The following is a 114,296-nucleotide window of genomic DNA, read 5'->3' as shown; positions in this document are numbered from 1 at the left end:
CAACCTGCTAGTACGCGCCTTTGGGTACGTAAAAGCTGTTGCTACCGGTGAGCGTTATCAGCCCACCGGCGACGAGCACGCACAAGTGAAACTTTAATTGCCCCCATTGCCCTACTCTGTAACCCGAAGCTCTGCTTCACGACTGGCTCGTACGACTTGTAATATATAGTCGTCGGGTGCTGTGAGGCAGAGTTTCGTGTGTACAACCAATCCAACCTAAGTGTCTTTCTGAGCTATCAGCGAAGAGCCGGAAGCAATTCCGGCTCTTTTTTGTTGTTTCAGGACCTATGCTGGCTGTTTGCAGCCAAGCATGGCGGCGCGCTACGTACTGCTGCGGCATCTACTGCTTACCTCTAATCAATTGGTTTTGCTGACCACCCTCACGCTATTTACGCTCCGCCCCAACCAGAAACGCTGGGGATTAGCTCAAATGGGCACCTCACCACTGCAATTGCAAAAGGTGGAGGGCCTGCAGTTTTTCAAACTGGCGGGTAGCGGCAACGCCAACGGGTTTGGGCTGTGGCCGAACTTGCACCGCTACGGCTTCATGGCCGTTTGGGACTCGGCAGCAGCAGCAGCAGCTTTTTTCCAGGAGCACTCCTTATGGCAGGAATACCGCCAGCGCAGCGCTGAAACCTGGACGCTGGACTTAGCCCCGTTGAAGTCACACGGCCTTTGGGATGGCACAAACCCGTTCGACTACGAAACGCCAGACCTAGCCGCTACCAACGATGCCCCCGTGGCCGTGCTAACCCGCGCCTCTATTCGGTGGCAGAAGACGTGGCGTTTCTGGCAGTATGTAGCCCCTACTAGCGCCGCCGTAGCCCACGCCGACGGGGTGCGCGTTGCCATCGGCCTCGGCGAACTGCCCATCATCCGGCAAGCCACGTTCAGCGTGTGGGAATCCGCCCAAAAGATGCAACAATACGCCTACCGGGACGCCACCCACCGCGAAGTAATCAAACTCACCCGCCAAGAAAAGTGGTACGGCGAAGAACTCTTCGCCCGCTTCCAGGTCCTGCGCAGCGAAGGCACATTAGACGGCAAGAACCCGCTGGAAATGCTGGAAGCAACGATTTAAACTACCACGTTCTAAAGCTAAAAGGCTAGCTTCCCTCCTTAGGTAAGGAGGGGTCAGAGGTGGTTGACACATATCAGAACAACCTACAAGACCGTCATGCAGAGCGCAGCAAAGCATCTCGCCTGCTGACATTGCAATGCTAACTCAACGATTCGAGCGAGATGCTTCGGCTCCGCCTCTGCATGACGTTCGGGATAAACAGCGGCAGGTCAACCACCCCTAGCCCCTCCTCATCTGAGGAGGGGAACTAGTATTTAGCCCTAAAAAGCATCTGTCTACCCCTCCGTTCTGAAAAACTACCCTTCCAAAACGGAAGGGTTTTACAACCCTTCGAATCTAGCATTCGAAGGGTTTTTTATTTTATTTTCTTGATTATCAAATACTTAAATAAATAAAAGCAGAGAAAAACGGGACGCGGCATTGGTCTTGGATTCTGGTATCCATCACCAATTCACCAACACTCCCATGAATACTCTACTTCCTACCGACCAATCCACCGACTTGCCGAAGTGGCAGCAGCCCGAAAAAGTGGCGGGGTGGGTCTTTCTGGCTGGCCTTGTGGGGGCCGGCGTGTACAGTTGGGGCATCATCGTGCCCTACCTCGTCGATATCGTGTTCGACACCGTGAAGCTCGGTATTGGGCTTGGGGCGCTGTTTGCCTTGTTCCTGCTGGTCACCAACAAGCGGATCAAAACGGGGCTCTGGTACGCCGGGCAGCGCATCTTCCGCACGGCGGCGGGCATTTTCGTTGATACCGACCCCATCGGCATCATGGAAAGCTACATCCGGAACACCGAGAAGGAAGCCCGCAACATGGAGGGCGAGGTGGGCCACATCGAAGGGGCGCACGAACTGGTGAAGCGCAAGCTGACCGACAATCAGAACCAGATGCAGGAGTACCTGGCCTTGGCCGCCTCGGCCACCCGGCAGGGCGAAAAAGACGCCGCCGACAGCTACGCCTCCCGCGCCGCCCAACTCCAGGACTACAACCAGCGCCTCACGCCCATGCTCACTACCACGGCCAACGTGAGCCTCGTGATGCGCCAGATCCTGAAAGCCGCCCTGCGCCAAATCGACAACAGCAAGTTCAAAGTAGGCCTGCTGAAAGACGAATACGCCCTGGTGAAGCGCACCAGCTCTGGCATGCGGGCCGCCATGAACATCCTGCGCGGCGACCCCGACAAGAAGTACTTCTTCGACCTCGCCACCGACCGGGTGGCCCAGGACATGGCCGCGCAGCTCGGCCAGATCAAGCAGGCCATGCGCTATTCGCAGGAGTTCGTGAAGGAAATGGACATCCAAAACGGCGTGATGAGTGAGAAAGGCCAGCGCCTGCTCGGCATGTACCAGAAAGGCGAATTCAGCGCCATCATGGACGAAAAGCCCCAAGCACCACAGTCACCCACTCAAATTCGCAAAGCCTCCAATGATGCCTATTCTAGCCTGCTTGACTAGCTTTTTGCTGATGACGCTGGTGCTGGCGGGCCTGAATGCTCTCTTGCCCGCGGCACCCCTCAGCCAGCTGCGCCCCGCGCCTACCTCGGCGTCTCACACCCGGCCTGCCTTTGCTACGGCACCTAAAGTAGCCCCCGTAGCAGCGTGGCGCCCCACCCTTCCTCAGTTCTAACTCTCTAGTTTCTCAATAATACAATGACTACTCGCGGTAAAATCGTAATCGGCCTACTCCTGGTGGTGGGCCTGTACTTCGGCATCAACAAGCTGGTTTCCAGCGGTGCCGTGTTCAAGAAAGCCGACACGCAGTCGGTACTGCTCAACTCCATTGAGCTGCCCACCGCCGCTAGCAACGGCAACCGGGCCAACGTGGCGGTGCCTCTAGCCGCCCTGCCCAGCACTACGCCCGCCGAGAAAGGCACGCCCATCACGTGGGAAGTAATGGCCTGGAACTCCCAAATGGCCGGTATGCTGGCCAACGGCGGCCCTCGCACCACCCAAGGCTCGGCCATGGCCGCCAACGGACTCGACCTCCAGATTGTGCGCCAGGACGACGTAGCCAAAATGCAGGCTGACCTGGTGAAGAACGCCGCCGACCTCGACGCCAACCCCAGCACGCCGGGCCTGCTAGTGAGCATCATGGGCGACGGATTGCCCGGCTTCTCGGCCGTGCAGGAACAGCTCAAGAAAGCCGGTACGCAACTCCAGATTATCCCCTACTCGGTGGGTAAATCGTTCGGCGAAGACAAGCTGATGGGTCCGAAAGAGTGGCTCGACAACCCCAAGCTGGCCGTGGGCAAAACCATTGCCTGCTACCTACGCGACGGTGACCAGAACATTGCTCTGAAATGGTGCGCCGACAACGGCCTCAAAGTCAACCCCGACGAAACCACCTACGACCCCGAAGCCGTGAACTTCATGTCGGCCTCTGACTTCCTGGTGGCCGCCGAAAAGTACATCGTGGGCAAACCCGAGCAGCGTACCAAAGTGGTAAACGGCAAAAATACCGGCGTGAAAATCGATGTGGTAGCCGATGCCGTAGCCACCTGGACGCCCGGCGACGTGAACATTGCCAAGCAAAAAGGTGGGCTGGTGAGCATCGTGTCCACCAAAGACTACTCCAACCAGATGCCCAACATCATGGTGACTACCAAGCGCTGGTACGACGCCCACCAGAAGGAAGTAGCTGGCCTGATGACCGCCTTTGCCGTAGCCGGCGACCAGGTGAAAAGCCACCCCGAGGCGCTGAAGCGGGCCGCCGATATTTCGGCCGAAGTGTACGCCGATAAAGACAAGAACGGCGCCTACTGGCTGAAGTACTACAAGGGCGTGAGCGAAGCCGACCGCAATGGCGAAGTGGTGGAGCTTGGCGGCAGCAAGGTGTTCAACTTCGCCGATAACCTGGCCTTGTTTGGCCTCGAAGAAGGCGGCACCAACATCTACGCCTCCGTCTACAAAACCTTCGGCGACGTGCAAAGCAAGCTCTACCCCAAGGAGTTGCCCAGCTACGTACCCCTCGACCAGATGCTGGACCTGAGCTTACTGAAGAACATGCAGGCCCAGTACAAAGGCAAAGCCGTAGCTCCCGCCGACCAGCAGAAGTTTGCCGCCGATGATGAAATCCGCCGCAACGTGAGCAAGCGGGCCTGGAACATCGAGTTCAATACCGGCCAAAGCTCCTTCACCCCCGCCGCCGAGCGTGAGCTCAACCAGCTCTTCGACGACCTGGTAGTGGCTGGCAACCTGAAAGTAGCCGTGCACGGCCACACCGACAACGTAGGCGACCCGCAAAAGAACCAGCAACTCTCCGAAGACCGCGCCATGGCCGTGCGCGAGTGGCTACAACAAAAAAGCACCAGCGCCTTCCCCGAAGGCCGCGTGCAAGTCTACGCCCACGGCGCCACCGAGCCCGTCGTGAGCAACGCCACCCCCACCGGCAAAGCCAAAAACCGCCGGGTAGAAGTGGTACTCGGCAACTAACCGCGTAGCCGAAGCATCTCACGTGCTGACGCTGTACGATACTGATGCCGTTGCCAAAGTAACCGTCATGCTGAGCGCAGTCGAAGCATCTCTACCGCTTCGTTGAATCTAGCCTTGCAACGTCAGCACGCGTGATGCTTCGGCTACGCCTCTGCATGACGGGCTGAAGAAGCGGGCAGGATACTTCGACAACGTTTAGCAAAACAGGCTTTTCTCTCTGGTTTACCACCTTATCATGTTTAAGAATCTCTTTCTCCCAAATGCCCAGCCGCGCCATTCGGTTTTCCTGACCATGGTGGCTTGCCAGGCGCTGGTGCTGTTGGTGCTGTGGCTGCTGTACCCGCTCAAGCTATTCCCAACGCTCAGTGAAGTGCTGACAGCCTTTCAGGATCTGGTGCGCACGCAGGGCTTGATTCAGGAGCTGTGGGCCAGCCTGGTCACTGCTATTCAGGCAGTAGCCATGGCAACGGTGCTGGCCCTGTTCATCTCCTACCTCACGGCGCTGCCGTTCTTTCGGCCCCTGGCCTATGCCGCCACCAAGCTGCGCTACCTCACCCTCACGGGCCTCACGTTCTTCATGGCTCTCATGCTTAGTTCGGGCCACCAAGTGAAGCTGTCGGTGCTGGTTTTCGGGGCCACGGTGTACTTCGTAACGGGCATGACCAGCGTGATTCTGACCACCACGCAGGAGGAAATGGACCACGCCCGCACCCTCGGCATGAGCGAATGGCGCAGCTTTTTCGAGGTGATTGTGCTCGGCAAGCTCGATGACATGCTGGAAGTGGTCCGCCAGAACTTCGCCATCATCTGGACCATGATTACACTGGTCGAGACGCTTTACCAGTCGGAAGGCGGCATTGGGCTTCTGCTTTACAAGCAAAACCGCTACCTGCACCTAGCCGGCGTCGTGTCCATTCAGCTGGTTATTCTGGCCGTAGGCGCGTTGCAAGACTACCTGTTCGTGCTCCTGCGCCGCGTGTTCTTCCCCTATTCCGAATTGACCACGGCGCGGTAGTCGGATTCAAAAAAACGTCTTGCTAGCATGTGAGGCATCAAGCAAGGGATGCAACGAGGCTGAAGCTCAATCCAGCGTGCTGACGTCGCCAAAGTAACCGTCATGCTGAGCGCAGTCGAAGCATCTCGCTTGAACCGTTGAATCTAGTCTTGCAACGTCAGCACGCGAGATGCTTCGGCTACGCCTCTGCATGACGACTACGAGTTGTTCAACGGCATTAGTATCCATCTCTCACCAATTCACCATCTCACCTCCGTGACTCCTCAACCCTACAATTACAAAGAACCGGTCCTCACGCTGCAAGGCGTATCAATGACGTTCAACGGGGAAGTTGTTCTGCGCGACATCAATGCGCAGGTCCTCGACGTGACCCGGCCGGGCATGAACCAGGGGCAGGTCGTGGGGTTTTATGGCCGCTCCGGCATCGGCAAATCGGTGTTGTGCCGCATTATGGCCGGGTTGCTGGCCCCGAGTAGCGGCACGGTGCAAGTGGGCGTCAATCAGTTGCCGGTGCTGCCGGGCATGGTGGGCCTCGTGCAGCAGCGCTACCCCCTCTTCGACCACCGCACCCTCCACGACAACCTGCTAGTAGCCGCCCTCCGCAAACACGCCCCCGACGAAGCACAACGCCAAGTAACCTCCTACCTAGACCGGTTTTACCTCACGCCGCACCGCAAGAAATACCCGGCGCATCTCTCGGGCGGCCAACGCCAGCGCGCCGCCATTGCCCAACAGCTGCTCTGCTCTGAGCACCTCATCCTGCTCGACGAGCCCTTTTCCGGCCTCGACGTAGCCATGATCGACGAGGTCAAGAAAATCATCCTCGAAGTCACGACCATGGACGAGCTCAACACCGTCGTCATCGTCTCCCACGACATTGCCACCACCACCGCCCTCGCCGACCGGCTGTGGCTACTCGGCTACGAACGGGATGCCACTGGCCAACTCATCCCCGGCGCCACCATCACCCAACAGCACCAATACAACCTCGCCGAAATGGGCCTGGCCTGGCACCCCAACGTGGAAGCCGAACCCGAATTCGCGCAGTTCGTGGAGGAAATCAAGAGCGAGATTCGGGAGAGTTAGAATAGATATTATGATACCTAGCTCAAATTAGTCCAATAGCTTGCTTCCAGACCAGAGCATTTTTGCTATTAGGGTTAATTCCGGTGAATTTATCCTCACAGAAAGGCAACCATTGCCAATCTTCTCCACCTGTGCATCCTAACTCAACCCACTTATGTAATAGCTCAGAAAACGAATTTGCTATTACATAACCGTGCCCTTCGCCATCATCATGACTTAGGTATATTATTTTCCCATAAGAATCTGGCAATAAGTCAATAGCAATAAAGTCTCCATTACCAACCTCTTGAAATATTAATTTATTGTACCAAACCTTATCATATTCATCGGCGGGATTAGAAAACACTTCTCTAATCCATCCTTCTCTGCTTTCATTAAATGACAAGATGAATTCTATCCCCCAGTGCAATTCGCCGGAGAAGATTTGATGTATTGGAGGAAGGAGTTCAAAATCATCAGGAAGAAACCATTTGAATTCGCAGTGAGAACTGATGGTCAGCAAGATATTTCTGAAATCCTCTGGCATTCTATAACCTAGTTTCAGCTCAAGCTCTTGAATTTCACTATCTGAAGCAGGTGGAGCAAACAGTAAGGGCTTTGCATTCCCCCCTAGGTTATCTATTAACAGTAAAAACGATTCGAGTTGCTCTACGATCATCATAAGCATCTATTAAATAGAATTATACAACCCAAAACATCAAATATACCAAATCAGCTGAGAGCAAGAGGTGCCTAAGCATATACCCTGCTACTTTTACCCCCTCCAGCATTCTATCACCCTATTCCTCAATCATGCCCTCCGGAACACTTCTACTCATTGACGATGAACCGCGCTTGCGCCAACTCTTGGCGCGGGTACTGGAGCTGGAAGGCTACACAATTCTGCAAGCGCCCGATGCCCGGCGCGGGCTGGAACTGCTGGAGCAGCACGCCGCCGAAGTGCTGGTAGTGGTGTCCGATGTGAAGCTACCCGATGCCAACGGCGTGGAGTTGCTGCCGCGCCTCAAGGCCAAAGCGCCCGACATGGAAGTAATCCTGCTCACCGCCTTCGGCACCATCCCCGACGGCGTGAAAGCCATGAAGCAAGGCGCCTTCGACTACCTCACCAAAGGCGACTTCGAGCAGCAGTTGGTGGTAGTAGTGGACCGCGCCGCCGAAAAATCCCGCCTGCGCCGCCGGGTGGCCGAGTTGGAGCGCAAAATGGGCCAGCGGCACAGCTTCAGCTCCATGATTGGCTCGTCGGGGGCACTGCGGCGGGCCCAGACCATGGGCGAGCAAGTAGCCGTGACAGATAGCACCGTGCTGCTGGAAGGGCCCACGGGTTCGGGCAAGGAGCTGTTTGCGCAAGCCATTCACGAGGCGAGTCCGCGCAAGTCGAAGTCGTTTGTGGCGGTGAATTGCAGCGCGTTTCCGCGGGAGCTACTGGAATCGGAGCTGTTTGGGTACAAGAAAGGTGCCTTTACGGGGGCGCTGGCCGATAAGAAAGGCTTGTTGGAAGAAGCCAACGGCGGCACCTTGTTTCTCGATGAAATCGGGGAGTTGGAACTGAACGTGCAAGCCAAGTTCCTCAGGGTGCTGGAGTTGCAGCAGTTCACCAAGCTCGGCGACACCAAGCCCACCAACGTGAACGTGCGCTTGGTAGCCGCCACCAACCGCAACCTCAAGCACGAAGCCGCCGAAGGCCGTTTCCGCCTCGATTTGTACTACCGGCTGTCGGTGTTCACCATCAACGTGCCGCCCCTCAAAGAACGGCCCACCGACGTGCCCGCCCTGGCCGAATACTTCCTGCAATACTTCGCCGCCAAGCTCTGCAAGCGTCTGCCCGGCCTCGACACCGAGTGTTTGCGCCTGCTCCAACAGTACCCCTGGCCCGGCAATGTGCGCGAACTGAAAAACGTGCTGGAACGCGCCGCCATCCTCGCCCCCGCCGACCAGCCCCTGGCCGCCTACCTCCCCGACGAGTTCCACGCCCCCGTCGCCCCGCTCCGCCTCACCGATGCCAATCCCGACGACAACAGCCTCCGCGCCGTGGAAGCCCGCCACATCCAACTGCTGCTCCACCGCACCCAAGGTAACAAAACCGAAGCCGCCCGCCAGCTCGGCATTGGCCTAACCACCCTCTACCGCAAAGTGCAAGAGTACGGCTTGCAGTAGGTTTTTCTATGCATCAAGGGCGTGAACAGGTAGAATTTTCAGTCCTATAGCTACCGTCATGCAGAGCGCAGCGAAGCATCTCGCGTGCTGATGTTGAAGTAGTAATCCTGACGTTAGCACGCGAGATGCTTCGGCTGCGCCTCTGCATGACGGCCGTGCTTTTGGTTGAATATTCACAGCCTAATCAAAGACAGAGACTCAATTACGCTTCTCAATACTCGGCCCCGGCTTCGCGCTACCCTTCATTCCTATGACCTTAAAAACCAAAATCCGCCTGAGCATCCTGACCATGTTGGTGTTGCTGCTGGCCTTGGGCGGGTACACGTTTCAAACGATTCAGCGGCTGGAAGGCGGCGCGCGCGGAGTGCAACGGGCCAACTTCAACTCGGTGGAATACGGCCTCCAAATGCTGCGCGCTGTGGAGCAGCTGGAGCAACAGCCCAACGCCGCCGCACCACTAGAGCAGTTCCGGCGGGCCCTCACCCGCGAAGCTGCTAACATCACCGAGCCGGGCGAATTGGAGCTGGTCGATACGCTCACGCAGCAGCTAGCCGACTACCAAACCCTAGTGGATGAGCAGGCCCCGATGGCACAACAGCAACTCAAGCTGCGCCAGCTACAGGCGGAAATTCACCGCGCCGTTGACCTCAACACCCGTTCCTTCAACGCCGATACCCAGCGGGTTACGACTGATGCAGCCCGCGCCCGGCGCCTCGTGCTACTCTTCGTCAGTTTGAGTGCGGCCGTTGGGTTGGCGCTGATTGTGCGGCTGCCGCGAGAAGTGCTACGCCCCCTGCGCCGCCTCACCGCCGATGTGGAAGACGTGGCCAGCCCCGGCCCCACTCACCTAGTGCCCATTGCCAAAAACGATGAAGTAGGTGCCGTGGCCCTGGCCCTGAACCGCGCCTTCGGCTACATGCAGGACCAACGCAGTGCCACCCGCGTGGCCCTCGCCACCGAGCGCAACCGCCTGGAAAGCCTGGTAGAACACCTCGATGAAGGGTTACTGCTACTCGATGAAAGTGGCTGTGTGCTGCTGGCAAACCCCACCGCCCGCCGCCTCCTCGACCGCCACGCCGCCGACCTAGTGGGCCACAAGGCCGAGGACCTCAGCCGCGAATCGGAGTTGCTGCACACACTGTTCCAGCCGCTACTGGAGCCGGCTACCAAGTCGGTGGATGGTAGCGCGCAGTTGCCGTTGCTCACGTTTCGGCAGCAGGGCGAGGACGTATACTACCGGCTCACGGCCAGCCACATTGTGTCGTACAACAAGGAATTGCGGCAAACCGAGTTTGCAGGGCACATTCTGTCGTTGCGCAACGTGTCGGAGTTCAAGAAGCTCGACGAGGTAAAGTCCAACTTCCTGGCCACTGTATCACACGAGCTGAAAACGCCGCTGGCCAGCATCAACCTCAGCCTCATGCTGCTGCAAGACGAGCGCACCGACCCCGAGGAGCGCCTGCGCATCGCCGACGGCATCCGGGAGGAAACCACCCGCCTGCTCGGCATGGTGGGTCAGCTTCTCGACGTTTCACGGCTAGATGCGGGAGCCGGTATCAAGCTCGATGTACGCTCTATAGCTCTGGCCGATGTGGTGGCTTACGCCGTGGATACCGTGCAGCCGCAGCTTCAGGACAAAGAGTTGATTCTGGAAGCCAGCCTGCCGCCTACCCTACCCGCCGCCCGCGCCGACCTGGAAAAAACCACCTGGGTGCTTATCAACCTACTGGCCAACGCCATCCGCTACTCGCCGCGCGGCGCACGCCTACTGGTACAAGCTACCCAACTACCTGGCCACGAGCTGCAAGTGAGCGTACAGGACTACGGTCCCGGTATTCCGGCAGAGTATCACGAGCGAATCTTCCAGCGCTTTGCTGAAGTACCTAACCCCGCCGGCCACAAAGGCGGCTCGGGCCTAGGCCTGAGCATCTCCCGCGAGTTTATCGGCACCCAAGGTGGCCGCCTGTGGGTGGAAAGCACTCCTGGCGCCGGCAGCCGGTTTCTGTTTACACTTCCGGCGGGAGAATAACTGAGCAATAGAGTAGCTGAGTAACAGATCAAAAGCTCGTCATGCTGCGCAAGTAGCACTTCAAGCCAAGGGTATAAATGCCGCCGAAGCATCTTGCTAGTGTGATAAAGCTGATGCTACGCTAAGAGGCTGTCAGAGCGAGATAAAGCAGACACTATACTTGCTCAGTTACCTCGCTGCTCCGTTACGCTCTACTCCAGGTGCCGGTGAAAGTGCATCTGCAAAATGGAATCGACTTTCTCCTTGGTGAGCGGCTTGTTCACCAGCCCAGCAATGGGCAGCTCCTGCACCCGTTTCAGGTCGCGGGCGTGCATCGAAGTAGTGAGCATAACTATTACTACCATTTCCTGCTGCTCCACGGGCAATTGCGCGTAGGCTTCCAGAAACTCGATGCCGTTCATCACGGGCATGTTCACGTCGAGCAGAATCAGCGAAGGGCAGTCGGCTACAGCCTGCGGGCATATCTCGCCCAGTGTGGCCAGCGCTTCGCGTCCGTTTTGCGCCGTCAATAGCTTGTCGGCTACGTCCAGACGCTTCAACAAGAGCTCATTAAGAAAATTAGTAGTTGAATCGTCATCTACCAATAAGATACTGGAAAGCTTCTGCATATGGTATAGAACTAACTCCGACTGGTTTGCCTGCTTAGTGGCAACTGCCTCTGCTCCCAACCCACTGCCAAGCTATACGGCCTAGCGCGGGAAAAAGACGACAAACGTGGTACCCTCTCCCAACTGGCTTTGCACTTGAATCCGCCCACCTACGTTTTCAACCATCCGCTTAACCATGTATAGTCCTATTCCGGTACCTTCCACATGATCATGGAACCGCTGGAACATGCCGAACAGGCGCGCCTGCTGCCCTTGGTCGAGCCCCAGGCCGTTATCCTCCACCTCCAGCACGGCGTAGCCCTTGGCCTGGCGGCAGCGCACGAGCACCTGCGGCGTCCGGTCGGGGTGGCAGTATTTGAAAGCGTTGCTGAGCAGGTTGTAGAGCACACTGCGCAGATTTTTCTGCGAAAACGAAATGGTGGGGCACTCCCCCACCTCCACCCGCAGCTCAGCCTGGGTGGCCGCCATCAGCGGGGCCAAGTCCAGTCGCACTTCTTCCAGCACCGTGGTCAAATCAACGGTCTGGGTGGGCTGCACCTGCTCTTTTTGCAGCTTCGTGACGTCGGTGAGGTGGTTGATAGTTTTCTGGAACCGCTCCACCGCACCCTGCATCATCCCCAGAATCGGGAGCACCTGGCCCTCACTGGCCGCGCTGGGCGGCAGTTGGTAATTAAGAGCCTGCAACAGGCCCTCAATATTGGCAATGGGCGCGCGCAAGTCGTGGGAAGCCGTGTAGATGAAGTTGTCGAGGTCGACGTTGGTGCGGCTTAACTGCTGGTTGGTATCCGACAGCTCTTCGTTGGTGGCCTGCAATTCCTCGTTGATGGCGGCCAGCTCTTCATTGAGGGCCTCCACCTGGTGGCGGCTTTCCACCTGGTCGGTAATGTCCATCACCATAGCGTAGAAGCCCACCACCTCGTCGTGTTGCACGTCGGGCACGTAGCTGGTGTGGGTGTAGCGCACAAAATCGGCGCGGTAAGGCATGCGGGCCTCAAAATCCAGCCGCTCACCGGCCAGAGCCCGTCGGATGTGCTTTTTGATGTTGGCGTAGGCCTGCTCACCCACCACCTGCCGGATGGGCAGGCCTAGCAGCTCCGTAGGTTTCTTCATAAACCAGTTTTCGTAGCTCTGGTTGGCGAAGCGGTACTTCTCTTCCCGGTCGAGGTAGCTGATAAGCACAGGCAGGGAATCGGTGATAAGCTGAAGCTGCCGCTCGTTCCGCTCGCGCTGCTGGCGGGCTAGCACCTGCCCGGTTACGTCATAGGCAAACACGGAAATGCCTACAATCTGGCCACTTTCTCGGTAGGGCTGGTAAGTGAAGTTGAAGTAGGTTTTTTTAGGCGGCTGACCGTCGGGCTGCTCAATAAGCAGCGGCAGCTCATCCCCAAAGAAGGTTTCACCAGTATCGTATACGTTGTTGAGCAGGGCTACAAAGCCTTGTGCAGCGGCGTCGGGCTGGATTTCGGCAATGGTGCGGCCCTGCATTTGGCGGCCCGGAAATAGCTGCTGGTAGGCCTTGTTGTAGTACTCGACCCGGTGGTGGGGGCCACGCAGCAGTACCATACTGGCTGGGGTTTGCTCGAACACCTGATAGAACGACTCACGCTCCTGGGCCTCGCGCTGGGCAGCTGCCAGCACCTGTGCCTGCAAGGTTTCGGCCCGCTGCCGGGTATGCACCTGCGCTGTGGTTTCAAAGGCAAACACCAGCACGCCATCAATCTGGCCGTGCTCGTTGTAGCGGGCCTGCTGGATGTAGTTGAAATAGAAGGGTTCCAATTCGCCCCCGGCATAGCGCGCCACGGACACCAGCATGTCCTTTTCCTCGTGCGTGACGCCGGTTTCGTACACTTGGCGCAGGGTTTGCCACACTGGCAGCCCGGCTAGCTCCGGCAACGCCTCCAACAGGGGTTTACCTTGCAGTTCCCGGCCCGGAAACAGCTGTTGGTAGCGCGGATTTACTAACTCGTACACCAGCTCCGGACCGTCTAGAATGCAGATGGCGGCCGGGGCCTGCATGAACAACCGCTCCAGGCGGGCCCGTTGCCGCTCGGCACCCTGCTGAGCAACTTGCACCTGCTTGGTTCGGGTAAGCACCCGGTTTTCCAGCGTATTATTGAGTTCCAGCAGGGCCTGCTCACTGATTTGCAATTCGGTGATACTAGCCCTGATTTCTTCGTTGGCCGCTTGCAGTTCCTCGTTGGCAGCGGCTAGCTCTTCGTTGAGCACCTGCACCTGCCGGCGGGCCCGTACCTGCTCGGTCACGTCGTAGGCGAAGTTGATGATGCCGCTTACGTTGTTTTCCGAGTCGTGAATGGCTTGCAGAAATACATTGTAGTAGCGCTGCTCCAGCTTGCCGGTATCCGTAGAGTCCACCCAGATTTCCGATTCGTAGCTGTAGTACGGCTCCCCCGTTCGGTACACTTCATCAAACACCTCAAAGTAGTTCTGCCCTTCCAATTCGGGCAGCACGTCGCGGATAGAGCGCCCTTCAAAGCTGCGCCCCGGAAATATCTGCTGGTAATAAGGATTAACGAGCTGATAAATGTGGTTGGGGCCGTGGTACGTGGATACGCTGGCCGGGAGCTGTTCCAGCACGGTGTAGAGGCGCTGGCGTTGGGTCTCGGCCTCCACTTGCGCGGCTTCCGCTACGTGGGCGGCCGTCATGAAGGCCTCGTTGGCCGCTTCGAGCTGCTGGTTGAGGCGCTGGAGTTGGGCCTCATTATGCTCCACATTGTGGCGGGCCTGCACCTGCGCCGTTACCTCGTAGGCGAATACCAGAATCCCATCAATTTCGCCCGCCAGACTGCGGGTAGCCTGATAGATAAAGTTGTAATAGTTTTCGCCTAAGCCGCCGGAGTTGTCGTGGTCAAGTCGCACCAGCATTTCGTGGGCCTGAAACGTTTCGCCAGTCCGATATACCTCATCCAACAGCCCGAAAACAGGTTGTCCCATTAGCTCCGGCATGGCTTCGGCAATGGGCATGCCCACTAGCGGCCGCTCGCCCACCAGCTGCTGATACGGTGGATTCACCAACCGAAAAATGTGCTCTGGGCCCTCGAAAATGCAGATCATGGCCGGGGCCTGCATGAAGATGTTGTGCAGTTTCTGGCGCTGAAGCTCGGCATCGGCGCGGGCGGCCTGCTCGCGGGCCTGGCTTTCACGCAGGGCCTGCTCCACCGCCGAACGGTCTTGGTCGGCGGTATCGGTGAAGCTGACAACCAGCAGAGAGCCGCTACGCTGGGCCGATAAATGAAAGTAGTTGTCGAGCTTATCGGCCTGATAATTTACGTTGTACTTGCCTGCTTTACCCGTTTCGAAGCTAGTCCGGTAGAAGTCGAAAATCCCGGTATCCCGCGCACTCGGGTACAAGGCCAGAAACGTGGGCTCGGGTTGCTCGGGTAGTTGCAGCATCCGCTGAGCCGCGGGGTTGAGGCGCACGTAAGCCAGGTCGATAATAGCATGATCGTCAGGCGCGTAAACCGGCTGAAACAGGATAATCCCCGTCAGCGACACTTCCATCAGGGCAACTAGCAGGTCGTTGGGAGCAGATAATTCGGAGAGCAGCGGGGTACTAGAATCGGGCATAGTAGGAACACAGAAAGCCAGCTAACAAGCTCGGCAGACGACGTACGGGCAGGAAAGATACCAGCGTAAATACAATATCAAGGTAAAGAATACAACCGGACAGCAGGCTTCGGGGTTTGGAATTAGCCCTTCCCGGCAATTCGCTGTAATTTGGCCGCTGGTTGATTGTTGCTTGGTGCGGGTTGCTTACTGCCTTGGGTTTTTAAGAGCCGTAGCACCCGGCAACACCTGACAATCAGCCCGCATCAATCAACAATCAACACCCTCATGCCCGGTTACAGTCCCCAGGAAATCGAGAAGAAGTGGCAGGCCCACTGGCAAGCGCACCATACGTTTAAGGCCGATAACAGTTCCGACAAGCCGAAATTCTACGCGCTGGACATGTTTCCGTACCCCAGCGGTGCGGGCCTGCACGTCGGGCACCCGCTCGGCTATATTGCCTCCGACATCGTGTCGCGCTACAAGCGCCTGCGCGGCTACAACGTGCTGCACCCCATGGGCTTCGACTCGTTTGGATTGCCCGCCGAGCAGTACGCCATCCAAACCGGCCAGCACCCTGCGGTTACCACCGAAAAGAACATCGACACCTACATCCGGCAGCTTAGCTCGCTCGGGTTCAGCTACGATTGGAGCCGTGAAATCCGCACCTCCGACCCTGCTTACTATAAGTGGACGCAGTGGATTTTCCTGAAGCTGTTCAATAGCTGGTACAACCTCGATACCAACCGCGCCGAGCCGCTGAAAACGTTGCTGGAAAAGTTCGAGGCCAACGGCAGCGAAGGCATCCGGGCGGCCGGCGACGACGAGGAGCGCCACAGCTTCACGGCCGGCCAGTGGCAGAGCTTCACCGAGAAGCAGCGCCTCACGGCGGTGCACCCCTACCGCCTCGCCTACCAGCAGGACACCTTTGTGAACTGGTGCGCCGGCCTCGGCACCGTGCTTTCCAACGATGAAGTGAAGGATGGCCTCTCGGAGCGCGGCGGCTTCCCCGTGGAGCGCCGCCTGATGCCCCAGTGGAACCTGCGCATCACTGCCTACGCCGACCGCCTGCTCCAGGGCCTCGACACGCTGGATTGGCCCGATGCCGTGAAGGAAATGCAGCGCAACTGGATTGGTCGCAGCATTGGCGCCGAAGTGACGTTTCCGGTGCAAAACCACGCCAGCGCCCAAATCAAGGTGTACACCACCCGCGTGGATACCATCTACGGCGCCACGTTCCTGGTGCTGGCCCCCGAGCACGAGCTGGTAAAGGAGCTGACCACACCGGAGCAGCAGCAAACCATTACCAACTACATCGACGCCACCAAGCGCCGCTCGGAGCGCGACCGGATGGCCGACGTGAAGGCCGTTTCGGGGGCTTTCACCGGTGCCTATGCCGTTAATCCGGTATCCGGTGAACCAGTGCCCATCTGGATTGCAGACTACGTGCTGGCCGGCTACGGCACCGGCGCCGTCATGGCCGTGCCGTCCGGCGACCAGCGTGACTACCTGTTTGCCAAGCACTTCGACCTGCCTATCGTGCAGGTAACCGACGCCCAGCAAGGCCTCGACGAGCAAGCCGACCCCACTAAGGAAGGCCGCTACATCAACTCCGGCATCATTGATGGCCTCGGCTACAAAGAAGCCACCACCACGCTCATTGCCTTCCTCGAAGAAAAGGGCCTCGGCAAAGGCAAAACCAACTTCCGCATCCGCGACGCCATTTTCGGCCGCCAGCGCTATTGGGGTGAGCCCATCCCGATTTACTACAAGGACGGCGTAGCCTATGGCGTAGCCGAAGCCGACTTGCCGCTGGTACTGCCCGAAATCGATGAGTACAAGCCCACCGAAACCGGCGAGCCGCCGCTCGGCCGCGCCAAGGATTGGAAGTACAAAGGCCAGTACGACTACGAGTTGAGCACCATGCCCGGCTGGGCCGGTTCCAGCTGGTACTACCTCCGCTACATGGACCCGCACAACGCCGAGCGTTTCGTGGGCGAAGAGGCAGAGAAGTACTGGAAGAACGTGGACCTCTACCTCGGCGGCGCCGAGCACGCCACCGGCCACCTGCTCTACTCCCGCTTCTGGCACCTCTTCCTCAAGGATTTGGGCCTTGTATCGGCCCCCGAGCCATTCCAGAAGCTCATCAACCAAGGCATGATCCTGGGCCGCTCGAACTTCGTGTACAAGTATGGTGACTCTAATCTATTCGTTACTAACCAGTGGCCTAGCTCTGGAGGTCATACCAAGGCTTTTGAAGAAGCAATTATTGAGCAACATGGTCAACAATACTATGACGACAATATAGCTCAAATGGCTTTCAAAGGCCTATTCTATAAACGTTACGTCGATGTAAGTCTAGTTGACAATGACATATTAGACACAGCTAAGTATGTAAGTACCAAAGAATTCAAAAAGCTATTCCCTGAACTAGATGAATGCGTGTTTCTATTGGCTGATGATGGGAAATACCACTGCGACTTTGAAATCGAGAAGATGTCGAAGTCGAAATACAACGTCGTAAACCCTGATGATTTAATCGGTAAATACGGCGCTGATGCGCTACGTGTCTACGAGATGTTCCTCGGGCCGCTGGAGCAGTTCAAGCCGTGGAATACCAACGGCATGAGCGGCGTGGGCGGCTTCCTCAAGAAGTTCTGGCGCCTCTACCACCCTACCGATGGCGCCTTTGCCGTAACCGACGAAGCGCCGAAACCCGCGGAACTGAAGGCGTTGCACAAGGCCATCCGGAAGGTAGAGGAAGACATCGAGCGGTTCAGCTTCAACACTACCGTGAGTGCCCTGATGATTACGGTGAACGAGCTAACGGCCCTCGATTGCCACAAACGCGCCATTCTGGAGCCGCTGGTGGTTATTCTGTCGCCCTACGCGCCGCACTTGGCGGAAGAACTGTGGCAGTTACTCGGCCACGAAGCCGGTAGCATCAGCTCAGCCACGTACCCGGAGTTCAAGGAAGAATTCCTGGTGGAAGACACCGTGAACTACCCGGTAGCCATCAACGGCAAGGTGCGGGAGCAAATGTCCTTTGCCGCCACCGCCACCGCCGCCGACATCGAAGCCGCTGTCCTTGGCTCCGATTTCCTGGCTAAGTTCGGCGACGGCAAGACCGCCAAGAAAATCATCGTGGTGCCCGGCCGCATGGTAAACGTGGTGCTGTAACCTGATTTCACCCGTACGAAAAGGCCCGCCTGATGATTCAGGCGGGCCTTTTTCATGAATATGTTACTATCCGAAGCGGGAGAATGGCTACAAGCTGGTTTGCTCAGCTTCAGCAAGCTCCTCACGCTGCTTTTTAGGCAGGGAAGCCCGCACCAAGTCGTACGAATGGTCGATTAGCTCGCGCAGCTGGCCACCCGGAACGCCGGTCCCAATTAGCACGGTGTTCCAGTGCTTCTTGTTCATGTGGAAGCCGGGTAGCACGTAGTCGTGCTGTTCGCGCAGCTCCACGGCCCGCTCGGGGTCACACTTCAGATTAATGCTCCCGAAAGTGTCGATATCGGTGAGGGCGAAAACTTTGCCGCTCACTTTAAACACGAGCGTACTTGGGCCGAAAGGGGTTTCTTCGGTTACGCCGGTTTTCAGCAGGCAGTAGTCGCGGAAGTCTTCGATGTTCATTTTTCAGCTACTAGCTTTTGGTTGTTCGTATCAAGAATCAGCGTCTAAACTAATCGGTTTGGTTGGTTTTTGCTATTTACATTAGCTAAAAGCTACTGCTCAGTAGCCAACTGACACTGCATAAGCACCTAATTAAGCCGTGTATCCACAGCAACTAAACTAAACAGTAATCAGTATATCAAGCCTGAATATTGAAATTTTTTCCATCTTTTCTACCATCCTACCACGAATGTTTCGTTTTCTTTCCTCATTCAATCCCCGTTCCACATTAGCGGCGCTAGGGCTGCTGTTTGTCTTGGCTTTTAGCAGTTGTGGCATATCCGAGCAGGTGCAGCAGGCCAAAGCATTCAAAGGCGCTCAGATTCGCTTGGCATCCGTAGAACAAGCTACTGTGGCCGGCATTGATGTCAGCCAAATCCGGCAGCCTAGTGATGTCAGCACCGTAGATAAGGCCCGTCTGGTGGCCGCTTATGCCTCTGGCAATGTCCCGCTGCGCATGCGCGTAAACCTGGAAATCCGCAACCCCAACGACGAAGTAGCCGCCCTCAACGAGCTGGATTACATTGCCCTCATCGACGGAAAGGAAGTGGCCAAAGGTCGCTCCACCGAGCGCATTGAAGTGGCTCCCGGCGGCACCACTATGGCTCCTCTCACGCTGGAAAGCAACCTGCGGGAAGTTGTGGGCGAAGAGTCGGGCGACGCGCTGGCCAACTTGGTACTAGGCCTGGCCGACCGTGACCGGCAGCCCCTACGCCTGACCATGCGCATCCGGCCGACATTCATCACCAGCAACGGCCGTCGGATTGCGCCAGCCGGTTACATCAACGTGGACAAAGAGTTTACGACCAGTGAAGTACTCGATGCCATCGACCGGCGCGACTCACTCAAAACTCGCCCGTAGTGGCTATGCAGCAATTGTGAACGATAGGTAGCAAGCTCCGCTCCTGCTCCTATTCGCTACACCACTTTTTTGGCTAGCATGATACTAGAAAGCCCTCCTGACCATAGTGGCCGGGAGGGCTTTATTATGTAAGTATGAGCAAAAGCGTTACTGGTACTCGCGCTATTTAAGATTTCGGCAAGCTGGAATTAGCGGATAAACCAGCGGTAAAGCAACACAATAAACCCGACCAGGAACATGGCCATGGAGAGCTTATTGATGAAGTGCATGGTCCGCAGGTTGAAGTTGGTGGTGCGGTTTGGGTCGTTCTTACGGAAGAAGTAACCAAATACCGGACTAAGGTTGAACAGGCCTTTCATACGCATGATGTGGGTCTTTCTGGTGTGCTGATATAACACCTGGGGTGGCAGAATGATTTACTTTCCTGGCTATATTCCTATCTATTTATGAGCGGTACAGCGCCTCAATCCGCTGTTGATTATTATGGCTGATGATCTTGCGCCTCACCTTCAACGTCGGCGTCAGCTCTCCTGATTCCACGCTCCAAAGTACGGGCAACAGGGCCACTTTCTTGATTTGCTCCCACTGCGCGAAGGCCGCATTGGTTTGCTGCACCAACTGCTCATAGAGGTGCTGGACCTGGGCATGGGCCGCCAAGGCAGCATCCGACAAATCGGTGGGCAGGTTGTGGCTTTTAGCCCAGGCGCGCAACTCAGCGAAGGCCGGTACCAACAGGCAGGCCGCAAACTTCTCCCCTTCGCCCACCACCATCACCTGCTCTACCAGCGGCGACTCCGACAGCCGCGACTCCAACGGCTGCGGGGCCACGTACTTGCCGTTGGAGGTCTTGAACATCTCTTTTTTGCGGTCCGTGATTTTCAGGAACCGGCCCTGCACCAGCTCGCCAATGTCGCCGGTGTGCAGCCAGCCGTCGGCGTCGATGGTTTCGGCGGTGAGGTCGGGGCGGTTGTAGTAGCCTTGCATCACGGAGGGCGAGCGGGTTAGGATTTCGCCGTCGGGGGCCAGCTTCACTTCCACCCCCGGAATGACCGGCCCTACCGCCCCAATGAGGTTGCCGCTGGCTTCGGGGCGGCTGGCGGCAATAACGGGCGAGGTTTCGGTCATGCCGTAGCCTTCCATCACCCGGATGCCGGCCGCCCAGAATACCCGCGCCAGCCGGGGCTGCAAGGCTCCGCCACCACTCACAATGTAGCACACCTGCCCACCCATTGCTTCGCGCCACTTACTGAAAACAAGCTTGTTGGCCAACGCCAGCTGCGCGTTATAGAATACGCCCTGGTTTTTCTGCGTGTCGTAGCGCAACCCGAGGTTGAGGGCCCAGAAGAACAGCTTTTTCTTGGCACCGGTTAGCTCCTGGCCTTTCGCCACAATCTTGTCGTAGATTTTTTCCAGCAGGCGCGGCACCGTGGTAAACACCTGCGGCTGCACCTCGCGCAGGTTGTCGGCAATCAGCTCCACGCTTTCGGCGTACCAGACACTGAAGCCCAGCAGCAGGTAGAGGTAGGTGGCAGTGCGCTCGAAAATATGACTCAGGGGCAGGAAGCTCAGGGCTTTTTGGCCGGGCGGCAACGGCAGGTAGCCGGTTAGGTTCTCACAGTTATAGAGCAGGTTGCGGTGGCTGAGCATCACGCCTTTGGGCCGACCGGTGGTACCCGAGGTATAGATGAGCGTCAGCAAATCATCGGGCTGCACAGCGGCTTTCAGCTGCTCCAGCGCCGCCAGGTCGGCGGTTTCGCCTAGCGCCAGCAACTCGGTGAAAGAGCGGACTCCTTCCAGTTCATCGAAGGTGAAGATGTGCTTGGGGCCGCGGGGCATGCCTTCTATGGCTTGCTGCACCCGCGCCAGCAGCTTGGCGTTTTCCACCAGCACCACCTGCACCCCGGCATCCTGAAAGATGTGGCGGTAGTCTTCCACCGTGATGGTGGGGTACATGGGCACGCTCACGGCGCCCAGCTGCGCAATGCCGAAGTCGGCTAGTACCCACTCGGGACGGTTGGCGGAAATGATGGCCACTTTGTCGCCGCGCCCGATGCCGAGCTGCCGCAGCCCCAGGCTGACGCGGTTGCTTTGCTCTTGTACCTGCGCAACGCTCAGCGGCTGCCAGATACCGGCTTTCTTTTCCACCAGGCAATCGGCTTGCGGAGTGGTAGCAGCCAGGCGGGCCAGCAAATCAAAGGTGCGGCGGATATCCATAGGTGGGAAGGGAGAAGCGGAAGATGGAGCGGTTGATGCAACAAAAATACGCCAGCCACCACGCAATGCGGACTCAGGCCATAATCTTGTCGGTGGCATCAGCTTTCCGTAGCTTCCCTGCTCCTCCCCGCAACAATACGCCGCGGCTGGTGTCCTTGCCTGAGCTTAACGCCCACCTTATGAAACACCTGTTACTTGCTGCCCTGCTGCTGGCCGCCACCGGCGCCACGGCCCAAACCACCGCCCCCGCCGAAACCGAAGCCGTCAAGAAAACCATCCAAACGTTTTTCGAGGGTATGCGCAAGGGTGACAGCACGATGGTGCGTTCCACTATTGCCCCTGGCGCGGTATTTCATACCATGGCCACCCGCAACGGCACCACCCAACTGCGGGTAGAAAACCCTGCAGAGTTCGTGAAAGCCGTGGGCACGCCACACAAAGAGGTCTGGGATGAGCGCACCACCTTCGATAAAGTACTGATTGACGCCAACTTGGCCAGCGTCTGGACACCCTACGAGTTCTATTTGGGCAGTACGTTCAGCCACTGCGGCTACAACTCGTTCCAGCTGGTAAAACTGGCCGGAGGCTGGAAAATAGCCCACGTCATCGACACGCGGCGCAAGGAGAAATGCAAGTAAGTATTAAGGGCTTGGTTAGTATTTGGTGTCGAGTGTTGTGTGCTTAAGTCGTTCTGCTATCAGGAAAACGATAGAACGACCTAAGCACACAACACTCGACACCAAATACTAACCAAGCCCTAGTACCGTAGCAGCAGTAAGCTGCCGCAGGTCCGATACTACCAGGTCGGCGCGGCTGAGGTCTTGGCCGCTGGAATGTTCGCTCTGGTAACCAATACAATGCATACCGGCGGCTTTGGCGGCGGCCACGCCGTTGGCGGCATCTTCAATCACCACGCACTCGGCGGGCGGCGTACCTACTAGTTCGGCGGCGTGCAGGAAAATGGCCGGGTTAGGCTTCGACTTCTCGAAATCCTCGCCGCTCACTAGGTGCTGGAAATATGGGTATAGGTCGAAGCGCTTGAACACCCGGCTAATCGTTTCTTTGGAAGCCGACGACGCCAACGCCAACGGAATGCCCTGCTCATGCAGCGCTACTACCAAATCCCGCACGCCTGGCAGCAGTTCCAGCGTAGTCGATTCGTCGAAGGTTTTGCCGAAAAAGTCCCGCTTGCGGCTCATCAGCTCTTCCACATCTGGCTTCAGGTTGTATTGCTGCTTGAGGTGCTGGTACACGTTGCGCGTGGACGAGCCCAGGAACGTGGCGTATTCCTCATCGGAAACCTGAATGCCTAGCTCAGCAAAGTGGCTGTAGAAAGCGGCGTGGTGCAGCGGCTCGGTGTCAACCAGCACGCCATCCATATCGAAAATTACGGTGCGAATCATGCAGCAAAGTAGGGAGGTCCGGCCAAAGGTAGCGCATACCGCTAGGATGTGCTTTTGTAAAGCCGTTCATCATGCTCCGCTCTGCATGACGAACGGCTTTCCTTGACTGTTTCCGGCTACTTCTTTGCCAGCGCCACTATGTCAGGCACTTCCAGCACCGGCTTGGGCGCCCCGTGCTGCGCTACGTGCAGCATAGCCTGCCCTAACTCAGCTAGGGTGGACGCATACTTTGGCGCCAGAGTGCGAAACACTGGGTAGAGCCACCCGAAGTACTTGTAATACGACAGTACATGCTGCTGACCCGGTGTGGCGCGCAGAAACCCCGGCCGGAACATATACGCCTGCCGGAACCCCAGTTGCAGCAAGTCGTTTTCGGTCTGGCCTTTTACCCGCGCCCACATCTGGCCGCTTTTCAGGGTACTATCGGTGCCGGCGCCCGACACAAAGCAGAACGTGAGGCCAGGGTTGCGGGGCAGCAGCACTTCAGCGAAGTGCAGGGTGAGGTCGTAGGTAAGGCGGCGGTACTCGGGCTCCTTCATCCCCACCGATGATACGCCCAAGCAGAAAAAGCAAGCGTTGTAGCCCGCCAGTTGGTCCTGGATGGGTGTGAGGTCGTGGAAATCGGCGTGGATGATTTCGTGCAGCTTTGGGTGGCTCCGGCCGCTGGGCTTGCGGCTGACGCTCAGTACCTGCTCCACATCCGGGCTGTTCAAGCATTCGAGCAGCACGCCCTCTCCTACCATGCCGGTTGCCCCGGTCAATATTACGCGTAGTTTCATGGGCTAGGCAGACGAATGTGAGGCACGGATATTTTAGATAGCCTTACTTTTAGCGTTTCTCAGCCGGACCTTTATGGAGCCCCAACGTTACCCTCGGCAGCTTTCCCGCGGCGCCAACAACGCCGTTATTGCGCTATCCGCAACGGAAGTCGGTAAAGTATTCAGCGAAGATACCCGCTCCGATATTGGCTCAGAAGCAGAAAAGATGCGCTACGCCAACGCCGTAAATGGGCTAGTGTCGCAGTTTCAGCGCCTCGAATACAACCACGACCTGCAAGCCGATATGCTGGTGATGGAGCGCATCTACCCGCTCGACTTTCGGGCCTACGAAGTGGAGATGCGGGAGCTGTGGCTGGACGTATTCACGGAGGAGCTACAGGCACTACACGCTGCCGGCTTCGTGCACCGCGACCTGCTACGCCCCTCCAACCTCCCCGGCGACCGATACGACAACATTCTGCTCACCCCGCAAGGCCTGCGCCTGATCGACGTCGGTATCTCCGTGTTGCAGCGGCAGGTCGGCGAGTCGTTCTTCAACGCCTATCTCCAGCGGGAACGTGAGGAACTGGAATTGTTTGGCCGGTTTTTCGTGGGGCGGTAATTTATATCCGCTGTTTTAATCACAGAAAGCTATTACACCACAATCTAGCTTCATTGCTCGTCGTAATATCCAAAGCAAAACAGTTGTTTCCTCAATTTTAGCTTTTTGTAGCAAAGTCAGTTTTTGCTCTACTTGTACACTCGACCAGCGAAAATCCTCATAGAAATCTAAATAGGGTTCGATGATTTGGGCATTTTTCGCCTGTTCGAATTCATCAACTCTAAGTCCACCAGCATACTCCGCCTGCGTGAGAGCATGGTCACTAGGCTGTTCATCTCTGATGAAGAAAAAGTCCAGCATAAAGAAGATGAATTATCCCGCTACTGGCTCTTCCAATAGCTCCTTTTCAAGCCAGCGGCCATCTTCGCGCATGAGTTCGATTAGCTCGTCCACGGCTTGTTCTTCGGGCACGGCTTTCTTGATGACTTCCTGGCCGCGGTAGAGAGCAATTTTGCCTTTGCCCACGCCCACGTAGCCGTAGTCCGCGTCGGCCATTTCGCCGGGACCGTTCACGATGCAGCCCATAATCCCGATTTTCACGCCCTTCAGGTGGTCAGTACGCTTGCGGATCATGGCGGTGGTTTCCTGGAGGTCGAACAGGGTACGGCCGCAGCTTGGGCAGCTGATGTACTCGGTTTTGGACATGCGGGTGCGGGCCGCTTGCAGAATGCCGAAGCTGAGTTGGTTGAGCTGGTCGATGTCGCGCACCCAGGCGTCCTGCTCCTGCTCAGGCAGCAAATCAGTGCAGAGGGCAATACCGTCGCCGAGGCCGTCGATGAGCAGGCCGCCTACATCGGTGGCCGCGTCGAGCTGGGTCTGGGGCATATCGTGCGCGGTATAGGTGCGCCGGATCAGCACGGGGCACGTCACGTTGTAGTCCAGCAAATCGAAGAAAGCCCGGCGCATTTCCGGCATGGCGTGGGGGTTGCTGGTGTTGAGGGTAAGCACCACGCGGGTTTCGGTGCGTAGTCGCTCTAGTAGCTCAACGTCCAGCGTACCCAGCTCCACCATCAGGAAGTTGAGCTGGGGGTGCAGCTTAGGGAAATCGGCCAGATACGTATCTACCGTGAGCAAAGGAAAATGGTCGAGGCGCTGCCCGCCATCCACCCAGGCGCTGTGCGTCACGATTTCCTTGAGGCCGTTGGGCAGCATAAACGGCACGGGCCGCTCACCGGTATAGATGTAGTCGGCGCCCAAGTCGCTCATGTGAAACTTGTCGAGAAACGACGAGTAGAGGTGGCCGGCGGCGCGCAAATCGGCGTATTCCAGCTTCGGCAACCGCGACAGGTCGGATACCACCCGCGGCACGTTCAGGCCGCCAAAGTTCAATACCTCGTGCGTGACGCGGCGGTGATACTGAAACGGGTCGAGCGGCTCTTCTTCCAGCAGCGGCCGAATCGGCTGCGCCTCCTGAGCACGGTTGACGTAGCGGTTGATAAGGGCCCGCGCCACCGGCGCCTCGGCTTCGGGAGCTTCGGTGAGGCTTACGCGCACGGTGTCGCCGAGGCCGTCTTCGAGCAGCGTACCAATGCCCACAGCTGACTTGATGCGGCCGTCTTCGGCCTCGCCGGCTTCGGTTACGCCTAGGTGCAGCGGGTAAGGTTGCAGGCCTTCTTCATCGAGCTTCTGCACCAGCAAGCGGTAGGCCTGCACCATCACCTGCGTGTTGGAGGCCTTCATGCTGAGCACCACATTGTGGTAGTTTTCTTCTTCGCAGAGGCGCAGAAACTCCAGCGCCGACTCCACCATACCCAATGGGGTATCACCATACCGGCTCAGGATCCGGTCGGATAGGGAGCCGTGGTTGGTACCAATGCGCATGGCCGTGCCGTACTGCTTGCAGATTTGCACCAGCGGCCGGAACCGTTCCCGGATGCGGTTCACCTCGTCTTGGTAGCTGGCGTCAGTATATTCGATGAAGTCGAACTTCTTTTTATCGGCGTAGTTGCCGGGGTTCACGCGCACTTTCTCCACGATGCGGGCCGCCAGCTCGGCGGCGTTGGGCGTGAAGTGGATGTCAGCAATCAGCGGCACGGTGCAACCCCGCTTCCGCAGCTCCTTCTTGATTTCCAGCAGGTTCTGCGCTTCCTTCATGCTGGGGGCCGTGATGCGCACGTACTCGCAGCCGGCTTCTACCATGCGCAGCGTCTGCTCCACCGACCCCATGGTGTCCATGGTATCGACGGTGGTCATGCTCTGCACCCGGATGGGGTTGAGGCCCCCCATGGGCAGGTCGCCGAGTTGAACCTCACGGCTGAGGCGGCGCTTGTACTCGGTGAGGCTGGGGCAATAGGTCTTGTTCATAACCCGGAGGGAGCTGTTTCTTTGGAATAACAAAGGTACGGAAGGTTCGTTGTTGCCGGGTAGTGGAATGTAGCACCAAGCCGGGGCCTTATGCACTTGATGAACCACGGGCTTTGCAGTGTTGTAACAACGAGGTTCAGCGAGTTGCTGTATGGAAACTTGGCGTTACTTTGTTGCGCTACAGCTTCACGCAACGGCCGCAACTTCTGCTGCTTCTGGCTGTCTTTGTGCTTACTACCTTTCTCAACTATGAATTTTCTGAAACTCACGGCGCTGGCCGCCGCTCTTTTCGTGGCGGGACCTAGCCCCGCCCACGCGCAGCAAGTGGCCCTCATCAAGCTACCCGAACTGCAAAAGCGCCTCAGCCGCAACACCGATACCACCTACGTCATCAACTTTTGGGCGACTTGGTGCGCCCCCTGCGTGAAGGAACTGCCGTATTTCGAGCAGGTGAACACCACCTTTGCCAAGCAGAAAGTGAAAGTACTGCTAGTAAGCATGGATTACGCCTCACAGCTCGACAAGAAAGTGAAGCCCTTTGTGGCCAAGCGCGGTCTGAAATCGGAAGTGGTATTGCTTAACGAAACCGACCCCAATTCCTGGATGGACAAGGTGGACGGCAAATGGTCGGGGGCACTGCCATTTACACTGATCATCAACAACAGCAAGCAGAAGCGCGCCGCCTTCGAAAAAGAATTCACCCAGCCGGAGCTAACGGCCGCGGTACAGCAATTCCTGAAGTAACTTCAGCCACTACTAGTTTTCACTTCCCTACAACTTTATTTTCCTTGCTATGAAAAAGCTCGTTCCTTTTCTGGCCGCGTGTCTCCTGCTGGTGCTCAGCAGCTACATCCGCCCCATGGCCGGCTACCAGGTTGGCGACAAAGCCGCCAACTTCAAGCTCAAAAACGTAGATGGTAAGATGGTGTCACTCAGCGACAACAAGACTGCCAAAGGCTACATCGTCGTGTTTACCTGCAACACCTGCCCCTACGCCAAAGCCTACGAAAGCCGCATCATCGACCTGCACAAGAAGTACGCCAGCCAGGGCTATCCGGTAGTAGCCATTAACCCCAACGACCCCGCCATTGCCCCCGGCGACTCATTTGCAGCCATGCAGACGCAGTCCAAAAGCAAGAGCTACCCGTTCCCCTACCTCTTCGACGAAACTCAGCAAACGGCCCAAACCTACGGCGCCACCCGCACGCCACACCTCTACGTACTCACCCGCCAAGGCAGCAGCAACGACTTCAAAGTGAGCTACATTGGCGCCATCGACGACAACTCGGAAGATGCCAAGCTGGTGAAAACCAAGTACGTGGAAAACGCTATGACCGAAATCTTGGCCGGCAAGCCCGCCACCACCAACTCTACTAAGGCAATCGGCTGCTCCATCAAGTGGCGCAAAGCGTAGTCTGAGTCCAGACTAGGAAGCAGCTAGCTTCCGTAACAAACCGGGCCGACCTGAAGCACAAAGCGCTTTGGGTCGGCCCGGTTGCTTATTTGGAGGCGCAGACAGCGGCAGCGGTAGGCACTAGGTTGCTTTGCTGGCGCGCCTGAATACGCCTTCCAAGCTATCCACCTGAATACCTGGCTTTTCATCGAGAGCGGCGTTAATCATGGCCTGTGCTACCTCGCGGCCATGAATGGGCCGGTACGGTGACAAGCCGGGCAAGTGCGCAACCAAAGCTGCCAGGGGCAGCGCAATCCGCTCAGCTAGCCGGGGCTCTTTGCGGTTGCCAGCCAGCATACCCGGCTGAATGATGCGGATGCGCTGAAACGGCAGCCGTTTCACGGAGCGCTCTAATTCCCCTTTCATACGGGTGTAAAACACAAACGCATCGGGGTCGGCGGAGGCAGCCGATACCAACACGTAGGTTTTTACGTCGTTTTGGGCCGCCGCTTCAGCCGTGCGATACTGGTAAGTATAATCGACGCGGTATTGGGCTTGCTGGCTGCCGGCTTGGCGCAAGGTGGTTCCTAGGGCCGAAAACAGCACGTCGCCGGTAAGCAAGTGCTGCCATTTTTCGGGCGTATCAAAATCGACGATGTGCTCTTCTAGCTTCGCCGGATTTTGAAAACCCGTGGACCGGCGCGCAAATACTTTGACGGTGGTGAAACGGTCGTCGGATAGCAATTGGCGCAGCAGGTAGTTACCAACCAACCCGGTTGATCCGATGAGTAAAGCAATTTTCATGGGGGAAAGCGTGCAAGAGGTTGGGCAGAGAGCGGCAGGTTTTCAAAACCAAAACTTAAGGATGAGCTTATACGCAACTCCTGTAAATTTGACGGTCTTTTCGGGCAGAGGGCCGGTAAATCAGGTGGCAGTCAGCGCGCAGCAATGGCTCCTGCCACCGCCCCTGCCGCTAGGTGCTAGCTACCAGCACAATCTTGCCGATATGCGCACTGCTTTCCAGTAACTGATGCGCAGCAGCGGCTTCGGCCAACGGGAACGTGCGAAAAACAACGGGCCGAAACTTGCCCTGTTCCAGCAGCGGCCAGACGTGCCGCTCCACCTCGGCGGCCAGCGTGGCCTTGAAATCGGCGGAGCGGGGGCGTAGGGTGCTGCCGCTGATGGTGAGACGGCGACGCATCACATCTAAGGCATTAAACTCGGCCAGGCCACCCTGCATGGCATTGATGAACACCAAGCGGCCATCGTCGCGGAGCAGGCGTAGGTTTTTGGGGGTGTAGTCACCGCCTATCATATCCAGCACCACATCGGCGCCGCCAAGGGCTTGCACTTCAGCCTCGAAATCTTGCTCTTTGTAGTTCACCACTACATCGGCGCCCAGTGCGCGCACGGCGGCGGCCTTAGCGGCGCTGCCTACCGTAGCCACTACTTTGCTGCCCAGCGCGTGGGCTAGTTGTACGGCCGTAATACCAATGCCACTGCTTCCCCCGTGTACCAACAGTGTTTCGCCGGGTAGCAGCTGGCCCCGCTGAAACACGTTGTGCCACACGGTAAACACGGTTTCGGGCAAGCTGGCGGCTTCAATGTAGCTCCAGCCGGTGGGCATGGGCAGGCAGTGGCGGGCGTCGGCTACGGCGTACTCGGCGTAACCCCCGGCCGCTAGCAGCGCGCATACCTGGTTGCCGGGTTGCCAGCGCGTGACGGCCGCCCCGCACTGCACCACCGTACCGGCCACTTCCAAGCCGGGCACCGAGCCCGATACGTCGCCGGAGCCGGCATACTTGCCTTGCCGCAGCAACACGTCGGGGCGGTTGACGCCGGCGGCGTGCACCTGAATCAGGACTTCGTGTGCCGCTGGTACGGGCGTAGGGGAGGCTTGCAGATGTAGCACCTCGGGGCCACCAGGCTGGGTGATAATAATAGAATTCATGGCAGAAGACAGCGTACCACCCAGGTGGCACGTATGGGAACGGGCTGGCAACCCTGCCAGCTCGTTCACAGTACGCGGAATAGCCGCTGGGCGCTGCCTTACTGCCGCATTTTCTGTTTCTTGCCTCCTCATGAAGAAGCTAACCCTCCTCCCCCATTTCCTGCGTACCGCCGGCCAGCTAACGGGCATGGCGGCCTGGCAAACCGGCCGCCTATTTCGTAAGGCCGCTGCCTCCGCTCTTGAGGCTATTCAGGATGTACTGCGGGCCGAGGTGAAGAAAGGCAACGCCAAGCTAGTGGCTGACTTTTTGAGTAACAAAGCCTTGCCGGCCGCTCGGGCGCTACTGCTAGAGCGGATGGCGGCCCGGCTACTGGTGCGCCTGGGGCTGCGCGGAGTGCTGGCCTCCAGCGTTATCGGCTGGATTCTACCTTTCGTGCTGGAACAAATGGTGAACGTAGGGCAGCGCACCGGTTTCTTTGATAAACTCCGCGCTAATGGTACCGTGCAGGAAAGCTTGCTACGGCTGGAAGAGCTGAAACAGCTGGTGTGGAAACGCCTGGTACCCGACCACGGAACCAGTGCCGAAGTATTGGACGACGACGCACAACTACCCCTTCAGCTACCCACTCAAACCAAACTCTAACGCCAGCGCCAAGCAGATAATTCCGTCTCGATTTTTTTCTGATTATCCTTTAAATCACGCAATCCGCAGGGTTTTTCGCTGTCGTAAATGACAGTTCATGAGCAACCTTCTTTCTTCCAACCAGCCGGTTCCTTCCCCCACTGCTGCCTACCAGGCAGCTCTGCGCGACCTATACCGTGCGGCGCGGCTCATTCCCCATCATACGCCGTATGCCGCCGCCCGGCTAGCCCGCATTGCCGATCAGGCCGAGTATTTCCTGCACCAATGGCCCACTGAGCTATGGCCCACCTACTCCCGCTCCGACTCCCCTATTCCTGATAAAGACGTATTGATGAACTGGTTAAGCTCCGCAAAGCGCGAAGCTGAGTACCACCAAGACGCAGCCAGCGCACCATTGACTTATGCTTCCTGGCGCCAAGTCACTACTCCCTTGCTGGCTGCTTTGGTACCGTTCAACTAGCGCCGGCTAATAAGTAGCGCAGAAAAATCCAAGCATCTATTCTGCGCTACTTATTAGCCTTGGTGAAGTCAGCCGTAACCAGCAGGTACATTGGCGACGCAACACTGATAGATTGGCCAGTAGGACGCAGCTTGCCCGATTTCTGATCAACGTAGTAAGTGAATACGTTGTTGGAATTCTGGTTGCCTACCAACAACAAACGGCCAGCGGGGTCGAGCGTGAAGTTGCGCGGTGTTTTACCCTGGGTGCTTTCGTGCTGGATGAGAGTTAGGTGGCTGCTGCCATCAATGCTGAATACGGCAATGCTGTTGTGGCCCCGATTGGAAGCGTACAAAAACTTACCATCGGGCGACACGTGAATGTCGGCGCAGGAATTGTTTTCCGTAAACCCGCCTGGCAGCGTGGATAGCGTTTGTAGCTCGCGGAAGCTACCCTGCACGGCATCATAGGCCAGCGCCGTTACCGTGGAGTTCAGCTCGTTGATGAGGTAGGCGTACCGGCCGTTGGGATGAAACGTGAGGTGGCGCGGCCCGGCCCCAGGCTTGGCCGTGAAAGCCGGCTCCGGCCGAGCCGTGAGCTGGCCCTGCGCTGGGTTGAGGGTGTAGGTGTATACCTTATCCGTGCCCAAATCCACGGCAAAGGCGTATTTGTTGGCTGGGTCTGGAATAATGCAGTGGGCATGGGCTGCTGTCTGGTTTTTGTGTGGCCCGCTGCCCTCGTGCTGGTCGAATGCTGTTGGGGCACCCACTCGGCCATCGGCTTCCACGGGTAGCATGCTCACGTTGCCACCCGCATAGTTGGCCACCAGCACCGCCTTGTCGCTACGGTCGAGGCTGATGTAGCACGGCGACCCTCCCCGCGAAGGTTGCTGGCTGAGCCGCGTGATGCCACCGGTCTGTTGGTTGACCGCAAAGGCGCTGACCGCCCCGCTTTTAGCTCCCTGAAACTCGTTGGTTTCGTTTACGGCGTACAGATGCTGCCGCTTGGCATCCATGGTTAGGTAGGTAGGGCTAGCGCCTCCTTGCAGACTACTCACCGGGGTTAAGGCGCCGGTAGTAGGGTTTAATCGGTACAGAAATATCGTATTCTCGGCTTCTGAGCTAACGTTGGTACCAATGTAAACGAGATAATCGGCGGCGGCTTGGGTGCCGCCGGGCATTAGCCGGGTACAACCACTTAAAGCACCTAAAGCCAGAGCTAGGCCAAAGCCTGTAGCGTGCAGAAAACGGCGGCGCGAATAGGACAAGTGAATCATAGAGCAAAATGGTAGAACGGGTGGACCGGCTGCCTGATAGCCAGCTGCGTGCGGAAAGCAGGACCCACAAAAATCAAGAATAATCTTTACAGACAGTGCTGCTTTCGCAAAAACACCACTTCAGGCCAAGAGAAGTAGCAACCTGCCAGCAAAAGAGGTGAATACCCTCTTACATAGATGCACTTGTGACAAGCTTTCGGCCTCGCTACGTAACCGTACGCCGCCGGAATGGTGTGTAGTGCGTATCGTATACATATGATTGCCCCACCCCTCTCACTCGCAGTGCCATGGATTTGTTGTCTACCGAACCGTACCTTAACCTTTACCTGCACCAAGACCCGGTTCCTACCATTGAAACCGAATGGCTAGGCTATGCTAATAGCACTGATTTTCGTCGTTCAATTGCAGTGGCCCTACAACTTGGGCAACGGCATCAGGTGCGCGGCTGGATAGCCGATGACCGACGCCTAGGCGCTGTCCGGCCCCGCGACTTAGAATGGCTTCGGGAGGAAATGCTGCCCAGCCTAGCGGCAACGGGTGTACGGCGTTTTGCGCTGCTTGAAGCAGAAGACAGCCTAAACCGACTCACCATTGGGTGGATGTACAAGCAGTTGAGCGGTGTCATTGGCTTCGAAATCAAGCTTTTTACCAATATTCTGCAAGCTAGAGCGTGGGCCACTGGCAATAAGTAGAAATAAAACATAACAGTATTGAATAAACATATATTAGATATTTTTTATTATAACATTAATCACAAAAATAAGTCGGCTAATAGACGAAATACTTCACGCAGTGCTGCAACATTTGCTGCTTTACTTCTGCCTGTAGAAGCTAAATAGTATGTTAGTACCTTGACAGCTTTACTCTGCTTCCTCATTGCGCGCACCCCAGCAATATTTAAAAATAGCATTACTTCATGAAAACCGAAATGCGTAATGCGTTTGGCGAGGTGTTCTTAACTATTGAATACCATAAAGCCAGCCAGTTAGTATACAATGAGTGGGCCGGCTACCAAGCTTTTTCGGGCATTGTCGCCGGTGCCAATACTTGCTTGAGCGTCATTGCCGAGCACAAATGCCACTTTTTACTCAATGACAATAGCAAAGTAGTTGGCCCTTGGGACCACGCACTAGAATGGCTCACTACCGATTGGGTACCGCGCGTACGCGAAGCCGGTCTTTCTCACTTCGCTCATGTCGTAAGCCCTGATTCCTTCGCTGCCTATTCGGCTCGCAACATGCATCTTGATGTTGGAGAGCAACTCCAAATGCGCATCTTCGACAGTATTATTGAGGGGCTCGAATGGTTACGGGTAGCGCAGCAAGCTGCCGCGCAGTAAAACGAAAAGGCCTTCTGCCATGCGCAGAAGGCCTTTTCGTTAGTACCCAATAGGAGGGCACAAAAAAAGCCGCCCCTATCCGAATCAGATATATCCTTAATAAATGTCCTCAATAAGTATTATTCATATTTTGGGGCTGTTTTGGGGGCTGATTCCAAGGATAATCTCTGCCACTAATTCCGATTTCGGGGCTTCTGCTCAGCCTCCGTTGGCCGCTTGTTTAGCTCCTTTTGTTGCTGCTTTTCCTGCTGGATACTCTGCCGGCGTTGCAGCTGGTACTGGCGGTGGCTCTCCTTTTGCAGGTCACGTTTGTCGTGGCGGTTAAGGTGCCGGTAGTAGCGCTTGACCCGGTTGTACTTACGCTTCACCCGGCGCGCATTACGGTAGTCGTAACGCGGTGGGCCTACTTCAGCGCGCAGCATCGAGGAAGCAGTATGCAGCGATAAGTCAACAGTGTCGAGGCTGGTGCTTAGCCCAAGCAGGTGGTTGCACTTGTCGTGAGCAGACGTCATCACTTCCACCGTGAGGTCGGGAGGGGCCTGGGCCATCACCTGGGTCTGGAGTAACAGAGCAGTCGCCAGGCAGGCGCCCACTAAATAGAGTTTTATGGGTCTGAGGATGAGGTGAACATGGAGTTGAAGAAATCAAAGCTCACCTCCCGACCAAGCCCCGAAAAGGACAGCAAAATATCCTGCTACTGCGCAGCTGCTAGCTCCACTGTATTAATCCCGTTTTAATATCCGTATTTATAGCTGAGCTTATCGCCGTATGTATAGGATGACGAAAACCATCTATGCCTCGCTATTCTTCACGTTGAGCTACGACGAGCTCTTTCAATGGCTCCAGGCAGAATGGCAGGGCACACATAATGCAGAATCTTCCTTGGAGAGCTGTGCTATCCTCATGCGCCACGCGCAGACAATGTCTTGCTCTCGTCTGCTTTGTGATAGTAGTCTGGCCTACGACGGGTGGGACGAGATTGGACAGTGGGTGAGTACGGATTACTTACCGCAACTTGCCGAAACCGGTATCACCCATATTGCGTGGGTGGTAGCCCGGGATTGGGCCGCTAGTGGTGCCTTGCTGGATATCATTCAGAATTCTACGGTCCCTTATATCTCGGTATTTACGGAAGGGCTTGATGCCTACGACTGGCTGGCCCGCCAACCGCTTAAGCCGCGAGAACCTGAGCAGCCTATGCTACCGTCAATGACTTAATTAGGTACTTGTGTACAGTGCCCACCGGCACACCCGTGGCAGCGCTAATCTTGCGCACGCTTAGCCCATCTTGCTGCAAGGCGCGAATTTCCTCCACCACGGCCGGGGCCAATGCCCGAGGACCGTGTACGTGCTCTTCTCCCTTCAGCGCGGCCTGCGCCTTCTTGCGGTGTAGTCCTTGCTTCACGTTTTCGCTGAGCCGCTCACTGTAGTAGCCAGCCGCCCAGCTGAGCACGGCCTTCATAAAATCCTTCATCGGGCCGGCTGTGTTGAGCATGGGTTCGGAGTAGCTCCAGAAACTCACGCCGCACTGCTCCAAAATAGACGTGTGCTCAAACACCTTCTCGATACCTTCGCGGCTGAAGCGACTCAGACCCGCACCATCTCGAAGCGGCGCTTGCCGGCGTCGGCTAGTAGCTGCTGGAAGGCTTTGCGGCTGGACTTGCGGCCCGAGTCCTCGTCGACGTATTCTTTGAGATGGTGTCACCGGCCCGCTCAGCCTCCCGACGTAGCACCTGAAGTTGGTTTTCCGGATCCTGATCTTTGTCGGCCGTCGACACCCGGGCATAAAGGGGTACTCGCATACTTAAAGATACGGTATAAAATAAATCATATGGCGACTTAAAGAATGTCCTATCTAGTATTTAGAATCCACCTTTATACTTTTACAGGATTCTTTTAAATTAAAAGCATACACTAGTTTCCTGCACCCATGAATAAAGTCAAAGGCATTGTATTAGCCGGCCTATTATGCTCAATGATGAGCGTAGCTGCTAAAGCGCAGTTTAGTTTCGGACCACGTCTAGGAGTTAACGGTGCTAAAGCCATATTGGATTGTGAATCAGACGACGAATTCAAAACCAAGATGAGAGTGGGCGCGCAGGCTGGCGTGCAGTTCAGTGCTGAATTTGGACATTTTGCTATTCAGCCCGCTATTCTGTACTCGCAGAAAGGGTATGACATAGATTATGTGCTGAATATTGGCCAGTATAAGACTACGTTTGTAGGTTCTGCAAAACTCAATTATATAGAAGTGCCTCTCAACTTTGTCTACACGACAGGTGATAAGCAAGGATTGCAACTATTTGCTGGGCCTTATATTGAGTATGGTCTGAACGGGAAGTATCAGGAAGAACGCTCCTTCTCTAGTACCCCTAATTACACTTATAAAAGAGGGAGCGACGTTGAGTTCGTTACCAAAGAGGGTTCCGATCCAAGAGCTGTGTATTTTCGACGGGTCAATGCAGGAGCGAACGTAGGACTTGGCTATAAAGCCGGGCCTATTCAAGCGCAATTAGGATATGGCTTTGGGTTGACGAATATCCTACCAAAGGAAGGCACATTTGATAATAAGCAATACAGCCGCGTTCTACACTTGTCACTTGCTTATTTATTCAACATAGGTAGTGAAGAGTAGACACACTGCTTACAGAGCCTAAAGAGTTATAGTCTGAGCAACCCTGGCTGTTCGAATTAGAGTTTCTAATTCGAACACTTTTGGCACCCCCGAAAATGCCCCTGAAAACGCGGTTTTTCGGGGGTATTTTTCAGTAGGTAATTCGAACACCCTTCTCAACCTGAAATGCCGCTCTGGTTGTTCACCTTCTTATAGGTACCATAGTCCTGGTCGAAGTCATGCAGCTGGTTCACCACCCAGAACTCGCGTGCCCAGGTATCTATCCGTTCGTTTTGCTGCTGTTGCACGGCAATGGGTTGCTCCAACGGCGTGGCCACGTTGCCCTGGAACACAGCCACGTCCTTGACTGGCGAAGCCTGGCTGCCACCCTCACTGGTGGCACCGCCCTGGGCGTAACCCCGCAGGCGCTTTTCCTCCAACCAGAACTCCACTTGCACCACCTTGGGGTCGGCCCGCATCCACTCGGGAATCACGTACTCGTTTTCGTGCACGACGCCGGCCACGGCAAACCCGTCCTGGTCGAGCAGCTTGCCGTCGGGCGCCACCTGCATGCGGTTCAGATCCAGCGAGCCCTTGCCGGCGCTGGTACCAGTGCTGCCTCCTTCTCGGAAGCCGGTGACCTTGGCCGTGGCCACGCCCGCCCGCACCACCGACAGCGCATTAGTGGCCAACAGGTAGATGCCGTTGAACGGCGCCGGGAAGGCCGCGGTGTTTTTCGGGTTGCTCGATATCTCCGACACCAGGTTCAAGCCAATCTCCGCGATGGGAATGCGCGGCTTGGCGGTGGTGAACCAGTAGGCCTGCAGCACGATGGTGGTGCCGTGGCGGCCGGGCTTGCCTTTCTTGAGCCAGCGCTGCACGGTGCTGCGGCTCACTTCCAGCTCTTCTATCACCTGCTCGATGCTTAGCAGGCGGGGCATGTCGGAGCCAGCGGCGGGCCGCCCCTGCTGGAGCGCCTGCAGGTGCTGCAGGATCACCTGGAAATTCTCGTGGATAAAGCCGGCGATGGCGAGGTCGGAGGCTTACATACAATCGAAGGGTTAGGCGGAAATAGAAGGCGGGGCGGGCGCATAAGCAGCCGCGGGCGGTAACCGGCCGAGAAGGCCGGCCGTATGCGGGGGTTCACCTATGTACCCACATGAAAAATCTATACTTGCGCCTGCTCCAGCTGCGCGAGGAGTTGGAAGCAAGTGCTGCCTCTCCCGAGAATGGTCTCTCCGTGCTCTATGCCATCCGGCGCGAATTGCTGCGGCACTACGACGACTTGCCGTTTGCCCAGCTTTCCCTCTGCTCTCACGCGCTGCAAGACCAGTTCTATGCGGCCCAGAAAGCCCTGAGGCAGCCGGTGGCCTTTCCCACGCCCAGCGCCAGCGCGCAGTATGTGGATACCGAGCAGGCGCTGAGCATCCTTGAGCGAGTAGCGGCCTGTACCAAAAAGCAGCATTCATTCGCATAAGGCAGCCGGTATAGTGGTGGTAGTGAAGGCCAGCAGGTAGGCGGCGCGGGCCTGGGCGAAGTGGTGGTTGCCGAGCAGCAGCAGGCGCACCTCGCGCAGGCGGCGCACCTGGGTGCTGGCAAAGCACACGGCGGGGGTGGCAGCCCCCGGCCAGAGCGCGCCCATGTTGCAGGCGGCCCAGCAAAGCGGACCGGCACTGGGGTGGTGGTGGGCGTACTGAAAGCTGAACTGCTCGCCCGTCAGGCCGGTCCAGGTGCCGGTGACGAGCGTGAGGCTGGCGGTGGCCTGCTCCCAGACCATGAAGCCCAGCTCGCGCAGGAGCGTGGCCACGACGGGGCCTAGATCACGGGGGCCGGGCAAACGGGGCCTTTCCATACGCTAGGCGGCTTTTGGCAGGAGCACGCCGAACTCGCGGCGGCAGTCGGTGAGGTCGATTTCGCGGATTTCATCTTGTCCCTTAACGGCCGGGCACCTGCGGGGCGGCGAACACCAACCTATCCCCTTTGCTTGCCGTTACCCCCTTAACCGTTAAGCTCCCCGTACCGGGTGGTACGCCCGAGCGTAGCGGTGCTATCGGGTGCGGCCGGGCCGTTCTGCTACTGCCCGCCAGCACTATGTTCTTCCTGTTCAGAGCCTACCGTACCCCCTCTGCTGAGGCCGGCGTTGCGGCGGGCAAGGCACAACCAGTTCCACTGCCCCACCACCTTATGCCTTACGCCCTCCTGCTCGGCCAGCTACGCTACACGCTGGACAAGCTGCACACCCTGCCGACTGCCCAGTATGGTACCGAGGCCCAAAAACTACTGCGTGACCAGCTCTCGGCCACCATCACCCAGCTAGACGACTTCTACTCCCCTCTGCGCGCTACATTCGCCAAACGCCACCAGCGGCTACGCTCCCTTAAGATGCTTCAGCACGAGTTCATGGCCTTCACGCCTGGCAGCACCGTGCCGGCTGCCATGTGGCGTACTCTCCACCAAACGCTCATCACCACCATCGAAGCGAGCTTTACTGACATTCCCCGGGTATGAAATTGCTCCGCTCACGCAAAACATAAAACTCCTACCTTGAGGCCCTAACGCTTGCCCGATGTCATGTCTATTCTCCTGCTAGGCCAGCTCCGCGACACGCTCACCAGTTTGGACACGCAGAACACCACGTTCTACTCCCTGCTGGCGCAGCACACCCTGCGCCAGCAGCTCAGCGCCACCATCAAAACCCTGCACGCTGTTTATCCGGACGGAATGGATACGGACGAGCGGCGCGCGTTCATTGCCGTGCTCCTGCCCCTGGAGCAGCAGTTTCTGCAGCTCACGCTGGTAGCCCCGGTGGCCGTGCCGCTGGCCACCTGGCAGGCAGTGCATGGCTCGCTGCAAAAAGTCATTACCGAAGCCTTGGCTTTGCTCAAGTAACCGCTTAAGTATACCTTACCACCGCTCTACTCACGCTTACTGCACCGCTAGAAAACAAGCCTTCTCTGCCTTGGCGCCGCATGGACTGCTCCCTTTCCCCTAACCCCGCACGTCCATGTCACACGTCCTGCTCACCAAGTTGCGGCAAACCCTCACGCAACTCAAACCCCTGACCACTACCTGCTACACGCCCGCCGAGCGGCAAACGCTACGCGCCCAACTGGCGACGACCATCACCAACCTGCGCACCCTCTACCCCGACGACCTCTCCAGCGACCAAAAGTACCGGCTGCTGCAAAACCTGACCCTGCTGGAGCAGCAGGCCCAGAGCCTGTCCGAACCAACGAGCACCGACACAACGGGCTGCGCCCAGTGGCGCGCCCTCACCGCCGCACTACGGGCGGCCATCGAGGATGCCCTGACGGACTACTCCATTGCGCACCCAGAGGCTTGATACCCGGGGCCTGCAAGCCCGCCCCGCGGCTGACGGTGCGGCGAGCGAGGTGTAACCGGCCGAACTTTTGTTACTACCGTAGTGCCCCTAAGTCGTTTTTCATGCCTGGCTTTATCTCGCTCACGCACCAAGGAACTGATAGAAAGTTTACGCTTCCCTTGAGCGCCATTAGCGCTATTGAGTCTATAACGATTGAGGGCAAGTCCTACGCGACCCTAGTGCTTGCCTTGACGACCACTCGTCACGTGGTGGAAGAAAGCCACGAACAGATTCTCCACCTCATGGAAGAGGCTCAAGCCGTATAGCATTCCCTTGTAGCGTACCCGCTCTCGTGGCCGGGGCGGCTGCCGCCGGGGCGAGCCGGTTTGTGTCACTTTAACCCGTATTGCTATGTCCCCCAAGTATCTAGTAGTGCTGTTGAGCCTGGCCGTGGGGCTGGGCAGTTGTAGGAACAACGAGCCGGAACCGGAACCCACCTTGGAAGGCCGCTGGACACCCGAAACCAGTATCGAGTATCACTTCGATGCCGCCGGCAACCCGACCGGCCAAACGTCCATGCCCTTACCGAAGGATTACTACCTGCTCTTCACCAAAGATTCGTTGTATTACCGCAGTGTGCGCGATAATTCTTTATTGGGCAGCTACCTGATTGATCGACAAAACAACAGCTTCTCCCTGGGCCGTACAACCGCCTTGATCACCGAATTGACCGCGCGCAAGCTCGCCTTGCGCTTCAAGCCATTTGGGGTACCTGCGGGTATGCCGTATGCAGAAGCGGAAGATATTTATTCCCGTTAAGGCCTGCGCCTTTGGTTCTACCTAATGCGGCTGAGCGACAAAGCAGCTGAAGTATTCAACTTAACTTACTTTATGAAGTATCTCCTCCTCCTTCTCATTTTGTGTACCAGCGCGGCGCTGCCCGCCGCCCAGGCCCAGCAAGCCCCCGCCCCCGCCACTGCGCAGCCTATGTATGGCGCAGCAACCGTGTTTCGAGGAACAGGCGGCTGGTTTCTTATCTTATCCAACGGCACCACGCCCAATCCTAAAAGCAAAGTGTTGGAGGAAAACGGGCAGGATCGTCGTTTCGAAGACCACGCGGCCGTCCTAAACTTCCTCTACGCCCAAGGCTGAGAAGTGCTGCCCAATAGTACTGGCAATAACTACCACTACCTGCTCAAGCGCCGTTCGCTGTAGCAGCGGCCAGTGCTATCTTTAGCCGACCTTTTCTTGCTCTTCTAGTCTATGCGCGCACTTTTATCCGCTCTTTTCTTAACTGCCGGCGGCCTGCTCAGCGCCGCCCCCAGGCCAGTGCCCAAACCCCTACGCCTACTAAGCTCTGGGACAAGACCTTCGGGGGCAGCAACCATGACAGCTTCTCTATTATACAGCAAACCAGCGACGGGGGCTACATTCTAGCAGGCCAGTCCTTCTCCGGAATCAGCGGCGACAAAACCCAGGCTAATAAGGGACCTGTCAACAATCAAGGAGTGGCAACTACCGTCGATTACTGGATCGTCAAACTAGCCGCCACCCCGCTCGGCACCAAAACCGCCACTACTCGCTCGGCTCTCTCGGCTTACCCTAACCCCACCAGCACCCAGCTCACGTTGCGCGGCCCGCTGGGCACGCCCTACCAGCTGCTCAACCAGCTCGGCCAGGTGGTGCGCACCGGCCAGCTCTCCGCTCAGCCCCTGGACGTGCAAGCCCTGTCCGCTGGCCTCTACCTGCTGCGCGACCAGATCAGTGGCCGCACCACCAAATTCGTGAAAGAGTAAACTTGCCGCTCGGGTGCTAGTTTTACGGGTCTACCTCACTCTACCTGATGGAAGTAACCCGTGAGCTGCGCCTGGAGCGTTTGTCGGCCAAGAAGGGCACGGTCCCGATTCGCATGATTTTCCGCTGGGACAACCTGCGCCTGGGCACCAGCGAAAGTTGCCGGCCGGCCGACCGGAACGACAAGCTCGGCCGCGTCAAGGATAAGCCCGGCACCTTTGCCGATATCATCAACCTCATCCTCGACCGGTGGACACGCGCCGCTGTGGACGCCCACCAGGACGCCAAACGGGCCAGGGAACGGTGGGATGAAAAGCGGATGAAATCCGGGTGCGCCTCCTGCGCCTGGAGGCCGAGGTCAAGGGCATCCCGGCCGAGGAACTGCCCGAACTACCGGCCGTGGCCACGCTACCGCGCACCTTACTCGAGCACTTGGACGACTGGTTGGCGTATCAAACCACTAAGGTATCGTTGCGCTCGGGCAAGCCGTTGAGCCGCAACTATATCCGGCACCTGCAACACCTGCGCGCGGAACTGGCCGAATTCGAGCAGTGCTACAAGTACCCGCTCACGTTCCAGTCGATGAACGCCACCTTTTACGCCAAGTACCAGGACTACTCGCTCACGGTGCTCGGCAAGAAGGTGAACACCTTCAGCGGCAACATCAAGTACCTGAAAAACTTCCTGTACTGGTGCGAGGAGCACGATTTGCCGGTCACCAATAAATTCCACCGCTTCGCTACGCCGGAAGTCTACGTGGGCGTCGAGGCCCTGACGGCCGCCGAGTTGCAAGCCTGGGCGGCGGTCAGGGCCTCGACGCCCGCGGTGCGCGCCTACGTGGCCGAGCACTTCCCGCCCATCGTGAGCAGCAACCCCCGCGGGCGCCCGGCCCTGCAGGTGGAGGATCACTTGCAGCGCATCGAGCTGGCCCGCGACAAGATGCTGCAGTGCTGCTACCTGGGCTTGCGCATTTCCGACGCAGACAAGATGTCCCCCGCGCACATTCAGAACGGCTTCGTGCGCATTCACGCCGGCAAGACCGGCGGGCTGTGCTTGATTCCGTTTTTGGACGACCAAGTATTCAAGCCCGTGAGCCTAGTGGCCAAGTACGCGCCCCAGGCCCTACCCACCTGCCTGCCCACGCTACCCACCATCGACGAGTATATGCTGCACGTCACGCACCTGGCGGGCATTACGCGCCTGCACGTGACCTCGCGCATCGGCCGCAAGACCTTTGCCACCCTCAAGATCTACCAGGGCGTGCCCCAGCGGCAGGTGATGCTGGCCACTGGCCACACCACCGAAAAAAGTTTTAACCGCTACCTGGGCATTGATGAGCAGGAGTTGGTAGACATCTACAAGCGCACGGCCCGGCGCATCTGAAACACAGGGGCAGATATAGGGGCAGACTCAGGGGCAGACGAATGAAATACGCTGAAATACGAGCAAACTAAAAACGGCCTCTGCGCATGCGCAGAGGCCGTTTCACGTTGCACAATAATTCATGCACAAAAAAAAGCCGCCCCCACCCGGAAACGGCTTTTTTGAAATCGATGCACGGAGAAAATTCCCACCCAACTCCGGCCCGATTCTGTACCCTAAGCTTAGTGCCGGAACAAAAGTTCACGGTACTTCACCAGGGGCCAGTCCTCATCGGCCACCATCAACTCTAGCTTGTCAGCTGAGCGGCGGATGGTGTCGAAATGCGCTTTGACGTTGTCGCAGTAGGCGAAAGCCCGCTCCCGCGTGTCGTCAATCTTGTTGGCTACTTTGCGAGCATTTACCATGCCATCTACCGTGGTTTTGATGGTGGCAATGTGCCGCGAAATAGCTTTGATAGTGTCTACGGTTACTTGCGATTCGGTGTCGTCGAGGCCTAACTCGCGCAAGCCCCGCACGTTGGTTATTAGCTTGGTTTGATACGCTACGGCAGTTGGAATGATATGGTTGATGGCCAAATCCCCCATTACACGGCTTTCAATCTGAATCTTTTTGATGTAATCTTCCAGCAAAATCTCGTGGCGAGCGTGCAACTCAACATGGGAGAAGATGTGGTGCCGCTCGAACAGGGCCGAAGCCTCTGAGGTTACCAAGGCATCTAGGGCGTGAGGAGTGGTTGGCACGTTGGCCAGGCCCCGCTTAGCCGCTTCTTCCTTCCATTCGTCGGAGTAGCCATTGCCTTCGAAACGGATATTTTTCGAGCTAATTACGTACTCGCGCAGCACTTCTACAATAGCAACTTCCTTCTTCTTACCAGCGTCAATCAATTTATCGACTGCTGATTTGAACTCGATGAGTTGCTCAGCCACAATGGCGTTGAGCACGGTCATAGCCGACGAGCAGTTGGCTGACGAGCCTACGGCGCGCAACTCGAATTTGTTTCCGGTGAAGGCAAACGGCGAGGTACGGTTCCGGTCAGTGTTGTCGAGCAGGATAGCCGGAATCTTGTCGATGCCGAGCTTGAGGTAAATATTGTCGCCTTTGTCGAGGGGCACTTTGGCGGTGCGCTCCAACTCGTCGAGTACCGAATCCAACATCGAGCCGACGAACACCGACATGATGGCCGGGGGCGCTTCGTTGGCCCCGAGGCGGTGGTCGTTGCTGGCCGAGGCAATGCTGGCGCGCAGCAAGTCGCCGTAGGTATGAACGGCCTTGATGGTGCTGATGAAGAAGGCCAGAAACTGAAGGTTCTCTTTAGGCCGGCGGCCAGGAGCGAGCAGGTTCACACCGGTATCGGTGCTCATGGCCCAGTTATTATGCTTGCCCGAGCCGTTTACGCCGGCAAATGGCTTCTCGTGCAGCAGCACTTTAAAGTTGTGCTTCTCCGCTACCCGCTCCATAACGTCCATCAACAGCTGGTTGTGGTCGACGGCGAGGTTGGCATCTTCAAAGGTTGGGGCACACTCAAACTGGTGCGGCGCTACTTCGTTGTGGCGGGTACGCAGTGGAATGCCCAGCTTGTTAGCTTCCTCTTCGTACTCCAGCATAAAGGCGTGTACGCGGCTTGGAATCGAACCGAAGTAGTGGTCTTCCAGCTGCTGGCCTTTGGCCGGAGCGTGGCCGAACAGCGTCCGGCCGGTCATAATCAAGTCGGGGCGCGCTGAGTACAGCGCCTTGTCTACTAGGAAATATTCCTGCTCAATACCGAGGGTGGTATGTACGCGGTTTACGTCCTTGTCGAAGTACTGGCATACATCAACGGCCGCTTTTTCCAACGCCGCCAACGACTTCAGCAGCGGTGCTTTGTAGTCGAGGGCCTCGCCGGTGTAGGCTACGAAGATGGTAGGGATGCACAGCGTTTTCGCGCCGGCCGTTTCAATGATAAAAGCAGGGGAAGTTGGATCCCAGGCGGTGTAGCCGCGGGCTTCGAAGGTGTTACGGATACCGCCGTTCGGGAACGATGAGGCATCGGGCTCCTGCTGCACCAGCGCCGAGCCTTTGAAGTTTTCAATTGGACGACCGTCCGAGTTCAGGTCGAAGAAAGAGTCGTGCTTTTCGGCAGTAGCACCGGTTAGTGGCTGGAACCAGTGCGTGTAGTGCGTAGCACCCTTCGCCATGGCCCAGGTTTTCATAGCCGAAGCTACAGCATCGGCCACGCTGTGCTCCACTGGCGAGCTTTGCTTGATGGCCGCTTGGAGCTTTTTGAAATACTCGCCGGGCATAGTAGCCCGCATGGCCTCCAAGTTGAAGACGTTCTTGCCAAAACTGTCGGAACGGCGCTCAGTGCTGCTCTCTGGAACCAGGGTTTTGCGCTGGTCAACTAACTCAAGTGCTTTAAAGCGGAGAATTGCCATGAAACGAGTAAACGGAAAAATTAGATTTTCTACGTGGTTTGGTACTGGCAAATGTGTAGCTCATTTTTCTTTTTTCCAAATACCCCCTACTTTTTCTTGACGATTCACGTATAACCATGCTTTTTTTCGGCTCACCCCCTCGCAAAAACGATGGGTTGGTATGAATTTCAATGCAATACCCGGCAGACAGGTTAATTACATAATATCCCCTGCATATGTAAAAGTGAGTTAGTGGTCACTGTGATAAGCCCAACAGTTCGGTGTTGGCAAAAGTATGGGGCGCAGTCTAATTACGGGGCAGGGCCCGTTACCTTTGCGGCGTGAAAAACCGATTTTCCTTTCAGTGGCGCTACTTTTTGTTCTGGCTAGCCTTTTTCGTGGCCGCCAAGTCACTGTTTCTGCTTTATCATTCAGCTAAATCTGTTGCTTTACCGGCGGGCACGCTGGCCGGCATCTTCGGCTACGGCTTGCGGCTCGATGCCTCAGCCACGGCATACCTGAGCGTGGTGCCGTTTGTGCTGTTCACGCTGGGCAGCCTAGTGGGGCCCCGCTTTCCAATAGCGACCTTGGTGAAAGGCTACACTGCCGTAACAGGCCTTTTGGTGGCGCTGCTCACCGTTGCCGATTTAGAGCTGTACCGCACCTGGGGGTTTCGCCTGGATGCCACGCCGCTGCAATACTTGGATTCGCCCGCGGAAATGGCAGCCTCGGCAGGCAGTGCGCCACTGCTAGTACTTGGGTTGGCATTGATAGGACTGTTAGCGGCGGGAATCTTCCTGTATACTAAGATAATAGGCTCTATTCCACCCCTGCCCGCTGATTTTGGGCGGGGCCGGGCGGCGCTAGCGGGGCTGCTTTATACGGCGCTGCTAGTAGTTCCTTTGCGCGGCGGGGTGCAGCAGATTCCCGTCAATCAGAGCGACGTGTATTTTGCGGCCGTGCCGTTTGCCAACCACGCGGCCGTAAACGTGCCCTGGAACGTGGCCAACTCACTACGGCTGCGCGACACCAATACCAGTCGCTACCGCTTCATGGCCGACTCGGCGGCGACGCGCCTCGTTCAGCCGCTCTACTCGTACGCCACGCCAGCCCCCGATACCGCCACGCACAGCTTGCTGCGCACTAATCGGCCCAATGTGGTCTTTATCATCCTGGAAAGCTTCACCTCGAAGCTGGTAGGCAGCGTAGGCGGTGAAACAGGCGTGACGCCCAACCTCGACAGCCTGGCCCGCACCGGCGTACTGTTCAATACTATATACGCGGCCGGCGACCGGAGCCAGAAAGGGCTGGTGTCGTTGCTGTCTGGTTTTCCCAACCAGCCTAATACTAGCATTATCAAGTACCCGCGCAAAACCGAACGACTGCCGCACTTGTGCCAGTCGCTGAAGCCGGCAGGCTACCACTCCAGCTATTATTACGGCGGTGAGTTGGCGTTTGCCAACATGAAAAGCTACCTCGTGACGGCAGGCTATGAGCGGTTTACAGAGCGTAGCGACTTTGCCGAGCGGGAGCAGAACTCGAAGTGGGGCGCCCACGACCATGTGCTGTTCGACCGGGTGCTACGGGATTTCAAAACGCAGCCGCAGCCCTTTTTCAGTACCATTTTCACGCTTAGCAGCCACGAGCCGTTTGACGTTCCGATTGCGCGCAAGTTCAAAGGCACCACTGAAACAGCGCTGTTCCGCAACTCCGTGTATTACACCGACTGGGCGCTAGGCCGCTTTCTGCACGAAGCCCGCCAGCAGCCCTGGTACAGCAATACATTGCTGGTACTAGTAGCCGACCATGGCCACCATTTGCCCGGCGACAACAACGTGGAAGACCCGGCCAAATTTCGGATTCCACTGGTGCTGGCGGGCGGAGCACTTCGGCCTGAAGTGCGGGGCCGCATTGTGACGGGCATCGGTTCCCAGACCGATGTTGCAGCTACGCTGCTGGCTCAGCTGCAACTACCCTCTACCGCCTACCGCTGGAGCCGCGACCTGCTGCGCCCGGTACAGCAGCCGGCCGCCTTCTACTGCTACACCGATGGATTTGGGTTCGTGACGCCCGCCGGCATCCTCACCTTCGACAACGTTTCGCGCCGCCCCACCAGCCGCCTGTCTGGGCTGCCTACTACGCAACTCAAGCAGGGCCAGGCGTACCAGCAACTGAGCTACGAAGACTACCTAGCCAAATAGCGTCCTCCGCTTTCCGCAAGTGGCTGATTGGTTGTTTCAGGAGGGCACAGGACGGCGGCGCGCGTTTGAGGCTAGTTCTTGCACTTCGTCCTTTTCTATCGTTTAAATTGACCCGAGTCGCATGACCTATTACCTGCGCTATCTGCTGGCGATTTTGCTTCTAATTTCCACCGCCAGCTTGGCCCAGCAGAAACCCGTCGGTAAGCTCGCGCCCAAGCCCCTGTTTCGGGACCCGGTGTACGATGGCGCCGCCGACCCGGTAATCGTCTGGAATAAGCAAGCGAAGAAGTGGTTTATGTTTTATACCAACCGCCGGGCCACCGATACCACGGCTCAGGGTGTTACGTGGGTACACGGCACACGCATCGGTATTGCCGAATCGGTGGATGGTGCCACCTGGCACTACCGCGACACGGCCAACATCAACTACCGCCCCACCCCACAGTACACCCACTGGGCCCCCGACGTGGTGGAGCACAAAGGCGTGTATCATATGTTTTTGACTTATGTACCCGGCATTTTCACCGACTGGAACCACCCGCGCAACATTCTGCACCTCACCAGTTCCGACCTGCTCAACTGGGAGTACAAATCAACCCTAAAGTTGGCAACCGACAAGGTAATTGATGCCAGCGTATACCACCTGCCCGACGGCACCTGGCGCATGTGGTACAACAACGAGCGGGATGGCAAAAGCATTTACTACGCCGATAGTCCCGACCTATATACCTGGCAGGACAAAGGCAAAGCCTTGGCTGAGCGCGGCGAAGGCCCGAAAGTGTTCCAGTGGCAAGCCCGCTACTGGATGGTGATTGATAAGTGGAAAGGCTTGGGCGTGTACAGTTCCACCGACCTCAAGCAGTGGCAGGCCCAGCCCGAGCGGCTGCTGGAGCTACCCGGCCAAGGTCCGTTCGACCAGGCCATTGGCGGCCACCCCGACGTAGTGGTGCAAGGTGACCGGGCGTACCTGTTTTACTTCACCCACCCGGCCCGCACACAGGGTACGCCTTCGGCCGCTGCTACCATTGACACCAAACGCAGCCTGATTCAGGTGGTAGAGCTACACTACAAGGACGGTACCATCACGGCCAACCGCGACCAGCCGACTTACATCAACCTGGAGCCAACCACCGCTAAAAAACGGCGGAGATAGATAATATAGCGTAAGTGTATTACTTGATACAGAACCCATACTTGGCGTATTTTTAGGCGGGTCTGACTTGTGTGCTTGCTATCCTCAATGACTGAATTACTCTTCGTATACAATGCTAATAGCGGCCTACTGAACGCAACAGTTGATTTTTTTCACAAAATCATCTCGCCTTCCACTTATGCTTGCTCGTTGTGTGCCGTCACTTACGGCAACCAGGGTATACGGCCCGACTGGCGCGAGTTTGTGGCCGATCTGCCCGTAAAAACCACTTTCCTGCACCGCGACGAGCTACGCAAGCTGCATCCTGAACTGGCTCACTACCCATTGCCAGCTGCTTTCCGGCGGGACGCGGCCGGCCCGTGGCGCTTGTTCCTGACCAATTTCGAACTAGACCATAGCGACCTGCCCGCCCTCATGCGGCTGGTTCGCAACCAAGTGGAAGCAGATGTGAATCAGGCAGCTTCGCAGCGTTCCGTGAGCTAGCCGCGGGGTTACTCGGCGCCCGGTTGTATCTTTGCGGTCTTGTTCGTGAATAACCGTGGAAAACAAAAAAGTTGCCTTTTATACGCTGGGCTGCAAGCTCAACTTCTCGGAAACATCGGCCATCGGCCGGCAGTTTGAGGAGCATGGCTTCGAAAAAGTGTCCTTCGAGGATGCCGCCGACATCTACGTCATCAATACCTGCTCGGTAACCGACCACGCCGACCGCAAATGCCGGAAGGTGGTAAAAGAGGCGCTGAAGCACAATCCGGAAGCTTTTGTAACCGTGGTGGGCTGCTATGCCCAGCTCAAGCCGCAAGAAATAGCTGAAATTCCGGGTGTACACGCCGTGCTGGGCGCCGCTGAAAAGTTTCAGCTGGTAGAAACGCTGGCGGGCTTTCGGAAGCCGGACGCTGGCGCGCCGGGTCACGTACACGCTTCCCCTATTTCAGCCGCTACCGAGTTCCACGCCGCGCATTCCTTCGGCGACCGAACCCGCACGTTCCTGAAAGTGCAGGACGGTTGCGACTATTCCTGCTCGTTCTGCACGATTCCGCTGGCCCGCGGCAACAGCCGCTCCGATTCAGTGCAGAGCGTGGTGGAGCGGGTGCAGAAGCTCGCCGAAACAGGCGTGAAGGAAATCGTGCTGACTGGCGTCAACCTCGGCGACTTTGGCTTGCAAGGCCCGGAACGGGAGCGGAAAGAAAACTTTTACGACCTGGTACAAGCCCTGGACGAAGTGGAAGGCATCGGGCGGTTCCGCATCAGCAGCTGCGAGCCAAACCTGCTTTCCGATGAGATTATTCGGTTTGTGGCGCGCTCTAAGCGGTTTATGCCGCACTTCCATATTCCGTTGCAGTCGGGCTCCAACAAAATTTTGGGGCTGATGCGTCGCCGCTACCGCCGGGAGTTGTACGTGGAGCGAGTGCAGCTCATTAAAGAGTTGATGCCGCATGCCTGCATTGGGGTGGACGTTATTGTGGGCTTCCCCGGCGAAACCGAGGGTGAATTTCTGGAGACCTACCAATTCCTGAACGAGCTGGATGTTAGCTACCTACACGTTTTTCCGTACTCAGAGCGCGAAAACACGCTGGCTCCTACTCTCCCCGGCCGGGTGCAGGACCGGCACCGGCACGAGCGTACCACTCAGCTCCGTACCCTGTCCGAGAAGAAGAAGCGCCATTTCTACGAGCAGCATGTGGGTGCCGAAACTGCCGTGCTGTTCGAGGACGACGTTACTAACGGCCAAATGGAAGGCTTCACGCCCAACTACATTCGGGTGGTAGCCAAATACGACCCGTTGCTGGTAGGCGAACTGAAGCGACTGCGCCTAACCGCCGTGAATCCGCAGAACCTGATGGAAGCTGAAGAGCTAGGTATCGAGGTATTTCAACATTAACTTAAATAGGAGTGCTTTATTATGAATGGAAAAGGGGCACCTCACGTGAGGTGCCCCTTTTCCATCTAGTTTAGCTATAATAGCAAGAGTAGTAGAGCTTAGCGAGCTAACTGGCGCTGCATTAAATCCATCATCTGCTGCATTAGGCGCTGCTGATCCTGCAAATGCTGGTTGCGTAGTTCGGCTAAAGCTAGCTGATGAGCCATTTGTTGTGTGTAGAGGGCCGTTTGCCAACTGGTATCAGCTGCAGTGGGAGCCGGTGCTTCGGCGGCAGCAAGTGGCGCAGGAGCTACTGGCGCAGCAGTTGGGACTGGTGCCACAGCTGGTGCGGGTGCAGCAGATAACGGGACGCGGGAGGCTGCTACGGGAGCAGACGGCTCTTCAGCTGGAGCTGGCTTCTCCGTAATGGTGGTGACTAATGGCGTTTTTTCGGCGGCTGGTAGCGGATCCGGCTTTAGCGCGGCTGTTTTTTTTTCGGAAATAGATGCTGGTTGCACGTCTGGTGTGGTTGCAGTTGGCTGCTTGCTGTCGTCAACAAGCATAGGGCCGACACCTTTCATCAGCCACGCCATAGATACATTTGGATACACTTCAAATACCTTATCCAAAAGATCAAAACCCGGCTTATTTCTTTCATCCACAAGATGTTGAATGACCGTAGCCGTTTTGCCAAGAGAAATAGCAAAGGCATTTTTTGATATTCCTAAATGTGCAATAAGCTGCACAAAACGTTGCCCAACCGTATCCTGACTTGCCATATACCCAAATGATTTATGACGCAATATACACGCAAATGGTAAAACAGGTTGTACGAAAAATCCCCAGCCAGAAACTGACCGGGGACATAATAGAAGTTCAACCTATTGGCGGCTACTCGTAGCGCAAGCTTTCGATGGGGTCGAGGCCGGCGGCTTTGCTGGCGGGATAGTAGCCCGAGGCCAGCCCCACGCTCACGCAGATAACGAGCCCCAGCATCATCCAGAACCACGGCACCAGGAAGGCTCCCTCCCCCACAAACAACGACACCGCATTGCCCATCGAAACGCCGAGGATGATGCCGAGCACTCCACCCATCAAACAGATAACAATGGCTTCAATGAGAAACTGCTGCCGAATCTGGAGGGCCGTTGCACCTAGTGCCTTGCGGATACCGATTTCACGGGTGCGCTCCGTCACCGATACCATCATAATATTCATCAGGGCGATACTGGCGCCGAGCAGCGTGATAAAGCCTACTAGGAAACCACCCATTTTCAAGCCGCCCGACAGCTCATCCAACTTAGCCGCCATAGAGTCGGAGCGCTCTACCTCGAAGCTGTCTTCCTGGCCCAAAGGGTCGTGGCGGACGGCGCGCATCACGCCGGTAGCCTGGCCGGTGAGGTAAGTGAGTTCCTCGGGCTTAGGGGTGGCAGTTTTCACGTCGAAGGTGAGGGCACGCTGCCGCGGGAGTTGGTTGCCGGTTTCCAGCGGCACCAGCACCAGTCGGTCGGCTCCCCCACCCTGGCCCGTGCTGCCGCTTTTTTCGAGCATGCCCACCACCAGAAACCGACGACCTAGTAAGTAAACGTATTTGCCGATGGCCGATTCAGAGGGATAGAGCTTGTCTTTAACTTCGGAGCCGATAATGGCCACGTTGGTGCCATTATCCAGTTCCAGGGGTGAGAAGGCGCGCCCGTCGCCTAGGTTGTAGCTTTGAATCTGGAGGTAATTTTCGTCGCCGGCTACTACTTGTATGTTGGGGTTGGTTTTCTGGCCGTTGGCTTTCACTTCGGTAGCACCAGAAATGAAGGTGGAAATACCCACCCGCGCTTCGTCGCCTAGGGCCTGTTTATACTTCTGAGCTTGCAGCAGACTAATGGGTGGGTAGATGCGCCCCTGCACGCCGCCGCGCCGAAAGCGGTTGGTGTAGCCTTTGGCCTTCATTTCAAAGGAATTGGCTCCCAGGCTGGCGAAAGTCTGGTTTAAAGAATACTTCATGGCGTCGATGGCCGTTAGAATACCGACCAATGCCATAATTCCGATACTGACAATAAGGGCCGTCAGGACCGTACGCAGCAGATTGCTTCGAATGGAACGGAAAGCCTCCTTGATGTTTTCTAACAGGTGCATAACGACAGGACAAAACAGCGCCAACGGCGCGAAAATCACCTGAACTTCATGGCCCTCAAGCGGGTTCTCGAAGTTGGTTGAGGGACGCAATGTAGCGGGTTTCGCGCACATTCAGAGGCCGTTCCGTCGTCCTTGGAAGCCACAGCGAATATTTGATTATTTTAATTTTATAGTTTCTCGAATTGGTCCAAATTTCAAGCGACTTTTCGATGGAATAATGGCCAGAAAACTAGTGTTATATTTTTTCTGCCTACCTTCCATCAGTTGCCTACGCTCCCGCAGTAGTATTCAGCGCCCAATTTTTGCCTCATGATATTCCAACGTTTTCTCCTATTTCTGCTAGTGCTTACTGGCTTGGCGGCTCCCACCGTAGTCCGTGCCAACCATGTGCTTATTCCGATGGATCAGGCGCAGAAAGAACATCTCAAAGCATACGGCATTGCCTACTGGCTGCTTACCAAGCAAGTGGAGGTCGATTGGCTGCTCAACTACCGTGGTGGCTCGTTTGCCTGCGAGGTGGCGGCGGGCGTGGAAAATGAATTGGCTGTGCGCAACGTGTCCTACCAGGTTATTAGCGAGGCGCAGTACACTGGTATTCTGTCAGAAATTGCTGATCCGAATGCCAACATGGACGTGATGAAGCTGGAGAAAGTACCCAAAATTGCCGTGTACACCCCCAAGGGCAAGCAGCCCTGGGACGACGCCGTGACGCTGGTGCTGGGCTACGCTGAAATTCCGTACGACCAGATTTATGACGACGACGTGCTGGACGGCAAGCTACCTAAGTACGACTGGCTGCACTTGCACCACGAGGATTTCACCGGCCAGTACGGTAAGTTCTTTGCTTCCTACCGCAACCGCCCCTGGTATCAGCAGCAGCAGCGCGATACCGAGGCCGCCGCTAAGCGCCACGGCTTTACGAAGGTGAGCGAAATGAAAGCCGCCGTAGTAACCAAGATGCAAGAGTTTATTGCCGGCGGTGGCTTCCAGTTTGCTATGTGCTCGGCCACCGACACCTACGATATTGCGCTAGCCGGCCTAGGCGTGGACATGGTGGAAAGCATGTACGACGGCGACCCGGCCGACCCCGCCGCCCAGAGCAAGCTCAATTACAATCGCACCCTGGCGTTCAAGGACTTCCAGCTGGTGCGCGACCCGTACCAGTACGAGTTCAGCAGCATCGACATGGACCAGCGCGAACGAGGCGTGTACGAAGACAACGACTATTTCCAGCTCTTCACTTTCTCGGCCAAATACGACCCGGTGCCCACTATGCTCACCCAGGACCACGAGAAAACCATTAAAGGCTTTATGGGCCAGACCACGGCATTTCGCAAGAGTCTAATCAAGTCGGATGTGGTAATAATGGGCGACAACAAGGCCTCCGGGGAGGTGCGCTACATGCACGGCACGCTGGGCAAAGGCACCTGGACGTTCTATGGTGGCCACGACCCCGAAGACTATCAGCACATGGTGGAAGAAGAGCCCACCGACCTGTCCCTGCACCCCAACTCCCCCGGCTACCGCCTGATTCTCAACAACGTGCTGTTTCCGGCCGCCAAAAAGAAAAAGCAGAAAACCTGATTTTGCCGCTTCTACAACCGTATCCTTTCGACGCAGAAGGCATCTGGGTGAAGTCTTTCACTGCCTATTTCCAGATTCCTCCTGCGCCGAAAGGACACAGCCTCACTGTCGCTACTATTCTGTTTCCAGCTGAATCACCAGCCGCTCCGGCCCTACCAACGAATCGGCGTGGTTACAGGTCCATTTGTCGGCGGGCGTGAGGCCCTGGATGGTGTTGCCGTCTTCGATGACCGGGCCGTTTTCGAAGAGGTAATACGCGTAGCCGGTTAATGCCCCGGCTACTTCGCCCGGCTCTAGGTCGGCAAACCGAATTTGAAAATCCGGCAAACCCAGCGCGTGCAAGCCCAGCGTATCCATGAACATCTCCTGCGCGTCACTATTGGAAATATTGAAAAGCCGGACGTTCAGCAGGCCTTCCAACCCGGCTTTGCCCCGGTTCAGATAGGCAGCAGGCTCCACTACTTTGTCGCTGGTACTAAAGTAGATAGCCTGCGGGGTCAGCAGCGTAACCAGGCACTCCAGCGCTTTCTGAAAGAGTTCCACTCGCTTGGAATAGTCGAGCGTGCGGGTTAGAAAATCGGTGATATTGACTTCGTGCTCACAGCCCGCTACCACCGTGGCGGCCTCGGGCCAGTGCCAGCTTTGTTGCAAGGCCGATTGCAGGTAGTCGGTACCGGAGGGCCGCTCGGCGGCGGCTACCATCAGTTGCGCGGGCACGTTGCCTTCAGTGAACGTGACAAGGTATTCGGGGAAAAAGTACACCAGCGAATCATCTGGGTTATCAACCGACCCGAAAACTTTGCGGAGGGCAGCGGCCAGCGCGGCGGCATCCAGCGGGGGCTTTTCGGTGAAAAGCAGGCGCGCCATCAACAATTCCGGAACGTTGCTATCTTCCATTGCGTGTGGTTTTTGATGGAAAAAGAGGCACCTCAGTAAAGGCAGCCTGGGTTAAAAGACGGCATAAAAGCCTTTTCTCACGTACTTTCCAAAGCCCGCCCTTCATTCGTGTAGCCAGCCGCCGCTGGTTTGCGGCGGCCGACAGGGCGTATGTTCCTCTAAACCACCCTCTATGAATTCCGAGCAAACCAACTATGGTCTGTCGATCAGCCAGGAAGAGCTAAATACTCCGGAACCATTTGAAAACCCACTGCCGCGCGCTGTGCTGCGCCTTAACACCCACGTGTTGTTGGATGGCGACTGGCGCTTCGCCCTCGACACCGAGGACACCGGCCTGCGCGACGGTTGGCACCTGGGGCACTACTACGAGCATATTGCCCAATGGCCGGGCTCCATTGAAAACCACATGGCCGAAGCTCACAGTCAGTCCTTGCCGGCCGCTTGGCATGACAGCGTAGTAGCATGGTACGAGCGGGAATTCACGATGCCGGAAGTGGCCGAGTCGCTCAACCGCTCGATGCTACAGCTCACCTTTGGGGCCTGTGGCTATGAAACGCGCGTGTGGCTGAACGGCCGCTTGCTGCGCACGATTGAGGGCGAAGAAATCCATTACGGCGAGTACACTTCGTTTTCCTATGAGCTGAAAGCCGAGTTGCTACGCCCCAATAACCGCCTGACCGTGCGCATTGCCGATACCATGGACGCCGAAACGCCCCGCGGCAAGCAAGAGTCACACGTGTACAAGCGCGGCGGTATCTGGTACCAGACCAACACGGGCGCTGTGCGTAGCGTGTGGCTGGAAATGGTGGAGCGCAACCGGCTCCGCTCCCGCGTGGGCGTAGTCAGCGTGGTAGAAGACCAGTTGGTGCGCTTCACATTTACGCCCCGCATCCACGACCCCGGCCTATATACCTTGCGCCTTCAGGTGTATGAGCGCAACGCCGCTCCTGATACAGCCCCGCTAGCTACTTCCGATTTTTCATTGCCTTTAGAAGCCGGCCAACGCCAGCAGCGCGTGGTAATGGAACTACCCGAAGCCAAGCTGTGGTCCACGGAAACGCCCAACCTTTACCGGCTCGTTGCCGACCTCATCGACCAGGACGGTTATTCTGCACAGATTGAAACCCATTTCGGACTGCGCAAAATAGAAGCTCGGGGCCGCTACGTGTACCTCAACAACGAGCCCATTTACCTCGATGGCATTCTGTATCAGCCTGGTACAGCCACGTATGCCGAAATCAGACGGCACATGTACGCCATGAAGGAACTGGGCTGCAACCTGGTGCGGGTGCACATTGCTGGAGTTGACCCGCGCATCTACAATCTGGCCGATGAGCTGGGGCTGTTGCTGTGGGTGGAAGTACCCAGCCCGCACAGTTCCACCCCACGCAGCCGCGAAAACCACCGCGCCGAGCTGATGCGCATGCTGATGTTGATTGGTACGCACCCATCGGTGGTTATCTGGAGCCTCTACAACGAGGACTGGGGCGCCCAAGACATTGCCACCAACCCCGATACCCGCAAGTACATTGTGGAAATGTACCACTACATGCAGCTGGCGTACCCGCAGTTTCTGGTGGTTGATAACGACGGTTGGCACCACATTTCCCATGAAGGTCGCTTGAAATCTGATCTGCTCACGGCCCACCTTTACACGCCCGACCTGCAACGCTGGCGAGAGCTACTCGACCGGCTGGTGCAGGGCGAGTTGGTAGGCACGGCGGCTTTCCCGCTGGTAGTTGGCGACCCATTTTTCTACCGCAAGCAGGTACCGCTGCTGGTGAGCGAATGGGGCGGCTTTGGCTTCTCCGACTACGGTGGACCCAAGGATGCCGAAAGCCGCACCGAAGACATTCGCCGCTTCAAGCAGGAGTTGCGGGCTCGCCCCATTGCCGGCGACGTGTACACCCAAGCCACCAACATCGAAGACGAGCGCAACGGCCTCATCGATCCGCACACCGGCACATTATCTGTTCCGCCAGGCCTACTGGATTCGCGCAATCCAGAAAAGGCTGGCCCGCCAGAACCAGGAAAGTAACTCCGCTGCTTAATACTAGAACGCCGTCGTACAAGTGCTTGTGCGGCGGCGTTTTATTTATTTCAAATCAAACCTCAGCTTCAGGCCGCCAATGACTTGCATTTTCAGTCACTAATAGTGCTTATGTCCTACACTTAGCCTATCTATTCCTAGTGTACCCGATCGTTGCGAACAGGCAGGTTGCTTACGATTTCACCTTCCAGTTTCAGCAACTCTTGCAAGCGCGCGTCTACTTCCTCCGGGTCGCAATACTCTTTGGCCAGGTCCACATAGCTCACGAAATGGGCAGCTTCGGATACCATCAGCTCGTAGTAAAATTTGCTCAGGTCGGGGTCGGGAATATGCTTCCAGAGCAGCTTGAACCGCTCACAGCTGCGGGCTTCAATCAGGGCCGACACCAGCAGCTGGTCCATGAGTTGCCGCTCCCGGGGGCCGCCTTTACGCACGTGCGTTAGGAGTTGCACCACGTACTCGTCGCGGCGCGGGCGGCCCAATTGGTAGCCCCGCTTGCGCAGTTCCAACAGTACCCGCTCGAAGTGGCTCCACTCCTCAGCTACTAGGTCGGTCAGTTCGTCCACCAGCCGGGTTTTCTCGGGATAGTGAATAATCATGCTGATGCCGGTACTAGCTGCTTTTTGCTCGCACCAGGCGTGGTCCACTAGAATGTCCTCGATGTTCTTGCTGGCAATGTCCACCCAGCGTGGGTCAGTATTAAGCTTGAGCTTGAGAATGGTTTTTTCTTTCATAGGGTCTTGAGGTCTTCAGGGCCTAGGGTCTTGGATGATGCGCCAACAGTTCACGATGTGACTTGGGAAGCAGACCGTCGCCTAAGACCCTAGGCCACTCTTAGTCAAAAAATTGCCAGCGGACACCCAGTTGGAAGCGCCGTGGCAGACCGGTATAGTAGGGTGTCGGAAAATACCCGTCGCGACCCAAGCCCTGGTTCACATAGGCCATCTTCAGGAAGAAGCCCACGGTACGGATATCGCCAGACAGAAACACGTCGGCAATGGCATAGCTGCCCGAGGTGAAGCGGCTTTGCACGTAGAATTGCTGGGTGCTGAGATTATAGTCGTAGGGCTGCCACGTGGATTGGTAGTACACCTCCCCGCCAATTTGGCCGAACAAGGCTTTTTTGAACACGTAGCCTTGATAATACGCTTTGCCATTGGCGATTAGCCCCGGAATACGCAGTTCGGCCACGTCGCCACCTCGCGTGATGTAGGCCTGATTGTCAAAGAAAAAGTTGCCTACATTGAAACGGTGCCGCGCCGATACCGTCAGCAGCGGCAGCGTCCGGCCGGACTGCGCGGGGCGCCCCGACTCATCGTAAAACACGAGGCTGGTGATATTGGCAAACTCCACCGAGCCCTGTAGCCGCTGCCGACCCAGCGTCTGGTCGAGGCGGAGGGTAAGTTGCTGGACTTTGGTGTTGTCGAAGTTGTTGAGGCCGCGGAACACCTGGTCGGTGGCATCAAAATTGGAGCCCCAGCGGTAATGGTTGCCGTTAAACTGCTGCTGAGTGAGTGTAGGCGAGTAACTGGTACTCAGCACTTCCCCCGTAAGCGGACCGAGCCGCGCAATGCCGCGCAACATATACTCGTTGAAAAATTTGTATTCGGCGGCCGTTTCAACAGCGAATATTTTGTAGCGAAAGGCCGCTGTACCGCCTACAAATGTGTTGCTGTACTTTTCGCTAGGCAATAGCTCTACAATGGTACCGGGGTTACCCGTTAGTTGACCGGTGGAAAGTGAGGCATTCCGTTGCCGGGTATAGAGCCGGTATTCCACCGTTTCGGAGTGGCCCGTTACACCCAGCGTGTTCTCCACCTGCTGTAATTCGGCCCGGTCGTCGGTGGCAGTCTGGCTGAAACGCCGCTCCGGATACAGCCGAAAATACACGGTATCAGTACTCGACAGATCCTGTGGGAGTTGCGTATCCCGAAAGCGGTTGAACTGCCGCCGCCAGTCCACGATGTGGTAAGCCGTGAGGCCGCGGCCCAGCAGTTGGTAGGTTTGCACCAGCCGCATTCCGTCGCGGTGCTCCAGGTTAGAGGCCGTGGTCAACCGGGGGGCTTCTTCCGCGTAGCCAAACAGGTCATCCGGCCCCGTATCCGCTGGTCGGGTTATAGCTCCGCCATTGGAAACTGCCGCCTGGTAGCGCACTCCACCCGGTTCAACGGAATTGTGGCGGACGTTATTGTAGTTAAATAAGGCGCGGTAACGCCCATCGGTGCTTTGGAAGCGGGCAAAAAACAGAAAATTAGTATGCTCTACCAAGCCGCTCCGGCTATTGGTTGAGTAGATTTTATTGGCCGCAAACCGCTCGTAGGCCAGCCCGACGCTGGCGTTTTTGTTGATGCTGCGCGTGTACGACAGTTCAAATACTTGCTCCCCAAAACCGCCCTGAATGAAGCGAAAAAACGTGTACGGCGACTTGGAATCGTAGTACGGAATGGTGGCTGGGTCGCGGGCGTACCTGTCGAAGGCGTTGCGGCCCAGGCGCGTACCTAGTTGCGTGTTGGTGCGCCACAGCAACGGCCGCGACGCCGTGCCTACGTGGCCCAAGTCCTGGAAAAAGGTGCTGTCGTGGTACCAGTTGCGGGTTTGTGGGAAGTCAACGAGCGTGGTATCAATGACACGCCCCTCAGTCCGGTCGTGCAGCACGTCGTCTTCCCGAATAATACGGGTAGTGCGGGCACCATACAGCACTTTGGTGGAATCATCGAGAATCTGGGCCTGCACAATAATTGGGCAAGCGCTTAGCACCAACAGCAGCGCCAGCAGCCACCCACAGCGCTTAAGTGAGAGCAGAAAAACCGTAGGGCGGCGCAGCGGCCGGCAGGTTGAAAGCACGGAGAACAGAAAATCAGACAACAGCTTGGGGCTGAATAGCGGCCGGAAGTAGCTGGCGCAAACGGTTGGCACCGTCTGCCAGAAACTCCACAGCAATAGGAATATAGAAAACGGCCAGACCCGCCATTTCCGTATGCAACGAGGGGTCGAGCAAACGCGCGGCGTCTTTCTGGGTGGTAAAAATACGCCGACCCGGCTCGTAATGCGTTTTCAGTGCCGCAATTTCCTCGGCAGTGAAGGCATGATGGTCGGCAAACTCGGCATGATAGACAATCTGGTAGCCCGCCTCTCGCAGGTACTCCCGCAAGGGGCCTGGCTGGGCAATGCCGGTCAACAGCACAATTTCCGCGGAAAACTCTTGCTCTAGCAACTCCCCAGCAGCCAACGGTACTGGCACGCCATACGCATAGGTGCTGAAAAATACCGGTACATGAGGCCGGCTGTACCGCCGAATCCTTTGCGTAATCTGCTGCTGCTCAAGCACTGGCAGGGCTGGGTCGCACTTGGTTACCACCACCACATCGGCGCGGGCCGCCCCGGCGCGACTTTCACGCAGGCGGCCAGCAGGTAGCACATAGTCGTGGTAAAACAGACGTTGCTGCTCGGTCAGCAACACGCTAAAATCGGGCTGCACCCGGCGGTGCTGGTAGGCATCGTCCAGTACCACAACTGTAATGCCGGGCTGCTGCCGGAGCAGCTCGTGCAGACCCGTTAACCGGTTTTCGCACACCGCCACCGGCACCTGCCCCCCGAAATGAGTGAACTGCTGCCAGGGCTCGTCGCCGAGCGTAACGGCTGTTTCGGTGGCGCTGCCGAGTCGAAAACCATTGGTACGGCGGCCGTAACCCCGGCTCAGAATAGCAGGTTGTTGCCCTTGTTGGCGCAACTCCTGCACCAGCCAAGCCACGTGCGGCGTTTTGCCGGTGCCTCCTACCCGCAGGTTACCTACGCTGAGTACCGGCACCGTACCAAACCGCGTCGTAGGCTTCCAGCCTCTGTCGTACAGCCAATTACGCATGGCCATGATGCCCGCATACAGCCAGGCAAACGGCAACAGCACATAAGTAAGCAGCGTGGGCATGAGGCAAAGTTAGCCAACCAAACCCAACGGCTTGTAGTAGCTATGAAGGCGTCTGCAAATTCTATCATCATGCCCGATATCTTCGCCAACCGGCTCCTGCGTTTTCTTACCACGTTTCCGGCTCCGCCTGCTCTGCCCGATGAGGTACTGGCCCTCAACCCCTATCAGGAGCCGCCGGTAGCCAAGTTGCTTACGCAGTTCGGCCAGAAATTCTATGCCGACCACCGCCCGCGTGTAGCGCTGCTGGGTATTAACCCCGGCCGCTTTGGGGCAGGCCGCACCGGGGTAGCCTTCACCGACCCAGCGGCGCTGGCTGGGGCCTGCGGCATTGCCAACCAGCTACCGCAGCATCCGGAGTTGAGCAGTCAGTTTGTGTACCGCGTGATAGAAGCTATGGGCGGCCCAGCCGCTTTCTACCAGGATTTCTACCTCGGCTCCCTCTATCCGCTGGTACTGATGCGCCACGGCAAAAACTATAACTATTACGATTCCCCGGCTTTGCAGGCAGCACTAGAACCCGATATTCAAACTTCGTTGCAGCGGCAGGTACAGGAGTTGGGGTTGGTTCAAACGGCCGCCGTATGTTTGGGTCGCCGCAATGGGTTGCTGTTTGAGAAGCTAAACAAAGAACTAGGCTTATTCAACACGATTCACGTGCTGGACCATCCGCGCTACCTTATGCAATACAAGCGCCGAGACCTGCCCACCCATGTAGCTCACTATGTAGAAGTGCTGTCATCAATTCTGGATATTGAGCGCTAAACTAAAGCTAAGAAGCCACTGACGTTTTAGCTGCTCCAATTCAGAATTTCCAATTTAAAACTCAGAAGTAATACTCATGCCAACCGTTCAAGACCTTGCCCGCGTGTTGGAAGCAGCGGCGCCCCTCGCCTACCAAGAATCGTATGATAATGCGGGCCTACAGTGCGGAAACCCGCAGATGGAAGTGCGCGGCGTGCTAATTGCGCTGGACTGCACCCCAGCCGTAGTAGACGAAGCCATCCGGCGCGGCTGCAACGTGGTGGTGGCCCATCACCCTTTGATTTTCAAGCCACTCAAGCGCCTGACCGGCGCCAACGAGGTGGAACAAACACTGCTCAAAGCCATCCGGCACGACGTGGCGCTCTACGCCGCCCACACCAACCTCGACAACGTGCGGCACGGCGTCAACCGCAAGCTGGCCGAGAAGCTGGGCCTCACGAATCTGCGCATCCTCGACCCCAAGCCCGGCCTACTGGCCAAGCTGGTAACCTTTGTGCCGCCCACCTACACCGAAGCCGTGCTAAAAGCCTTGTACGCGGCCGGCGCCGGCCAGATTGGCGACTATTCGGCGTGCAGCTTCCGCACCGACGGCACGTTCACCTTCACGCCCGGCCCGGCTACCAACCCGTTTTCAGGTGAGCCCGACCAGCCCCATACTGGCCCCGAGCAGCGCGTAGAAGTGTTGCTACCCCTGCACCTACAACACACTGCAGTGCGCGCCTTGCAGCAGGCCCATCCCTATGAGGAAGTGGCCTACGACATTATCAAGCTGGAAAACGCCAATCAGGAGGTTGGCTCCGGTATGGTAGGCGAGTTGCCCGAACCATTGAGTGCTCAGGAGTTCCGGGCGCAGCTGAAAACGGCCTTGCGGGTACCCGTCGTAAAGCACACCGCTTTCGAGAAACCTATCAAAAAAGTAGCTTTGTGCGGTGGTGCGGGCAGTTTCCTAATTGGCAAAGCCCGTGCTGCTGGGGCCGACGCCTACGTGACCGGTGACCTAAAGTACCACGAATACTTCCAGGCCGAAGGGCGATTAATGCTCTGCGACGTAGGCCATTTCGAGAGCGAACAATTTACCGGCGAAATCTTTCAGGATTTGCTTGCCGACAAGTTTGGGAGTACTTTTGCGCTCTTCATTGCCGAGACCCATACCAACCCCGTCCATTATGACTTCTAAACCCGTCGCTACTGCCCCGGCCGATGCCCCCGTTGCCAGCAAGCTGGAAGCCCTGCTCAACCTGCAACGCATTGACTCGCAGCTCGACGAAATCCGGCGCGTACGCGGCGACTTGCCCGAAGAAGTGCGCGACCTGGAAGACGAAATTGCCGGCTACGAGGTGCGCGTAAGCAAGTTCGACGAGGAAATTTCTGCCCTCAACGACCAAATCAAGCAGCGCAAGCAAAACGCCAAAGACGCCGAAGGCCTCATCAAGCGCTACGAAGACCAGCAGCAGAACGTGCGCAACAACCGCGAGTACGAGGCCATTGCCAAGGAAATCGAGTTGCAGAAGCTGGAAATCCAGATTTCCGAGAAGAAAATCAAGGAAGCGCAGTACCAGATTGAGTTGAAAAACTCCGACATCGCCGGTACCAAGCAGCGCCTGGATGAGCGTAAGAAAGACCTCACCAACAAGAAAACCGAGCTTGATGTCATCGTGGGCGAAAGCGAAGCCGACGAGAAAAAGCTGATGGAAGAGCGGGCTGGTGCTACCCAGCCTGTGGAAGACCGCCTGCTGACGGCCTACACCCGCATCCGCGGCAACGTGCGCAACGGCCTGGCCGTGGTAACGGTGAAGCGCGACGCCTGCGGCGGCTGCTTCAACACGGTGCCCCCGCAACGCCAAGCCGACATCATCTCGCACAAGAAAATCATCGTGTGTGAGCACTGCGGCCGGGTACTGGCCGACGTGGAAGCCCGCATCGTAGCGTAGCTTTTTCCCCAACCCTAAATCCAGAAAAGAACGGCCTCCGCGCCGTTCTTTTTTTGCCTATGAAATTCCCTGGGGAAGCACGACAGTTGCAGAGATGGATGCAGAAGACGTTGCTTCTGCTAGTCTGCATCTGTGCGCTTTCAGGCGAAGTTATCGGCGCGCTCCAACCGGAAACCATTCAGCCCGAAGTAGCACCCACAGTTGGCCTGACTGCCCAGCAGGCCCGCGCCTACGCCGAAGTACTGAAGATGCGCCCGGCCGCCGCCCGGGCACTACTCAGAGAAACTCCTATTTCAGCTGGCACCCTATTAGTGCACGATTGTCTGGGAATTACGGAACTGTTAGTTGGCCAGGACAGCCGCCGCTACGACGCCATCATCGACGCCCAAGATGAGCGGCTGACGATGCTGGAAAAGCTGCCGCCGAATGCGCTGACGCAGTATGCCCGCGCCGAAATTAGGCTGCATCAGGCGGCAGCGCAGGTTAGTTTTGGGCACGAGGTGCAGGGTGCCTGGAGCTTGCGGCAGGCGTACCAGCAGATGCAGGCCACCGTGAAACGCTACCCCACGTATCTACCGGCCCGCAAAACACTGGGGATGATGCAGTTCTTCATTGGCTCGTTGCCGGAGGGCTACCGTTGGTTTCTGAAATTGCTGGGGCTGAGCGGCAGCGTCGAAGGCGGCTTGAGCAACCTGCGCGCCGCCGCCCGTCAGCCCAACGACTTCCAGACGGAGGCGCAGATTATTCTGGCTTTGGTGGAGGAAACCTACTACAAGAAGCCCGCCGAAGCTCTGCAACTCGTCGGGCGCCTTGCCCAGCAGCAACCCGACAACCTGCTGTTTAGCTACTTACTGGTTAGCCTCAACAAAAAGCAGCATCGCACCGATGCCGCCCTGGCGGCTTACCGCGCCCGCCCCAACGGCCCTGGCTATCTGCCGCTCCCCTATCTGCACCACATGGCCGCCGACTTGCTGCTGTACCAGGGTCAGTACGCTGTTTCCCGTCGTGAAAACGAGCTTTTTCTGATGGAATATTCGGGCGAGCATTACCGCAAAGATGCGTATTTCAAGCTGTACCTGGCCGCCTGGCTGGCCAATGACGCGCCGGCCGCCGAGCGGTACCGCCGCCAGATTAATGCGGGCGGGCGTACGGTAATAGAAGAGGACACATACGCGCAACGGTTCTTCGATGGGCAGCTTCCACTCAACCGGCAGCTCACCCGCGCCCGCCTGCAAATCGACGGCGGGTACTACCAGGAAGCGCTGGCGACGCTCAATGGCTTTCAGGCCACCGCCTCCACTCCCCTGCGCGACCGGTTGGAAGCGCCTTACCGCCGCGCCCGCGCCTGGCACGGCCTCAACCGCCTCGATTCGGCCCGTCTGTTTTACGCCCGTACTATTGCGCTGGCCGGTACCGCCCCGTACTACTTCGCGCCACAATCGGCATTGCAGCTAGGGTATTTGTACCAGCTGGAAGGGCAGCGAGCTACGGCGAAGGTATACTTCGAGAAGGCGCTCAGCTACCCTAAACATGAGTACAAGAACAGCACCGACACCAAAGCCAAACTGGCCCTCAAGGAGTTGGAATAGGGTGTCCTGACTGGCTGCTGAGGACTTACCTTTGCGCTGTGTTGTCTGTTCCACTTACCGAGTTACCCACCGATTTTTGTACCCGCGCCCTGCGCTGGGCGGCGGGTTTTACGCACTGTGCCTACTTCGAGCCGAATGGGCTGCCGTATCCAGAAGGCCCTTTCGACCGGCTATTGGGTGTGGCTGATGAGGCCCCCGATGCCCCGCGTACGCTGGCAGCGCTGCGTCACTGGCTGCCACGCCCCCCAGATACCACTCCGCGCATGGGCTTCCTCACGTACGAAGTCAAAAACGAGATAGAAGCACTGCACAGCACCAATGCCTCGGGGCTGGAGTGGCCGACCCTACACTTCTTCTATCCCACAACCTGGCTTTACTGGCGGCCCACTTCGCTGGAGATTCACGGCTATACGGCAGGCGTACTCGATGCTATTCTGGCCACTGTGCCACTGGCACTGCCACCACCAACGGTGCCCCCCCTGCAAGCTCGCATGCCGAAGGCCGAATACTTGGCAACTGTGGAAGCTGTGCGGGAAGATATCCTCAACGGGGAAGTGTACGAGCTGAATCTGTGCCAGGAGTTTTACGCCGAAAACGTGCGTTTAAACCCGGTGGACGTATTCTCGCGGCTGAACTCGGCCTCGCCCGCGCCCTTTGCCGGCTTTATTCGCCACCATGACCATTACCTGCTGTGCGCTTCCCCCGAGCGATTTTTGGCGCATTATGAGCCGATTATTATTTCCCAGCCCATCAAAGGAACCATCCGGCGCGGCACCACCCCGGCCCAGGACGAGCAGCAGCGCCTAACGTTGCTGCACGACGAAAAAGAGCGCGCCGAAAACCTGATGATTGTGGACTTGGTACGCAACGATCTGGCCCGTGTGGCCCGCACCGGCACCGTGCACGTACCCGAGCTGTTTGGTCTTTACCCCTTCCAGCACGTCTGGCAGATGATTTCAACTGTAACGGCCGAGCTGCGCCCTGACGTAGACTTGACGGACGTGTTACGGGCCACCTTCCCCATGGGCTCCATGACCGGCGCGCCTAAAATCCGGGCCATGCAACTCATTGAGCAGTATGAGCGCACCCGGCGCGGCCTCTACAGCGGCAGCATCGGTTACGCTTGGCCCGATGGGGAGTTTGAGTTCAACGTGGTAATCCGCAGCCTGCAATACCGCGCTGATACCGGCTACCTCAGCTTCCAGGTCGGCTCGGCCATCACCTACGATTCGGTGCCGGAACGCGAATACGAGGAGTGCCTCTTAAAAGCCCAAGCCATACTGGAAGTATTAGGGGTGAAATTGTGAGGTAGTGAACTAGTGAGTTTGATGTTCTACAAGTGCCGCTTGCGCAGCCAGAACAAAGAACTCCCTAAATCACTTGGTGACTAAATCATCTCTTCCAACCTCTGCCATTCTGTCATTTTCACCCCAAAACAGCTACCTTTGTGGTTCTCCCGAACGTGAAGCTGACGCCCCGCCGCAACCCATGTCTCAACCGCTGATTACCTTAGACTTCCTCGATACCCTGCCCACCCCGAGCTCCGACGCTACCACTCACGAGGATACACCCTCGGGTCAAGTGCGGGTAAGCCCGGCCACTGAAACGGGCCGCAAACGCAAGCTCTATATTGAAAGCTACGGCTGCCAGATGAATTTTTCCGATTCGGAAATCGTGTCTAGCATCCTCTTCAATGAGGGTTTCGATACCACCGAACAACTCGAAGGCGCCGATTTGGTACTGCTCAATACCTGCTCTATCCGCGAAAAAGCCGAGCAGACGGTACGCATGCGCCTTTCCCAAATCAACGGCCATAAGAAGCGCAACCCCGGCTTACTGGTGGGTGTGCTAGGCTGCATGGCTGAACGCCTGAAAAGCAAGTTTCTAGAAGAAGAGAAACTAGTAGACCTGGTAGTAGGTCCCGATGCCTACCGCGACCTGCCGCAGCTAATTCAACAGATTGATGGCGGCCAGAAAGCCGTGAACGTGCTGCTGAGCCGCGAGGAAACCTATGCCGACATCACACCGGTGCGCCTCAACTCCAACGGCATCACGGCCTTCATCAGCATCATGCGCGGCTGCGATAATATGTGCTCCTTCTGCGTGGTGCCATTCACGCGGGGCCGCGAACGGAGCCGCGACGCGCACAGTATCATCCGTGAAGCCCAGGATTTAGTGGCGGCTGGCTACAAGGAAGTTACCTTGCTAGGCCAGAATGTCGATTCTTATAAATGGGCTTCAGAAGACGGCACTGAGCAAGTGAATTTCGCCCAACTCTTGGAGCGTGTTGCGCTGGTAAGCCCGGCGTTGCGGGTGCGTTTCTCCACCTCGCACCCCAAGGACATCACCGACGAGGTGCTGCACACCATGGCGCGCTACGACAACATCTGCAAGTACATCCATCTGCCCGCCCAAAGCGGCAACTCGCGGGTACTGGCTCTCATGAACCGCACCTACGATCGGGCTTGGTATGAAGGGCGGGTGCAGGCTATCCGCCGCATTCTAGGTGAGGAGTGCGCCATTTCCACCGATATGATTTCGGGCTTCTGCTCGGAGACTGAGGAGGAACACCAGGACACGCTGAGCCTCATGGAGTTCGTGCATTACGACATGGCCTACATGTTCTTCTACTCGGAGCGCCCCGGTACGCTGGCCGCCCGCAAGCTGGAAGACGACGTGCCGCTGCCAGTAAAGAAGCGCCGACTCCAGGAGGTAATTGACTTGCAGCAGCAACACAGCCGCCTGCGTAACCAGCAGGCCGTGGGCAAGGTGCACCGGGTATTGGTAGAGAACTTCTCGAAGCGCAGCCAGGAGCACCTTAGCGGCCGCAACAGCCAGAACCAGGTTGTCATCTTCCCCAAGAAGCACTACCAGAAAGGCGACTATGTGGACGTATTAGTGAATAGCGGCTCGGCCAGCACATTGCTGGGAGAAGCGGTGTAATTTATAACTACTTATTCTGAAAGTAATGGCTCCGGAAACTGGTTTGATATTGTGGCAAATACTTCAACTGCTGAGTGGAGGCTTTGTTGCTTTTCTAGTTATCCGGTTATTATGGCGGATGAACTACCCCAAAAAATAGTGTATTCTGCAGTGCCGAGATGTCATTAATGAGCTATCATCTCTTTTCTGTTAACGAGGAGCTTCGGACGACTTTGCAGGAAATGCAAGCCTTTCTAGGCGTTACTTTCAACCAAGCTGAAGTTGAACGGATATTCTCGGATGCCGAAAACGACCAAGTCACATATAAAACATACATACTATATAAGCACTCGCATCTTCTTTTCGGCGACTAGCTTGTAGAAGGTATCGTAGAAGGGTATGAGTATGAGACTATCACTTTACAAATCAAAGCCAGATCGAGTAACGCAGGGAATTCGATCTGGCTTTGATTAAGCACGGGTATATATGGCCAATATTTTAAAATAAAGTACCCTCTCTTTTCGTCTTCCCCACGAAAACCCACCTTCGACTTGACACCTTCCGAAATACAAAGCATAAAACAGCGCTTCGGCATCATCGGCAATGCGCCGACGCTGAACTACGCCATTCAGGTGGCCGCACAAGTCGCGCCGACTGATATGACGGTGCTGATTACGGGTGAGAGCGGGTCCGGCAAGGAGTCGTTTTCCAAGATTATTCACGCCTTGTCGCCGCGCAAGCACGGGCAATTCATTGCCATCAACTGCGGCGCTATTCCCGAAGGTACCATTGACTCTGAGCTATTCGGGCACGAGAAAGGTTCGTTTACTGGCGCGCAGGAAGCCCGCAAAGGCTACTTCGAGGTAACGAATGGCGGCACTATTTTCTTGGATGAGATTGGCGAAATGCCGCTCGGCACCCAGGCCCGGCTGTTGCGGGTGCTGGAAAACGGCGAGTTTATCCGCGTTGGTAGCAGCAAAGTGCAGAAGACCGATGTGCGCGTAGTAGCCGCTACCAACGTGAACCTGCTGGATGCCGTGCGGGATGGCCGCTTCCGCGAGGACCTGTACTACCGCCTGAATACGGTACCCATCCTGGTTCCACCACTGCGTGAACGAGGCGAGGACATTTACTTATTATTCAGAAAGTTTGCCACTGACTTTGCCGACCGGTATCGGGTAAAGCCCGTGTCGTTGACGCCCGATGCGGTGCAGGATTTGCAGCGGTTCCGGTTTCCCGGCAACATCCGGCAGCTCAAGAATGTAGCCGAGCAAATGTCGGTGCTAGAAACCGACCGGGAGGTGGATGCCCGCCGCCTGCGCCAATACCTGCCCGCCGACCAAAGTAGCCGCCTGCCCATGCTGCTGCACGCCGCCGGCGCTTCCAACGACGGCAACACATACTCAGAGCGTGACCTGCTGTATAAGGTGCTCTTTGATATGCGCCGCGACATGACTGACCTTAAGAAGCTAGTGCTGGATATGGCCACCGGTCAACGGCCGCAGGAAGCCCAGGAAATGCTGCGCCAGAACAGCCACCTGTTCACCAACTTAGGTCCGGCTCCTTACGATTCCGGCGCCCGCCCGCTCCGCCAGCCTTCCCCCGACGGCGGCCCTACCGAATACATCCTCACGCCCAACACGGTGGAAGACGCCACCGACTACGAAGAGGAGGCTCACCGGGTAGAGGATATCCCGCACGAAACCGAAGAGGAAACTCTTTCGCTGGAAGCCAAGGAAAAGGAAATGATATTGAAAGCGCTGAAAAAGCACCACAATAAACGCAAGTACGCGGCCCATGACCTCGGCATCTCCGAGCGGACTTTGTACCGTAAACTCAAGCAGTATGATTTGGAACAAGCGTAATAAAGTGCAACGGGTTGGCGGCTGGATTCTGAGCGTGCTAATCGTGTTTGCGCTGCACGGCTGTAAAATCTATTCGTTCAGCGGCGTCAGCGTTACTCCTGATGTGAAGAGCATTTCTATTGCCACGTTTCAGAACACGTCGAGCAATGGGCCGTCTGCTTTGTCGCAGCGGTTTACGGAAGACTTCAAGGACTACTTCCAGCGCAATACCAGCATCAAGCAGGTACCGCGCGACGGCGACTTACAGTTTGAAGGTCAGATCATTGCCTACGATTACGCCCCAGCGGCTATTCAGCAAACCAACGGCCAGGACCAGGCCGGCGTCAACCGCCTGACCATTCAGGTGCGCATCAAGTTCACCAACACCAAAGACCCCAAGCAGGACTTCGAGCAGACTTTTCAAAGCAACGCTGACTTTCCCGCCACCCAGGATATTGCCCGCATCAACAACGACCCAACGGCTGTACGTCGCATCACCCAAAATATCATTACCGATGCCTTCAACAAGTCGGTGGCCAACTGGTGAGGGGCGTTGCCCGATGAATTACTGGCCGAATTGCCGTATTGTTGCGGTCCGGTTCTGCGATGCATAGCCCGCCATTTTCCCTCCTTGAAGCGGCCCTTGGCCGTTGCTTATCCCATCATTTAACTGTTAGCTGAAATGACCCGCGCGTCGCTGTTGCACATTCTCAACCACGTGGGGAGCATTTCAGAAGCAGAAGTGCGGGAGCTGGAACAGTTGGCGGCAGCCTTCCCGTACTGCCAGACCGCTCACCTACTGCTGGCCAAATCTGCCCACGACCAGGGCAGTATGCTGGCCAGCCAACGCCTGCGCCGCGCCGCCACCTACGCCGTTGATCGGCAGCTGCTGCGGCAACTCCTAGAACAACCCGCTCCAGTTGCCGCCCCCCCGGACTTGGCGGCCCCGAAAGAGCTGGTCGCCGCCGAAGCGGGAGTGTCCGTGCCGGCTGCGGCTTTGGCGGGCAATTCCACCGCATTTTTTCAGGCGCTGATACCCGAGGACGTTCAGCCGCTGGAAGCGCCGGACGACGAGGCCGCTACCCACGCGGAGGAAGTCCCAGCAGAAGCTGCCCCCACGCTCGCCCCGGAGCCGATTGATTTTTCTGCAACAGCTGCACAACTCGTTGATCCTAAGCAGGAAAATGACCTTCCGGAACCTAGAGCTCTATCTGAACTGCCGGCAGAGTCCACCGAAACAACTGAAGACCAAATCTTTCCGCCAGAAGAAAACCAACCAACTGAGGTTACCGCCTTTCCCGAACCAGCTGCTCCGCCCACCGAGGCTGCCACCACCCAGCCCGACCCGGTAGTATCAGAGCCGGAAGAGTTAGTGCTTGCCGTAGCACCGCCCATCCGGCCGCCGGCCGATGCGGGTATCTCCCGGTTCGAGTTTGGCTTGGGTGAGCCCAACAACCAGCTTGTTCCTGTTCTTTACCGATTGCCTGGTCTGGAAGACGAAGATTCTGACCCAGAGGTCCTTCAGGAAGGCCTTTCGTTGACACCTGCTGCCACTACGGCACTGGCCCCACCTTTTCGCGCCGATATTTCCTTGGCATACAGCTTACTACCCGAAGGCAGCCGCCTGGGCTACGCCTTGCAATTGCAGGATAAGGAGCTGACGCAGTCCCTGCCCAGAGCCGAGTTTTTCCCACCGGACGCCCTGCTGCACGAACATGCAAGCCGTCCGCAGCTGCCCGCCGCGCCGGCTCCTTCCTCCCTGGACCTAATCAACCGGTTTCTGAAAGTACAGCCGCGGCTGAAGTCGCCGGTGGTGGTGCCCACTGCACAGGAACAAACCGATTTGTCGGCGCGCAGCACCTCGTCTCCACCCGCGCTGGCCTCAGAAAGCTTGGCCAAAATCCTAGTCAAGCAAGGCAAAAAGGACCGCGCCATCGAAATATATGAGCAGCTTATGATACGTCAGCCGGAAAAAAGCGCGTACTTTGCCGACCAAATTCTACACCTGAAAACTCCCGAGTAAATGTACGCTGCGCTCATTGTTGTTATACTTATCGTTTGTTTCCTGCTGGCCATTGTTGTTCTGGCGCAGAACCCCAAAGGCGGCGGACTGTCCAGCCAGTTCGGCTCGGGCGGCGCGGCCAACCTCATGGGCGTAAAGCGCACCGGCGACCTGCTGGAGCGTATGACCTGGGGCTTTGCCATCGGACTAATGGTGCTCACGCTGGGCACGCACGTAATCAGTGGCACGCAAGCCGGCAACGGTCCGGTACGCAGCGTCAACCAGCGTCGGGCGTTGGAGCAGCAGAAGGTTCCATCTGTTCCAGCACCAACTGCCCCGGGGGCAACAGCTCCAGCTGCGGGTGGTGCTACCCCTCCGGCACAACAGCCCGCCTCACCGGCTCCAGCTTCTACTCCGGCTCAGTAAATTGCTCCCAACTCCGAGTACCAAGGGGCTTTCCATCCGGAAAGCCCCTTTTCGTTGTGCCACACATGCTCTGGCAGGCTGGGGCGAGGGGGGGGCAATTCTGCCACGTCTGGCAGGCTTCGTACATAATCCTGACGCAATGCGCCTTTTTGGTGTTCATTCTGTCAGGTTTCTACGGGCTGGCACAGGAAGTGAGGGAGGGCGGACACCACCTTGTTTCAAGTAAACCTTTCAACCAAAACGTACAATATGTCGCTTAGCATGAAACCACTGGCTGACCGCGTTATCATCGCGCCGGCCGCTGCCGAGGAGAAAACCAAATCGGGCATCATCATCCCCGACACGGCCAAGGAGAAGCCACAGCGCGGCGAAGTAGTAGCCGTCGGCGAAGGCAAAGTGGCCGACAGCGGCACCACTATCCAGCCTCAAGTGAAAGTGGGCGACCAGGTGCTCTACGGCAAATATGCCGGCACCGAAATCACCATAGACGGCGAGGACTACCTCATCATGCGGGAGTCGGACATTTTCGCTGTTATCTAAGCCCACTCCTTTCTCTCTGATTCCAAACACCCGAAATTCCAGATGGCTAAGAACATCCTATTTGACACCGACGGCCGTGATAAGCTGAAACGCGGCGTAGACAAGCTGGCGAATGCTGTAAAAGTAACCCTCGGCCCTAAAGGCCGCAACGTGGTTATCGATAAGAAATTCGGCGCTCCGAGCATCACCAAAGACGGTGTGACGGTAGCCAAAGAAATCGAACTGAGTGACCCAGTAGAGAACATGGGCGCACAGTTGGTAAAAGAAGTAGCTTCCAAAACCGCCGACCAGGCTGGTGACGGTACCACTACCGCTACCGTATTGGCTCAGGCCATCTACGCAGCCGGTTCCAAGAACGTAGCTGCTGGCGCTAATCCAATGGATTTGAAGCGCGGCATCGACAAGGCGGTACAAGCTGTAGTTGCCAACCTGAAAGCGCAGTCGAAGAAGATTGAAAACTCTTCGGAAATTGCTCAGGTAGGCGCTATTTCAGCCAACAACGACATGGAAATCGGCCAGATGATTGCCGATGCCATGGACAAAGTAGGCAAGGAAGGCGTTATCACGGTAGAAGAAGCGCGTGGCACCGAAACCGAAGTGAAAACGGTGGAAGGCATGCAGTTCGACCGCGGCTACCTCTCCCCTTACTTCGTAACCAATCCGGAGAAGATGGAAGTGGAGCTCGACTCGCCTTACATCCTCATCTACGACAAGAAAGTAAGCACCATGAAAGAGCTGCTGCCCGTATTGGAGCAGGTAGTTCAGACTGGTAAGCCTTTGGTTATCATCTCGGAAGACGTTGACGGCGAAGCTCTTGCTACTTTGGTAGTAAACAAGCTGCGTGGTTCGCTGAAAATTGCTGCTGTGAAAGCTCCTGGCTTCGGCGACCGTCGTAAGGCGATGCTGGAGGACATTGCAGCCCTGACTGGCGGCACGGTTATCTCGGAAGAGCGTGGCTACAAGCTCGACAGCGCTACGCTGGAGTACTTGGGTACCGCCGAGAAAATCATCATTGACAAAGACAACACCACGATTGTCAATGGCAAAGGTGACAAAGACGGCATCACCAGCCGCATCAACCAGATCAAAGCCCAAATCGAAACCACTACTTCCGACTACGACAAGGAGAAGCTCCAGGAGCGTCTTGCCAAACTGTCGGGCGGTGTGGCTATCCTATACATCGGTGCTTCTACCGAGGTGGAGATGAAGGAAAAGAAAGACCGGGTTGACGATGCTCTGCACGCTACTCGCGCCGCCGTTGAGGAAGGCGTAGTACCGGGTGGCGGCGTGGCTTTGGTACGTGCCCTCGATGCCCTCGAAGGTGTAAACACTATCAACCTCGACGAGCGTACCGGTGTAAACATCATCCGCACGGCCCTCGAAGCTCCCCTGCGTACTATCGTGGCCAACGCTGGTGGCGAAGGTTCGGTAGTGGTACAGAAAGTGCGCGAAGGCAAAGGTGACTACGGCTACAACGCCCGCGAAGACAAGTACGAAAACCTGATGGCGGCCGGTATCCTCGACCCTACCAAGGTAACGCGTCTGGCCCTGGAAAATGCTGCTTCGATTGCTGGCCTGCTCCTGACCACGGAATGCGTGATTTCGGACGAGCCTGAAAACGAGAAAGAGCACAGCCACGCTGGTGGTGGAGGTGCCATGGGTGGCATGGGCGGCATGATGTAATTCAATAGTCGTCTGAGACTTCCTCAAAAACGCAAAAAGCCCCGCTGGACGTAGGTCCGGTGGGGCTTTTTGCGTTTTTGAGGAAGCATATTTTGCACCTACAACCAGTTCGTCAGCCAATACTGCAAGCGGTTCTGTATTCTGTCTATCATTATGAGAGTGCGAAAGACCTTGCTCAAGCACAAATAAACTGTGGCTTCAACATAGACAGTGATACTTCCCTTCGTTAGATATGAATGACAAGTAGACGCGCGGTATTACTACACAGGAACTATAAGGTTGTAAAAAAGCCCGCCCCGAACATTCGGGGCAGGCTTTCATCATGGCTTAGTAGCAGCACATGGCTGCCACTCAGGAGCTAGCCACGGCCGTGCATCATGTGAAACAGCTTTCTGGAAATGGCAATCAGAATTAGGCCTGCCAGGATAACGAAGCCGGCAATCAAGCCAAATACGGTTAGCGCGCCTAGCTCTTCTACATATTTGGCAATATAGCCGCCGGCAATCTGCGCTACGAAAGGAGCCAAGAACCACACCCCCATCAACATAGAGGTAAGGGCGGGCGGCGAAAGGCGCGACACCATAGAAAGGCCAACCGGAGACAAGCACAGTTCCCCAACGGTGTGAAAGAAATAGGTAGCAATCAGCCACCAAATGCTGGCTTTGATAGTCTGATCTGCTACGTCGCCGCCGCGCTCCATTACCGCGCCGACCATGAACAGAAAGCCTACGCCCAGTAACACCATACCCAGGCCCATCTTCACTGGAATACTCAGGTCTTTACCCTTCCGGCCCAAACTGACCCATAGAGCAGCAATAGGCGCCCCTAGGAGCACGATAAAGCCAGCATTTACCGACTGAAACCACGAGGTTGGAATCAGGAAACCAGCTACCTCCCGGTTGATATACTTATCGGTGTAAAGCGTGAGGGAAGAACCCGCCTGCTCGAAACCCGCCCAGAAAAACACCACGAACAGGGTAATAATAAATACCACAGCCATCCGGTCGGTTTCTTCTTTAGTCAATGGCTCCTTTACTACAACCTTACTCTTGTCGGCGCTTTGACCTTCTGGATACAGCCCTACGTCGCCGAGGTACTTTTTGCCGAGCAGATTAAAGGCAAGTTGTCCAATCAGCATACCGATACCGGCGGCTAGGAAGCCGTAGCGAAAACCATAACTTAGGATTGCGCCGCTGGCATCTTTGGTGGCAAACAGGTTTTCGGCCAGGAAGCCGCACACCAGTGGCGCAATGAAAGCCCCCGTGTTGATGCCCATATAAAAGATGGTGAAAGCAGCGTCACGCAACGGGTCGCCCTGCTCATAGAGCTTGCCAACAATGGTGGAAATATTTGGCTTGAAAAAACCGTTGCCGAGCATCAGCAACAATAGACCAATCATAGTAGGCCAGGGCAAACCCAGCGCGGCGGCTTGGGTGGATAGCGCAGGCTGCATGAACAGAAAAAACTGCCCCACAGCCATTGTAAGGCCCCCTATCAGAATGGCCCGGCGCTGGCCGATATATTTATCGGCCAACCATCCTCCGATAATGGGCGTGAAGTACACAAAGCCGGTGAAGTAGCCATAAATCAGCGTTGCGCTGGCCTCAGGAATACCCAATCCGCCTTCGAGAGCCGTTTTGGTTAGGTAGAGCACCAGCAAACCACGCATGCCATAGTAGCTGAACCGTTCCCACATTTCCGTGAAGAACAACAGATAAAGTCCAGGTGGATGGCTTTTCCGCATAACGGGTTGATCCTGGACAGCAGAGGTGGTTTGCATGAAGGTGATTTGAGATGAGTGAGAAAGGAAAAACACGGCTGGCTGCAACCAGACGCTAATTGGTAAAGCTACAAAACTTTGTGAACTGCCAGCGGTGCCCTATCTGGCATCGAATACAGCGAATATTCGCTCTATAATCCATCGAAATCGTTTGCATATCAATTTTTTCCTATAATTTTGCTGCCATATCCTGATTGTACTACCAAATCCCACCCTTCTGTTCCCACAGTTTATGACAAACCCCGCCGCCACCATTATGTCCCGTCTGGCGCCACTGGGCTTTACCACTGCCCCGGCCCAGGTACACCTAAACCTGCCAGCCGACGAGCTGGTGCAGCACGCCCTGCGCCGCCACGAAGGCCAGCTCACCGACCTCGGCGCCCTCATGTGCGACACCGGGCAGTTTACGGGCCGTTCACCCAAAGATCGTTTCATTGTGCAGGACGAGCTAACGACCACCCGGGTATGGTGGGGCGACATCAATATTCCTTTTGCGCCAGAGAAGTTCGACCGGTTGCAGCAAAAAATGGTGGCCTACCTTGCTGGCAAAGAACTGTACGTGCGCGAGGCCTATGCTGGCGCCAACCCCGCCTATCAGCTTAAGCTACGGGTAGTGAACGAGCTGGCTTGGCACAACTTATTCAGCAACAATCTATTCCTGCGTCCTGAGGCAGGCGCCGACACCAGCTGGACGGCCGATTTCACTATTATCAACGCGCCTGGTTTCGAGGCTGACCCAGCCGTGGATGGCACCCGCCAGAAGAACTTTGCCATCCTCAACTTCACCAAGAAAGTACTGCTTATTGGCGGAACGGGCTATGCCGGCGAGATGAAGAAAGGCATTTTTGGGGTGCTCAACTTCCTGTTGCCGGTGCAGCACAACACGCTGCCCATGCACTGCTCGGCCAACGTGGGGGCCGCTGGCGATACCGCCATTTTCTTTGGCCTGTCAGGCACCGGAAAAACCACCCTTTCGGCCGATCCTACTCGCAGCCTCATCGGCGACGACGAGCACGGCTGGACTCCACAGGATGGCATTTTCAACTTTGAGGGCGGCTGCTACGCCAAAGTAGTGGACCTAAGCCAGCAAAAAGAGCCACAAATCTGGGACGCCATCCGGCCCGGCGCCATTCTGGAGAATACCCGCTTCGTGCCCGGCACCACCACCGTAGACTACGCCAACAAGACCGTAACCGAGAATACACGAGCGGCTTATCCGCTGCACTTCATCCCGAATGCGCTGGAGCCGAGCGTGGGCCCAGCCCCGCGCAACATCGTGTTTCTCACGGCCGATGCGTTTGGGGTGCTGCCGCCGCTCAGCAAGCTCGACAAAAGCCACGCCATGTATCACTTCCTCTCGGGCTACACCGCCAAAGTGGCCGGCACCGAAATGGGCGTAACCGAGCCCCAAACCACTTTTTCGGCTTGCTTCGGCGCGGTGTTTCTGCCGCTGCACCCCACTGCCTACGCCGAAATGCTGGGCCGCAAGCTCGATGAGAACCCTGACGTGCAAGTGTGGCTGCTAAACACGGGATGGACTGGCGGTAGCTATGGCACCGGCCACCGCATGAGTCTGCCGCATACCCGCACCCTACTCACGGCCGCTCTCACTGGGCAGCTCCACGACGCTGAGTTTACGCCGCACCCAATCTTTGGGGTGCAGATGCCCACCGCCGTGCCTGGCGTTCCTACCGAGCTACTCGATCCACGCCACACGTGGCAGGACCCGGAAGCCTACGATCACACCGCTCTAGAGCTGGCGCATAAGTTTGCCAATAACTTCGAGAAGTACGCCGCCTTTGCCAATGCCGATATTATGGCCGGGGCTCCTCGCACGGAAGTAGCAGCCAGCGTGTAGAATCTTGATTATCAAATCGATAAACCCCCGCTGGTCTGCTGCCAGCGGGGGTTTATCGATTTACCCCGTATTCATCTCCAACTTTGTGACCTAACGCCTCGAACCACTGCCGCAGCGCCGGATATACAGCAGTATCAGCCTTGATTTCCGTTCCGGCCTCGTTGTATAGCTGCTCACACTGTAAGCACACGTTCAATACAGCTACCAGTTGGTGCTTGGCATTATAAAATGCTAGAGCGTCGCGGAATACAGGAGCGCACATCAAATATTGCCGCTCGTGCGAAGGTTGTGCTAGAATAGCAGCCAGTTCCCGTGCTTTGGTGCTCTGGCACGACAGGGTAGCTACCGGGCTGGCTGTTAGGTGATAGGCCTCGGTAAGGCCCTCCGTAAGCAGATTTCCATCCAGATTGTTTTTCCGGTGCAGCAGTTCCAGCCGACGCCTTGCTGTTAGAAGTTGAGCGCCTTGCGCAGTAAGCAAAAGCTTGCGGCTTTCCTGGATTTGCTGGCGGATAGCTGCTTGCATCTGCACCCACTTAGGACCACGTAGCAATGAGTACGTGGTTAGATAGTCGAACTGTAGGCCGTTCCAGTAGTCAGCGGTGGTCATGTGCCAGTGTTGCGCCTGGGTTATTTGTGCCTTGTCGGGAAGCAAGATTCTGGCAATAGTACAGAAGTTGGTGTCAGTAGCATTAATTTTGTTTTTTCAACGCATCTTTTATTTCTTCTTTTTGCCATGCGCAAGCGCCTCCTGCCGCTCCTATTGCTGTTTCTTACTCCGTTCCATTTGTGGGCCTGGGGTGTAGATGGGCACCGGGCCGTCGGTAAAATTGCCGAACAGCACCTTTCCCGCAAAGCCCGCCGCGAAGTTCAAAAGCTCCTCGGCACCGAAACCCTGACACTGGTTAGCACCTGGCCCGACGAAATCCGCTACTATCCGGAGTACAAAGACACGGCCCCCTGGCACTACGTTAACACTCCTTCCGGCCTCACCCACGACCAATACATCGAGCAGCTTAAAGCGCAGACGCAGCCGAATGCCTACAATGTCCTTCAGGCCAAGCTATTGGAGCTGAAAGACACCAACAAGACACCAGCCGAACGGCTGGCCGCGCTGAAGTTTGTGGTACACATCGTAGGCGACGCACACCAGCCCCTGCACGCCGGCCACGCCGACGATAAAGGCGGCAACGACATCAAGCTCAAGTACCGCGGCAAAGACACCAATCTGCACAGCCTCTGGGACAGTGGCCTGCTTGACTACCAAGGCCTTACCTACACCGAAATGGCCGCTCAGTATGACCATCAACTGCCCCGCCAGCAAGTGCGGGAGTGGCAGAAGGCCACGCCGGAACAATGGTTTTGGGAGTCATACCAAGCCAGTGAGCAGATATACAAGGATGTCCCTGCCAACGGCGACGTGGATTACAAGTACTATCCAGCTCATTCCGAGCTGATGAAGCAGCGGATTGAGCAGGCCGGCGTCCGGCTGGCAGAGCTGCTAAACAGCACCCTGGGCTAACCATTGTAAGCCTTTGTGGCTTTTCATGTTGATAATAGAAACCTCACCGGCAGCCAGCTGGTGGGGTTTTATTTTGCAAGGCGGCTGCCCTCTATCTTTGCCCGATGCCTCACACCTTCTACGCCCCCGACCTTTCCGGCCTTTCCTACACCCTGCCCGAAGACGAAAGCAAGCACGCTGTGCGGGTGTTGCGCCTCACTCCCTCCGACACGGTGGAACTGGTTGATGGCCGCGGTGGCGTGTATCAGGCCGAAGTGACGGACGCCAACCCCAAACGCTGCCAACTGCGCATCACGCAGGAGCAACAGGTACCGCGCCGCGCCTACTTTGTGCACGTAGCCGTAGCCCCCACCAAAAACCTCGACCGGATGGAATGGCTGGTGGAGAAAGCCACTGAAATAGGTATCGATCAGCTGACGTTTCTGCGCTGTGCCCGCTCCGAAAGGCGTGAGCTGAAGCTGGACCGCCTACACAAAATTGCGGTCAGCGCCCTCAAACAGTCAGGCCAGGCGTGGCTGCCGCAGCTAACGGAGCTTACCGATTTCGCAGCGTTCCTACCTACCGTGGACGCCTCCACCACCTTCATGGCTCACCTCGAAGACGGTGAACGAACACCCTTAGCCCGTGTGGCAGCAACTGGAGCCAGCTGCTGCATCCTCATCGGCCCGGAAGGTGACTTCACGCCGCAGGAAATTGAAGCTGCCTTTACCCGCGGCATCCGGCCCGTTACCCTCGGAGCTTCCCGACTACGCACCGAAACCGCCGCGCTGGCCGCCGTGCATACCGTGCATGTAGCGCAGGAACTGGCAGGCTAGCTACTCTACCAGCGCCGACCCATCGGCCTGTGAATCTGCCGATTCGGCTAGGCGGGCGGCTTCTTTGGCTAGTTTCTTTTTGCGCCAGGGCGCATCCTGCTCCCAGTCGCCGGCCATGATGCAGCCGTAGGGCTGGATTTCGTCGATGATACTGGCCAGCTTGAAATCCGTAATCTGCTGCTTCACGTCGTTGGCATCTTTGTAGGCGCTGGGCAGCTCGGAAATATCAATCTGGTTGAAATAGAACCGGGCATCAATTCCTTGGGTCTCTTCGGCGAATAGCTCCTCCTTGGTCTGGCCGAGCTTGCTATATTTATGCTTGGTCCGGCTTAGGTTTCGGCCAGCTCCGTGAGGCGCAAAGCCCAGATTATTTTTGGTGGTAGCGCCTTCTACAATGAGAATAGGCTGAGCCATATTCAGTGGGATAATGCGCGGCCCGGTGATGTCGGGCATGAACTTGGGGTCAAGCGGCGTGGCGCCTTTGGCGTGATAGAACAAGTCACCGTCGCGGAACACGAAGTTGTGCTCGTTCCAGAACCGCTGCTGCACCGCCGCTCCCAACTGACTACTGATGGCATCGTGCAGGCACTGGTGGTTTTGCTTGGTCCACTTCCGAATGGTTTGCAGCGCCGCCCAATACTGTTCACCTTCCTCTGATTCGCTGGGAATCCAGGCGTTTGCTGGGGCCGTTTCCGGCGACAGGGCCTGGCGGAATCGTTCGGCTACCTTCATGCCCTGCGTGTAGAGGGCGGCCCCAGGGCCGCGGGAGCCGTGGTGGGTCACCAGCACCGTGTCGCCGGTGTTGCGCGACACGCCCACGTATAGAAAGTGGTTACCGTCGCCCTGCGTGCCCAAGTGCTCACGGGCAGAGTTCAGGCTGCGCAAAGAATTCAGGAATGGATTGGCGCGGAATTCCGCCTCAATTTCTGCGGGCAGCGCAAACTGCCGCTCCGGTTGCCGGCCGCCTGGCCCAAAATGCGTGATTTGCTGCGCGATATCCAGCACGGTTTTGGGCTCCACTTTGCCCAGGTTGGTCAGCATCACCGAGCAGCAGATATCGGCGCTGTGCATGCCGGGATGAATGGCGTTGCGGGCCACCACAATGCCACCCACCGGAATAGTGCCAACCGGGCCGGCCGGACAAGCATCGGGCATAATGGCGCCGGCTATTACCGTGGGGGTACGCATCAGCTGTTGCATCGACTGCCGCACGTAGTCGATGTTGGCCTGCTCCACTGGGGTGTCGGCGCTGATGTTTTCGTGAAAAAACACGGGCTCCGCCAGCAGCGGCAGTTCGGGCGCAGGCTTCACGGTATCGAGGTATTCCCGCAGTGCTTCACCTTCCAGCTTGTTGGCGTTGATGTGCTCCAGAATCTGCTTGAACATCTTGCCCGGCTTCAAGCCCAGGTCCACCAAATCTTTTCCAGTAATCATGAGTGTATAGCGTGTAGTAGCAAGTAACCGTCTTAATTATTCGGCAATAAATGAATTAAAGCGCAGTTCATTGTTGCAAAAATCGACTAGACTGTCATTCCGAGCTTGCCGAGGAATCTCGCGTGCTAACGTTGCAACAGTAATCCAAAGCCGACACGCGAGATTCCTCGGCAAGCTCGGAATGACGCCCTTTATTGAGTTACTATTCATAACTACCCGGCTGAACTTTCGCGGCTATCCGTTACTTTGTTTACTAGCTTGCTTACTCTGCCCTGAAGACTCTTATGCTAAAAACCCTGCTGCTTCCCCTGCTGCTGCTTTTTTCCCTTACGGCCGCTGCGCCGGTGGCGCCCAGCTTCCGCATTGCCAAGCTGCACTACGGCGGCGGCGGCGACTGGTACGCCAACAAAACCAGCTTGCCCAACCTAATCCGCTTCTGCAACCAGGCGCTTCGCACCAACATAGCCCCCGATGAAGCCACCGTGGAGCTGGATTCGCCGGAGCTATTGACTTACCCCTTTGTGCATATGACCGGGCACGGCAACGTGGCTTTCACCGAGGGCGAGGCCAAAAATCTGCGCCGCTACCTGATTGGCGGCGGCTTCTTGCACATTGATGACAACTACGGCCTCGACAAGTTCATCCGGCCGGAAATGAAGAAGGTGTTTCCCGAACTGGACTTTGTGGAGCTGCCCTTCTCCCACCCGATCTATCACCAGAAGTATCAGTTCCCGAGAGGCTTACCGAAAGTACACGAGCACGACGGCAAGCGGCCGCAAGGCTTCGGGATGCTTTACAAAGGGCGGCTGGTGTGCTTTTACAGCTTTGAGTGCGACCTAGGCAACGGCTGGGAAGACCTGGGCACCTACCCCGAGGATACCCCTGCTACCCACGATGCCGCCCTCCGCATGGGCGCCAACCTCGTCACTTACGCTCTGACGCAGGACTAACAGCCCGATAGTTAGCAGAAGGGACGGAACTTAGAACTTCCTTTGCAGAATCTCGCTTAGCACGAATGCCGCCCGCAAATCGGCGGGGTTCCGGAGGCGTTCCTGTATGCTAGACAGGGCTTGTTGGCGTACCTGCTCGCGGTGTTGGCGCTGCACTCGGCTCCAGTAGTCCTCTTGACCGTGCTGGGTGGCCGCGCGAGGCAACCCAGCCGCCCGGCGTGCTTCGTGCACCGGCACCTCCAGCGAGCGAGCTTCCTTACTCGTTTCCAAGGACTTGGCCACTGTTGTAGGTTGCTCCAAGGTACGTGGCGTATGGGCAGTTTCCTGGGGGAACGGCCGGCCAGCAGTCGTGGTTTGGTTGGTTGAGTTACCCGCCCGGTTCTGGGCCTGCATTTGCTTCAGCATCTCATCAAAAGAGGTGGCCGGCAACGGCGGCGCCACCGGGCGCGGCCGTCCGGTACTATCGGGCCGGGAAAACTTGCGTTCCTGCTGCTCGCGCTGCGTAGTAGCCTTGGCTTTCTGCACCATCCGCCAAATGAAAACGCCCAGACCAATCAAAATCCAGAGCAGGGTTTGCAGCTTTTCCATGGGATGCGGATAGATTCAATGAATTTGTTGAGGCAAGGCACTAACAGGCAGAAAAGCCCACTATCGAACCCCTTTCTCAGGAAATCGGGCAGTTTTAGTACGGTAGAAGGCTTTGATTTTCTCTAGGTCGGCTTCGTAGTTACCGCTCGGATATACGGCAGGTCCTACGCCGGCTTCCTTCTTCTTGTAATCCAGAAAGCCTAGCAGAATCGGGACGCCGGCTCCTTCTGCCGCGTGGTAGAACCCTTTGCGCCAGCGCGGCTGATACGCGCGGGTTCCTTCGGGCGTAATCAGAATCACCAGCTCGTCGCGCTCCTTGAACAGCTGGATCATACCATCCACGAGGCTATTGTTTTTGCTGCGGTCCACGGCAATACCGCCCAACGACCGAACGAGGCCACCCAAAACCGGCGCCGTGGTCCACTCTTTTTTGATGGTCAGCTTCACGTCCACATCCATCAGGAAGAAGGCTGCGCGGGCCAGAATAAAGTCCCAGTTACTGGTATGGGGCGCCGCAATCATCATGCTTTTCTTGATGTTAGGTGGTACTACCCCGTTGAGTTTCCAGCCGGCCACCCAAAATATTGCTTTAGAAATGTAATACCAGAAAGTGGACGTTTTGCGAGCAGCCATGCAGAGAATAAAGGCTTGCGTGGGTACAAGCCAGGGTAAAGCTAAAAGTAAATACAGAAATTAATAGAAAGCCGTTTTTCCCGGAGGCTACCCCTGGCAGTTAAAGCGCCCATCATGAAAGAATTGCTAGCCGTTACGAGTTTCCACCAAAGCCCGTAGCTCATCAGCACGCCTCATCGTGTAGTGATATCCGATGTCGAATAACTCATGCCCGAGGCGGTAGTCCAGAGTGCGGTACAAGCGAAGTTCGGGCGGCTCCAGCAACAGGTTACACTGCTGCTTGCTGAGCGTGGTGTTGGCATCGACCACCAGGTTCAACGTCCGCTCTATTAGCGTCCGGAAGGTGGTGACGCGGGCGGCCCGGTTCACGGCGTTGCAATTCACGGCCACCACGGGCATCCCCTGGCCTAGCAGCGCCGCCACGGGTAGGTTGTTGAGTAGGCCCCCATCCACTAGCTGCCGCCCCTCAAACTCAACGGGCCGGTACAGAATGGGCACGGCTGAGGAAGCCAACAGCGGCGGAATCAGCAGCCCCTCCGCAAAGTACACCGATACGCCCTCCGTCAGGTCGGTAGCGACCAGCGTCAGGGGGCGGTGTAAATCGGCAAATGTGCAGTCGGCACCCAGGTGCTGGGCCAGCAGCACCTGCACGGCATCAAGGCGCAGCAGTCCGTAGCGGCTCAACGAGAGCCGCATCAGGCGCGTGACATTGACGCCAGTAAACAGCCGCAGAATCTCGCGGGGTGGAAAGCCCGCCGCGTAAAAAGCCCCCACGATAGCCCCCGATGAAACTCCCGCCAAATGCGTGGGTGATAGGTCCAGCTCATCCAGCGCCGCCAATACCCCCAAATGCGCAATACCCCGCGCGCCCCCACCCGACAGCGCCAAGCCCAGGGACGCTTGGGGAGTGGAAATAGGAGCCGGGTAGAGTAAGGGCATGGCAGATGCAAACGGAGTTTATCGACTTGATTTACAACTTGCCATCTGTGGAATTTGCCGGTTTACAGATCAGCCAGCCGGAAGGTTTCAGCCAACCGGACACCCTTTTCGGTGTGTTGCACGGTACAGCACTCCACGTTCGGGTCGTGCTCCAATACCAGCACCCAATTTTCGTCGGCGGCCCGGCGCAGCACCTGTTCTTTCTCGTCCATCGTCACGAGAGGGCGCATATCGTAGGCCATGACGTAGGGCAAGGGCACGTGGCCGGTGCTGGGTAGCAAGTCGGCCATGAACACCACCGTCCGGTCTTTGTAGCGCAGCATGGGCAGCATCATCTTTTCAGTATGCCCGTCGGCAAAGACGATTTCGCGGAAGCTGGGCAGCGCATCAGGTACGCCGGCAATTGGGTCCACGAACTGCAAGTGGCCACTTTCCTGAATCGGCAGGATATTTTCCTTCAGAAACGAGGCTTTTTCGCGCGGATTTGGCGTTACGGCCCAGTCCCAGTGCGCTTGGTTGCTCCAATAAGTAGCATTTGGGAAAGCCAGTTGCAGCTTATCGTCGGGCGTGCGCAGCACCGAGCCACCGCAATGGTCGAAGTGCAGATGGGTTAGAAATACGTCGGTAATATCGGCGGAGGTGAAGCCTTTCCGGCGCAACGACTGCTCCAGTGTATCGTCGCCGTGCAGGTAAAAGTGGCCGCGGAACTTCTGGTCCTGCTTGTCGCCGATGCCGTTGTCCACGAGTACCAGCCGGTTGCCATCTTCTACCAGTAGGCAGCGCATAGCCCAGGTGCACATGTTGTTTTCGTCGGCGGGGTTGAGCTTTTGCCACATGCTCTTGGGCACCACACCGAACATGGCGCCTCCATCGAGCTTAAACAAACCGGTATCGAGCGTGTGAATCATCATTTTTCTAGCTGTTAGCTGATGGCTATGGGCTGCTAGCTCTCCGGTGGAAAAGCTAACAGCCCATAGCCATCAGCTAACAGCCGAAAAAACTATTCCAGCACCACTCCCATGGCCGAAAACTTATCAATGCGCTGGCTGATGCGCTCCTCGTGCGGCAGTGCCTCTAGCTCATCAAGCGTTTTAAGGATGGTTTTCTTGAGTGTTTGAATCATCTTGGCTGTGTCGGTGTGCGCGCCGCCAAGGGGCTCCTTCACAATGCCGTCCACTAGTTTGGCACCAAGCATATCGGTGGCTGTTAGCTTAAGGGCCTCCGCAGCTTGCTCTTTGTAATCCCAGGAGCGCCACAGAATGCTAGAGCACGATTCCGGTGAAATAACGGAGTACCAAGTATTTTCCAGCATCAGCACCCGGTCGCCGATGGCAATACCCAGTGCGCCGCCCGAAGCCCCTTCACCAATGATGATGCAGATTACGGGCACCTTCAGCAGAAACATTTCTTTGAGGTTGCGAGCAATGGCTTCGCCCTGCCCCCGCTCTTCAGCTTCTAAACCCGGAAAAGCACCGGGCGTATCAATTAGCGTGACAATGGGCTTGCCGAATTTCTCGGCTAGCTTCATTAGCCGGAGGGCTTTGCGGTAGCCCTCGGGATTGGGCATACCGAAATTGCGAAACTGCCGCTGCTTTGTGTTGCGGCCTTTCTGCTGCCCGATGAACATCACGGAGCGCCCATCTAGCTCGGCAAACCCACCTACCATGGCCTTATCGTCGGCTACGGTCCGGTCGCCGTGCAGCTCCACGAATTTCGCGGTCATGCCCTCGATGTAGTCGAGCGTGTATGGTCGGTCGGGGTGCCGGGAAAGCTGCACGCGCTGCCAGCGGGTCAGGTTGGCGTAGGTTTCCTTTTTAAGGGACTTTATTTTAGCTTCTAAGGCGGTTACCGCGTCCGAAACGTCTACCTGGCTATCGAGGGCCAGTTGTTGCATTTCGCGGAGCTTGCCTTCAAGGGCAGCAATGGGTTGTTCGAAGTCGAGGAGCATTGGCCGGAGAGGAATGCGTCGGTGTAATGGTGAAAGGAGGAAGGAAGCAAAGGTAAGCGAAGCACCTCACTCGCAACATGCTTGTGACTGCGTACTTCCGAAGAAAGTTTTTCTCGCTGATAACCAGCTACAAATGCGCAAAACAGCGTTTTTAGCTACTTTTTTCTTGGCGTGGATTGGGAAATGTCGTGGCTCCCCCTACCTTTGCAGCACCTTAACGAAAAGCAATTGGCGATTTGGCAAGGCGAACTGGTTCGGTAGTTCAGTTGGTTAGAATGCCGCCCTGTCACGGCGGAGGTCGCGGGTTCGAGTCCCGTCCGGACCGCAAAAGCCCCTACAGCACGCACTGTAGGGGCTTTTTCGCTTTAAAGCGCTATCATAACAATAACAAGCAAGGCTTTCGCTCCAGCAGGTTTGTTTCCCCGCACCCAGCCCGTGCAACTACATTTTTGGCAATTGGTCTTTAGAACCGTTGAACAGTAGACAGAGCAGAATATACTGCGTATTTTACTTTATACGATTTGACAGGAAACAATACGATCTGCTAGCGGTTAGTTGCTCCATGCGTTCAGAATATCCTTTTTATTCCCACGTTCGGGGCAATGGCGTAGTTGATGCGTATCACTCTCATCCCGCCTGCCAGATTGCACAGAGCATCGAGCCTAGCTTCCGGCTACCGGGCAACCCGCTCAACTGGCCGGAATGCAGTTGCTGCGCAGTTCTTGCCGGCCGTACTCCCATGCCGGCCGCTCCAGAGGTACCTTCTATTCCATCGGCTGCTCAATTAGCAGCGCCCTCATCTCAAAAGGAGTAGGTTCAGCTTTCTAAAGTGGTCTTAGAAAAGCCTGTATCTATAAGGCTGTTAATCAGCACATGGCACCACATTCACGTAAGTGGTTACCCATGCAGCCCATCGAAGTTGAGCACCCGTAGCCTAGTCCTTGAGTGGAGTAGGCACGAAGGTTTTCGTCATTTGTAGTAATAAAGCGTCGGCAGCGCTAAGGCTAGGTACATCCATATCATCTGTACCAGATCAACGCAGTCCGCCAACTCGGCAAATTTTTCAGCCGAAACCACCTGGAAGCCCATTGACCACTGCTGACAACTGCGCTGCCCTATTTGTTTATCAGCGAGTTTAATCATATTCATGTGCCGCGCATCTTGCAGAAGCTTAGCATAAAGAACCGCCAATACGCTTTCCTCGCCTTCAGCAATCTGCGTAAATTGGCCGTCACCCTAAACTAAAGCGCCAGTAATTCCCTGATGTCCATTTTCTTGGCGTGCCTGCTCAAGTAGTGTCACCAACTCTTCTTCATTCATTGGACGCACGCCCCGACTCATATAAATGATGTCATGCATGGAAACGAAGGGATAGAGGTTGGAGTGGCAAGATAGGTATTTGGTTTTCTCTATGTTAGCAAAAATGAGCGGTGTCCATTCAACAACTCTTACGCTTTGCCTTTGCTTTGGGCTTCCTTCAGAGAATACAAACCATGGTTAGGCACTTAAGAGGCAGCTTTTGTGCTTACTCCTACTAACTAATTCAAACAGAATTGCTACATATAAATACCTAGCACTTTGCGTCTTACTAAAAACTCTGGCTAAATAAGGCCTAAAACATGTTTTTTTGCTTGCAGCTACAGATTTCGCTCTTACCTTTGCAGCACCTTAACGAAAAGCAATTGGCGATTTGGCAAGGCGAACTGGTTCGGTAGTTCAGTTGGTTAGAATGCCGCCCTGTCACGGCGGAGGTCGCGGGTTCGAGTCCCGTCCGGACCGCAAAAAGCTCCTACAGCACGCGCTGTAGGGGCTTTTTCGCTTTAAAGCGCTATTCTTTATTTATCAATGCGAAGGTTGCTTTAGAAGAGTAACCTCGCCTGGTACGCAGTGCGAGGTGGCAGCATTGCTTTCTGCGGTTGACTCATGGCAATCATACTCGCAGGAGAATAGAAACAAATAGCTAGTAGGTGCCAGGAAGCAGGTTTTCGCTCGGCTTACTTGATTCAGAGCACGGAGGAAACCTTGTCATACAAATTGCTGTGGAGCGTGTCTAGCGCTTAGCCGATGGGCATCACCGGTTGGTTCTATTATATATCATTAGCAAAAGCCAGCATCACTAATACTGGCGCTGGCTTTGCTGGCTACAGTCCTGCGTGCTACAAGTTGCGAGCTGTTGACTACATCAATCAACCTAAAAATGGTTTTCGATCCACAGGTTCAACAATATTGCATAATAGATAAATACAATCTACTAATTATCACAAAGTACTCAAAATCAGAGAGAAGCAAGTTTCATATCAAGATTAACCGAGACGACTGCTGTGTGTAATTGAACATAAAATATTTTATATAAATTTTCCATAAAATTAAATTCATCATTTTGATTATAAAAATAATACAGATTATATTGGCTATATCATCAACCAAAGCGCCTCCGCTATATGAAAAAAATGATTACTCTTTTACTCGGCACTTTCCTGCTGGCAGGAGCTACTTCAACTACTGTGGAGGCTAATGCATTGGCAACTGTCCCAACCGAAACGGCTGGATTACCAGAAACTACTACGGCCCTGCCAATTGCATTCAAAACAGCTCGCAAGCCCATCCTGCACCGCCCCAATTACAGCTATTACAAAGGCGACAAAAAGCGTAAAGGATTCTTCAAGTTTCTCTCTTTTGGGAAATAAATATATTCAACCATAAAAAAGGCCTGGCATAACTGCCAGGCCTTTTTTATGATTTTTCCTATTCATATTCACTCGCTGGAGCGACTTACCACAGCGGCCGTACGAGCAGCTAAAGCTTCAATATCGGGGCGCCGGGCCAATACGGCCAGCCACTCGCTCGGGATGGCTGCCTCACCGTAGTAGATGCCGGCCAGTCCCCCCGTCACAGCACCCGTGGTATCGGTATCATCGCCGAGGTTGACAGCTGCCAACACGGTATCAGCGTAGGTGGTATAGCGAAGCAAGCACCATAGAGAGGCTTCCAGCGTATGCAGGACATAGCCGCCGCTGTCGATGCCGGTTTGGCTGATATTAGGTAGGCGGCCGCTCAGAACCCGTTCGAATTGATTGGCTTCGGCCGCTGGGATATTAAGTTCGTGAAGTTGGACTGGTGCGTGCTGGCATACTTGACTATAAGCTGCCGCCGGCGATAAACCTGCCAACAGGTGCCGCACCATTTCCAGATACAGAAAGCAGGCCACCGCTGAACGGATGTGCCCATGTGTAATAGCCGAAACTTCCCGGATTAATTGGAAACGCGCCTGTAACGGCGCGTCGGCTTGATAGAATGCCAATGGCAAAATCCGCATGAGGGCGCCGTTGCCGTTGCTATACTCGTCGGTGCCACCGGCCAGAATCAGGTTAGGGTCTACATGCAGGCGGTTGAGGGCTTCGCGGGTGGTAATGCCAATATCAAATACAGAACCACGAGGCGTCCACAGTTTCTCGTAGAACCACCGGCGACTGTATTCGGCGGCTTTCCCTACAGTAAACTCATCAGCTATGGCTTCAGCGAGGCAAAACGTGAGCGAGGCATCATCGGACCAGGTGCCAGCTGGCTGGTTGTGGGTGCCGTAGGCGCGCATGTGCACTACAGGATCAGTTTTGCGGGCGGCGCGGCTCTGAAACTCTACAGGCACGCCCAGCGCGTCGCCGACGGCTAGCCCGAGCAAGCCGGCCCGGAGCTGGGATCCAAGAGAAGACATATGTTATTTATGTGAGTGCGAAAGTATACAGAAAGATTAGGTGATAGTCTAATCTGGTATAGATCGGTGGTAATGGGTGCTAATACAAAGTTGCAAGCGGGTGCGATGCATAGCTAGAAAGCAAGTAAAGAAATAGCACTTGCGCACCGGCCGCGGGCATGATGAGTCATTATCCTCCTCTTACAAACCCACATCTAGATTTAAACTACCACTTAAAGTTTTATTTTAACATATTTATATTTAATATAACATATATTTTATTTAAGCATCAGTCCATCATGACAAGCCAACCCCACACTTTTAGAGTGTCATTACAGCAGGCCAAAGTCATTCTATGCACTTCTGCTGGCCTTAATATTTTCTTCTTATTCACCACTTGGATACTCACTCAATATGATAGGTATTACCCAGATGGCTACTTAACTGAATCTACTGCTCTACCTTCGAAAATCACCTATTTGCTACTACTGCAGTGTAGCCTGAGCTTTGAAAATAACATAGCCACCTGGTATTCATCTATGCTATTGTTGGTGGTAGCCTTTGTTGCTATAATATGCTTTGCGGTAGATTATAACCACTTAGATGATTGGTGGGGGAAAATTTTGAGCTACGGTTGGATAGGAATAGGATTGATATTCACTCTGCTTTCCTTTGACGAAATTGGTTCATTTCATGAAACAATAGGCAATTCAATAGATTTTGCAGGAAATAACAATGGATGGCTCTTCTTTTATATCATAGTAGCTTCTGTAGGCACGTATATAATATTATTCGGTATCATTAAATTAAAAAATAATTTACCTTCTCTAATCTGCATTATATTGGGAACCCTGCTCTTTCTAAGCAATCCTATACAAGAGGCGTTCGAAATAAACACCTTTAAATCTTCTGCTAATCCAGCTCATTGGAAAAGGAACCCTTTGCTTCTCTTATTAGAAGAAGGATCAGAGCTTTTTGCAACTTGGTTTTTCCTGCTAGCTGTATTATTATATTTATTGAAAATACCTATAAATAAAGCTATTAATAACAGGCTGAAGACTACGAAGCTTAGCATAGCATATGAAAATTTCTATCAAACACTTTTATATATTATATTACCTCTAATAATTTTACTTTTCGTAATAGTTGAAAGCGCGGTAAAAAACACGGCTGAAGGAAGTGGTAATCCTAAAAATTGGCTTCCTAGTATGATTTTTTTCACCACCTTTTGTATATCAACATATGGTTATTTTAGAGATAAAGTATCGATAAATCATTACGCATTATTTAGTATAATTAGCATTTTTCTATCTGCATTATACGGCTCTAACAGCTATAGTTTATCTTTTTTATGGAAAAATAATGAATTATGTTATATAACTAAATTTTTCCTCATTCTACTTTTATCTACTGCAACTATATATATATCACCTGGAAGACACAGAACGATTAATAAATTATTTTCACTGTTCTGGCTTTTGTTCATTGCCAGTTCGTTTTTAATAAACAGAAGTATGTCGCCTGGGTTTGCCCTTCTGGCAGCCCTCTTTCTTTTTGCATCTCTGGTCTTTCTAAAGCCAGCTCAGCATCTCACCTCCGTAGGAACCATTAGTAAGATGCCATAAATTTTGAATGGCTATAGCGAGGTTGTCGCTCAATAGTAATGCATTAGCTTACTTGGTTTGCTAAGCAACTACAATAGCGGCAGTAGCTCCAGCAGACTATCAATGCGGTGCGCGGGATGTAGCGGCAGGCAGTCCGCTTCCTGCCCGAAGCCGTAGCTGGCCCAGCAGGCGGCCATACCGCAGTTACGGGCGAAAAGCAGGTCGGTGGCGGTGTCGCCTACCATGAGCGTGGCGGCAAGGCTGACGCTGGGGAAGCGGGGCTGCACCACCTGGGTGAACAGCGCCGAATTGGGCTTGAGGGGCAGCACCCGGTCGGGACTGTCGCCGAGCACTAAGGCTACCTGGTCGCGCAGCCCCAGCCGATGCAGGGATTTTTCTAGAATATCGAGGCCTTTGTTGCTGATAACCACTACCGGCTGGCCGTGCGCGGCGGCGGTAGCCAGCACCTGCTCGGCGCCCGGATACAGGGTAGCCAGGGCCTCTGCCTCGGTGTTATAAATCATGCGGTAGGTTTCCACCCACACGGCGGGCAACGGCAGCGTGCCCGCTGGGTGTAGCCACAGCAGCATATCGGGCAGCACCAGTCCCCGCCCTACCGCCTCGTCCATCAGGGCTTCGGCGGGCGTTGGGTATCCCAATAGCTGGAAGGTCCGGCGCATGGAGTGCTTAATGGCTTCGCGCGTATCGCACAGGGTACCATCATAATCGAGCAGCAGCAGAGAGTAGGGCAAATGGTGAAATCGTGAGGTTGTGAAATGGTGAGTCCGACGTTCTGATTATGCAATATGCGCAAGTAGATCCTGTAGAGCGTTAAACTCACCATTTCACAACTTCACAATCTCACCTATTCTACCACCGCCTGCTTACTGGCGGAGCGGCCGAAGCGGGTGGGGAAGTACATCAGCTCGGCTTTGGCGGGGTTGACGGTGTAGCGGCCCCGGTAGCGCGGCTGGAGCGCCACCCGGAACGTGTGGCGACCGATGGGCAGCACATCTATAAAAATACCTACCTGCTGGCGCAGGTATTCGCGGTGCACCTCGAAGTAATTGCCCGGCGCTTTGTCGGCGTAGGAGCAGCCGGCCGGAATGGGTACTTCCAGCAGCACGTAGCGCGCCTCGGCCTTTACATCTATGGTTACAATCAGCTCAGTAGGCTGACCGGCACGCAGTTGCACCCGGCTTCCCTCCTGCCCGGCCAGCCTCGTGCTGACAACAAACGGGGCCGCTTTGGCCTCAGGGGCGGCATTCCAATACGACTGATACGCCGTGGCGTACACCAGCAGGCCGCCCTCTTTGCGCAAGGTGAGTGCCACCGCCGACGCCGGAATCTTCACTTCAAACGGAAATTTCTCAACGCTCTGGGTAAGCGCACCGCTGAGCTGGGCTCGCGCCACCAGGCCGTTGCCGCCGGGCACCAGCAAGTCGGGAGTTATGGTTTCCAGGATGTTGCTGGCTTCGTAGGTGCTGCTCCAGTGGCTGTAGGTGCGGCGCTGTTGGAGCAAATAGGTCCGGATGCGGGTCAGCTCCGCTTCCTGGCCGCCTTTGGCCCGCAACAGCCGGTAGGCCAGCAGCGTGTTGGCAATCTGGTCGGGCAGCAGGTAGCGGTAGTACGAGCCCGGCCGCAGGGTATCGGCGTAGAACGCGCCGCCCAGCTCGGTGCGCAGGCGGTAGCGGCGCAGGGTATCGAGTTGGAAGGGCAAGCCGAGTTGCTGGCGCAGGTTGGCGAGGGCCAGGTACCGGTCGAGGGGCTGGCGGCCTTTCTGTTCGCGCTCCAGGCGCAGCACGTAGCTGCGGAAATCAGGTTGGGCTCCGAGGCGGTGCAGGGTGTGTAGCAGCCGGATTCGGTCGTCGTCAGAGCGGAAATACAGCTGGTCGATGCGCTGGCCGACGGGCGTGGTGGACAGCGCATTGCGCACGGCGGCTTCAGCAAAGGCATAATCCAGCTGCTTAAGCAGGTAGCTGCGAATGGCGTCCCGGTCAAACTTCACGCTGTAGCCTTGCTGCTCGGCTTGCAGCAGCGCCTCTAGCACGTGCAGCGTTGCCCAGGCACTTACCGGCGCATTAACCCACGTTCCCCACAACAGCTGCTTGGCTGGCCGCCCGCGCAACAAGTGCCGGATCAGGCGGTTCACGTCTTTCTCGCCGGTGAACTCCTGCTTGAGCGTTTCCCGAATGCGCTGTTCCAGCAGCAAGGTTTTTAGTTTGGACGCGGCTTGCTCATTGCAGAGGTAGGCGTAGCGCTGTACGTGCCGGATTTCTTCGAGCAGCGTGGGCAGTGGGTCACTTTCCAGCCGCACGGTCACCTCGCCCAGCTCAGGGCGCACGGGCAGCGTGAGGGTAGTATCGGCGGCCGTAAGCACCACGAAGGTGCCCACCCGCTCCCGCGTGCCGGCCGGAAGCACCGGAATGTGGCGCAGCTCGCCATCCTGGTAGCCGTTGGGTTGCGCCAGCGCGAAGCTCACGGCCACCGAATCAACCCCAACCGGAGCCGTAAACGTGAGGGTATCGAGCACGGCGGTGGCTACGGCGTGGCGCTGGCTGCGGGCTGGACCATCGCCGATGCGGAAGGTGGTTGTGACCTGGGCGGTATCGGGCAGGTAATTCAGGGTTTTGCCAATGAGCTGCGCCCGGTCGCCCTGAATCAGAAAGCGCGGCGCAGCCAGCTCGCCCATTACGGCCTTGAAGGAGCGCATGAAAGCGGTGAACGAGCCGGTGCGGGCGTGGTCGTCGGAGGCCAGCACGAAGGTGTTCCAGCCGGTGATGTCGTCGGGCACGATGACGTTGGTACTAGCTTGGCCCTGCTGGTCGGTGACGAGCGTAGGGCGCCACCAGCCCGAGTCGGAGAAGCGGCGGCGCAACGCTAGGCGTGGGTCGCGGCCAGTTAGCGGGAGGCCGTCGGGGCCGGTGGCGTTGCCGGCGTTGAGGCCCTTGGCCGTTTGGCCGCCGATGCCGGATTTGGTGCTGATAATAATGACTCCGCTAACGGCTCGTGAGCCGTAGAGAGCTGCTGCATCCGCATTCTTCAGCACTTTGATACTGCTGATGTCGTCGGGGTCGAGGTCGGACTGCTGACCGTTGAAGGGCAGGCCATCCACGATGATCAGCGGCTGACTATTACCACTAACGGCAGCGGCACCCCGGATTCTAACTGCCATCGAGCCACTGGACTGCCCGCTAATGGCAACGCCTGCCGCCCGGCCCTGGAGGGCATTACTGGTAATAGTGGCAACGGACCCCGTGATGCTACTGCGGCTTTGAGTTCCATATCCAACCACCACAACTTCATCTAGATGCTTGGCGTCGGTGGCCATACCTACCAGAATAGCGCGGCCATCCAGCTTATACTCTTGTGAGGTATAGCCAATAAAGGAAAATATCAGCACGCCTTTAGGCGGTACGCTCAGCTCGAAGCTACCATCAGCCTGCGTGGAAACCCCGATAGTGGTGCCTTCCAGCAGCACCGTCACGCCGGGTAGGCCTTGGCCACTTTCTTTGTCTTCCACCCGACCGCGCTGCACCCGCCAGCCGGCCTGAGGCACCACGGGTACAGTAACCTTGATTTCGCGGCGCTCCTCCCGCATTTCTTGCTCGGTAGGCGGCACGGGCTTGGGCAGCCGCTCACGCACCAAGCGCTGGAAACGACGGCGCAACGCCTCGGTTGCTGGGCCTTTCGGTAGCAAATCAGCGCGTTCCAGCTGCACGTAGGTGGCCCCATTGGACTGGATGCGGATATCGGCGGCGGGAGCTAGTACGGTGCTGTCGGCGAGCAGTAGGGCCACCCGGTAGCGGCCCGCGGGCAGGGCATGGATGGTTTGGGGTAGGTAGCGTTCCAGCCGCACGAACTTGGAGTTGCCGGGCTGCGAAACCAGCGTATACAGCACTGGGGGCATAGTTTCGCGCTCTTCCGCCTTACGAGTGGGCTCCCGCAGTACCAGCCGGCCTTGCCCTACGGGCGTGCTGTAGGGGTTGTTGAGTGCCGGCTCGGGGGTGTAGCCGCGGTAGAAATTGGTGGCGGGGCGCGGCGTCATGTCGGCCTCGGTGTAGGCGAAATCGGCAAAGGGCAGCACCGTGAAATCGGTAGCCTGGCTGAGTGCCGGAAACTCGTTACCTTGCACACAGCGCATCTTCAGCAGCTTGGGCTCGAAGGTGTAACGGTAGTTGGGTTCCAGCAGAAACTTGCGGCGCATGCCGTCGGTGCGGCGCAACAGCACCGAGTCGGGGCGGAAGGGGCCGCCGAGGTGGTAGGTGGCGCGGTCGTAGCGGTTGTAGCTGGAGTAGCTGTAGCTGGTGGTATTGTAGCGGCGCGACGTGACCGGGCGGCCTGCCCCAAGGGGTTGCAGGCGGTTGCCCTGGCGCAAGAGGACCCGCTCATCCAACTGATTCTTATCAACTAGCACCAGAAAACGTTGCAGCTCCTGCAATTCCTGGGTTCCAAGCGGACTACGCTTCTCCACGGTCAGCTCGTGGCAGGGTTGGTTGGGGTCGATGCCGAGCGTGAGCTTGCAGAGGTGGCGCAGGTACACGTCGCGCAGGGTGATGAGCCGATTGGGGGTACGGATGGCTACGGTGTGCCGGCCACTATCGGCCACTAAGGCAAAGGGTTCTTCCTGATTCACAGTGGCTACAAATACCGGCAGGCCATCCACGTACACGGCCACCGTCGGCTGCACCCGCCCGGAATCCACCACGAAAGGCGAGAGTTGGGTGATACCGCCGGGCGCTACCTGGTACTCGTAGAAAGCGCCGAAATCCGGGTACAGAAACTGATAGAACCGCAACGAATCCAGGCCCAGTTGGCGGCGCCACGTGCCCCAGGCCAGCGGCTTCTGCGCGGCGGCCTCCGCTTGGTTCTCGAACCCCGCCCCCAACTGAAACCGCCGCAGCGACATCCGCCCGGCTATGGCCGGCTCGAAATCCGGCATCGTGGGCGCCTCCGCCACCTCGAACTTACTGGTGTGGGCGTAGGCGGTGAGGTCGGCGTTGGGTACGGGCTGCCCGCCGCCGTCCGTCACGGTGTACTTCAACTTGATGCGCTGCCCCGGATACACCACGTCGGGTTGGTCGGCTTGCACCAGCAGGCGGTGCTGGGGCAGCGGTACGTTGTACTCAGCGGTTTGCAGGCGCCCGGCCCAGAAATAATGCACCGAAGCATACCACGGCTCGGGACCGGGAGCCGGCAAGGCCAAGGCCAGGTCGGGGCCGTAGCCGCGGCGCACCAGCTCGTTGCCGCGGTAGAGGTAGTACCAGAAGTTTAGGCGGCGCGGATTGTCTACAGCCAGCGCAATGGAATCGTGGCTGCGGTCGGAGCGCAATTGCAAGTCGGCATCGGTGGTGTTAATTACCAGCGCTGCCTGGTGGCCGTCGGCATCGGTGAGGCGGTACATGGTGGCGCGAGGGTCAACGGACAGCACCAGCGGCAGCTGCACCAGGCTGCTCCGGCTCGTATGCACGCCGTTGAAGTTGATATATTCCACCGTGAGGGTGGCCGGCCGGGCACTTTCCTTGCCGCGCACCCGGTAGCGGGCCACCACCGAGTCGTGCTGGAGCGCCAAGGTGATTTCGCCGGGGTCGAGCACGTAGTTTACCGAGGCGGACTGCTGGCGCCGCTCATTGTCGCCGTTCAGGAAGGTGGCCTGCACAGCGTACGTGAGGTTGGCGGGCGGCAGAGCGGTTTCGGGCAGATTGAGGCGGGTTTCGCCGGTGGCGTCGAGGGGTTGGGCGCGGGTCCAGAGGGTATCGGGCACGAACACCTGCCGGCCGGGGAAGTTACCCACGGCCTGGGGTGTCACGCTCAGGCGCACCCGCGCATCCAATAAATTCAGTTCGTTGGCATCCTGCCCGCGCAGAAACAACGCCTGGGTGGTGCCGCGCCGGTGCGGGGTTTCACCGGCTCGTAGCGTGTAGCGGGTGTTATTCAGCTCGTAGTCTTCCAGCCGAAAGGCGGTTCGGGCTAGTGTTTCGCCGTTGTCGCCGGGCTCAGCAAGCCGCACCTGCACGGTTTGGTCGGACCCCAAACCCAACGTGTCGAGCAGCGGCAATTCGTATTGGTAGGTGCCGGGCCGCAAGGGCTTTAGCGTAGCTATCAGGCGGGGTTTGTAGGAGGTGCTGCCCGCTAGCCACAGTTCTAGCGGCTTGCGGTACGGACGGCCGTCGCGCTGGCGCAGAATGCGGGCCTTCAGGCGCATGGTGTCACCGGTGGGGCGGTAGCGGGGCTTGCTGAGGGCGAAGTAGCTTACCCAGCCAGTTTGGCGCTTCTGCTGGCGGCGGTCCTGCCGTTGTTCCCGCACATCTTCATTGAACACCGAACGCAACAGCCCTACCAGCCCGGTAGTGGCGTAGGACGGATGCAACAGACTATATACCAAGTTACGAGCCGGCCGCGTAAGGTAGCCTAGCGGGAAGCCGTACACCACCCGCCCGTACACCCGCCGCCACGACCAAGACTGCCGCCGCGCCGCCGACTGCGCATACGGAAACGTCTGCTCCAAGGCATGAAACGTGGTGCGCCCGCCTTGCTCCACGGCCAGCAGCCCGGCCCGAGCAGCTTTGCCGGGCAGCCGATAGGTGCGGGTGGCGGCATCGTAGGGCACAGCCTGGCCCTGGGGCAGCGTCACGCGGGCGTTTTCCAGCAGGTTACCCAACGAGTCACGCACCAATACGGTCAAATCCACCTGGTTATCGAGGACGGTGAGTTGCCGATCAGTGACGGAGCGCAGCCAGTACACCAGCTTCGGGCCTTCGGTGTGAGCTACTAGGTAGTACCCCGCCAGCAGGGGCCGCCGGTATGCCAGCCGTACGCTGTCGGTCGGGAATGAATCAACGGGTTGGGTGAAAAACTCGGGCCGGGCGGCGCTCAGGCTGCTTTCGTAGAGCTGCCGGGTTTGGGCGTCGGTAAGGCGGAATACTTTGGTGAAGTAGCTGCGCTGGCGGGCCTTGGGCAGTTTCTGCTGAGCCAGTAGCGTGCACGGCAACAATAAGAACAGGGCAAGTAGGTATCGGAACATAGGCGGGACGGCTAGAGCGTTTCTCTACCGATGCGCCGCTTCCCCCAATTCCACACAATTGAGACAGTTTATTTTTTGAAAATACTGAAATAGCTTTCAACTAAGATGGTCGTCATGCAGAGGTGGAGCCGAAGCATCTCGCTCATGGTCGTTTGAATGCATTGGCAACGTCAGCACGCGAGATGCTTCGGCTCCGCCTCTGCATGACGTTCTTTTTATATCACTGTATGTCAAACAGTTCTCTTGAAAAACTCCGCTTTAACCGACTGTCATCCTCATCTGGTGTCCGCTTCCTAACTCCCTTCTCAGCCGCTAATATTTGCAAACGCACAACAAAAATATTTTACTGATTCTGGGTGAAAGGCAATTTTTGGCCCCACTCTTGAGTTTATACCAGCACACCAAACTTGTTTTCGGTATGATCAGGACCCTGCTGTTGTTGTTTGCCTTGTTACTCGTGAGCGGCGTGGAGCCGACTGAAGCGGCCCGCCCCACGGCCTACGCCCGCGCCAAAATGAAAGGTCGGATGTTTACGCACCGCCCCAGCTACAAAATCTATAAAGGCCACCGCAACCGGGGCAAACGGAGCTTGTTCGGGGCCCGCAAAAGAAGCCACTCGAAAGTAAAACGCACGCCTACCCGCGCCAGCCGCATCTAAGCAGCTACTGCGCTTCCAACCTTTGGCCCGACTTTGTTTCCGGCTACGAAAAGCCTTTCTCTACGCCGTAGGGTAAGGCTTTTCGCTTTTTGACGCCGCGTACCACGCCTGCCGCACCTGCACCAGCAGCTGTTCGGCGGCTTCGGGGTCGGGGGCCTGAGGCAGTGCGGAAGTGATGAAGGCCGCTTCCACCCGTTCCACCAGCGCCTCAGCCTCGGTTACCAGTTGCTCGTACTCGAAGGCACCGCGGCGGATTTTCAGCAAGAAGTCCCGGTCGGGGCGGCGGACGTGAATTTGCCCCTCGGTGGCAATTTCCTCGGCCATGCGCAGCAGCCGAAACACGTGCAACATGTTCTTGGCGTCGTAGTTTTTGCCGTGCTGCACGGTGTTCTGGTACCGCTCGGGGTTGCGCTTCTGCTCCCACTCCTTGTACTCGCGAAACACCCGGCAGTAGGTGCTGTAGCCGTTGCGGTTGAAGCTGAGGTAGGCAACAGGCGTTTCCCCCTTCGGCACCGCCGACAGCAGCACATCCTGCGAGGTTTCCGGGTCGCGCACCAGGCCCCGGTAGTTGTGGCGCTGCTCGGGCGTATCGTCCACGAACACGGCGTATAAGTCGTTGAGGTGATTTACGTTGGCTAGGCCGCACTGGCTGGCCTGGTAGCCGCGCCGTTCCAGCCAAGTGGCTACCGGCTGCGCACCCGCACCCACCGTCACGTAGCAAAAGTCCAGCACCGATTTGCGGGCGGGCGGCTCGGGGTAGTTGATTTTCTTGTTCAAGCCTTTGGCCTTCCGAATCTGGGCTACGGCGTACTCGGCGAAGCTTTGGCGGCACAGCTTGGAAAGGAAATCCGCGGCCCGAAACACCTCGAACAGCGGGTGGCGGTACACCACGCAGTCGGGGGGCGTGCCGAGCAGTTCCAGCACCGTGGGATTGTTCTTGAGCAGCAGCTCCACGAAGCGGCGCAACTCATAGAACACCTCATCGTTGGTGTCGTTGGCTACCTGGGGCACATAATTAAGGCCGTAGAACTCGGTTTCGGGCAGAATGAACACGCCTTTCAAGTCGGTATCGGAGTGGGGCAGGTTGGTGCCGTAGGCACGGCTGCCACTGATGGCCTCGAAGAGAATCAGGTTGCGCCGGCGCAGGTCAGCTATCTGAATCACGGATTTTGCAGATTTATCGGATTGCACGGATTTTGTAAAGGATGGCAGTAGCCTGATTGGATAGAATTGTTCAGCTAGTTCTACTTACAGTATCGGGCTTTATTCCTGGGAGAAGATATCCTCAGGCAACCTACAATAGCCACGCTCGAAACAGCGCATCCAACTCCGGTGTAGGATCGGTGGGGCGGGTGATGGGCAGCGTGGCGCGGGCAGGTAGAGCGGCTGCGTACTCTGCTTGCAGATACTCGACCAGCGCGGTTGGGTGCGGCACGGTGGTTTTCTCATCGGCAGTAGCTTTGCGGGTAAGCAGCTCGTCTACAATGCCATTCAGCTCAGGCGGCAGTGATTCACGCAGCCTAGCAAACTCCATTGGGGGTACTTCGGTGGGGCGCTGCTGAATCCAGCGGGCGGCCAACGTGGAGCGCAGGGCGTAGAACAGCCGTTTCAGGCGCACCTCCGCACCCGTCAGGTCGTCCGTTACGCCGCGCCGCATCAGGCCGGTGTAATGGTGCAAGCCGGCACGCGGGTTCCAGCACGCTGGCAGCACGGGTTCCAGCGCCGCCCGAAACCCGGCCGCTTCCGCGTACACTACCGGCGACTGAAGCCACTCAAACAGCGCCGCGTTGGAACCGCGCAGCAGCTTTAGGGCTTTGCGCAACTCCCAACCAGCCAGGTCCAACTCCGCATCTACGGGGAAGTTGAGGGTGTCGGGGCCGTCGTCCAGGGTTAGGTACCAGTCGGCCGGGTGGCTATAGATGAAGCGCACATCGTAGTCGGAATCCGGCGAGGGGAAGCCCCAGGCCCGGCTGCCCGACTCACAGGCGTACAGAATGCGGATGTGGTGGGTGGTTTCGAGCTGGGTGAGGGCAGCTTGGATACGACGTTGCATGTCAACAATACAGCAGATAGGATGCGGGGAACGGAATGCTCAGGCAAATTTGCATATTCCTGCTCAACAACACTTTTGCGGATGTCAACCACCCACCCGTCGGCGCTTCCCACTTGGGCTCAGCGTGACTACCAGCAACTTGCCACTGCGCTGGCCGCCCTTGCACCCACCGAGGTGGCGGCGGTTTATGCCCTGTCCTTCTGGAAAGACAACCTAGACGACGACCCACGCAAGCCTCTGTTGACTGTCGGTTATAACACCGCTGCGCAATGGCACAGCAGCTTTTCAAAGGCAGAAACTGAACAAGCCGTATCGTATCCGTTGTCGGCCGATGCAGCGGAAGCCAAGTGGAATTTTGCTTTCTGGTTGCAGAACGAACTGCTTAGTAGTGGTGGGGAAGACGGCGAGTTCACGCAGTGGGCAACAACTCTGCCGGGTTATTACACCGACGACCAGTACGAAGACGCGGAGGAAGACGAACCTGCGCTAGACCACTTGCTGGCGCAAGCAGAAAGCATTCAGGAAGCCTTCATGGCCGTAGTGATTGACCTAGCGCGTCGCCTTCACGCAGATGGCACCATCCAAACCGTATTTGGCCGAGCCATTCCAATCATTGTTCATGAGCTTGAATACAGCACCCAGAACGTTCAGTGGACTACGCAGGCAAATCCACCCGGTTTACCGGCCGAGTTTATTGCGTGGGTAGACAGCTTATCAAGCCAGTGACACGCACTCATCTTCCGCCTACGGTTGCACTCTATTCCGTATCAGCGCCGTTCTTGTTGAGCTAGAAGTAGCCGCGCCGCTGCCTGGGAAAGTACATTTGATTGGTAGTAGCTCCTGCGTGGTGCTCTATAAGGTTTTGGCCACTATCCTATTGCCAGTGCTAGTGCGCAGCATACCGAATTATGCGGTTGTTTTGCGCCGTATTTCTACCTTCAACGCTCCCGGCCTCCTTCTCGCCAACCTCACCTTGCTATGAAACACCTGCTCTTTTCCTTGCTGGCGGCCGCCCTCTTAACTACGCCCCTGCTGGCTCAGCAAGCCGCTCCCAAGCCTGAAACCGACTGGGCTAAGCTTGCCCGTTATGCCAGTGCCAACCAGCAGCTAGCAGCCCCAGTGGCTGGCAAGTCCCGCGTGGTACTGCTCGGCAATTCCATCACCGATGCCTGGCCCAAAACCGACTCCGCGTTTTTTGCCGACAAGTCCTACGAATACATCGGGCGGGGCATCAGCGGGCAGACTTCGCCGCAAATGCTGGTGCGCTTTCGCCAAGATGTGCTAGAGCTGCGGCCCGCGGTGGTGGTTATTCTGGCCGGTGCCAACGACATTGCCGAAAACACCGGCCCCTACAACCAGCACGCCACCCTCAACAACATCATATCCATGGCCGAGTTGGCCCGAACCAACGGGGTGCGGGTGGTGCTGTGCTCAGTGCTGCCTGCCGCCGACTTCTGGTGGCGCAAGGGCCTGAATCCGGCGCCTAAAATTGTGGCTCTAAACGAGCAAATCAAAGCCTACGCCCGCCAGCAGCGCTTGGTGTATCTCGACTACCACAAGGCTATGGCCGACGAACGGCAGGGCCTACCCGTTGCCTACGCCGCCGACGGGGTGCACCCCACCCTAGCCGGCTACCAAGTAATGGAGCCGCTGCTGCAAAAGGCCACCGCTGAGGCCCTCAAGCAAAAACTGAAGTAACCGTATATCCGGCGCCCTTTCTTTTCGCTACCACTTCGCCCCGTCATGAACTACCATAATATCCTGGCTGCCTTACTCTTGAGCGGTTTTACCAGTAGCGCTGCCCTCAGCCAATCAGTACCAGGCACTCGTCCTGGCAGCGCGCAGCCAAGTACGGCCGCTGCTGCTGAGCCCATTAGCGCCGCCAACATCAGCAAGTATTTGCAAGCAGTTTCCTCCGATGAAATGTTGGGTCGCAAGCCGTTCACTACGGGTGAGCAGCGCAGCACGCAATACCTGGCCGACGAGTTCAAGCGGCTCGGCCTGAAAGCCGTGTTGCCCGATGGCACCGGCGCGGGATCGGCTACCACGTACTTCCAGCCGGTGCCGCTGGTGGAAATTACTGGCACCCCGAACACTACCCTGCAAATAAAGGGCAACGGTCAGAGCCTGGACCTGCAATACAAAACCGATTTCGTAGCCTTCACCCAGCGCGAGCAGCCGCTAGTAAACGTCACGAACTCGCCGCTGGTATTTGCTGGCTACGGCGTGGTGGCCCCGGAGTATGGCTGGGACGATTACGCCGGCCTCGACGTGAAAGGCAAAACCGTGGTAGTGCTCGTCAATGACCCCGGCAACGCGGGCACCGACACCACCCTGTTCAAGGGCAAAGCCATGACCTATTACGGCCGCTGGACCTACAAATACGAAGAAGCCGCCCGCCACGGCGCCGCCGGCCTGCTCATCGTACACGACACCAAGCCCGCCGCTTACCCCTGGAGCGTGGTATTGAGCGGGGCCATCAGCCCGAAACTGCGCGCCCAAACCAGCAACAAAGGCGCCGACAAGTGCGCCCTGGAAGGCTGGCTGACGTTGGAAGCGGCTAAACGACTGTTCACTATTGCTGGCTCTAGCTACGAGCAACTGTACACCGCTGCCAACACCCGCGGCTTCCGGCCCCGGCCACTGGCTGGGCTCACGCTCACGGGTAGCATCCGCAACAAGACCCGCAGCCAGACCTCGCGCAACGTGCTGGCCGTGCTGCCCGGCACCACTCGCCCCAACGAGTACATCATCTACTCAGCCCACTGGGACCATTTCGGGGTGGGCAAAGCCATTGCCGGCGACTCCATCTACAACGGCGCCGTGGACGATGGCACCGGCCTAGCCGCCCTGCTCAGCATCGCCGAAGCCTTCCAGAAAACCAAGGAGAAGCCCCAGCGCAGCATTGTGTTTCTGGCCGTAACCGGCGAAGAACAGGGTTTGCTCGGCTCGGCTTACTACGCCCAGCATCCACCCTTCCCGCTCAACAAAACCGTGGCTGACTTGAACATGGACATGCTCTGGCCCTACGGCCCGATGAAGGACCTCACCGTTATCGGTTATGGGCAGTCGGAGCTGGAGGACTACGCCCGCGCCGCCGCTAAGGAGCAGGAACGCTACCTGCTGCCCGACCAAACGCCCGAAACCGGCATGTTCTACCGCTCCGACCACTTCAGCTTTGCCCACGTGGGCGTGCCCTCACTCTACGCCAGCGGCGGCTTCGAGAGCCGTACCGGCGGCAAGGCCACCATTGCCCAGCAGCGCCAGAACTACACCACCAATATGTACCACAAGCCTGCCGACCAGTTCGACCCTAGCTGGGACCTGACCGGCATTGCCCAAGATGCCCAACTCTATTTCCGCGTAGGCCAGCGCCTAGCCAGCGAAACCACGTTCCCGAAGTGGCGCGCCGGCTCGGAGTTCAAGGGCGCACGGGACAAGAGTATGGGCGGAAAGTAGGCGCTACAAGAAGATCATATGACGGCCAAAGAAGCGCTAGAGCACTTATGTTCGAATGATACTGAAGAACAGCTAGCTACTCTGAGGGAGCTTTCTGTGCTGAAAGCAATGCCCGAGCTATATGACATAACAGTAGCAAATCTCGCTAGCCCAGATAATGGAGTAGTATTCTTTAGTCTTGATATGTTAATCAAGAAGTATCCTATTCAAGTACAACGAGATGCAAAACTGCTTACCCCAAAACTGCTTCAGCTGCTCACCACAAACAATGGGCCTGTAGTTGACAGAGCTATCTGGGCCTTAAGCGTAACGGGCGAAAACTCAATAAATGAGCTTATTGAGTGCATTACTTCTTCTACCGATGACCGTAGCAAAGAAATGTGCACATGGGCATTGGGTAGAAACGCCCACATTCACCAGCATCCAACGCTGGTAATGTACACATTGAGGAGTCTATTACTGGATATCAATCCTCATATCCAGTACGTTGCCTTAAATGCTCTAATGGATATGAGTCCCCTTCGGCCTTTCGAACGGTTAGCCGGTGATAATTACGACTTCGAACCACTTTACACCGAGCTGGAAGCAATAGCGCAAGCCTTGCTGAAAATATATAGTGGTAAGCAGGAATGGCTTGAACGGTATCTTGAGCTTTTGCGCAATCGACACAAGCCAAGCAATTAAGCCTACCACCCCAACCAACCCTCCACCCGCAATCCGCATCTTCGCTACATGAAGAAACTCGGATTACTTGTGCTGCTGCTCGTTGCTACCCGTGCGGCCCGGTGCCAAACCGCGCCGGCCCCACTCCCTGATTCCGTGCAAACCTTTCTCGACAAGAGTTTGACGCTGCTGGAAACCTACTCGCTGGAACGGGGCACCGTGAACTGGCCGCAGCTGCGCCAAGCGGTGCAGCAGAAAGCCCAGGGTGCGCAATCGGTGCGGGAGTTGCTGCCGATTTATCCGTTTGTGTTCGAGCAGCTCAAGGACGACCACGGCTGGCTGACCTACAAGGGCAAAACCTACAAGTGGCGCAACCCGGCCCGCACGCCCTACACCAATACCGCCGTAAAAGCAGCGCTGGCGAAGAAGCCCAGCGTGCTGGTAAAGATGCTGCCTGGCAATATCGGCTACGTGCAGCTGCCGGGCATCAACGCCGGGGGCAGCTTGCAGGCCATGCGCGACGCGGCGCTGGTGGTGCAGGATTCTCTGTGTGGTATCTACCCCGATAAGGCCAAAGCCTGGATTATTGATTTGCGCCTGAACGACGGCGGCGCCATGGCCCCCATGCTAGCCGGCCTCGCCCCCCTCATCGGCGACGGGCATCTGGGCGGCTTCGTAGACAAAGACGGCAAGCCCGACCAGCAGTGGTACCTGCGGCAGGGCAACTTCTACATGGACACGATGCAAGTCACAACACTGCAAAACCGCTGCCCGGTGCGCCGCACCAACAAGCCCGTGGCCGTGCTGCTCAGCGGCATGACCGCCAGCTCCGGCGAAATTGTGGCCATCAGTCTGCGGGGGCGCCCAGCTACTCGCTCGTTCGGGGAGCCTACCTACGGCGCCACCACGTCCAACGAAAGCCACCGCATCAGCGGCAACTCCTACCTCACCATTGCCGGCATGCAGGAAACCGACCGGAACCACGTCATCTACAAAACCCACCTCCCCCCCGACGTACTTGTTCCCGGTGGCGACGACTTCACGGACCTGCGCAAAGATGCCAAAGTAGCGGCGGCGCTGAAGTGGCTGAAAACCGCCCGAAAATAGACTTCGAGCCATGTGGCAACTAGGGCGGCAACTCTTCAGCAAGCAAGTAGCTGATTTCGAGCAGGAGCTAAGAAAGACCGACGTAGCCGTGGCGAAAAGCATCAGTGGTTCATCCGCTGCTACGTCCGTGCGGCTTTCGGCAGCCCAAGTCAATGCTGTAGTCGAGCAGCGCAACGCAGCCTATAAGTACTACAAAGTGTTGATACTGCTGAACGGCGTTCCGGTAACTGGTGCTCAACTGGAAAAACAGCGCCGCAGCAAATCCAGGACATCAAAGTGATGAAGTCCAAGCCTGAAATGCAGGCCTATACGGAGGTGGAATTGAATGGTATTATCCTCGTTACTACGGGTGGTTGAGGTCATGCCCTCCAACCCATTCAGCCAGTACTACAAACCCGTATATCACTATTCAACAATACATTAACATACATCAATACCTATGCTACCCGCCATAGACACCTCAACTTTCTGGGACGATTCCGATTACTATACCAACCCCGCCCCACTCACTCCGGCTATGATTAGCCAAGCTGAAAAGGACTTGGGCTACAAGCTTCCGGGTTCTTATATTCAGCTGCTGAAAAGCAAAAACGGCGGTACGCCGCGCAACACGTGCTACCCCACTGCAACGGCCACCTCTTGGGCCGACGACCATATTGCCATCAGTGGCATCTGTGGTATTGGAGGCCAGTGGGGCATTGATTCCGACGAGTTGGGCAGCCAGTTTATGCTTGACGAATGGGGTTACCCTTCTATCGGTGTTGTGATGGCACAGTGCCCCTCGGCTGGTCACGATGCCGTCATGCTCGATTATCGGCGGTGTGGGGCGCAGGGCGAGCCGCAGGTGGTGCACGTCAGCGTGGAGGAGGACGAGGAACCGAACATCACCTTTCTAGCAAACAATTTTCAGGAGTTTCTGGCTGGTCTGGTAAACGAGGAGCAGTTTGCGGCGTCCGACACCGACGATGACTTCTCTGATTTTCAAGAGTTACCTACTCCCTCAGCCGACAAAATAGCAACTGATAGCGCCTCAAATCCTAGCTAACGACTTGACCCATGTGAGTCGGGCCGGTTTTCCGAACAGTTGCAGGAACTTTACCACTAAATACGTACGCCTCTGCGCCGTTGGTGCAGAAGCGTACATCATACAACTAACAGCAAGGCTGTTATAGCCGCGGGTCTACGGCCTCGCTTTCCAGAGCTAGCACGCCAAACACGCACTGGTGTACTTCCCGCAGCGGGGCGCCGGCCACGAACCGTTCCAAGCCTTCCACGCCGAGGGTGAACTCGCGTAGGGCCAGGTTACGCTTGGACTTTACACTTCGCTCACGCAGGCGCTCTAGGTTGCCGGGCAGCAGGTAGTCGGGGCCGTAGATGATGCGCAGGTACTCGCGGCCCCGGCACTTAAGGGCGGGTTGCACTAGCGTTTTCTGGCCGCTCGGGATGAAGTCGTAGGGCTTGACTACCATGCCTTCGCCGCCAGCCGCCGTGAGGTCCAGCCACCACTGGGTGGCGGCTTCCACATCGGCAATATCTTGGAGGTGCACCACGCGGTAGGGCGTGGCGCGGAGCAGGCCTTCATCGGCTAGACAAATAGCGCGTAGGGTTTCCATGTGCCAGGCGTGGTCTTTGTCGAAGTAAGTGCGGCCCTCGGTGGCTAGCAAGTGGAATGGGGCCAAGCGCAAATCGGCGAGGCTGTCCACCGGCCAGCAGTAGCGCCGGTAGGCTTCGGCATAGTGCTGGGCGGCGGTTTGACGGGCGGTAGTGCGGGCCAGCAGTGCCTCCACCCCCCCATCGAGGCCGCGGGCGGTGGCTTGGGTAAGTACGGCGGCGGCTTCGGGCAGGGCGGCGGTGGCGGCGGCCGCTACGGCCGCGTACTGGTTCTTAATCAGTTCCTGCGCCTTAGCCGACCACGGCAGCAACTCGGCATCCAGGCAAACCCAATCGGTGCTGAACCGCTCCCAGAAGCTAGCGGTGGTGAGGGCGTCTTGCAGGCGCGTCAGGAAGGCTGCTTCCAGCGCGGCGTCGGTGAAGAAGTTGCGGCCGGTGCGGGTATATACCTTGCCCGGCCCCTCGCCTACCACCCCGAAGCGGCGGCGCGCAGCGTCCTCGTTCTTGGCCAGCACCACCACCACGCGGCTGCCCATGTGCTTTTCCTCGCACACCACTCGCTCCAGCCCCTGGCGGCGGAAGTAGTCGAAGGCCTCGGCGGGGTGCTCCAGCATATCGGGCAGCGCCGAGGTTTCGGAGGGGCTCATGGTGGGCGGCAGATACAGCAGCCACTTCGGGTTGAGGGCAAACCGGCTCATCACCTCCAGCGCCGCCACCGCGTTTTCCTCCCGAATCGTCACGGACGGTAGCAGGCGCGTTTTGATGATCTGCTTGCCCGTCACGTCGCGGATATCAAGCAGGTCATCGTGGGCTTGTTGCGCCGTTAGGTGAGTTGCGGGTTGTGCGGTATCAGTTGCCAGTTCGTGCTGCTGACGCAGATAGTCGAGCGGGCGCACCGGCTCGCAGTACAGCTCAGCGGCTGGCACCGACACCAATTCCCGCTCGGGGTAGCGCATGGCCGTGAGGTGGCCGCCGAACACGCAACCAGTGTCAATGTCGATGGTGTTGTTGAGCCATTCGGCGGCGGGCACGGGCGTGTGACCGTACACTACCATGGCCCGGCCGCGGTACTCCGAAGCCCAATTGTAGCGCACCGGCAGCCCAAACTCATCGATTTCGCCGGTGGTTTCGCCGAACAGCGCGAAGGCCCGCACAGCGCCGGAGCCGCGGCCCTGCATTTCTTCGCGCATACCGGCGTGGGCCACCACCAGCTTGCCCCCATCGAGCACGTAGTGGCTCACTAGCCCATCCAGAAACTGCCGCACCTGGCTCTTAAACGTGTCTGACTCCGAAGCCAGCTGCTGTACCGTCTCGGCGAAGCCGTGCTGCTCATTTACTTGCTTGCCGTTGAGGTAGCGTAGTAGCTTAATATCGTGGTTGCCGGGCACGCACAACGCTTGGCCGCCTTGTACCATGCTCATTACCAGTCGCAACACCTGAGGTGAGGCTGGGCCCCGGTCCACCAAATCCCCCAAGAATAACGCCCGCCGACCCACCGGAGCTGTTACGCGCACGCCCAAGTCGCGCACATCCGTTATCGGCTGTTCCTCCACCGAATAGCCCAGTTCCGTGAGCAGCTGTACCAGCTCTTGGTAGCAGCCGTGCACGTCGCCGATAATATCAAAGGGGCCGGAGTCCTGCTTGCGGTTGCTGTGGAGCGGGTCGCGCACGATGGTTTGCACCGCGTCGACTTCCTCGGTGCCGCGCAGATGAAAAATGTGGCGGAAGCCTTCCTGTTTGAGCGTTTTGAGGCTGCGGCGCAGTTGCTGCCGCTGCTGCGGTACCACGTGGCGGCCCAGGTGCTGCCGCTCGGCACGCTGGCGGTTGCGGTCCTCGGCCAGACGGTCGGGCACGTCGAGAATGATGGCGGTGGGCAATACGTGGTAGTCGCGGGCCAGTTGCACGAGGGTTTTGCGGGCCTCGGGCTGCACGTTGGTGGCATCTATCACCGTCAGCAGCCCCCGCTTAAGGCGCAAGCCCACCAGGTAATGCAGCAAGGCAAAAGCCTCTGGCGTGGCCGATTGGTCGTTCTCATCATCGGCCACCAGCGCCCGGCACTGGTCCGACGACACAATTTCGGTGGCCTGAAACAGCCGCCGCGCAAACGTGGATTTGCCCGCCCCGGAGGTACCAATGAGCAGGACGAGCGAGAGTTCGGGGAGCTTGAGCGTATCTTGGAGCATTGGAATATAAAGGAATATCAAGTGCAGATAGTCACGCTATAACAGGCTTCTTGCTGCCAAATCCAAGCAAAACTCCATGACAATTCACGAGTTACTATCGACGCTCAAAGCTAACCTGAACCAAACGGATATTACGCTGTATCCCGGCGCGAGTGAGCAGCTGATTCAGCAGTTTGAACAGGAAATGGCCCTAGTTCTCCCCGCCGATTTCAAAACGTTCTACTTTTTGCAATGGGTTTCACTCCGCTGAGAACGAATTCCAAATGATTCTGCTAGAGGAAATATTAGACCAAAAATCACAGCTAAAACCCAAACATTTTTACTTGGCGGAATACCTTATCTACTGCGACTTATGGGAGGTTGAGCTAGGTGACGTTCCGGAACACTATCGTATTCATAATATGAATGTTACACTAACCACTTCGCTGGCTGTCTTTCTCAATCGGTTTCTACAAGGTGGCGTTTTTGAAGACAATGGACTTTACAACTGGCGCGAGGAAGCTAGACAACTACGTACTTGAATTAAAACGCTATTTTTCACACGGTTTTGGCGCTATGATTCAGCAGCATTATTTACTTATCTCGCCTACTTCCGCATGAAGCTTATTTGTCCATCCTTATAGGTTTCCGATAAACGTGGCTGAAGCTTGCCCCAATACGTTCGGGTGGCACCTTTCGGGTCTTTGCGCAAGCGGAACAGCACGTCGCCGGGCTTGAACTGCTGGTAGTCGTTGCCGTCTACCAGTTGCAGGAAGGTGATTTGAGCGTCCTGAGCACTCCCCGTGCCCCGCACTTTCAGTTTCATGTATGTTTGCTGGCCTTCCACACTAAGCAGCCCACCGAGGGCTCTGCTGTCCTGTGGTTGCAGACTGAGTTTCCACATCATGGCCATACTGTAGCCAGCCAGGGCTTTCACAGGTTTTTCCTCGTATTGGTAAGTGCCCATCCAGTTTTGCACGCCAGTAGCTGCGGGCGCCGCAAATGCCAGAACAGACCAAAGGAGCGGGCGCACGAGCAACGTTATCATAAGTGGAAGCGAGAATAATGAAACACAACTTCTGAAACGCTAGCCGGCTGCATCTGGTTGGGGTGGATTAGTGTGGCTAGCTTATTATGAACTTGCATCAGAATACGTGCATCTGGCCAGATGCAGCAAAGTTGAGTTACAACGTGTAGGTTTGAAAGGCATCTGCCGACGTGGCGCATGCTCATTATTTATATCTGATAGTTGTTATGCGCATTCCTGTAGTGGCTGCCATAGTGGGCGTCCAGTGCCTGAGCCTTCCTTTAGCTGGCGTAGCCCAAACCATATCGGCGGGGGCCGATGAGCCAGTGGAGCTGCTTACCATTTCACCCGACTCCGTAACCCGCAACCTATATAGGCGCACCCGCGTCCGGTCCATAGTAAAGGTCCGGCTGAATGGGGAGGGCGACGTCCGGGATACGGTGTCATACCAGGAGATAGATACGGCGGGGCGTTTTTTGCGGCTTGATACCTATTTGCCCCCGCACGCCCACCAGCAATGGAGCTACGATGCACAGGGACATTGCGTTAGTCTTGTTCTATACCCAACCCCAAACTTGGTGTACTCCTACCTCTTCAACTATAACCCAGAATTGGGCAGCAGCACCCACCAAGGGTTGCGGCCTAATGGCAAGTTGTTCACTATCAGCGAAACTACTTTAGAGCAGCGGGCTGACACGTTGATAAAGGAAACCCGCACCCAGCGCACTCTCACCGGGGAGGCAGTAACGGGATTGAAAGCGTACCAGCGCACTACGCGCTATACTCCCCACCCGGATACGGTACTGCTATTGCACTCCCGGTATACCTATTCGGGTCAGTTGCTGAGTAGTACTGCTACGTACCGGCTAAGCCGCCAAGGCCGCCTCTACGAAACCGGGGAGTTGGACCTCGCGAAAGCAGCCCGGCTGCAAAAGATCAGCGCGTTTATAAAATTCAAAATCAAGACACTCACTTACAAACAGTTGGTATCTGCTATGCGCCATACGCAAGGGCTTGTTCCCAGACAGTGGTGGCGTTATGATATCCACAATCGAGTGGTACAACACACCAATCGGCAGCGGCTAAATCAGCAGGGGCAATTCTCTGAAACGATGACCAAGTATTCGTATAATATTATCAATCAACTGATTGGCTCTGAGCTTACCACTTTCGGTCTTCAAACTCCCACGCAAACATCTTACACCGTATTCTCTTATCTGCCCTCTGGTCTGCTTCAGGGCGAAACCTCGAATGCTCGTAGTGAGAAACCTGTTTTTTATCGCTACTTATATCAGTATTACGAGTAGGCCTACCTCGCGGACGGTATAGCAGCGGCCATTACGCTGGCTGATTACTGCTTACCTCACAAAAAAGGGAATGAAGCCAGGCTTCATTCCCTTTTTTTGTGAGTAATAACTGCTAAACGGGCGTATTAAGAACAACCCGCGTGCCGTTGCTTACTTGCTCACGAGCAGGCGCTGGTTGGTCACCTTGCCGTTGGTGATGAGCTGGCAGTTGTACACGCCGGCAGCCAGTGGAGCACCGTTCAGCGTAGCGCTGTAGAGGCGGCTGGCTTCCACTTGGCCGTCGTAAAGCGTAGCCACTAGCACACCCAATTGGTTGTAGACTTTCACCTGGGCCGTACCGGCCTGCGTGGGGCGGAACGACACGGTAGCCTGGTCGGTTACCGGGTTCGGATAGGCTTGCAGCTGGCTTTCGTTGCTAAGGCTAGCACCCGACGTAGCGTTGCTGCCGCGGCTAGCAATGCTGCTGGTACAGGTGGCATCGGCTTGGATGATAACCGTCACGGTCTGCGTAGCCACGTTGCCGGAGTTGTCAGTTACGGTGATGGTCACTGGGTTGGGGCCCACGTTGGCGCAGGTGAAGGTGCTCGGGCTAATGCGTACTGAGGCAATACCGCAGTT

104 protein-coding genes, 2 tRNA genes and 1 pseudogene (2 of these 107 cut by a window edge) are annotated in these 114,296 nt (G+C 56.8%); 65 read left to right on the top strand and 42 right to left on the bottom strand.

The window, feature by feature from the left end; all coding sequences use genetic code 11:
- From G536_RS0117625 to G536_RS0117595, 7 genes are all read left to right on the top strand, one after another.
- Positions 1–97 carry the 3' end of a pyridoxamine 5'-phosphate oxidase family protein gene (locus G536_RS0117625; RefSeq protein WP_022824925.1) on the top strand. 410 nt of this gene lie to the left of the window's left edge, so the window shows 97 of its 507 coding nt (coding positions 411–507); the start codon falls outside the window, past its left edge; it ends in the stop codon at positions 95–97.
- Between the two features lie 213 nt (positions 98–310).
- Positions 311–1,081, top strand: a complete 771-nt coding sequence (locus G536_RS0117620; RefSeq protein ID WP_022824924.1) for a hypothetical protein — start codon at positions 311–313, stop codon at positions 1,079–1,081.
- 465 nt (positions 1,082–1,546) lie between these two features.
- The gene (locus G536_RS0117615; protein WP_022824923.1) at positions 1,547–2,536 is read left to right on the top strand and encodes a hypothetical protein; all 990 of its coding nucleotides are present in this window, start codon (positions 1,547–1,549) and stop codon (positions 2,534–2,536) included.
- Positions 2,529–2,708, top strand: a complete 180-nt coding sequence (locus G536_RS32280) for a hypothetical protein (protein WP_169515124.1) — start codon at positions 2,529–2,531, stop codon at positions 2,706–2,708. Before G536_RS0117615 ends, G536_RS32280 begins: the two co-directional genes overlap by 8 nt.
- A gap of 23 nt (positions 2,709–2,731) precedes the next feature.
- The gene (locus G536_RS30865) at positions 2,732–4,513 is read left to right on the top strand and encodes an OmpA family protein (protein WP_022824921.1); all 1,782 of its coding nucleotides are present in this window, start codon (positions 2,732–2,734) and stop codon (positions 4,511–4,513) included.
- A 235-nt stretch (positions 4,514–4,748) separates the two neighbouring features.
- The gene (locus G536_RS0117600) at positions 4,749–5,528 is read left to right on the top strand and encodes an ABC transporter permease (protein WP_022824920.1); all 780 of its coding nucleotides are present in this window, start codon (positions 4,749–4,751) and stop codon (positions 5,526–5,528) included.
- Positions 5,529–5,783: 255 nt separating this feature from the next.
- Positions 5,784–6,614 (top strand): ATP-binding cassette domain-containing protein, encoded by an 831-nt coding sequence (locus tag G536_RS0117595; protein ID WP_022824919.1) that lies wholly within the window; start codon positions 5,784–5,786, stop codon positions 6,612–6,614.
- A 22-nt stretch (positions 6,615–6,636) separates the two neighbouring features.
- On the opposite strand, the gene G536_RS0117590 is transcribed toward G536_RS0117595, so the two are convergent.
- Complete coding sequence (locus G536_RS0117590) at positions 6,637–7,275, bottom strand: SMI1/KNR4 family protein (RefSeq protein WP_022824918.1); 639 nt, start codon at positions 7,273–7,275, stop codon at positions 6,637–6,639.
- A 131-nt stretch (positions 7,276–7,406) separates the two neighbouring features.
- Between G536_RS0117590 and G536_RS0117585 the strand changes: the two genes are divergently transcribed.
- A complete protein-coding gene (locus tag G536_RS0117585) occupies positions 7,407–8,768 on the top strand; it encodes a sigma-54-dependent transcriptional regulator (RefSeq protein ID WP_022824917.1) in 1,362 nt (453 codons plus the stop codon).
- A 250-nt stretch (positions 8,769–9,018) separates the two neighbouring features.
- Positions 9,019–10,797: a sensor histidine kinase gene (locus G536_RS0117580; protein WP_022824916.1), complete on the top strand. Its 1,779-nt coding sequence runs from the start codon at positions 9,019–9,021 to the stop codon at positions 10,795–10,797.
- Positions 10,798–10,988: 191 nt separating this feature from the next.
- Here G536_RS0117580 and G536_RS0117575 read toward each other — a convergent pair whose 3' ends face one another.
- Both G536_RS0117575 and G536_RS30860 read right to left on the bottom strand, forming a co-directional pair.
- Positions 10,989–11,405, bottom strand: a complete 417-nt coding sequence (locus G536_RS0117575) for a response regulator (RefSeq protein WP_022824915.1) — start codon at positions 11,403–11,405, stop codon at positions 10,989–10,991.
- A gap of 81 nt (positions 11,406–11,486) precedes the next feature.
- On the bottom strand, positions 11,487–14,990 hold the full coding sequence (locus G536_RS30860; RefSeq protein ID WP_022824914.1) for a PAS domain-containing protein: 3,504 nt from the start codon (positions 14,988–14,990) through the stop codon (positions 11,487–11,489).
- Between the two features lie 267 nt (positions 14,991–15,257).
- Here G536_RS30860 and G536_RS0117565 point away from each other — a divergent pair, with 267 nt between their 5' ends.
- Positions 15,258–18,149: a leucine--tRNA ligase gene (locus tag G536_RS0117565; protein ID WP_022824913.1), complete on the top strand. Its 2,892-nt coding sequence runs from the start codon at positions 15,258–15,260 to the stop codon at positions 18,147–18,149.
- Between the two features lie 87 nt (positions 18,150–18,236).
- Here the strand turns inward: G536_RS0117565 and G536_RS0117560 are convergent, their stop codons facing one another.
- Complete coding sequence (locus G536_RS0117560) at positions 18,237–18,605, bottom strand: MmcQ/YjbR family DNA-binding protein (RefSeq protein ID WP_022824912.1); 369 nt, start codon at positions 18,603–18,605, stop codon at positions 18,237–18,239.
- A 229-nt stretch (positions 18,606–18,834) separates the two neighbouring features.
- Here G536_RS0117560 and G536_RS0117555 point away from each other — a divergent pair, with 229 nt between their 5' ends.
- Positions 18,835–19,506: an LEA/WHy family protein gene (locus G536_RS0117555; RefSeq protein WP_084708676.1), complete on the top strand. Its 672-nt coding sequence runs from the start codon at positions 18,835–18,837 to the stop codon at positions 19,504–19,506.
- A gap of 188 nt (positions 19,507–19,694) precedes the next feature.
- Here G536_RS0117555 and G536_RS32505 read toward each other — a convergent pair whose 3' ends face one another.
- Both G536_RS32505 and G536_RS0117545 read right to left on the bottom strand, forming a co-directional pair.
- Positions 19,695–19,865 carry a DUF6728 family protein gene (locus G536_RS32505; protein WP_022824910.1) on the bottom strand — a complete coding sequence of 57 codons (171 nt, stop codon included), beginning with the start codon at positions 19,863–19,865 and terminating at the stop codon, positions 19,695–19,697.
- An 85-nt stretch (positions 19,866–19,950) separates the two neighbouring features.
- Entirely contained in the window at positions 19,951–21,720 is a 1,770-nt protein-coding gene (locus G536_RS0117545) for an AMP-dependent synthetase/ligase (protein WP_022824909.1), read from the bottom strand.
- Between the two features lie 179 nt (positions 21,721–21,899).
- On the opposite strand from G536_RS0117545, the gene G536_RS0117540 reads away from it, so the two are divergent.
- Positions 21,900–22,358 carry a nuclear transport factor 2 family protein gene (locus tag G536_RS0117540; protein WP_022824908.1) on the top strand — a complete coding sequence of 153 codons (459 nt, stop codon included), beginning with the start codon at positions 21,900–21,902 and terminating at the stop codon, positions 22,356–22,358.
- A 108-nt stretch (positions 22,359–22,466) separates the two neighbouring features.
- Here the strand turns inward: G536_RS0117540 and G536_RS0117535 are convergent, their stop codons facing one another.
- Together G536_RS0117535 and G536_RS0117530 are read right to left on the bottom strand one after the other, a co-directional pair.
- A complete protein-coding gene (locus tag G536_RS0117535; RefSeq protein WP_022824907.1) occupies positions 22,467–23,123 on the bottom strand; it encodes an HAD family hydrolase in 657 nt (218 codons plus the stop codon).
- A 116-nt stretch (positions 23,124–23,239) separates the two neighbouring features.
- Complete coding sequence (locus G536_RS0117530; RefSeq protein ID WP_022824906.1) at positions 23,240–23,902, bottom strand: Rossmann-fold NAD(P)-binding domain-containing protein; 663 nt, start codon at positions 23,900–23,902, stop codon at positions 23,240–23,242.
- Between the two features lie 73 nt (positions 23,903–23,975).
- Between G536_RS0117530 and G536_RS0117525 the strand changes: the two genes are divergently transcribed.
- Positions 23,976–24,503: a hypothetical protein gene (locus tag G536_RS0117525; protein ID WP_022824905.1), complete on the top strand. Its 528-nt coding sequence runs from the start codon at positions 23,976–23,978 to the stop codon at positions 24,501–24,503.
- 15 nt (positions 24,504–24,518) lie between these two features.
- Here G536_RS0117525 and G536_RS0117520 read toward each other — a convergent pair whose 3' ends face one another.
- Together G536_RS0117520 and ispG are read right to left on the bottom strand one after the other, a co-directional pair.
- Positions 24,519–24,803, bottom strand: a complete 285-nt coding sequence (locus G536_RS0117520) for a hypothetical protein (RefSeq protein WP_022824904.1) — start codon at positions 24,801–24,803, stop codon at positions 24,519–24,521.
- A gap of 12 nt (positions 24,804–24,815) precedes the next feature.
- Positions 24,816–26,807 (bottom strand): (E)-4-hydroxy-3-methylbut-2-enyl-diphosphate synthase, encoded by a 1,992-nt coding sequence (ispG, locus tag G536_RS0117515; RefSeq protein WP_022824903.1) that lies wholly within the window; start codon positions 26,805–26,807, stop codon positions 24,816–24,818.
- 249 nt (positions 26,808–27,056) lie between these two features.
- Here ispG and G536_RS28570 point away from each other — a divergent pair, with 249 nt between their 5' ends.
- Both G536_RS28570 and G536_RS0117505 read left to right on the top strand, forming a co-directional pair.
- Positions 27,057–27,551 (top strand): TlpA disulfide reductase family protein, encoded by a 495-nt coding sequence (locus G536_RS28570; protein ID WP_022824902.1) that lies wholly within the window; start codon positions 27,057–27,059, stop codon positions 27,549–27,551.
- A 49-nt stretch (positions 27,552–27,600) separates the two neighbouring features.
- Complete coding sequence (locus tag G536_RS0117505) at positions 27,601–28,221, top strand: thioredoxin family protein (protein WP_022824901.1); 621 nt, start codon at positions 27,601–27,603, stop codon at positions 28,219–28,221.
- Positions 28,222–28,341: 120 nt separating this feature from the next.
- On the opposite strand, the gene G536_RS0117500 is transcribed toward G536_RS0117505, so the two are convergent.
- On the bottom strand, positions 28,342–29,004 hold the full coding sequence (locus G536_RS0117500) for an NAD(P)H-binding protein (protein WP_022824900.1): 663 nt from the start codon (positions 29,002–29,004) through the stop codon (positions 28,342–28,344).
- Positions 29,005–29,173: 169 nt separating this feature from the next.
- Positions 29,174–30,151, bottom strand: coding sequence for an NAD(P)H-quinone oxidoreductase (locus tag G536_RS0117495; protein ID WP_022824899.1), 978 nt, complete (start codon positions 30,149–30,151; stop codon positions 29,174–29,176).
- A 130-nt stretch (positions 30,152–30,281) separates the two neighbouring features.
- On the opposite strand from G536_RS0117495, the gene G536_RS0117490 reads away from it, so the two are divergent.
- Positions 30,282–30,794, top strand: coding sequence for a hypothetical protein (locus G536_RS0117490; RefSeq protein WP_022824898.1), 513 nt, complete (start codon positions 30,282–30,284; stop codon positions 30,792–30,794).
- Positions 30,795–30,891: 97 nt separating this feature from the next.
- Positions 30,892–31,254, top strand: coding sequence for a hypothetical protein (locus G536_RS0117485; RefSeq protein ID WP_022824897.1), 363 nt, complete (start codon positions 30,892–30,894; stop codon positions 31,252–31,254).
- A gap of 46 nt (positions 31,255–31,300) precedes the next feature.
- On the opposite strand, the gene G536_RS0117480 is transcribed toward G536_RS0117485, so the two are convergent.
- A complete protein-coding gene (locus G536_RS0117480; RefSeq protein WP_022824896.1) occupies positions 31,301–32,509 on the bottom strand; it encodes a lactonase family protein in 1,209 nt (402 codons plus the stop codon).
- A gap of 287 nt (positions 32,510–32,796) precedes the next feature.
- Between G536_RS0117480 and G536_RS0117475 the strand changes: the two genes are divergently transcribed.
- Together G536_RS0117475 and G536_RS28565 are read left to right on the top strand one after the other, a co-directional pair.
- Positions 32,797–33,201 carry a hypothetical protein gene (locus G536_RS0117475; RefSeq protein ID WP_022824895.1) on the top strand — a complete coding sequence of 135 codons (405 nt, stop codon included), beginning with the start codon at positions 32,797–32,799 and terminating at the stop codon, positions 33,199–33,201.
- 224 nt (positions 33,202–33,425) lie between these two features.
- Positions 33,426–33,848, top strand: a complete 423-nt coding sequence (locus G536_RS28565) for a hypothetical protein (protein WP_022824894.1) — start codon at positions 33,426–33,428, stop codon at positions 33,846–33,848.
- Between the two features lie 173 nt (positions 33,849–34,021).
- Here the strand turns inward: G536_RS28565 and G536_RS0117465 are convergent, their stop codons facing one another.
- Positions 34,022–34,396, bottom strand: a complete 375-nt coding sequence (locus G536_RS0117465) for a hypothetical protein (RefSeq protein ID WP_022824893.1) — start codon at positions 34,394–34,396, stop codon at positions 34,022–34,024.
- Between the two features lie 373 nt (positions 34,397–34,769).
- Here G536_RS0117465 and G536_RS0117460 point away from each other — a divergent pair, with 373 nt between their 5' ends.
- A complete protein-coding gene (locus tag G536_RS0117460) occupies positions 34,770–35,066 on the top strand; it encodes a hypothetical protein (RefSeq protein ID WP_157530731.1) in 297 nt (98 codons plus the stop codon).
- Here the strand turns inward: G536_RS0117460 and G536_RS32800 are convergent.
- Complete coding sequence (locus G536_RS32800) at positions 35,044–35,634, bottom strand: recombinase family protein (protein WP_071837748.1); 591 nt, start codon at positions 35,632–35,634, stop codon at positions 35,044–35,046. The two genes, G536_RS0117460 and G536_RS32800, sit on opposite strands and share 23 nt — an antisense overlap.
- 144 nt (positions 35,635–35,778) lie before the next feature.
- Here G536_RS32800 and G536_RS0117450 point away from each other — a divergent pair, with 144 nt between their 5' ends.
- Positions 35,779–36,483, top strand: coding sequence for a porin family protein (locus G536_RS0117450; protein WP_071837747.1), 705 nt, complete (start codon positions 35,779–35,781; stop codon positions 36,481–36,483).
- A 155-nt stretch (positions 36,484–36,638) separates the two neighbouring features.
- Here G536_RS0117450 and G536_RS0117445 read toward each other — a convergent pair whose 3' ends face one another.
- A complete protein-coding gene (locus G536_RS0117445; RefSeq protein WP_022824889.1) occupies positions 36,639–37,460 on the bottom strand; it encodes a helix-turn-helix transcriptional regulator in 822 nt (273 codons plus the stop codon).
- Positions 37,461–37,621: 161 nt separating this feature from the next.
- Between G536_RS0117445 and G536_RS0117440 the strand changes: the two genes are divergently transcribed.
- On the top strand, positions 37,622–37,939 hold the full coding sequence (locus tag G536_RS0117440; RefSeq protein WP_022824888.1) for a hypothetical protein: 318 nt from the start codon (positions 37,622–37,624) through the stop codon (positions 37,937–37,939).
- On the opposite strand, the gene G536_RS0117435 is transcribed toward G536_RS0117440, so the two are convergent.
- Positions 37,928–38,314 carry a hypothetical protein gene (locus G536_RS0117435; protein WP_157530729.1) on the bottom strand — a complete coding sequence of 129 codons (387 nt, stop codon included), beginning with the start codon at positions 38,312–38,314 and terminating at the stop codon, positions 37,928–37,930. The genes G536_RS0117440 and G536_RS0117435 overlap by 12 nt on opposite strands.
- A gap of 128 nt (positions 38,315–38,442) precedes the next feature.
- Between G536_RS0117435 and G536_RS0117430 the strand changes: the two genes are divergently transcribed.
- From G536_RS0117430 to G536_RS0117420, 3 genes are all read left to right on the top strand, one after another.
- The gene (locus G536_RS0117430; RefSeq protein WP_022824886.1) at positions 38,443–38,970 is read left to right on the top strand and encodes a hypothetical protein; all 528 of its coding nucleotides are present in this window, start codon (positions 38,443–38,445) and stop codon (positions 38,968–38,970) included.
- Between the two features lie 63 nt (positions 38,971–39,033).
- Complete coding sequence (locus G536_RS0117425; protein ID WP_022824885.1) at positions 39,034–39,351, top strand: hypothetical protein; 318 nt, start codon at positions 39,034–39,036, stop codon at positions 39,349–39,351.
- A 115-nt stretch (positions 39,352–39,466) separates the two neighbouring features.
- Complete coding sequence (locus tag G536_RS0117420; RefSeq protein WP_022824884.1) at positions 39,467–39,805, top strand: hypothetical protein; 339 nt, start codon at positions 39,467–39,469, stop codon at positions 39,803–39,805.
- Positions 39,806–40,020: 215 nt separating this feature from the next.
- Here the strand turns inward: G536_RS0117420 and G536_RS32275 are convergent, their stop codons facing one another.
- A complete protein-coding gene (locus tag G536_RS32275) occupies positions 40,021–40,179 on the bottom strand; it encodes a hypothetical protein (protein WP_157530727.1) in 159 nt (52 codons plus the stop codon).
- Between the two features lie 16 nt (positions 40,180–40,195).
- On the opposite strand from G536_RS32275, the gene G536_RS0117410 reads away from it, so the two are divergent.
- The 4 genes from G536_RS0117410 to G536_RS0117390 all read left to right on the top strand — a co-directional run bounded on the left by G536_RS0117410 (position 40,196) and on the right by G536_RS0117390 (position 42,961).
- Positions 40,196–40,603, top strand: a complete 408-nt coding sequence (locus G536_RS0117410; RefSeq protein ID WP_022824882.1) for a hypothetical protein — start codon at positions 40,196–40,198, stop codon at positions 40,601–40,603.
- Positions 40,604–40,675: 72 nt separating this feature from the next.
- On the top strand, positions 40,676–40,936 hold the full coding sequence (locus G536_RS0117405; protein WP_157530725.1) for a hypothetical protein: 261 nt from the start codon (positions 40,676–40,678) through the stop codon (positions 40,934–40,936).
- Between the two features lie 356 nt (positions 40,937–41,292).
- Positions 41,293–41,580: a T9SS type A sorting domain-containing protein gene (locus tag G536_RS0117400; protein WP_022824880.1), complete on the top strand. Its 288-nt coding sequence runs from the start codon at positions 41,293–41,295 to the stop codon at positions 41,578–41,580.
- A gap of 328 nt (positions 41,581–41,908) precedes the next feature.
- Positions 41,909–42,961: a site-specific integrase gene (locus tag G536_RS0117390; RefSeq protein ID WP_022824878.1), complete on the top strand. Its 1,053-nt coding sequence runs from the start codon at positions 41,909–41,911 to the stop codon at positions 42,959–42,961.
- A gap of 221 nt (positions 42,962–43,182) precedes the next feature.
- Here G536_RS0117390 and G536_RS0117385 read toward each other — a convergent pair whose 3' ends face one another.
- Positions 43,183–45,372, bottom strand: coding sequence for a glutamine synthetase III family protein (locus tag G536_RS0117385; RefSeq protein ID WP_022824877.1), 2,190 nt, complete (start codon positions 45,370–45,372; stop codon positions 43,183–43,185).
- Positions 45,373–45,692: 320 nt separating this feature from the next.
- On the opposite strand from G536_RS0117385, the gene G536_RS0117380 reads away from it, so the two are divergent.
- The 4 genes from G536_RS0117380 to mtaB all read left to right on the top strand — a co-directional run bounded on the left by G536_RS0117380 (position 45,693) and on the right by mtaB (position 50,584).
- A complete protein-coding gene (locus tag G536_RS0117380; RefSeq protein WP_022824876.1) occupies positions 45,693–47,552 on the top strand; it encodes an LTA synthase family protein in 1,860 nt (619 codons plus the stop codon).
- Positions 47,553–47,673: 121 nt separating this feature from the next.
- Positions 47,674–48,705: a glycoside hydrolase family protein gene (locus tag G536_RS0117375; protein WP_022824875.1), complete on the top strand. Its 1,032-nt coding sequence runs from the start codon at positions 47,674–47,676 to the stop codon at positions 48,703–48,705.
- Between the two features lie 87 nt (positions 48,706–48,792).
- Positions 48,793–49,188: a hypothetical protein gene (locus tag G536_RS0117370; protein ID WP_022824874.1), complete on the top strand. Its 396-nt coding sequence runs from the start codon at positions 48,793–48,795 to the stop codon at positions 49,186–49,188.
- Positions 49,189–49,237: 49 nt separating this feature from the next.
- Positions 49,238–50,584, top strand: coding sequence for a tRNA (N(6)-L-threonylcarbamoyladenosine(37)-C(2))-methylthiotransferase MtaB (mtaB, locus tag G536_RS0117365; protein WP_026880315.1), 1,347 nt, complete (start codon positions 49,238–49,240; stop codon positions 50,582–50,584).
- A 98-nt stretch (positions 50,585–50,682) separates the two neighbouring features.
- On the opposite strand, the gene G536_RS30855 is transcribed toward mtaB, so the two are convergent.
- Both G536_RS30855 and G536_RS0117355 read right to left on the bottom strand, forming a co-directional pair.
- A complete protein-coding gene (locus G536_RS30855) occupies positions 50,683–51,366 on the bottom strand; it encodes a helix-turn-helix transcriptional regulator (protein ID WP_169515123.1) in 684 nt (227 codons plus the stop codon).
- An 88-nt stretch (positions 51,367–51,454) separates the two neighbouring features.
- Positions 51,455–52,693 (bottom strand): ABC transporter permease, encoded by a 1,239-nt coding sequence (locus G536_RS0117355; RefSeq protein ID WP_022824871.1) that lies wholly within the window; start codon positions 52,691–52,693, stop codon positions 51,455–51,457.
- Positions 52,694–53,002: 309 nt separating this feature from the next.
- On the opposite strand from G536_RS0117355, the gene G536_RS0117350 reads away from it, so the two are divergent.
- Positions 53,003–54,277 carry a hypothetical protein gene (locus G536_RS0117350; protein WP_022824870.1) on the top strand — a complete coding sequence of 425 codons (1,275 nt, stop codon included), beginning with the start codon at positions 53,003–53,005 and terminating at the stop codon, positions 54,275–54,277.
- Between the two features lie 114 nt (positions 54,278–54,391).
- Here G536_RS0117350 and G536_RS0117345 read toward each other — a convergent pair whose 3' ends face one another.
- Entirely contained in the window at positions 54,392–55,144 is a 753-nt protein-coding gene (locus G536_RS0117345) for a DUF4261 domain-containing protein (protein ID WP_169515122.1), read from the bottom strand.
- A gap of 202 nt (positions 55,145–55,346) precedes the next feature.
- On the opposite strand from G536_RS0117345, the gene G536_RS0117340 reads away from it, so the two are divergent.
- Positions 55,347–57,212 carry a glycoside hydrolase family 2 protein gene (locus G536_RS0117340; protein WP_022824868.1) on the top strand — a complete coding sequence of 622 codons (1,866 nt, stop codon included), beginning with the start codon at positions 55,347–55,349 and terminating at the stop codon, positions 57,210–57,212.
- Positions 57,213–57,361: 149 nt separating this feature from the next.
- Here G536_RS0117340 and G536_RS0117335 read toward each other — a convergent pair whose 3' ends face one another.
- The 3 genes from G536_RS0117335 to lpxK all read right to left on the bottom strand — a co-directional run bounded on the left by G536_RS0117335 (position 57,362) and on the right by lpxK (position 61,149).
- Complete coding sequence (locus G536_RS0117335; protein ID WP_022824867.1) at positions 57,362–57,958, bottom strand: MiaE family protein; 597 nt, start codon at positions 57,956–57,958, stop codon at positions 57,362–57,364.
- A 100-nt stretch (positions 57,959–58,058) separates the two neighbouring features.
- Positions 58,059–60,068 (bottom strand): putative porin, encoded by a 2,010-nt coding sequence (locus tag G536_RS0117330; protein WP_169515121.1) that lies wholly within the window; start codon positions 60,066–60,068, stop codon positions 58,059–58,061.
- A gap of 13 nt (positions 60,069–60,081) precedes the next feature.
- Positions 60,082–61,149, bottom strand: coding sequence for a tetraacyldisaccharide 4'-kinase (lpxK, locus tag G536_RS28555; protein WP_022824865.1), 1,068 nt, complete (start codon positions 61,147–61,149; stop codon positions 60,082–60,084).
- Positions 61,150–61,191: 42 nt separating this feature from the next.
- Between lpxK and G536_RS0117320 the strand changes: the two genes are divergently transcribed.
- The 12 genes from G536_RS0117320 (at position 61,192) to groL (ending at position 74,848) form a co-directional block, all read left to right on the top strand.
- Complete coding sequence (locus tag G536_RS0117320) at positions 61,192–61,911, top strand: uracil-DNA glycosylase family protein (RefSeq protein WP_084708672.1); 720 nt, start codon at positions 61,192–61,194, stop codon at positions 61,909–61,911.
- A 76-nt stretch (positions 61,912–61,987) separates the two neighbouring features.
- Positions 61,988–63,088 carry a Nif3-like dinuclear metal center hexameric protein gene (locus G536_RS0117315; RefSeq protein WP_022824863.1) on the top strand — a complete coding sequence of 367 codons (1,101 nt, stop codon included), beginning with the start codon at positions 61,988–61,990 and terminating at the stop codon, positions 63,086–63,088.
- Positions 63,078–63,842: a zinc ribbon domain-containing protein gene (locus G536_RS0117310; protein WP_022824862.1), complete on the top strand. Its 765-nt coding sequence runs from the start codon at positions 63,078–63,080 to the stop codon at positions 63,840–63,842. The genes G536_RS0117315 and G536_RS0117310 overlap by 11 nt, the downstream gene beginning before the upstream one ends.
- A gap of 98 nt (positions 63,843–63,940) precedes the next feature.
- Complete coding sequence (locus G536_RS0117305) at positions 63,941–65,431, top strand: tetratricopeptide repeat protein (RefSeq protein WP_022824861.1); 1,491 nt, start codon at positions 63,941–63,943, stop codon at positions 65,429–65,431.
- 41 nt (positions 65,432–65,472) lie between these two features.
- On the top strand, positions 65,473–66,738 hold the full coding sequence (gene pabB, locus G536_RS28550; protein ID WP_022824860.1) for an aminodeoxychorismate synthase component I: 1,266 nt from the start codon (positions 65,473–65,475) through the stop codon (positions 66,736–66,738).
- Positions 66,739–66,919: 181 nt separating this feature from the next.
- The gene (miaB, locus tag G536_RS0117295) at positions 66,920–68,374 is read left to right on the top strand and encodes a tRNA (N6-isopentenyl adenosine(37)-C2)-methylthiotransferase MiaB (protein ID WP_022824859.1); all 1,455 of its coding nucleotides are present in this window, start codon (positions 66,920–66,922) and stop codon (positions 68,372–68,374) included.
- Positions 68,375–68,904: 530 nt separating this feature from the next.
- A complete protein-coding gene (locus G536_RS0117285) occupies positions 68,905–70,218 on the top strand; it encodes a sigma-54 interaction domain-containing protein (protein WP_022824857.1) in 1,314 nt (437 codons plus the stop codon).
- The gene (locus G536_RS0117280) at positions 70,199–70,744 is read left to right on the top strand and encodes an LptE family protein (RefSeq protein WP_022824856.1); all 546 of its coding nucleotides are present in this window, start codon (positions 70,199–70,201) and stop codon (positions 70,742–70,744) included. The genes G536_RS0117285 and G536_RS0117280 overlap by 20 nt, the downstream gene beginning before the upstream one ends.
- A 135-nt stretch (positions 70,745–70,879) precedes the next feature.
- Positions 70,880–72,220: a hypothetical protein gene (locus tag G536_RS30850; RefSeq protein WP_022824855.1), complete on the top strand. Its 1,341-nt coding sequence runs from the start codon at positions 70,880–70,882 to the stop codon at positions 72,218–72,220.
- Positions 72,221–72,625, top strand: a complete 405-nt coding sequence (gene secG / locus G536_RS0117270; RefSeq protein WP_022824854.1) for a preprotein translocase subunit SecG — start codon at positions 72,221–72,223, stop codon at positions 72,623–72,625.
- 249 nt (positions 72,626–72,874) lie between these two features.
- Entirely contained in the window at positions 72,875–73,165 is a 291-nt protein-coding gene (gene groES / locus G536_RS0117260) for a co-chaperone GroES (RefSeq protein ID WP_022824852.1), read from the top strand.
- 42 nt (positions 73,166–73,207) lie between these two features.
- On the top strand, positions 73,208–74,848 hold the full coding sequence (gene groL / locus G536_RS0117255) for a chaperonin GroEL (RefSeq protein ID WP_022824851.1): 1,641 nt from the start codon (positions 73,208–73,210) through the stop codon (positions 74,846–74,848).
- A 358-nt stretch (positions 74,849–75,206) separates the two neighbouring features.
- On the opposite strand, the gene G536_RS0117250 is transcribed toward groL, so the two are convergent.
- Entirely contained in the window at positions 75,207–76,628 is a 1,422-nt protein-coding gene (locus G536_RS0117250; RefSeq protein ID WP_071837746.1) for a peptide MFS transporter, read from the bottom strand.
- 232 nt (positions 76,629–76,860) lie between these two features.
- On the opposite strand from G536_RS0117250, the gene pckA reads away from it, so the two are divergent.
- Positions 76,861–78,486, top strand: a complete 1,626-nt coding sequence (gene pckA / locus G536_RS0117245) for a phosphoenolpyruvate carboxykinase (ATP) (RefSeq protein WP_022824849.1) — start codon at positions 76,861–76,863, stop codon at positions 78,484–78,486.
- Positions 78,487–78,538: 52 nt separating this feature from the next.
- On the opposite strand, the gene G536_RS0117240 is transcribed toward pckA, so the two are convergent.
- Positions 78,539–79,093 (bottom strand): hypothetical protein, encoded by a 555-nt coding sequence (locus G536_RS0117240; protein WP_157530721.1) that lies wholly within the window; start codon positions 79,091–79,093, stop codon positions 78,539–78,541.
- Positions 79,094–79,219: 126 nt separating this feature from the next.
- Between G536_RS0117240 and G536_RS0117235 the strand changes: the two genes are divergently transcribed.
- Both G536_RS0117235 and G536_RS0117230 read left to right on the top strand, forming a co-directional pair.
- The gene (locus G536_RS0117235; protein ID WP_022824847.1) at positions 79,220–80,005 is read left to right on the top strand and encodes a S1/P1 nuclease; all 786 of its coding nucleotides are present in this window, start codon (positions 79,220–79,222) and stop codon (positions 80,003–80,005) included.
- A 104-nt stretch (positions 80,006–80,109) separates the two neighbouring features.
- Positions 80,110–80,820, top strand: coding sequence for a 16S rRNA (uracil(1498)-N(3))-methyltransferase (locus G536_RS0117230; protein ID WP_022824846.1), 711 nt, complete (start codon positions 80,110–80,112; stop codon positions 80,818–80,820).
- Here the strand turns inward: G536_RS0117230 and G536_RS28540 are convergent, their stop codons facing one another.
- Positions 80,821–82,254, bottom strand: a complete 1,434-nt coding sequence (locus G536_RS28540) for an RtcB family protein (RefSeq protein ID WP_022824845.1) — start codon at positions 82,252–82,254, stop codon at positions 80,821–80,823.
- A 284-nt stretch (positions 82,255–82,538) separates the two neighbouring features.
- On the opposite strand from G536_RS28540, the gene G536_RS0117220 reads away from it, so the two are divergent.
- The gene (locus G536_RS0117220) at positions 82,539–83,204 is read left to right on the top strand and encodes a DUF4159 domain-containing protein (protein ID WP_022824844.1); all 666 of its coding nucleotides are present in this window, start codon (positions 82,539–82,541) and stop codon (positions 83,202–83,204) included.
- Positions 83,205–83,234: 30 nt separating this feature from the next.
- On the opposite strand, the gene G536_RS0117215 is transcribed toward G536_RS0117220, so the two are convergent.
- The 5 genes from G536_RS0117215 to G536_RS0117195 form a co-directional block, all read right to left on the bottom strand.
- Positions 83,235–83,792, bottom strand: a complete 558-nt coding sequence (locus G536_RS0117215) for a hypothetical protein (protein ID WP_022824843.1) — start codon at positions 83,790–83,792, stop codon at positions 83,235–83,237.
- A gap of 60 nt (positions 83,793–83,852) precedes the next feature.
- Positions 83,853–84,425 carry a 1-acyl-sn-glycerol-3-phosphate acyltransferase gene (locus G536_RS0117210; RefSeq protein ID WP_022824842.1) on the bottom strand — a complete coding sequence of 191 codons (573 nt, stop codon included), beginning with the start codon at positions 84,423–84,425 and terminating at the stop codon, positions 83,853–83,855.
- Positions 84,426–84,551: 126 nt separating this feature from the next.
- Positions 84,552–85,364, bottom strand: coding sequence for a patatin-like phospholipase family protein (locus G536_RS28535; protein WP_022824841.1), 813 nt, complete (start codon positions 85,362–85,364; stop codon positions 84,552–84,554).
- 62 nt (positions 85,365–85,426) lie between these two features.
- Positions 85,427–86,275: an MBL fold metallo-hydrolase gene (locus G536_RS0117200; protein ID WP_026880306.1), complete on the bottom strand. Its 849-nt coding sequence runs from the start codon at positions 86,273–86,275 to the stop codon at positions 85,427–85,429.
- A gap of 89 nt (positions 86,276–86,364) precedes the next feature.
- Positions 86,365–87,312, bottom strand: a complete 948-nt coding sequence (locus tag G536_RS0117195; RefSeq protein ID WP_022824839.1) for an acetyl-CoA carboxylase carboxyltransferase subunit alpha — start codon at positions 87,310–87,312, stop codon at positions 86,365–86,367.
- Positions 87,313–87,563: 251 nt separating this feature from the next.
- On the opposite strand from G536_RS0117195, the gene G536_RS0117190 reads away from it, so the two are divergent.
- Positions 87,564–87,637: transfer RNA gene (locus tag G536_RS0117190), tRNA-Asp, on the top strand.
- A gap of 644 nt (positions 87,638–88,281) precedes the next feature.
- Here G536_RS0117190 and G536_RS32905 read toward each other — a convergent pair.
- Positions 88,282–88,671 (bottom strand): annotated as a pseudogene (locus G536_RS32905) (BLUF domain-containing protein).
- Positions 88,672–89,017: 346 nt separating this feature from the next.
- Here G536_RS32905 and G536_RS0117175 point away from each other — a divergent pair.
- Positions 89,018–89,091: transfer RNA gene (locus G536_RS0117175), tRNA-Asp, on the top strand.
- Positions 89,092–89,753: 662 nt separating this feature from the next.
- The gene (locus G536_RS0117170) at positions 89,754–89,999 is read left to right on the top strand and encodes a hypothetical protein (RefSeq protein ID WP_022824837.1); all 246 of its coding nucleotides are present in this window, start codon (positions 89,754–89,756) and stop codon (positions 89,997–89,999) included.
- A 68-nt stretch (positions 90,000–90,067) separates the two neighbouring features.
- Here G536_RS0117170 and G536_RS0117165 read toward each other — a convergent pair whose 3' ends face one another.
- Positions 90,068–91,024 carry an ADP-ribosylglycohydrolase family protein gene (locus G536_RS0117165; protein ID WP_022824836.1) on the bottom strand — a complete coding sequence of 319 codons (957 nt, stop codon included), beginning with the start codon at positions 91,022–91,024 and terminating at the stop codon, positions 90,068–90,070.
- 278 nt (positions 91,025–91,302) lie between these two features.
- On the opposite strand from G536_RS0117165, the gene G536_RS0117160 reads away from it, so the two are divergent.
- Positions 91,303–92,628, top strand: coding sequence for a hypothetical protein (locus G536_RS0117160; protein WP_157530719.1), 1,326 nt, complete (start codon positions 91,303–91,305; stop codon positions 92,626–92,628).
- Between the two features lie 68 nt (positions 92,629–92,696).
- Here the strand turns inward: G536_RS0117160 and G536_RS0117155 are convergent, their stop codons facing one another.
- Positions 92,697–93,359 carry an HAD family hydrolase gene (locus tag G536_RS0117155; RefSeq protein ID WP_022824834.1) on the bottom strand — a complete coding sequence of 221 codons (663 nt, stop codon included), beginning with the start codon at positions 93,357–93,359 and terminating at the stop codon, positions 92,697–92,699.
- A gap of 113 nt (positions 93,360–93,472) precedes the next feature.
- The gene (locus G536_RS0117150) at positions 93,473–99,631 is read right to left on the bottom strand and encodes a carboxypeptidase-like regulatory domain-containing protein (RefSeq protein WP_022824833.1); all 6,159 of its coding nucleotides are present in this window, start codon (positions 99,629–99,631) and stop codon (positions 93,473–93,475) included.
- Positions 99,632–100,049: 418 nt separating this feature from the next.
- Here G536_RS0117150 and G536_RS0117145 point away from each other — a divergent pair, with 418 nt between their 5' ends.
- A complete protein-coding gene (locus tag G536_RS0117145; protein ID WP_157530717.1) occupies positions 100,050–100,289 on the top strand; it encodes a hypothetical protein in 240 nt (79 codons plus the stop codon).
- A gap of 60 nt (positions 100,290–100,349) precedes the next feature.
- Here G536_RS0117145 and G536_RS28530 read toward each other — a convergent pair whose 3' ends face one another.
- Positions 100,350–101,453: a DNA polymerase beta superfamily protein gene (locus tag G536_RS28530; protein ID WP_022824831.1), complete on the bottom strand. Its 1,104-nt coding sequence runs from the start codon at positions 101,451–101,453 to the stop codon at positions 100,350–100,352.
- A gap of 130 nt (positions 101,454–101,583) precedes the next feature.
- A complete protein-coding gene (locus G536_RS0117135) occupies positions 101,584–102,342 on the bottom strand; it encodes a nucleotidyltransferase domain-containing protein (RefSeq protein ID WP_022824830.1) in 759 nt (252 codons plus the stop codon).
- Positions 102,343–102,423: 81 nt separating this feature from the next.
- Here G536_RS0117135 and G536_RS0117130 point away from each other — a divergent pair, with 81 nt between their 5' ends.
- The 7 genes from G536_RS0117130 (at position 102,424) to G536_RS28520 (ending at position 108,616) form a co-directional block, all read left to right on the top strand.
- The gene (locus G536_RS0117130; RefSeq protein ID WP_022824829.1) at positions 102,424–103,068 is read left to right on the top strand and encodes a hypothetical protein; all 645 of its coding nucleotides are present in this window, start codon (positions 102,424–102,426) and stop codon (positions 103,066–103,068) included.
- Between the two features lie 252 nt (positions 103,069–103,320).
- Positions 103,321–104,040 carry an SGNH/GDSL hydrolase family protein gene (locus tag G536_RS0117120; protein WP_022824827.1) on the top strand — a complete coding sequence of 240 codons (720 nt, stop codon included), beginning with the start codon at positions 103,321–103,323 and terminating at the stop codon, positions 104,038–104,040.
- Positions 104,041–104,085: 45 nt separating this feature from the next.
- Positions 104,086–105,801, top strand: a complete 1,716-nt coding sequence (locus G536_RS28525) for a M28 family metallopeptidase (RefSeq protein WP_022824826.1) — start codon at positions 104,086–104,088, stop codon at positions 105,799–105,801.
- A gap of 18 nt (positions 105,802–105,819) precedes the next feature.
- Entirely contained in the window at positions 105,820–106,485 is a 666-nt protein-coding gene (locus G536_RS0117110) for a hypothetical protein (RefSeq protein ID WP_022824825.1), read from the top strand.
- Positions 106,486–106,533: 48 nt separating this feature from the next.
- A complete protein-coding gene (locus G536_RS0117105; protein ID WP_022824824.1) occupies positions 106,534–107,571 on the top strand; it encodes a S41 family peptidase in 1,038 nt (345 codons plus the stop codon).
- Positions 107,572–107,581: 10 nt separating this feature from the next.
- Positions 107,582–107,851 (top strand): hypothetical protein, encoded by a 270-nt coding sequence (locus G536_RS0117100; RefSeq protein ID WP_022824823.1) that lies wholly within the window; start codon positions 107,582–107,584, stop codon positions 107,849–107,851.
- A 159-nt stretch (positions 107,852–108,010) separates the two neighbouring features.
- Complete coding sequence (locus G536_RS28520) at positions 108,011–108,616, top strand: SMI1/KNR4 family protein (RefSeq protein WP_022824822.1); 606 nt, start codon at positions 108,011–108,013, stop codon at positions 108,614–108,616.
- Between the two features lie 121 nt (positions 108,617–108,737).
- Here G536_RS28520 and G536_RS0117090 read toward each other — a convergent pair whose 3' ends face one another.
- The gene (locus G536_RS0117090) at positions 108,738–111,365 is read right to left on the bottom strand and encodes a polynucleotide kinase-phosphatase (RefSeq protein ID WP_022824821.1); all 2,628 of its coding nucleotides are present in this window, start codon (positions 111,363–111,365) and stop codon (positions 108,738–108,740) included.
- 76 nt (positions 111,366–111,441) lie between these two features.
- On the opposite strand from G536_RS0117090, the gene G536_RS32270 reads away from it, so the two are divergent.
- Complete coding sequence (locus G536_RS32270) at positions 111,442–111,615, top strand: SMI1/KNR4 family protein (protein WP_022824820.1); 174 nt, start codon at positions 111,442–111,444, stop codon at positions 111,613–111,615.
- 336 nt (positions 111,616–111,951) lie between these two features.
- Here G536_RS32270 and G536_RS0117075 read toward each other — a convergent pair whose 3' ends face one another.
- The gene (locus tag G536_RS0117075) at positions 111,952–112,392 is read right to left on the bottom strand and encodes a DUF5991 domain-containing protein (protein ID WP_157530715.1); all 441 of its coding nucleotides are present in this window, start codon (positions 112,390–112,392) and stop codon (positions 111,952–111,954) included.
- Positions 112,393–112,598: 206 nt separating this feature from the next.
- Here G536_RS0117075 and G536_RS0117070 point away from each other — a divergent pair, with 206 nt between their 5' ends.
- Positions 112,599–113,678, top strand: a complete 1,080-nt coding sequence (locus G536_RS0117070) for a hypothetical protein (RefSeq protein ID WP_157530713.1) — start codon at positions 112,599–112,601, stop codon at positions 113,676–113,678.
- Between the two features lie 150 nt (positions 113,679–113,828).
- Here the strand turns inward: G536_RS0117070 and G536_RS30845 are convergent, their stop codons facing one another.
- Positions 113,829–114,296 carry the end of a S8 family serine peptidase gene (locus G536_RS30845; protein WP_084708670.1) on the bottom strand. Its footprint extends 2,148 nt past the window's final position, so the window shows 468 of its 2,616 coding nt (coding positions 2,149–2,616); its start codon lies off the right edge, out of view; the stop codon is at positions 113,829–113,831.

It is taken from the genome of Hymenobacter norwichensis DSM 15439 (assembly GCF_000420705.1).
GTDB lineage: Bacteria > Bacteroidota > Bacteroidia > Cytophagales > Hymenobacteraceae > Hymenobacter > Hymenobacter norwichensis.
This window is presented reverse-complemented; position numbering and strand designations above follow the sequence as displayed.

Excerpts from the sequence above, each read along its gene's own strand:
- G536_RS0117620 (WP_022824924.1), top strand. The coding sequence starts at position 311 with ATGGCGGCGCGCTACGTACTGCTGCGGCATCTACTGCTTACCTCTAAT.
- G536_RS0117615 (WP_022824923.1), top strand. The coding sequence starts at position 1,547 with ATGAATACTCTACTTCCTACCGACCAATCCACCGACTTGCCGAAGTGG.
- G536_RS30865 (WP_022824921.1), top strand. The coding sequence starts at position 2,732 with ATGACTACTCGCGGTAAAATCGTAATCGGCCTACTCCTGGTGGTGGGC.
- G536_RS0117600 (WP_022824920.1), top strand. The coding sequence starts at position 4,749 with ATGTTTAAGAATCTCTTTCTCCCAAATGCCCAGCCGCGCCATTCGGTT.
- G536_RS0117590 (WP_022824918.1), bottom strand. The coding sequence starts at position 7,275 with ATGATGATCGTAGAGCAACTCGAATCGTTTTTACTGTTAATAGATAAC.
- G536_RS0117585 (WP_022824917.1), top strand. The coding sequence starts at position 7,407 with ATGCCCTCCGGAACACTTCTACTCATTGACGATGAACCGCGCTTGCGC.
- G536_RS0117580 (WP_022824916.1), top strand. The coding sequence starts at position 9,019 with ATGACCTTAAAAACCAAAATCCGCCTGAGCATCCTGACCATGTTGGTG.
- G536_RS0117575 (WP_022824915.1), bottom strand. The coding sequence starts at position 11,405 with ATGCAGAAGCTTTCCAGTATCTTATTGGTAGATGACGATTCAACTACT.
- G536_RS30860 (WP_022824914.1), bottom strand. The coding sequence starts at position 14,990 with ATGCCCGATTCTAGTACCCCGCTGCTCTCCGAATTATCTGCTCCCAAC.
- G536_RS0117565 (WP_022824913.1), top strand. The coding sequence starts at position 15,258 with ATGCCCGGTTACAGTCCCCAGGAAATCGAGAAGAAGTGGCAGGCCCAC.
- G536_RS0117560 (WP_022824912.1), bottom strand. The coding sequence starts at position 18,605 with ATGAACATCGAAGACTTCCGCGACTACTGCCTGCTGAAAACCGGCGTA.
- G536_RS0117555 (WP_084708676.1), top strand. The coding sequence starts at position 18,835 with ATGTTTCGTTTTCTTTCCTCATTCAATCCCCGTTCCACATTAGCGGCG.
- G536_RS32505 (WP_022824910.1), bottom strand. The coding sequence starts at position 19,865 with ATGAAAGGCCTGTTCAACCTTAGTCCGGTATTTGGTTACTTCTTCCGT.
- G536_RS0117545 (WP_022824909.1), bottom strand. The coding sequence starts at position 21,720 with ATGGATATCCGCCGCACCTTTGATTTGCTGGCCCGCCTGGCTGCTACC.
- G536_RS0117540 (WP_022824908.1), top strand. The coding sequence starts at position 21,900 with ATGAAACACCTGTTACTTGCTGCCCTGCTGCTGGCCGCCACCGGCGCC.
- G536_RS0117535 (WP_022824907.1), bottom strand. The coding sequence starts at position 23,123 with ATGATTCGCACCGTAATTTTCGATATGGATGGCGTGCTGGTTGACACC.
- G536_RS0117530 (WP_022824906.1), bottom strand. The coding sequence starts at position 23,902 with ATGAAACTACGCGTAATATTGACCGGGGCAACCGGCATGGTAGGAGAG.
- G536_RS0117525 (WP_022824905.1), top strand. The coding sequence starts at position 23,976 with ATGGAGCCCCAACGTTACCCTCGGCAGCTTTCCCGCGGCGCCAACAAC.
- G536_RS0117520 (WP_022824904.1), bottom strand. The coding sequence starts at position 24,803 with ATGCTGGACTTTTTCTTCATCAGAGATGAACAGCCTAGTGACCATGCT.
- ispG (WP_022824903.1), bottom strand. The coding sequence starts at position 26,807 with ATGAACAAGACCTATTGCCCCAGCCTCACCGAGTACAAGCGCCGCCTC.
- G536_RS28570 (WP_022824902.1), top strand. The coding sequence starts at position 27,057 with ATGAATTTTCTGAAACTCACGGCGCTGGCCGCCGCTCTTTTCGTGGCG.
- G536_RS0117505 (WP_022824901.1), top strand. The coding sequence starts at position 27,601 with ATGAAAAAGCTCGTTCCTTTTCTGGCCGCGTGTCTCCTGCTGGTGCTC.
- G536_RS0117500 (WP_022824900.1), bottom strand. The coding sequence starts at position 29,004 with ATGAAAATTGCTTTACTCATCGGATCAACCGGGTTGGTTGGTAACTAC.
- G536_RS0117495 (WP_022824899.1), bottom strand. The coding sequence starts at position 30,151 with ATGAATTCTATTATTATCACCCAGCCTGGTGGCCCCGAGGTGCTACAT.
- G536_RS0117490 (WP_022824898.1), top strand. The coding sequence starts at position 30,282 with ATGAAGAAGCTAACCCTCCTCCCCCATTTCCTGCGTACCGCCGGCCAG.
- G536_RS0117485 (WP_022824897.1), top strand. The coding sequence starts at position 30,892 with ATGAGCAACCTTCTTTCTTCCAACCAGCCGGTTCCTTCCCCCACTGCT.
- G536_RS0117480 (WP_022824896.1), bottom strand. The coding sequence starts at position 32,509 with ATGATTCACTTGTCCTATTCGCGCCGCCGTTTTCTGCACGCTACAGGC.
- G536_RS0117475 (WP_022824895.1), top strand. The coding sequence starts at position 32,797 with ATGGATTTGTTGTCTACCGAACCGTACCTTAACCTTTACCTGCACCAA.
- G536_RS28565 (WP_022824894.1), top strand. The coding sequence starts at position 33,426 with ATGAAAACCGAAATGCGTAATGCGTTTGGCGAGGTGTTCTTAACTATT.
- G536_RS0117465 (WP_022824893.1), bottom strand. The coding sequence starts at position 34,396 with ATGGCCCAGGCCCCTCCCGACCTCACGGTGGAAGTGATGACGTCTGCT.
- G536_RS0117460 (WP_157530731.1), top strand. The coding sequence starts at position 34,770 with ATGTCTTGCTCTCGTCTGCTTTGTGATAGTAGTCTGGCCTACGACGGG.
- G536_RS32800 (WP_071837748.1), bottom strand. The coding sequence starts at position 35,634 with ATGCCCGGGTGTCGACGGCCGACAAAGATCAGGATCCGGAAAACCAAC.
- G536_RS0117450 (WP_071837747.1), top strand. The coding sequence starts at position 35,779 with ATGAATAAAGTCAAAGGCATTGTATTAGCCGGCCTATTATGCTCAATG.
- G536_RS0117440 (WP_022824888.1), top strand. The coding sequence starts at position 37,622 with ATGAAAAATCTATACTTGCGCCTGCTCCAGCTGCGCGAGGAGTTGGAA.
- G536_RS0117435 (WP_157530729.1), bottom strand. The coding sequence starts at position 38,314 with ATGGAAAGGCCCCGTTTGCCCGGCCCCCGTGATCTAGGCCCCGTCGTG.
- G536_RS0117425 (WP_022824885.1), top strand. The coding sequence starts at position 39,034 with ATGTCTATTCTCCTGCTAGGCCAGCTCCGCGACACGCTCACCAGTTTG.
- G536_RS0117420 (WP_022824884.1), top strand. The coding sequence starts at position 39,467 with ATGTCACACGTCCTGCTCACCAAGTTGCGGCAAACCCTCACGCAACTC.
- G536_RS0117410 (WP_022824882.1), top strand. The coding sequence starts at position 40,196 with ATGTCCCCCAAGTATCTAGTAGTGCTGTTGAGCCTGGCCGTGGGGCTG.
- G536_RS0117405 (WP_157530725.1), top strand. The coding sequence starts at position 40,676 with ATGAAGTATCTCCTCCTCCTTCTCATTTTGTGTACCAGCGCGGCGCTG.
- G536_RS0117385 (WP_022824877.1), bottom strand. The coding sequence starts at position 45,372 with ATGGCAATTCTCCGCTTTAAAGCACTTGAGTTAGTTGACCAGCGCAAA.
- G536_RS0117375 (WP_022824875.1), top strand. The coding sequence starts at position 47,674 with ATGACCTATTACCTGCGCTATCTGCTGGCGATTTTGCTTCTAATTTCC.
- G536_RS0117370 (WP_022824874.1), top strand. The coding sequence starts at position 48,793 with ATGACTGAATTACTCTTCGTATACAATGCTAATAGCGGCCTACTGAAC.
- G536_RS0117355 (WP_022824871.1), bottom strand. The coding sequence starts at position 52,693 with ATGCACCTGTTAGAAAACATCAAGGAGGCTTTCCGTTCCATTCGAAGC.
- G536_RS0117350 (WP_022824870.1), top strand. The coding sequence starts at position 53,003 with ATGATATTCCAACGTTTTCTCCTATTTCTGCTAGTGCTTACTGGCTTG.
- G536_RS0117345 (WP_169515122.1), bottom strand. The coding sequence starts at position 55,144 with ATGGCGCGCCTGCTTTTCACCGAAAAGCCCCCGCTGGATGCCGCCGCG.
- G536_RS0117340 (WP_022824868.1), top strand. The coding sequence starts at position 55,347 with ATGAATTCCGAGCAAACCAACTATGGTCTGTCGATCAGCCAGGAAGAG.
- G536_RS0117335 (WP_022824867.1), bottom strand. The coding sequence starts at position 57,958 with ATGAAAGAAAAAACCATTCTCAAGCTCAAGCTTAATACTGACCCACGC.
- lpxK (WP_022824865.1), bottom strand. The coding sequence starts at position 61,149 with ATGCCCACGCTGCTTACTTATGTGCTGTTGCCGTTTGCCTGGCTGTAT.
- G536_RS0117320 (WP_084708672.1), top strand. The coding sequence starts at position 61,192 with ATGAAGGCGTCTGCAAATTCTATCATCATGCCCGATATCTTCGCCAAC.
- G536_RS0117315 (WP_022824863.1), top strand. The coding sequence starts at position 61,988 with ATGCCAACCGTTCAAGACCTTGCCCGCGTGTTGGAAGCAGCGGCGCCC.
- G536_RS0117310 (WP_022824862.1), top strand. The coding sequence starts at position 63,078 with ATGACTTCTAAACCCGTCGCTACTGCCCCGGCCGATGCCCCCGTTGCC.
- G536_RS0117305 (WP_022824861.1), top strand. The coding sequence starts at position 63,941 with ATGCAGAAGACGTTGCTTCTGCTAGTCTGCATCTGTGCGCTTTCAGGC.
- miaB (WP_022824859.1), top strand. The coding sequence starts at position 66,920 with ATGTCTCAACCGCTGATTACCTTAGACTTCCTCGATACCCTGCCCACC.
- G536_RS0117280 (WP_022824856.1), top strand. The coding sequence starts at position 70,199 with ATGATTTGGAACAAGCGTAATAAAGTGCAACGGGTTGGCGGCTGGATT.
- G536_RS30850 (WP_022824855.1), top strand. The coding sequence starts at position 70,880 with ATGACCCGCGCGTCGCTGTTGCACATTCTCAACCACGTGGGGAGCATT.
- secG (WP_022824854.1), top strand. The coding sequence starts at position 72,221 with ATGTACGCTGCGCTCATTGTTGTTATACTTATCGTTTGTTTCCTGCTG.
- groES (WP_022824852.1), top strand. The coding sequence starts at position 72,875 with ATGTCGCTTAGCATGAAACCACTGGCTGACCGCGTTATCATCGCGCCG.
- groL (WP_022824851.1), top strand. The coding sequence starts at position 73,208 with ATGGCTAAGAACATCCTATTTGACACCGACGGCCGTGATAAGCTGAAA.
- G536_RS0117250 (WP_071837746.1), bottom strand. The coding sequence starts at position 76,628 with ATGCAAACCACCTCTGCTGTCCAGGATCAACCCGTTATGCGGAAAAGC.
- pckA (WP_022824849.1), top strand. The coding sequence starts at position 76,861 with ATGACAAACCCCGCCGCCACCATTATGTCCCGTCTGGCGCCACTGGGC.
- G536_RS0117240 (WP_157530721.1), bottom strand. The coding sequence starts at position 79,093 with ATGACCACCGCTGACTACTGGAACGGCCTACAGTTCGACTATCTAACC.
- G536_RS0117235 (WP_022824847.1), top strand. The coding sequence starts at position 79,220 with ATGCGCAAGCGCCTCCTGCCGCTCCTATTGCTGTTTCTTACTCCGTTC.
- G536_RS0117230 (WP_022824846.1), top strand. The coding sequence starts at position 80,110 with ATGCCTCACACCTTCTACGCCCCCGACCTTTCCGGCCTTTCCTACACC.
- G536_RS28540 (WP_022824845.1), bottom strand. The coding sequence starts at position 82,254 with ATGATTACTGGAAAAGATTTGGTGGACCTGGGCTTGAAGCCGGGCAAG.
- G536_RS0117220 (WP_022824844.1), top strand. The coding sequence starts at position 82,539 with ATGCTAAAAACCCTGCTGCTTCCCCTGCTGCTGCTTTTTTCCCTTACG.
- G536_RS0117215 (WP_022824843.1), bottom strand. The coding sequence starts at position 83,792 with ATGGAAAAGCTGCAAACCCTGCTCTGGATTTTGATTGGTCTGGGCGTT.
- G536_RS0117210 (WP_022824842.1), bottom strand. The coding sequence starts at position 84,425 with ATGGCTGCTCGCAAAACGTCCACTTTCTGGTATTACATTTCTAAAGCA.
- G536_RS28535 (WP_022824841.1), bottom strand. The coding sequence starts at position 85,364 with ATGCCCTTACTCTACCCGGCTCCTATTTCCACTCCCCAAGCGTCCCTG.
- G536_RS0117200 (WP_026880306.1), bottom strand. The coding sequence starts at position 86,275 with ATGATGATTCACACGCTCGATACCGGTTTGTTTAAGCTCGATGGAGGC.
- G536_RS0117195 (WP_022824839.1), bottom strand. The coding sequence starts at position 87,312 with ATGCTCCTCGACTTCGAACAACCCATTGCTGCCCTTGAAGGCAAGCTC.
- G536_RS0117170 (WP_022824837.1), top strand. The coding sequence starts at position 89,754 with ATGAAAAAAATGATTACTCTTTTACTCGGCACTTTCCTGCTGGCAGGA.
- G536_RS0117165 (WP_022824836.1), bottom strand. The coding sequence starts at position 91,024 with ATGTCTTCTCTTGGATCCCAGCTCCGGGCCGGCTTGCTCGGGCTAGCC.
- G536_RS0117160 (WP_157530719.1), top strand. The coding sequence starts at position 91,303 with ATGACAAGCCAACCCCACACTTTTAGAGTGTCATTACAGCAGGCCAAA.
- G536_RS0117150 (WP_022824833.1), bottom strand. The coding sequence starts at position 99,631 with ATGTTCCGATACCTACTTGCCCTGTTCTTATTGTTGCCGTGCACGCTA.
- G536_RS0117145 (WP_157530717.1), top strand. The coding sequence starts at position 100,050 with ATGATCAGGACCCTGCTGTTGTTGTTTGCCTTGTTACTCGTGAGCGGC.
- G536_RS0117135 (WP_022824830.1), bottom strand. The coding sequence starts at position 102,342 with ATGCAACGTCGTATCCAAGCTGCCCTCACCCAGCTCGAAACCACCCAC.
- G536_RS0117130 (WP_022824829.1), top strand. The coding sequence starts at position 102,424 with ATGTCAACCACCCACCCGTCGGCGCTTCCCACTTGGGCTCAGCGTGAC.
- G536_RS0117120 (WP_022824827.1), top strand. The coding sequence starts at position 103,321 with ATGAAACACCTGCTCTTTTCCTTGCTGGCGGCCGCCCTCTTAACTACG.
- G536_RS28525 (WP_022824826.1), top strand. The coding sequence starts at position 104,086 with ATGAACTACCATAATATCCTGGCTGCCTTACTCTTGAGCGGTTTTACC.
- G536_RS0117110 (WP_022824825.1), top strand. The coding sequence starts at position 105,820 with ATGACGGCCAAAGAAGCGCTAGAGCACTTATGTTCGAATGATACTGAA.
- G536_RS0117105 (WP_022824824.1), top strand. The coding sequence starts at position 106,534 with ATGAAGAAACTCGGATTACTTGTGCTGCTGCTCGTTGCTACCCGTGCG.
- G536_RS0117100 (WP_022824823.1), top strand. The coding sequence starts at position 107,582 with ATGTGGCAACTAGGGCGGCAACTCTTCAGCAAGCAAGTAGCTGATTTC.
- G536_RS28520 (WP_022824822.1), top strand. The coding sequence starts at position 108,011 with ATGCTACCCGCCATAGACACCTCAACTTTCTGGGACGATTCCGATTAC.
- G536_RS0117090 (WP_022824821.1), bottom strand. The coding sequence starts at position 111,365 with ATGCTCCAAGATACGCTCAAGCTCCCCGAACTCTCGCTCGTCCTGCTC.
- G536_RS32270 (WP_022824820.1), top strand. The coding sequence starts at position 111,442 with ATGACAATTCACGAGTTACTATCGACGCTCAAAGCTAACCTGAACCAA.
- G536_RS0117075 (WP_157530715.1), bottom strand. The coding sequence starts at position 112,392 with ATGATAACGTTGCTCGTGCGCCCGCTCCTTTGGTCTGTTCTGGCATTT.
- G536_RS0117070 (WP_157530713.1), top strand. The coding sequence starts at position 112,599 with ATGCGCATTCCTGTAGTGGCTGCCATAGTGGGCGTCCAGTGCCTGAGC.